At 75.8% G+C, this 115,343-nt stretch carries 103 protein-coding genes (1 of these 103 running past the window's edge); 76 read left to right on the top strand and 27 right to left on the bottom strand.

Translation table 11 applies throughout. The annotated features are described in order from the left end of the window. Together CLV92_RS09960 and CLV92_RS09955 are read left to right on the top strand one after the other, a co-directional pair. Positions 1-622, top strand: partial view of an ROK family glucokinase gene (locus tag CLV92_RS09960; protein ID WP_104432664.1) — the 3' portion only. It extends 446 nt beyond the left edge of the window; 622 of the gene's 1,068 nt are visible here — the last part of the coding sequence; its start codon lies off the left edge, out of view; it ends in the stop codon at positions 620-622. Positions 623-626: 4 nt separating this feature from the next. Then, on the top strand, positions 627-1,430 hold the full coding sequence (locus tag CLV92_RS09955) for an endonuclease/exonuclease/phosphatase family protein (RefSeq protein ID WP_104432663.1): 804 nt from the start codon (positions 627-629) through the stop codon (positions 1,428-1,430). A gap of 50 nt (positions 1,431-1,480) precedes the next feature. Here the strand turns inward: CLV92_RS09955 and CLV92_RS09950 are convergent, their stop codons facing one another. Then, positions 1,481-2,131, bottom strand: a complete 651-nt coding sequence (locus tag CLV92_RS09950; protein WP_104432662.1) for a hypothetical protein — start codon at positions 2,129-2,131, stop codon at positions 1,481-1,483. A gap of 201 nt (positions 2,132-2,332) precedes the next feature. Between CLV92_RS09950 and CLV92_RS09945 the strand changes: the two genes are divergently transcribed. From CLV92_RS09945 to CLV92_RS09935, 3 genes are all read left to right on the top strand, one after another. Then, positions 2,333-3,070: a lysophospholipid acyltransferase family protein gene (locus CLV92_RS09945; RefSeq protein WP_104432661.1), complete on the top strand. Its 738-nt coding sequence runs from the start codon at positions 2,333-2,335 to the stop codon at positions 3,068-3,070. 253 nt (positions 3,071-3,323) lie between these two features. Then, positions 3,324-4,349 (top strand): 6-phosphofructokinase, encoded by a 1,026-nt coding sequence (locus CLV92_RS09940; RefSeq protein ID WP_104432807.1) that lies wholly within the window; start codon positions 3,324-3,326, stop codon positions 4,347-4,349. Positions 4,350-4,472: 123 nt separating this feature from the next. After that, a complete protein-coding gene (locus tag CLV92_RS09935) occupies positions 4,473-5,822 on the top strand; it encodes a class II 3-deoxy-7-phosphoheptulonate synthase (RefSeq protein WP_104432660.1) in 1,350 nt (449 codons plus the stop codon). A 112-nt stretch (positions 5,823-5,934) separates the two neighbouring features. On the opposite strand, the gene pknB is transcribed toward CLV92_RS09935, so the two are convergent. Together pknB and CLV92_RS09925 are read right to left on the bottom strand one after the other, a co-directional pair. After that, entirely contained in the window at positions 5,935-7,851 is a 1,917-nt protein-coding gene (gene pknB / locus CLV92_RS09930; RefSeq protein WP_104432659.1) for a Stk1 family PASTA domain-containing Ser/Thr kinase, read from the bottom strand. Positions 7,852-7,947: 96 nt separating this feature from the next. Further along, a complete protein-coding gene (locus CLV92_RS09925; RefSeq protein ID WP_211291021.1) occupies positions 7,948-9,312 on the bottom strand; it encodes a lytic transglycosylase in 1,365 nt (454 codons plus the stop codon). A 235-nt stretch (positions 9,313-9,547) separates the two neighbouring features. Here CLV92_RS09925 and CLV92_RS09920 point away from each other — a divergent pair, with 235 nt between their 5' ends. After that, a complete protein-coding gene (locus CLV92_RS09920) occupies positions 9,548-9,940 on the top strand; it encodes an Rv2175c family DNA-binding protein (RefSeq protein WP_104432658.1) in 393 nt (130 codons plus the stop codon). A gap of 17 nt (positions 9,941-9,957) precedes the next feature. On the opposite strand, the gene CLV92_RS09915 is transcribed toward CLV92_RS09920, so the two are convergent. The 3 genes from CLV92_RS09915 to CLV92_RS09905 are packed head-to-tail and all read right to left on the bottom strand — an operon-like array spanning position 9,958 to position 13,633. Continuing rightward, the gene (locus CLV92_RS09915) at positions 9,958-10,932 is read right to left on the bottom strand and encodes a squalene/phytoene synthase family protein (protein WP_104432657.1); all 975 of its coding nucleotides are present in this window, start codon (positions 10,930-10,932) and stop codon (positions 9,958-9,960) included. 56 nt (positions 10,933-10,988) lie between these two features. Then, a complete protein-coding gene (gene crtI, locus CLV92_RS09910) occupies positions 10,989-12,539 on the bottom strand; it encodes a phytoene desaturase family protein (RefSeq protein ID WP_245886664.1) in 1,551 nt (516 codons plus the stop codon). After that, on the bottom strand, positions 12,536-13,633 hold the full coding sequence (locus CLV92_RS09905) for a polyprenyl synthetase family protein (protein WP_245886663.1): 1,098 nt from the start codon (positions 13,631-13,633) through the stop codon (positions 12,536-12,538). Before CLV92_RS09905 ends, crtI begins: the two co-directional genes overlap by 4 nt. 58 nt (positions 13,634-13,691) lie before the next feature. Between CLV92_RS09905 and CLV92_RS09900 the strand changes: the two genes are divergently transcribed. Further along, positions 13,692-14,348, top strand: a complete 657-nt coding sequence (locus tag CLV92_RS09900; RefSeq protein WP_104432656.1) for a CDP-alcohol phosphatidyltransferase family protein — start codon at positions 13,692-13,694, stop codon at positions 14,346-14,348. A 79-nt stretch (positions 14,349-14,427) separates the two neighbouring features. On the opposite strand, the gene CLV92_RS09895 is transcribed toward CLV92_RS09900, so the two are convergent. The 3 genes from CLV92_RS09895 to CLV92_RS09885 form a co-directional block, all read right to left on the bottom strand. Further along, positions 14,428-15,894, bottom strand: a complete 1,467-nt coding sequence (locus tag CLV92_RS09895) for a phytoene desaturase family protein (protein ID WP_104432655.1) — start codon at positions 15,892-15,894, stop codon at positions 14,428-14,430. A 100-nt stretch (positions 15,895-15,994) separates the two neighbouring features. Further along, complete coding sequence (locus tag CLV92_RS09890) at positions 15,995-17,134, bottom strand: glycosyltransferase family 2 protein (RefSeq protein ID WP_245886661.1); 1,140 nt, start codon at positions 17,132-17,134, stop codon at positions 15,995-15,997. Further along, positions 17,131-17,931 (bottom strand): carotenoid biosynthesis protein, encoded by an 801-nt coding sequence (locus CLV92_RS09885; RefSeq protein WP_104432803.1) that lies wholly within the window; start codon positions 17,929-17,931, stop codon positions 17,131-17,133. Before CLV92_RS09885 ends, CLV92_RS09890 begins: the two co-directional genes overlap by 4 nt. A gap of 90 nt (positions 17,932-18,021) precedes the next feature. On the opposite strand from CLV92_RS09885, the gene CLV92_RS09880 reads away from it, so the two are divergent. Continuing rightward, a complete protein-coding gene (locus CLV92_RS09880) occupies positions 18,022-18,963 on the top strand; it encodes a diacylglycerol/lipid kinase family protein (RefSeq protein WP_158257186.1) in 942 nt (313 codons plus the stop codon). 141 nt (positions 18,964-19,104) lie between these two features. Here CLV92_RS09880 and CLV92_RS09875 read toward each other — a convergent pair whose 3' ends face one another. From CLV92_RS09875 to CLV92_RS09865, 3 genes are all read right to left on the bottom strand, one after another. Beyond that, positions 19,105-19,401, bottom strand: a complete 297-nt coding sequence (locus CLV92_RS09875) for an antibiotic biosynthesis monooxygenase family protein (protein ID WP_104432653.1) — start codon at positions 19,399-19,401, stop codon at positions 19,105-19,107. A 29-nt stretch (positions 19,402-19,430) separates the two neighbouring features. Further along, on the bottom strand, positions 19,431-20,213 hold the full coding sequence (locus CLV92_RS09870; protein WP_104432652.1) for a 3-keto-5-aminohexanoate cleavage protein: 783 nt from the start codon (positions 20,211-20,213) through the stop codon (positions 19,431-19,433). A gap of 157 nt (positions 20,214-20,370) precedes the next feature. Further along, positions 20,371-21,405, bottom strand: a complete 1,035-nt coding sequence (locus tag CLV92_RS09865) for an ion channel (RefSeq protein WP_211291020.1) — start codon at positions 21,403-21,405, stop codon at positions 20,371-20,373. Between the two features lie 187 nt (positions 21,406-21,592). On the opposite strand from CLV92_RS09865, the gene CLV92_RS09860 reads away from it, so the two are divergent. The 4 genes from CLV92_RS09860 to CLV92_RS09845 all read left to right on the top strand — a co-directional run bounded on the left by CLV92_RS09860 (position 21,593) and on the right by CLV92_RS09845 (position 24,758). After that, positions 21,593-22,213, top strand: a complete 621-nt coding sequence (locus CLV92_RS09860; protein ID WP_104432650.1) for a DUF2617 family protein — start codon at positions 21,593-21,595, stop codon at positions 22,211-22,213. Then, positions 22,210-22,626, top strand: coding sequence for a DUF4247 domain-containing protein (locus CLV92_RS09855; RefSeq protein WP_158257185.1), 417 nt, complete (start codon positions 22,210-22,212; stop codon positions 22,624-22,626). Before CLV92_RS09860 ends, CLV92_RS09855 begins: the two co-directional genes overlap by 4 nt. 100 nt (positions 22,627-22,726) lie before the next feature. Further along, the gene (locus CLV92_RS09850) at positions 22,727-23,152 is read left to right on the top strand and encodes a DUF350 domain-containing protein (protein WP_104432648.1); all 426 of its coding nucleotides are present in this window, start codon (positions 22,727-22,729) and stop codon (positions 23,150-23,152) included. Between the two features lie 61 nt (positions 23,153-23,213). Beyond that, the gene (locus CLV92_RS09845) at positions 23,214-24,758 is read left to right on the top strand and encodes a polyamine aminopropyltransferase (protein WP_104432801.1); all 1,545 of its coding nucleotides are present in this window, start codon (positions 23,214-23,216) and stop codon (positions 24,756-24,758) included. A gap of 70 nt (positions 24,759-24,828) precedes the next feature. Here CLV92_RS09845 and CLV92_RS09840 read toward each other — a convergent pair whose 3' ends face one another. From CLV92_RS09840 to CLV92_RS09825, 4 genes are all read right to left on the bottom strand, one after another. Then, on the bottom strand, positions 24,829-25,524 hold the full coding sequence (locus CLV92_RS09840; RefSeq protein WP_104432647.1) for a monooxygenase: 696 nt from the start codon (positions 25,522-25,524) through the stop codon (positions 24,829-24,831). Positions 25,525-25,600: 76 nt separating this feature from the next. Next, the gene (locus CLV92_RS09835; protein WP_158257184.1) at positions 25,601-26,434 is read right to left on the bottom strand and encodes an alpha/beta hydrolase; all 834 of its coding nucleotides are present in this window, start codon (positions 26,432-26,434) and stop codon (positions 25,601-25,603) included. A gap of 35 nt (positions 26,435-26,469) precedes the next feature. Continuing rightward, on the bottom strand, positions 26,470-27,045 hold the full coding sequence (locus CLV92_RS09830) for a YbaK/EbsC family protein (protein ID WP_146099481.1): 576 nt from the start codon (positions 27,043-27,045) through the stop codon (positions 26,470-26,472). A gap of 61 nt (positions 27,046-27,106) precedes the next feature. Further along, complete coding sequence (locus tag CLV92_RS09825; protein WP_104432645.1) at positions 27,107-28,312, bottom strand: PucR family transcriptional regulator; 1,206 nt, start codon at positions 28,310-28,312, stop codon at positions 27,107-27,109. Positions 28,313-28,513: 201 nt separating this feature from the next. Between CLV92_RS09825 and CLV92_RS09820 the strand changes: the two genes are divergently transcribed. From CLV92_RS09820 to CLV92_RS09785, 8 genes are all read left to right on the top strand, one after another. Next, complete coding sequence (locus tag CLV92_RS09820; RefSeq protein ID WP_104432644.1) at positions 28,514-29,437, top strand: proline dehydrogenase family protein; 924 nt, start codon at positions 28,514-28,516, stop codon at positions 29,435-29,437. 72 nt (positions 29,438-29,509) lie between these two features. Continuing rightward, the gene (gene pruA, locus CLV92_RS09815; RefSeq protein WP_104432643.1) at positions 29,510-31,132 is read left to right on the top strand and encodes an L-glutamate gamma-semialdehyde dehydrogenase; all 1,623 of its coding nucleotides are present in this window, start codon (positions 29,510-29,512) and stop codon (positions 31,130-31,132) included. A 575-nt stretch (positions 31,133-31,707) separates the two neighbouring features. Continuing rightward, a complete protein-coding gene (locus CLV92_RS09810; protein WP_104432642.1) occupies positions 31,708-32,076 on the top strand; it encodes a DUF6504 family protein in 369 nt (122 codons plus the stop codon). Between the two features lie 10 nt (positions 32,077-32,086). Further along, positions 32,087-32,641, top strand: a complete 555-nt coding sequence (locus CLV92_RS09805; protein ID WP_211291019.1) for an SAV_6107 family HEPN domain-containing protein — start codon at positions 32,087-32,089, stop codon at positions 32,639-32,641. 107 nt (positions 32,642-32,748) lie between these two features. Beyond that, positions 32,749-36,804 (top strand): DNA polymerase III subunit alpha, encoded by a 4,056-nt coding sequence (locus CLV92_RS09800; RefSeq protein ID WP_104432641.1) that lies wholly within the window; start codon positions 32,749-32,751, stop codon positions 36,802-36,804. A gap of 166 nt (positions 36,805-36,970) precedes the next feature. After that, on the top strand, positions 36,971-37,720 hold the full coding sequence (locus CLV92_RS09795) for a methyltransferase domain-containing protein (protein WP_104432640.1): 750 nt from the start codon (positions 36,971-36,973) through the stop codon (positions 37,718-37,720). A gap of 117 nt (positions 37,721-37,837) precedes the next feature. After that, positions 37,838-39,100: a DNA polymerase IV gene (dinB, locus tag CLV92_RS09790; RefSeq protein ID WP_104432639.1), complete on the top strand. Its 1,263-nt coding sequence runs from the start codon at positions 37,838-37,840 to the stop codon at positions 39,098-39,100. Positions 39,101-39,341: 241 nt separating this feature from the next. Further along, complete coding sequence (locus tag CLV92_RS09785; protein ID WP_104432638.1) at positions 39,342-39,737, top strand: DUF3040 domain-containing protein; 396 nt, start codon at positions 39,342-39,344, stop codon at positions 39,735-39,737. A gap of 236 nt (positions 39,738-39,973) precedes the next feature. Here the strand turns inward: CLV92_RS09785 and CLV92_RS09780 are convergent, their stop codons facing one another. From CLV92_RS09780 to CLV92_RS09770, 3 genes are read right to left on the bottom strand one after another with little or no spacing between them, the layout of a single operon-like run. Next, positions 39,974-42,304, bottom strand: a complete 2,331-nt coding sequence (locus CLV92_RS09780; RefSeq protein ID WP_146099479.1) for a transglutaminase TgpA family protein — start codon at positions 42,302-42,304, stop codon at positions 39,974-39,976. Then, the gene (locus tag CLV92_RS09775) at positions 42,301-43,608 is read right to left on the bottom strand and encodes a DUF58 domain-containing protein (RefSeq protein WP_104432636.1); all 1,308 of its coding nucleotides are present in this window, start codon (positions 43,606-43,608) and stop codon (positions 42,301-42,303) included. The genes CLV92_RS09780 and CLV92_RS09775 overlap by 4 nt, the downstream gene beginning before the upstream one ends. Further along, positions 43,605-44,669 carry an AAA family ATPase gene (locus tag CLV92_RS09770; protein WP_245886660.1) on the bottom strand — a complete coding sequence of 355 codons (1,065 nt, stop codon included), beginning with the start codon at positions 44,667-44,669 and terminating at the stop codon, positions 43,605-43,607. The genes CLV92_RS09775 and CLV92_RS09770 overlap by 4 nt, the downstream gene beginning before the upstream one ends. A gap of 404 nt (positions 44,670-45,073) precedes the next feature. Here CLV92_RS09770 and mraZ point away from each other — a divergent pair, with 404 nt between their 5' ends. From mraZ to CLV92_RS09655, 23 genes are all read left to right on the top strand, one after another. Beyond that, the gene (mraZ, locus tag CLV92_RS09765; protein ID WP_104432635.1) at positions 45,074-45,505 is read left to right on the top strand and encodes a division/cell wall cluster transcriptional repressor MraZ; all 432 of its coding nucleotides are present in this window, start codon (positions 45,074-45,076) and stop codon (positions 45,503-45,505) included. A 397-nt stretch (positions 45,506-45,902) separates the two neighbouring features. Beyond that, complete coding sequence (gene rsmH, locus CLV92_RS09760; RefSeq protein ID WP_104432798.1) at positions 45,903-46,985, top strand: 16S rRNA (cytosine(1402)-N(4))-methyltransferase RsmH; 1,083 nt, start codon at positions 45,903-45,905, stop codon at positions 46,983-46,985. After that, positions 46,982-47,512 (top strand): cell division protein FtsL, encoded by a 531-nt coding sequence (gene ftsL, locus CLV92_RS09755; RefSeq protein ID WP_146099478.1) that lies wholly within the window; start codon positions 46,982-46,984, stop codon positions 47,510-47,512. Before rsmH ends, ftsL begins: the two co-directional genes overlap by 4 nt. 83 nt (positions 47,513-47,595) lie before the next feature. Further along, entirely contained in the window at positions 47,596-49,431 is a 1,836-nt protein-coding gene (locus CLV92_RS09750; protein ID WP_104432633.1) for a peptidoglycan D,D-transpeptidase FtsI family protein, read from the top strand. Positions 49,432-49,448: 17 nt separating this feature from the next. Continuing rightward, the gene (locus CLV92_RS09745; protein WP_104432632.1) at positions 49,449-51,086 is read left to right on the top strand and encodes a UDP-N-acetylmuramoyl-L-alanyl-D-glutamate--2,6-diaminopimelate ligase; all 1,638 of its coding nucleotides are present in this window, start codon (positions 49,449-49,451) and stop codon (positions 51,084-51,086) included. Further along, positions 51,083-52,516, top strand: coding sequence for a UDP-N-acetylmuramoyl-tripeptide--D-alanyl-D-alanine ligase (locus tag CLV92_RS09740; protein ID WP_104432631.1), 1,434 nt, complete (start codon positions 51,083-51,085; stop codon positions 52,514-52,516). Before CLV92_RS09745 ends, CLV92_RS09740 begins: the two co-directional genes overlap by 4 nt. Continuing rightward, complete coding sequence (gene mraY / locus CLV92_RS09735) at positions 52,513-53,598, top strand: phospho-N-acetylmuramoyl-pentapeptide-transferase (RefSeq protein WP_104432630.1); 1,086 nt, start codon at positions 52,513-52,515, stop codon at positions 53,596-53,598. The genes CLV92_RS09740 and mraY overlap by 4 nt, the downstream gene beginning before the upstream one ends. Continuing rightward, positions 53,595-55,151 carry a UDP-N-acetylmuramoyl-L-alanine--D-glutamate ligase gene (murD, locus tag CLV92_RS09730; RefSeq protein ID WP_245886657.1) on the top strand — a complete coding sequence of 519 codons (1,557 nt, stop codon included), beginning with the start codon at positions 53,595-53,597 and terminating at the stop codon, positions 55,149-55,151. Before mraY ends, murD begins: the two co-directional genes overlap by 4 nt. Then, complete coding sequence (gene ftsW, locus CLV92_RS09725; RefSeq protein WP_245886655.1) at positions 55,148-56,632, top strand: putative lipid II flippase FtsW; 1,485 nt, start codon at positions 55,148-55,150, stop codon at positions 56,630-56,632. Before murD ends, ftsW begins: the two co-directional genes overlap by 4 nt. A gap of 5 nt (positions 56,633-56,637) precedes the next feature. Then, positions 56,638-57,753, top strand: coding sequence for an undecaprenyldiphospho-muramoylpentapeptide beta-N-acetylglucosaminyltransferase (murG, locus tag CLV92_RS09720; RefSeq protein ID WP_104432795.1), 1,116 nt, complete (start codon positions 56,638-56,640; stop codon positions 57,751-57,753). Between the two features lie 71 nt (positions 57,754-57,824). Continuing rightward, positions 57,825-59,171 (top strand): UDP-N-acetylmuramate--L-alanine ligase, encoded by a 1,347-nt coding sequence (murC, locus tag CLV92_RS09715; RefSeq protein WP_104432794.1) that lies wholly within the window; start codon positions 57,825-57,827, stop codon positions 59,169-59,171. Then, positions 59,168-60,211: a cell division protein FtsQ/DivIB gene (locus CLV92_RS09710; protein WP_104432629.1), complete on the top strand. Its 1,044-nt coding sequence runs from the start codon at positions 59,168-59,170 to the stop codon at positions 60,209-60,211. The genes murC and CLV92_RS09710 overlap by 4 nt, the downstream gene beginning before the upstream one ends. A 317-nt stretch (positions 60,212-60,528) precedes the next feature. Beyond that, complete coding sequence (gene ftsZ / locus CLV92_RS09705; protein WP_104432628.1) at positions 60,529-61,944, top strand: cell division protein FtsZ; 1,416 nt, start codon at positions 60,529-60,531, stop codon at positions 61,942-61,944. Next, a complete protein-coding gene (gene pgeF, locus CLV92_RS09700) occupies positions 61,941-62,720 on the top strand; it encodes a peptidoglycan editing factor PgeF (RefSeq protein WP_211291017.1) in 780 nt (259 codons plus the stop codon). The genes ftsZ and pgeF overlap by 4 nt, the downstream gene beginning before the upstream one ends. Then, positions 62,717-63,424 carry a YggS family pyridoxal phosphate-dependent enzyme gene (locus CLV92_RS09695; protein WP_104432627.1) on the top strand — a complete coding sequence of 236 codons (708 nt, stop codon included), beginning with the start codon at positions 62,717-62,719 and terminating at the stop codon, positions 63,422-63,424. Before pgeF ends, CLV92_RS09695 begins: the two co-directional genes overlap by 4 nt. Before the next feature lie 87 nt (positions 63,425-63,511). Then, complete coding sequence (locus tag CLV92_RS22860; RefSeq protein WP_104432626.1) at positions 63,512-64,060, top strand: cell division protein SepF; 549 nt, start codon at positions 63,512-63,514, stop codon at positions 64,058-64,060. A 99-nt stretch (positions 64,061-64,159) separates the two neighbouring features. Further along, a complete protein-coding gene (locus tag CLV92_RS09685) occupies positions 64,160-64,450 on the top strand; it encodes a YggT family protein (RefSeq protein WP_104432625.1) in 291 nt (96 codons plus the stop codon). Positions 64,451-64,577: 127 nt separating this feature from the next. Beyond that, entirely contained in the window at positions 64,578-65,258 is a 681-nt protein-coding gene (locus tag CLV92_RS09680; RefSeq protein WP_104432624.1) for a DivIVA domain-containing protein, read from the top strand. 186 nt (positions 65,259-65,444) lie between these two features. Beyond that, a complete protein-coding gene (locus CLV92_RS09675; RefSeq protein ID WP_104432623.1) occupies positions 65,445-65,927 on the top strand; it encodes a TraR/DksA family transcriptional regulator in 483 nt (160 codons plus the stop codon). A gap of 91 nt (positions 65,928-66,018) precedes the next feature. Further along, on the top strand, positions 66,019-66,624 hold the full coding sequence (lspA, locus tag CLV92_RS09670) for a signal peptidase II (RefSeq protein WP_104432622.1): 606 nt from the start codon (positions 66,019-66,021) through the stop codon (positions 66,622-66,624). Further along, positions 66,617-67,540, top strand: coding sequence for an RluA family pseudouridine synthase (locus CLV92_RS09665; RefSeq protein WP_104432621.1), 924 nt, complete (start codon positions 66,617-66,619; stop codon positions 67,538-67,540). The genes lspA and CLV92_RS09665 overlap by 8 nt, the downstream gene beginning before the upstream one ends. Positions 67,541-67,698: 158 nt before the next feature. Then, positions 67,699-71,250, top strand: coding sequence for a DNA polymerase III subunit alpha (dnaE, locus tag CLV92_RS09660; RefSeq protein ID WP_104432620.1), 3,552 nt, complete (start codon positions 67,699-67,701; stop codon positions 71,248-71,250). Between the two features lie 22 nt (positions 71,251-71,272). Further along, positions 71,273-71,782: a hypothetical protein gene (locus tag CLV92_RS09655; protein ID WP_104432619.1), complete on the top strand. Its 510-nt coding sequence runs from the start codon at positions 71,273-71,275 to the stop codon at positions 71,780-71,782. 206 nt (positions 71,783-71,988) lie between these two features. On the opposite strand, the gene CLV92_RS09650 is transcribed toward CLV92_RS09655, so the two are convergent. The 3 genes from CLV92_RS09650 to CLV92_RS09640 all read right to left on the bottom strand — a co-directional run bounded on the left by CLV92_RS09650 (position 71,989) and on the right by CLV92_RS09640 (position 76,139). After that, positions 71,989-73,653 carry a malectin domain-containing carbohydrate-binding protein gene (locus tag CLV92_RS09650; RefSeq protein ID WP_104432618.1) on the bottom strand — a complete coding sequence of 555 codons (1,665 nt, stop codon included), beginning with the start codon at positions 73,651-73,653 and terminating at the stop codon, positions 71,989-71,991. A gap of 274 nt (positions 73,654-73,927) precedes the next feature. Further along, complete coding sequence (locus tag CLV92_RS09645) at positions 73,928-75,202, bottom strand: malectin domain-containing carbohydrate-binding protein (RefSeq protein ID WP_158257183.1); 1,275 nt, start codon at positions 75,200-75,202, stop codon at positions 73,928-73,930. Between the two features lie 145 nt (positions 75,203-75,347). Then, positions 75,348-76,139: a glycosyltransferase family protein gene (locus CLV92_RS09640; protein ID WP_104432616.1), complete on the bottom strand. Its 792-nt coding sequence runs from the start codon at positions 76,137-76,139 to the stop codon at positions 75,348-75,350. 427 nt (positions 76,140-76,566) lie between these two features. Here CLV92_RS09640 and CLV92_RS09635 point away from each other — a divergent pair, with 427 nt between their 5' ends. The 4 genes from CLV92_RS09635 to CLV92_RS09620 all read left to right on the top strand — a co-directional run bounded on the left by CLV92_RS09635 (position 76,567) and on the right by CLV92_RS09620 (position 81,981). Next, a complete protein-coding gene (locus tag CLV92_RS09635) occupies positions 76,567-78,789 on the top strand; it encodes a hypothetical protein (protein ID WP_104432615.1) in 2,223 nt (740 codons plus the stop codon). Continuing rightward, the gene (locus CLV92_RS09630; protein ID WP_104432614.1) at positions 78,786-80,156 is read left to right on the top strand and encodes a flippase; all 1,371 of its coding nucleotides are present in this window, start codon (positions 78,786-78,788) and stop codon (positions 80,154-80,156) included. Before CLV92_RS09635 ends, CLV92_RS09630 begins: the two co-directional genes overlap by 4 nt. 13 nt (positions 80,157-80,169) lie before the next feature. Beyond that, positions 80,170-81,060, top strand: coding sequence for a glycosyltransferase family 2 protein (locus tag CLV92_RS09625; protein ID WP_158257182.1), 891 nt, complete (start codon positions 80,170-80,172; stop codon positions 81,058-81,060). An 84-nt stretch (positions 81,061-81,144) separates the two neighbouring features. Then, positions 81,145-81,981 carry a glycoside hydrolase family 16 protein gene (locus CLV92_RS09620; RefSeq protein ID WP_104432612.1) on the top strand — a complete coding sequence of 279 codons (837 nt, stop codon included), beginning with the start codon at positions 81,145-81,147 and terminating at the stop codon, positions 81,979-81,981. Here CLV92_RS09620 and CLV92_RS09615 read toward each other — a convergent pair. Further along, positions 81,935-83,377, bottom strand: a complete 1,443-nt coding sequence (locus tag CLV92_RS09615; RefSeq protein WP_104432611.1) for a glycosyltransferase family 2 protein — start codon at positions 83,375-83,377, stop codon at positions 81,935-81,937. The two genes, CLV92_RS09620 and CLV92_RS09615, sit on opposite strands and share 47 nt — an antisense overlap. Before the next feature lie 10 nt (positions 83,378-83,387). Continuing rightward, positions 83,388-84,392 carry a glycosyltransferase family 2 protein gene (locus tag CLV92_RS09610; RefSeq protein ID WP_104432610.1) on the bottom strand — a complete coding sequence of 335 codons (1,005 nt, stop codon included), beginning with the start codon at positions 84,390-84,392 and terminating at the stop codon, positions 83,388-83,390. 423 nt (positions 84,393-84,815) lie between these two features. Between CLV92_RS09610 and CLV92_RS09605 the strand changes: the two genes are divergently transcribed. Both CLV92_RS09605 and CLV92_RS09600 read left to right on the top strand, forming a co-directional pair. Next, entirely contained in the window at positions 84,816-85,706 is an 891-nt protein-coding gene (locus CLV92_RS09605) for a glycosyltransferase family 2 protein (RefSeq protein ID WP_104432609.1), read from the top strand. 159 nt (positions 85,707-85,865) lie between these two features. Next, positions 85,866-86,444, top strand: a complete 579-nt coding sequence (locus CLV92_RS09600) for a hypothetical protein (RefSeq protein ID WP_146099477.1) — start codon at positions 85,866-85,868, stop codon at positions 86,442-86,444. 14 nt (positions 86,445-86,458) lie between these two features. Here the strand turns inward: CLV92_RS09600 and ybaK are convergent, their stop codons facing one another. Continuing rightward, positions 86,459-86,962, bottom strand: coding sequence for a Cys-tRNA(Pro) deacylase (gene ybaK / locus CLV92_RS09595; RefSeq protein WP_104432607.1), 504 nt, complete (start codon positions 86,960-86,962; stop codon positions 86,459-86,461). Between the two features lie 35 nt (positions 86,963-86,997). After that, positions 86,998-87,672, bottom strand: coding sequence for an LON peptidase substrate-binding domain-containing protein (locus CLV92_RS09590; protein WP_104432606.1), 675 nt, complete (start codon positions 87,670-87,672; stop codon positions 86,998-87,000). A gap of 106 nt (positions 87,673-87,778) precedes the next feature. Here CLV92_RS09590 and CLV92_RS09585 point away from each other — a divergent pair, with 106 nt between their 5' ends. From CLV92_RS09585 to CLV92_RS09540, 10 genes are all read left to right on the top strand, one after another. After that, positions 87,779-88,639, top strand: coding sequence for a PhzF family phenazine biosynthesis protein (locus CLV92_RS09585; protein ID WP_104432605.1), 861 nt, complete (start codon positions 87,779-87,781; stop codon positions 88,637-88,639). Positions 88,640-88,676: 37 nt separating this feature from the next. Continuing rightward, positions 88,677-90,011, top strand: a complete 1,335-nt coding sequence (hisD, locus tag CLV92_RS09580) for a histidinol dehydrogenase (RefSeq protein ID WP_104432604.1) — start codon at positions 88,677-88,679, stop codon at positions 90,009-90,011. Continuing rightward, positions 90,008-90,451, top strand: a complete 444-nt coding sequence (locus CLV92_RS09575; protein WP_104432603.1) for a hypothetical protein — start codon at positions 90,008-90,010, stop codon at positions 90,449-90,451. The genes hisD and CLV92_RS09575 overlap by 4 nt, the downstream gene beginning before the upstream one ends. 32 nt (positions 90,452-90,483) lie before the next feature. Further along, the gene (locus CLV92_RS09570; protein ID WP_104432792.1) at positions 90,484-91,635 is read left to right on the top strand and encodes a histidinol-phosphate transaminase; all 1,152 of its coding nucleotides are present in this window, start codon (positions 90,484-90,486) and stop codon (positions 91,633-91,635) included. Then, positions 91,632-92,261 carry an imidazoleglycerol-phosphate dehydratase HisB gene (gene hisB, locus CLV92_RS09565; protein WP_104432602.1) on the top strand — a complete coding sequence of 210 codons (630 nt, stop codon included), beginning with the start codon at positions 91,632-91,634 and terminating at the stop codon, positions 92,259-92,261. The genes CLV92_RS09570 and hisB overlap by 4 nt, the downstream gene beginning before the upstream one ends. Next, a complete protein-coding gene (gene hisH / locus CLV92_RS09560; RefSeq protein ID WP_104432601.1) occupies positions 92,258-92,920 on the top strand; it encodes an imidazole glycerol phosphate synthase subunit HisH in 663 nt (220 codons plus the stop codon). The genes hisB and hisH overlap by 4 nt, the downstream gene beginning before the upstream one ends. A 101-nt stretch (positions 92,921-93,021) precedes the next feature. Next, the gene (gene priA, locus CLV92_RS09555) at positions 93,022-93,795 is read left to right on the top strand and encodes a bifunctional 1-(5-phosphoribosyl)-5-((5-phosphoribosylamino)methylideneamino)imidazole-4-carboxamide isomerase/phosphoribosylanthranilate isomerase PriA (protein ID WP_104432600.1); all 774 of its coding nucleotides are present in this window, start codon (positions 93,022-93,024) and stop codon (positions 93,793-93,795) included. After that, positions 93,792-94,190, top strand: coding sequence for a Rid family hydrolase (locus tag CLV92_RS09550; RefSeq protein ID WP_104432599.1), 399 nt, complete (start codon positions 93,792-93,794; stop codon positions 94,188-94,190). The genes priA and CLV92_RS09550 overlap by 4 nt, the downstream gene beginning before the upstream one ends. Continuing rightward, complete coding sequence (locus CLV92_RS09545) at positions 94,187-94,969, top strand: SseB family protein (RefSeq protein ID WP_211291016.1); 783 nt, start codon at positions 94,187-94,189, stop codon at positions 94,967-94,969. Before CLV92_RS09550 ends, CLV92_RS09545 begins: the two co-directional genes overlap by 4 nt. Positions 94,970-95,140: 171 nt before the next feature. Continuing rightward, positions 95,141-96,376, top strand: a complete 1,236-nt coding sequence (locus CLV92_RS09540; protein ID WP_425433570.1) for an MFS transporter — start codon at positions 95,141-95,143, stop codon at positions 96,374-96,376. 81 nt (positions 96,377-96,457) lie between these two features. On the opposite strand, the gene CLV92_RS09535 is transcribed toward CLV92_RS09540, so the two are convergent. Beyond that, complete coding sequence (locus CLV92_RS09535; protein ID WP_245886651.1) at positions 96,458-96,850, bottom strand: DUF1844 domain-containing protein; 393 nt, start codon at positions 96,848-96,850, stop codon at positions 96,458-96,460. Between the two features lie 262 nt (positions 96,851-97,112). Between CLV92_RS09535 and infC the strand changes: the two genes are divergently transcribed. The 17 genes from infC to tyrS all read left to right on the top strand — a co-directional run bounded on the left by infC (position 97,113) and on the right by tyrS (position 114,961). Continuing rightward, the gene (gene infC, locus CLV92_RS09530) at positions 97,113-97,829 is read left to right on the top strand and encodes a translation initiation factor IF-3 (RefSeq protein ID WP_342762325.1); all 717 of its coding nucleotides are present in this window, start codon (positions 97,113-97,115) and stop codon (positions 97,827-97,829) included. Between the two features lie 94 nt (positions 97,830-97,923). After that, on the top strand, positions 97,924-98,118 hold the full coding sequence (rpmI, locus tag CLV92_RS09525) for a 50S ribosomal protein L35 (RefSeq protein WP_104432597.1): 195 nt from the start codon (positions 97,924-97,926) through the stop codon (positions 98,116-98,118). 68 nt (positions 98,119-98,186) lie between these two features. Next, complete coding sequence (gene rplT, locus CLV92_RS09520; RefSeq protein WP_104432596.1) at positions 98,187-98,573, top strand: 50S ribosomal protein L20; 387 nt, start codon at positions 98,187-98,189, stop codon at positions 98,571-98,573. An 86-nt stretch (positions 98,574-98,659) separates the two neighbouring features. Next, on the top strand, positions 98,660-99,523 hold the full coding sequence (locus tag CLV92_RS21940; protein ID WP_104432787.1) for a TrmH family RNA methyltransferase: 864 nt from the start codon (positions 98,660-98,662) through the stop codon (positions 99,521-99,523). Between the two features lie 25 nt (positions 99,524-99,548). Then, the gene (locus CLV92_RS09510; protein WP_104432788.1) at positions 99,549-100,700 is read left to right on the top strand and encodes a sensor histidine kinase; all 1,152 of its coding nucleotides are present in this window, start codon (positions 99,549-99,551) and stop codon (positions 100,698-100,700) included. 133 nt (positions 100,701-100,833) lie between these two features. Beyond that, positions 100,834-101,922 (top strand): phenylalanine--tRNA ligase subunit alpha, encoded by a 1,089-nt coding sequence (pheS, locus tag CLV92_RS09505; protein ID WP_104432595.1) that lies wholly within the window; start codon positions 100,834-100,836, stop codon positions 101,920-101,922. Further along, a complete protein-coding gene (gene pheT / locus CLV92_RS09500) occupies positions 101,922-104,480 on the top strand; it encodes a phenylalanine--tRNA ligase subunit beta (RefSeq protein ID WP_104432594.1) in 2,559 nt (852 codons plus the stop codon). The genes pheS and pheT overlap by 1 nt, the downstream gene beginning before the upstream one ends. Further along, on the top strand, positions 104,473-105,318 hold the full coding sequence (locus tag CLV92_RS09495; RefSeq protein ID WP_104432593.1) for an SDR family oxidoreductase: 846 nt from the start codon (positions 104,473-104,475) through the stop codon (positions 105,316-105,318). Before pheT ends, CLV92_RS09495 begins: the two co-directional genes overlap by 8 nt. Positions 105,319-105,372: 54 nt before the next feature. Further along, entirely contained in the window at positions 105,373-106,437 is a 1,065-nt protein-coding gene (argC, locus tag CLV92_RS09490) for an N-acetyl-gamma-glutamyl-phosphate reductase (protein ID WP_104432592.1), read from the top strand. Beyond that, positions 106,434-107,585, top strand: coding sequence for a bifunctional glutamate N-acetyltransferase/amino-acid acetyltransferase ArgJ (gene argJ, locus CLV92_RS09485; protein WP_104432591.1), 1,152 nt, complete (start codon positions 106,434-106,436; stop codon positions 107,583-107,585). Before argC ends, argJ begins: the two co-directional genes overlap by 4 nt. 11 nt (positions 107,586-107,596) lie before the next feature. Next, positions 107,597-108,517, top strand: a complete 921-nt coding sequence (argB, locus tag CLV92_RS09480; RefSeq protein ID WP_245886645.1) for an acetylglutamate kinase — start codon at positions 107,597-107,599, stop codon at positions 108,515-108,517. Between the two features lie 74 nt (positions 108,518-108,591). Continuing rightward, entirely contained in the window at positions 108,592-109,854 is a 1,263-nt protein-coding gene (locus CLV92_RS09475; RefSeq protein ID WP_425433569.1) for an acetylornithine transaminase, read from the top strand. Then, positions 109,851-110,780: an ornithine carbamoyltransferase gene (gene argF, locus CLV92_RS09470; protein ID WP_104432589.1), complete on the top strand. Its 930-nt coding sequence runs from the start codon at positions 109,851-109,853 to the stop codon at positions 110,778-110,780. The genes CLV92_RS09475 and argF overlap by 4 nt, the downstream gene beginning before the upstream one ends. Beyond that, positions 110,777-111,373 carry an arginine repressor gene (locus CLV92_RS09465; RefSeq protein WP_104432785.1) on the top strand — a complete coding sequence of 199 codons (597 nt, stop codon included), beginning with the start codon at positions 110,777-110,779 and terminating at the stop codon, positions 111,371-111,373. Before argF ends, CLV92_RS09465 begins: the two co-directional genes overlap by 4 nt. Positions 111,374-111,523: 150 nt before the next feature. Beyond that, complete coding sequence (argH, locus tag CLV92_RS09460; RefSeq protein WP_245886642.1) at positions 111,524-112,984, top strand: argininosuccinate lyase; 1,461 nt, start codon at positions 111,524-111,526, stop codon at positions 112,982-112,984. Next, a complete protein-coding gene (locus tag CLV92_RS09455) occupies positions 112,969-113,625 on the top strand; it encodes a DNA-3-methyladenine glycosylase (RefSeq protein ID WP_245886640.1) in 657 nt (218 codons plus the stop codon). Before argH ends, CLV92_RS09455 begins: the two co-directional genes overlap by 16 nt. A gap of 73 nt (positions 113,626-113,698) precedes the next feature. After that, complete coding sequence (gene tyrS / locus CLV92_RS09450; RefSeq protein WP_104432587.1) at positions 113,699-114,961, top strand: tyrosine--tRNA ligase; 1,263 nt, start codon at positions 113,699-113,701, stop codon at positions 114,959-114,961. The last annotated feature ends 382 nt before the right edge of the window (positions 114,962-115,343 follow it).

Below are 115,343 nucleotides of genomic sequence, written 5' to 3'. Positions count from 1 at the left end.
CGCCGCCTGGGGGGAGTACCGCTTCGGCGCCGGACGGGGGGAGAGCCGCCTCGTGTGCGTGACGATGGGCACCGGGATCGGTGGCGCCATCGTCAACTCCGGCAGGGTGCAGCGCGGCAGGTACGGCCTGGCGGGGGAGTTCGGGCACATGATCGTCGTGCCGGGCGGTCACCGCTGCGAGTGCGGCAACCGCGGCTGCTGGGAGCAGTACGCCTCCGGCAACGCGCTGGTGCGCGAGGCGCGGGAGCTGGCGCGCGCCGACTCGCCGGTCGCGCACGGCCTGCTGGAGCGGGCGGGCGGCGACCCGGAGGCGATCACCGGCCCGCTGGTGACGGCGGCCGCCCGGGCCGGCGACGCCGCGGCGGTGGAGCTCTTCGAGGACGTCGGGCGCTGGCTGGGCATCGGCATCGCCAACCTCGCCGCCGCCCTGGACCCGGGCACGGTCGTCGTCGGCGGCGGGGTCTCCGACGCCGGGGAGCTGCTGCTGGGCCCGGCGCGCGAGGCGTTCCGCCGCACCCTCACCGGCCGCGGCTTCCGGCCGGAGCTGACCATCGTCCGCGCCGAGCTGGGGCCCTCCGCGGGTCTGGTCGGCGCGGCAGACCTCTCCCGCGGCTGGGGCTGAGCCGGTGGCCGGGGACGGGCGCGCGCCCGCCGAGGGGACTCCGCCGGGCGCGCAGCGGACCGGGGGACCGGTGCCGCTGCGGGTCCTCAGCTACAACGTGCACGAGCTGGCCGACGACACCGCCGCGCTGGCGCGGGTGCTGCTCGCCGCCGCTCCCGACGTCGTCTGCCTGCAGGAGGCACCCACCCGCCTGCTGACCGCCTCCCGGCTGCAGGACCTGGCGGCCGCCACCGGCCTGTGGGTGTGCGCCGCGGGCCGCGCCGGCGCGGGGGCCGCCCTGCTCGTCTCGGGGCGCGTCGACGTGCGGGACGCGCAGGTGCGCGCGCTGCCTGTGCCCCTGCTGCGCCGCGGGGTGCCGGTGCGCCGGCGGGGGTGGGCGGAGGCCCTGGTGCGGGTGCTGGGTCCACAGGGCTGGTCGCAGCCGGTGGGGGTGCGCAGCGTCCACCTGGGCCTGGATCCGGCGGAGCGGCTGGACCACTGCTGGCGCCTGGCCGCGCAGGACGACACCGGCAGCTCGCTGCTCGCGACGGCGGGGGAGCGGGTGGTGGTGGCCGGCGACCTCAACGAGGAGCCGGACGGTGCGGCGCAGCGCTTCCTGCGCTCGCGGCTGACCGACCCCCTCGGGGAGGCGCCGCGGCCGGCGACCTTCTCAGCGCGGCGGCCGCGCCGGCGCATCGACGCCGTCCTCCTGGGCCCGGGGCTCGCGGTGGCGGACGCGGGGGAGGTGGCCGCGGCGGAGGCGGACCTGGTGGTGGCCAGCGACCACCGGCCGGTGCGGGTGGACCTGCTGGTCCCCGCGGCCGGCTGAGCTCCCGCCCGCGAGGGCGAACACCCGGGGGTCACGGCCCGGGCGTGGTCTCAGACCACCGCGCCGTCGTCGTCATCGTCGTCGCGGCGCTCCGGCAGCCGCGCGACGAGGGTGGCGAAGCCGGCGACGAACGCCGCCACCGCCAGCGCGGCGATGATCCCCGACAGCCGCTGCCGCACGAGCGTCGCGATGAGCAGCACCGCCGGTCCACCCAGCACGCCGCCCCAGGCGAGCCATGTGATCACGTCCCGCGGCAGGGGCGGCGGCTCGGGGGGCACGAAGCCCTCCTCGCCGAGGAGCGCCTCGTCGCGGGCCGCCGCGCGGGCCTCGTCGTCGTCGTGGCGGGCGCGGGAGGCGTGCGCGGGCGGGGGGAGGGGGCGGTCGCGTGCCGCGGGTTCGAGCGGGGCGGGCGGCAGCGGCGGCACCGGGCGGGCGCTGGAGGACTCGGGTGGGGCGGGGTGCGCTCCGCCGGCGGGGCCGGTCGTGCCCTCGCCGGGTGCCTCCCCGGCGGGCGTCGCCCCGGCGTGGCCGGGGTCCTCGTCGAGGGGCGGGTGCGGCCGGTCCTCGACCGTGGCGTCGTGCGGCGCCGGCGAGCTGCCGGAGCGGCGGCGGTCGGCCTGCTCGTCCCAGTGGGACACGATCTCGGCGAAGACGGCCTCGACGTCGAGGTCTCCGCCGTGGTCGTCCGGGTTCGCGGGCACGGCCCATGGTGGCACGCCGCACCCGCACCGTCGAGGCGCCGGGCCCCTGCCCGTCGGCGAGTCCCCGTCCCCCGCCCCGACCGGTGCCCCGCTGCCGGGGTGCGCCCGCGCGACGGGCCACCCGCGACGTCGTAGAGTCCGCGGCACGGCCGGCTGCCGGCGCCGGGCCACCGGCGACTGGGAGGAGGCGGGGAACCGCCCGTGCTCTACTGGCTGATCAAGCTGCTGCTCGCGGAGCCGGTGCTGAAGTCGGTGTACCGGCCCTGGGTCCGGGGCCTGGAGAACGTCCCCGACTCCGGCCCGGCCATCCTCGCCAGCAACCACCCCTCCTACGTCGACCCCGTGTTCCTCCCGGTGGTCCTGCGCCGGCGCATCACGTTCATCGCCAAGTCGGAGCTGTTCACCGGCAGCGGCCTCAAGGGCCGGCTGGCGGCGCGGTTCTTCCACGGCATCGGGCAGCTGCCCGTGGACCGCTCGGGCGGGCGGGCGGGGGCGGCGCTGGAGAGCGGGGCGCGCCTGCTCGCGGAGGGGGAGCTGTTCGGCATCTACCCGGAGGGCACCCGCTCGCCCGACGGGCGGCTCTACCGCGGCCGCACCGGCGTAGCGCGGCTGGCGCTGGAGACCAAGGTCCCGGTGATCCCCGTGGCGATGATCGGTACGGACTCCGTGCTGCCCGTCGGGGGGAAGCTGCCGCGCATCCGGCGGGTGGGCGTGGTGATCGGCCAGCCCCTGGACTTCTCCCGCTACGAGGGGATGGAGGACGACCGCTTCATCCTCCGCTCCGTCACCGACGAGGTCATGTACGAGATCATGAAGCTGTCGGGGCAGGAGTACGTCGACGTCTACGCCTCCACGGTGCGCGGGGGCGGGCGCTCGCACGGCGCCCGGAAGGACCCGCCGCCGGGTGCCCCCGGCGGCCGGTCCGCCCCCGCCGCCTGAGCCCCGCCCGAGCCCCCGCCCGAGCCCGCCGACGGCGCTCCCGAGGACCGCGTCGCGCCCGTCGGGCGGCACCGGGGACCGGCCGAGCGCCGCGTCCCCCGGTGAGTCCCCGCGCGGATCCGTGCCCGCGGTGGCAGCATCGCCCGCGCGACGATCTTCACCGGCCCCGTGGCCGGGAGGGACACCCCAGGGCGCGTGTGGCCCGCGGGTGCGGAGCGGCCGCGTCGAGGGAGACCGGAAGTAGGGAGTGCGCGTGCGCGTCGGAGTGCTCACCGGAGGCGGGGACTGCCCCGGGCTCAACGCCGTCATCAGGGCCGCCGTGATCGCCGGTGCCCAGCGGTACGGCTACGAGTTCGTCGGCTTCCGCGACGGGTGGAAGGGCGTCCTCGAGGGCCTCACCACCCCGCTGGACCCCGCCCGGGTCCGTCCCATCCTCGCCGTCGGCGGCACGATCCTGGGCTCCAGCCGCACCAACCCGCTGGGGATGGAGGACGGCATCGAGCGCATCCGCGCCCAGATGGAGCGCCTGGGCGTCGACGCGCTGCTGGCGATCGGCGGCGAGGACACCCTCGGGGTGGCCACCGCCCTGCACGAGGCGGGCGTCAAGGTGGTCGGCGCGCCCAAGACGATCGACAACGACCTCTCGGCGACCGACGCGACGTTCGGCTTCGACACCGCCGTGCAGACGGCCGTGGACGCCTGCGACCGGCTGCACACCACCGGCGCGTCGCACCACCGCCTCATGATCGTGGAGGTGATGGGGCGGCACGCCGGCTGGATCGCCCTGCACACCGGGATGGCCGCGGGGGCGCACGTCACGCTGCTGCCGGAGGAGCCCGTGGACCTCGACCACGTCGCCGCCACCGTCGCGGAGGTCCTCGAGCGCGGCGAGGCGCCGCTGGCGGTGGTGTCCGAGGGCGCCCACGTCGGCGGCGAGGAGAGCACCGCCCACACGGAGCGCGACGCCTTCGGCCACGTCCAGCTCGGCGGTGCGGGGGAGCGGCTCGAGAACGAGCTGAAGGCCCGCATCCCGGGGCTGAGCAGCCGCGTCACCGTCCTCGGGCACCTGCTGCGCGGCGGCACGCCGTCGGCGGGGGACCGGATCCTGGGCACCCGCTCGGGGCTGTCGGCGATCACTGCCGTCGCGGAGGGCCGCTTCGGGACGATGGCCGCCCTGCGGGGCACCGACGTCGTCCAGGTGCCGCTGTCGGAGGCCACCGGCGTGCTCAAGACGGTGCCCGGGAGCCGGGTCGCGGAGACCTCCGACCTGAGCTGGTGACCGGGCGGGGGCGGGGCTGCTGAGACCCGCTCTCGTCTGGGTCCGGGCGCCCGCTCCCGCCCCCGTTCGCCGGGGCGCGGGAGCGGGTGCTCCCCATCGCGGCGCGGGTGTCAGACTTGCCCCGTGAGCACGCTAGGAACCGCCGCCCCGCCGGCGCCGATCCAGTGGCCGGACCTGCCGGCCGCCCAGCAGCCCGAGTGGCCCGATCCGGTCGCCCTCGACGAGGTCCGGGCCGAGCTCGCCTCCTATCCTCCGCTCGTCTTCGCGGGTGAGTGCGACGAACTGCGCACCCAGCTCGCGGCGGCGGGGCGGGGCGAGGCGTTCCTGCTGCAGGGCGGTGACTGCGCGGAGACCTTCGCGGCGGCCACCGCCGACGGGATCCGCCGCCGCCTGAAGACGATGCTGCAGATGGCGGCCGTCCTCACGTACGGGGCGGGGCTGCCGGTCGTGAAGATGGGCCGGATGGCGGGGCAGTTCGCCAAGCCCCGCAGCAGCGGCACCGAGACCCGCGACGGGGTGACCCTGCCCGCCTACCGCGGGGACGCCGTCAACGACTACGCGTTCACGCCCGAGGCGCGCATCCCCGACCCCAGGCGGCTGCTGCGGGCCTACCACACCTCCAGCGCCACGCTGAACCTGATCCGCGCGTTCACCACCGGTGGCTTCGCGGACCTGCGCCAGGTGCACGAGTGGAACCGGGGCTTCGCCGCCAACGCCGCCAACGCCCGCTACGAGGCGCTGGCCCGCGACATCGACAAGGCGATGCGGTTCATGGCCGCCTGCGGCACGGACTTCGAGGCGCTGCGCAGGGTGCAGTTCTGGGCCAGCCACGAGGCGCTGCTGCTGGACTACGAGCGTCCCCTCACCCGCATCGACTCCCGCACCCAGACGCCCTACGACGTCTCGGGGCACTTCGTCTGGATCGGCGAGCGCAGCCGCCAGACCGACGGCGCGCACCTGGACTTCGCGGCCCGCATCCGCAACCCCCTCGGGGTGAAGCTCGGCCCGAAGACCTCCCCGGACGACGCCCTGGAGATCGTCGAGCGCCTCAACCCGGACAACGAGCCCGGCCGCCTCAGCTTCATCACGCGCATGGGCGCCGGGGCGATCCGCGACGTGCTGCCGGACCTGGTGCGCAAGGTCACCGAGTCCGGGGCGGCCGTCACCTGGGTCTGCGACCCGATGCACGGCAACGGCATGACGTCGGCGAGCGGGTACAAGACCCGCCGCTTCGACGACATCGTCGACGAGGTCCGCGGCTTCTTCGAGGTCCACGCGGCGCTGGGCACGGTGCCGGGCGGACTGCACATCGAGCTCACCGGCGACGACGTCACCGAGTGCCTCGGCGGGGCCATGGACATCGACGACGCCGGCCTGGCGCACCGCTACGAGTCGTTGTGCGACCCGCGGCTGAACCACCAGCAGTCGCTGGAGCTGGCCTTCCTCGCCGCGGAGATGCTCTCCCAGCGCTGAGCCGCCGCGGACGCCGGCCACGGCGGACGCGAGAGGGCCCCGGCCGCTTCGTGCGGCCGGGGCCCTCTCGCGTGCGGAGCCCCCCGCGTCCGGCGGGGTCGCTCCGGCGGGGTCACACCACGAGCAAGTTCACCACGGAGCCCTTGGGGATGCTGGTGCCCGCCGACGGGGTGGCCTGGCGGACGGTGCCGAAGATGCCGCCGTAGGCCCGCTCGACCTTCACCTGGAACCCGAGGCCCTTCAGCAGCGCCTCTGCCTCCCGCAGCTGCATGCCCTGCACCTCGGGGACCTTCACCAGCGGCGGGCCGAGGGAGACGGTCAGGCGCACCGGGTCGCCGCGGAAGAGGGTGCCGCCGTTCGGCTCCTGGCCGAGCACGGCGCCCTTCGGGACGGTCTCGCTGTGCTCCTCGCCGGCGCGCTCGGGCGTGAGGCCGGCCTCCTCGAGGGTGGCGGCGGCCTCCTCGTACGGGGTGCCGACGAGGGCAGGGACCTCGATGGGCCGGGGGCCGTCGCTGACGACGAGGTCGACGGGCGTGCCGCGGCGGTGCTGCGTGCCGGGCTCCAGGCTGCTGGAGATCACCCGGCCCTCCTCGACGTCCTCGGAGAACTCCCGGCGGACCTCCCCGACGGCGAGGTCCGCCTCCTGCAGCATCCGATCCGCGTCCTCCTGCGTCTCCTCGACGACCGCCGGCACCGCGAACAGCTCGGGGCCCTTGGACAGCACCAGGGTGACGGTGCCCTCCTTGCGGACGCGGCGACCCTCGCCGGGGTCGGTGCTGATGACGGTGTCCGGTGCGGCGGTGTCGTGGAACTCCTGCTCGACCTCCGCCTGCAGTCCGGCCGCCGTCAGGATCTGGCGCGCCTCCGGCTCGGTGCGCCCCACCAGGCCGGTGGGGGTGTCGGTGTAGGCGCCGGGGCCGGCGCCGAAGAACCACACCACCGACCCGGCCAGCGCGAGCGTCAGCACGAGCGCCACCATGGCGATCATGCCGCCGCGGCGGGTGCGCCCGCCGGGGCCGTAGCCGATCTCCGTCGGGTCGGCCGGGCGCACGGGCGCCGGAGCGACGGGTGCCGCCCCGGTGCCGTCGTCGGGGACCAGCGGGATGCGCATCGTGGAGCCGGCGACGACCGGGATGGCCTCCGTCAGCGGCTCCGAGCGCTGCGACAGCCCCGAGGGGTCCATGCGGTGGTGCACCGCCCGGACCTCCTCCAGGAAGCGGCCGGCGTCGGCGGGGCGGTCGTCGGGGTCCTTGGCGGTGGCCCGGGCGACCAGCCCGTCCAGCTCCACCGGCAGACCGGGGACCAGCGACGAGGGCGCGGGCACGTCGTCGTAGACGTGGCGGTAGGCGAGGTTGACGGGCACGTCGCCGGTGAAGGGCGGGCGGCCCGTGAGCATCTCGAAGAGGAGAACCCCGACGGCGTAGACGTCGCTGCGGGCGTCGGCGATGCCCCGGGCCACCCGCTCCGGGGCCAGGTACTCCGCGGTGCCGATGAGCTCCGTGGCGCCGGTCATGGCGGTCGTGGCGGCGGCGGCGGAGCGCGCCAGGCCGAAGTCCGCGACCTTGATGCGCCCGTGCTCGCCGACGAGGACGTTGGCCGGCTTCACGTCGCGGTGCACGATGCCCTTGGCGTGCGCCTCGGCCAGCGCGTCGAGGACGGCCTCCAGGACCGTGAGGGCCTCGCCGGGCGTCAGGCTGCCCTTCTCTGCGACGGCGTCGCGCAGGGTGCGCCCCGGCACGAGCTCCATCACGAGGTAGGCGATCTCCCCGTCGGTGCCCTGGTCGAGGACGCTGACCACGTTGGGGTGGGCCAGGCGGGCCGCGGCCTTGGCCTCGCGCACGAAGCGCTGGCGCGCCTCCGCGTCGTGGGCGAGGTCGCTGCGCAGCACCTTCAGCGCCACCTCGCGCTCGAGGCGGTCGTCCTCGGCGCGGTAGACCACGCCCATGCCGCCGCGGCCGATGCGCGACAGGACCTGGTAGCGGGAGTCGATGCGTCGGCCGACGAGCGGGTCGGACAGGGTGGCGTCCATCCGGTGGAGTCTAGGCAGCCCGCGGGCCGCTGCCGTGCAGCGCCGTGCCGGGCGTCGCGCAGAGCCCGGCACGGCGGAGGATCACGGCGGCGGGGATCAGCTGAAGCGGGCCCGCAGCGTCTGCACGTTCGCCACGTAGCGGCGGGTGTCGTCGTACATGCCCCGGGCGCGCACGGAGGCGTTGCCCTGGTAGTAGGACGCGATGGCGATGTCGTCGGGGTTGTTGCGCGTCAGGTGGCGCAGGATCGCGACCCCGGCGGTGGCGTTGTCCTCGGCGTCGAAGAGGTCGAGGTGGCGACCGACGAGCTGGGAGGCCCACTCGCCCGAGGTCGGGATGACCTGCATGGCGCCGATGGCGTTGGCGTAGGAGACGGCGCGCATGTTGAAGCCGGACTCCTGGTGCGCGATGGCGAGCGCCAGGGCGGGGTCCAGCCCCTGCCGCAGCGCCTCCCGCCGCACGATCTCCCGCATCGCCTTGCGGCTGGGGACCTGCTGGCGGGCGAGGTGGGCGCGGTTGGCGGCCGCGGCCTCCGCCACGGAGCCCGCGCGCACGGGGGCCACCGCGGCGGGCTTGGCGCCTGCGCGGCGCGCTGCGCCCTCGGGGATGGTGAGGACCTGGCCCTCGCGGATGAAGCCGCGGGCGTCGAGGCCGTTGGCCTCGCGCAGGGCCTTGACGGTGCTGCCGGTGCGCCCGGCGATCCCCGACAGGGTCTCCCCGGCGCGCACGGTGTGAGTGGCCGCGGAGGGGGCCGGCGCGGCGGGTGCGCCGGCTCCGGCCGGCAGGGTGAGGACCTGGCCCTCGCGGATGAAGCCGCGGGCGTCGAGGCCGTTGGCCTCCCGCAGGGCCTCGACGGTGGTGCCGGTGCGCACGGCGATGTGGGAGAGCGTCTCCCCGGCGCTGACCGGGTAGGTGGCCGGCGCGGCAGGGGCGGCCGCCGCGGCGGCCGGGACGGTGAGGACCTGGCCCTCGCGGATGAAGCCGCGGGCGTCGAGGCCGTTGGCCTCGCGCAGGGCCTTGACGGTGGTGCCGGTGCGCGCGGCGATGTGGGAGAGCGTCTCGCCGGCGACGACGGTGTGCCGGGCGCCCGCCGGCGCGGCTGCGGGCACGGCGGCGGTGGGCAGGGCGAGGCCGGGGAGGGTGACCGTCGGCAGCGCCGAGGCGGGCGGAGCGGTCGCGGGGGCCACCGCGGGCACGGCGGCGGAGGCGGGTGCGGGCATCACGCCCGGCGCGGCCGCACCGACGAGCGCGGCGAGCAGCCAGGGGCTGCGGGCGCGGGCCTCGCGAGCGCCGGAGCGCTGCTGCTCGGGCTCCTGTCCGGCGGGAGGCCGCCGCTTCCCGGTCTGCGGCGGCGTCTGCGGCTCGGTGGTGGGCTCGAGGGGCATGGCGCTGGTGTCCTCCGCTGACGGGTCGAGGCTGCTGGACCGGTGGTGCTCGTCGGGCTCGGCACGGGTGGTGGGCACGGGTGGTGCTGCTGGGCACGGTGGTGCTGGTGCGTGCTCCCGCGGCCCGGCGAACCTACCCGATGCCCGCGGACGCCACGCGGTAGCGCCGCGCGGCGCGCCGGTGCCGATGTGAGCGTTCCCCGGCCGTTCCCCGCGCCGCGACCGCCCGCTCGCCGCCGTCCGTCCCCGGGTGCGCGCATGGCGGGGGGACGGCAGGTGCGACCGGCGGCTCCGGTCGTGGCAGGCTTGAGGGGTGGTGGCACCGCAGCGCGCAGAGATCGCCTCAGAGCAGGGCGACGAGATCCTCGACCTGGTGGGCGAGTGGCTCACCGTCCCCGACGCCGGGGAGCAGATGGGCTCCGACGCCCGGGCCGTCCGGCAGATGCTCCAGGAGCGGCAGCTCCTCGCCGTCCGCCTCGGGGAGCGCCGCGTCGTGCACGTGCCGGCGGCCTTCATCACCGAGACGGGGCCGCTGCCGGCCCTGCGCGGCACGCTCACCGTCCTCGCCGACTCCGGCCTCTCCGACGTGGAGACGCTGCGCTGGCTGTTCACGCCGGACGAGACCATCCCGGGCAGCCCCGTCGACGCGCTCCGCGCCGGGCACAAGACGGAGATCCGCCGCCGCGCGCAGGCGCTGCTGCTCTGACCGCTGCGGCCGGGGCGTCACGCCGGGGCGCTCACCCAGCGCGCCTGCTCCCGCCGCGCCCGCACCGCGCGCACCAGCGCGGGCCCGGCCACGGCGACGCGGCGCGCCGGCCCCACCGACACGCGGCGGTCCAGCACGCAGTACCCGGACCGCTCCACGGCGCCGAGGATCCCGCCGTACAGGTCGAATGCGGTGCGCACGCAGTCCCGGCTCGTGGGGTGCAGCATCGCGATGCCGGGCTCCGCGCGCCGGTACAGCTCCCGGGTGCGGGCGACCTCGAAGGCGAGCAGGTCGCGCACCGGGCCCGGCACGGTGCCCTCGCGCTGCGCGGCGAGCAGGTCCTCGCGGGTCACGCCGTGGGCGTCGAGGTCCTCCTGCGGCAGGTAGACCCGCCCGCGGTGCAGGTCCTCGCCGACGTCGCGGATGAAGTTCGACATCTGGAACGCCTCGCCCAGCAGCCCGGCGGGTTCCGCGGCCTCGGGGGTCAGCGGCTCCAGCAGCGGCAGCATCTGCAGGCCGATCACCGACGCGGAGCCGTACATGTACTCCCGCAGGTCCGCGTACGTCGCGTAGCCGGTGGTCGTGATGTCCATCCGCATGGACGCGAGGAACGCCTCCACGTGCACGCGGGGGATCCGCCAGCGGCGCATGGTGGCGGCCATGGCGCGGCCCACCGGGTCCGGGGGGTCGCCGCTGTCCAGGCCGCGCAGGAACTGCCCGCCCCAGTCGAGCAGCGCCTGCGGGTCCGGGTGCTCCAGCGAGTCGACGAACTCGTCGGCGTAGCGGGCGAAGCCGTACAGCGCCCACACGTAGGGCCGCTTCGCCGCGGGCAGCAGCAGCGTCGCCAGGTAGTAGGTGCGGCCGTGCTCGGCGTGCAGCCGGCGGCACTGCTCGAACGCGGCCCGCAGCCGGGGGTCGCGCAGTTGCGGGTCGGTCGCGGCGGCGGCGTCGAGGTCCGCGGCGTGGTTCAGCACTGCCCTCACGGGCGACATCCTGCCGTGGCGGCCGGGGCGGGGCGCCCCGCCCTCCCTCAGCGCCGGGCCCTTCCTCAGCGCCACGCCCGCGAGCGGTAGGCGCGGTCGCGGCCGGTGACGCGCTCGGCGGCCAGGCGCCCCGACACCAGCACCATCGGCACCCCGACGCCCGGCTGGGTCCCCGAGCCGGTGAGGACGACGTTCTCCCCCCACAGGTTGCCGGGCCGGAACGGACCCGTCTGCCGGAAGGAGTGCGACGCGGCGAACGGGGCGCCCATTGCCATCCCGCGGCGCTCCCAGTCCAGCGGGGTGGTGACGTGCTCCACCTCGATCGCGTCGCCGAAGCCGGGGTAGCCGCGCTCGGCCAGCGTCGTCAGCACGTGCTCCCGGTAGCGCGGGGCGATGCGCTGCCAGTCGATCGGGGCGCCCGTGTGCGGGGTGGGGAACAGCACGTAGTAGATGTGCCGCCCGGGCGGCGCCAGCGACGGGTCCGACGCCGTGGGCCGGCTGACCAGCAGCGACGGGTCGCTCATGAGCCTGCCCGACAGCAGCTCGTCGAAGACGCCCCGCCACGACTGCCCGAAGTGGATGGAGTGGTGCACGGGGTCGGGGTAGTCGGCGCTGGAACCGGCCAGCAGCAGGTAGCAGGAGGGGGAGTAGTCCAGCCGGCGCAGGTTCCAGGAGTCGCGCCCGAGCAGCTCCCGGTGCGCCACGGGCAGGTCCGCGTTCAGCACCACCACGTCGGCCGGGATGCGCCGCCCGTCGGCGGTGTGCACCGCGCTGGCGCGCCCGCCGGAGTGCTCCACGCGCACCACCTCGGTGCCGTAGGAGAACTCCACCCCGTGCTTGGCCGCGGCCTCCGCCATCGCCCGCGGCAGCGCGTGCATGCCCCCGCGGGGGAAGAACACCCCGGCGACGGAGTCCATGTAGGCGATGACCGCGTAGAGGGCCAGGGCGTCGTAGGGGGACAGCCCCGCGTACATCGCCTGGAAGGAGAACATCTTCTGGGTGCGGTCGTCCTTGAGGAACCGCGCCACCTCCGGCGCGAGCTTCGAGAAGCCCCGCGCCTTGACCAGCCGCAGCAGGTTCGGGGTCAGCAGGTCCAGCGGGGTGTCGATGTTGCGGTCGATGAAGTCGCGCAGCTCGTAGCGGTACAGGTCGGAGACGTGGTCGACGAAGCGCAGGTAGCCCTCGGCCTCGCCCTGCCCGCACAGCGCGGCGATGTTGGCGGCGGTGACGCCGACGTCGGCGGAGACGTCCAGGGACGAGCCGTCGGCGTAGTGGCCGCGGTAGAGGGGGTCGACCGGGTCGAGGTCGAGGAAGTCGGTCATCTCCTCGCCGAGCGCGTCGAAGCAGTCGGCGATGAGGTCCGGCATGGTGAGCACGGTGGGGCCGGTGTCGAAGCGGTACTCGCCCTCCGGGGTGGTGCTGGTGACCAGGCCGGCGCGCCCGCCGGGGACGTCCTCCCGCTCCAGCACCGTGACGCGCCGGCCCGCCCCGGCCAGGCGCATCGCCGTCGACAGCCCCGCGAGCCCCGCCCCGACCACGACGACGTGCTCGGTGGGGCCGGAGACGGTGCGCACCCGCCCGGGCAGCCAGTCCGCAGCGCGCGAGAGCCGGCTCACGACTGCCGCGCCGTGGCCGCGACCAGCAGCTCGTGCAGGGCGGTGCGGGTGGTGTCGTCGACGTCGGCGGCCTCCAGCGCGTCGCACGCCTCCTGCACCAGCGCCTCGATGCGCCGCTCGACGTCGGCGGCGGCACCCGTGTCCACCAGGACGCCCCGCAGCCGCTCCACGCCGTCACGGTCGAGGTCGGGGTCCCCGAGGAGCTCGTCCACCACGGCCGCCTGCGACGGCGTGGCCTCCTGCAGCGCCAGGGCCACCAGGACGGTGCGCTTGCCCTCGCGCAGGTCGTCGCCGGCGGGCTTGCCCGTGACCCCGGGGTCGCCGAACGTGCCGAGGACGTCGTCGCGGAGCTGGAAGGCCTCGCCGAGCGCCAGGCCGATCGTCGAGTACGACGCCAGCAGCTCCTCGCCGGCGCCGGCGAGCCGCCCGCCGAGGAGGAGGGGGTGCTCCATGCTGTACTTCGCGCTCTTGAACCGCACGACGCGCCGGGCCCGCTCGACCGCACCGGCGGGGTCCGCCCCGGCGGCCGAGGCCTGCTCCAGCACGTCGAGGTACTGCCCGCCCATGAGCTGGGTGCGCATCAGCGAGAACACCGACCGGGCCCGCGCGATCGCCTCGGCGGGCAGGCGTGCGGTGGAGAACAGCTCGTCGCTCCAGCCGAGGCACAGGTCGCCGCTGAGCACGGCGCCCGCGAGGCCGAAGCGCTCGGCGCCGCCGGACCAGCCGGAGCCGCTGTGCAGCGCGGCGAAGCGGCGGTGCGACGAGGGCAGCCCCCGCCGGGTGTCGGAGTCGTCCATCAGGTCGTCGTGGATGAGGGCGGCCGCCTGGAACAGCTCCAGGGCCGCCCCGACGTCGACGATCCCGTCGCCGTCGGCACCGCCGGCGCCGCGGTAGCCCCAGTAGCAGAACGCCGGGCGCAGCCGCTTGCCGCCGCGCAGCAGGTCACGGATGCCGTCGAGGAGGTCGGCGCACTCGGGCGCCACCTCGGCCAGCACCTGCGCCTGCGCCGCGAGGAAGTCGTCGAGCGCCGCCTGCACGCGGCTCGGCAGGCGGACCGCCGCTGAGGCGGGGGAGGCGGTGGAGGTGGGAGCCACGCCCGCACTGTAGGTGCGGCCCGCAGGCCCGGCGAGCGCTGCCCCCTAACCTGCGGGCGTGAGGCGCGACACGTTCCTGCGGAGGTGGTCGCAGCTGCACGGGGGCGCCGCGGCCACGGGCCTCGTGCGCTGGTGGCTCGGCGGCGTGCACGCGCTGGCCTCGCCGCTGGCGGGGGCGGGGGTGGCGCCGGCGGTGCTGACGCTGCTGGGCCTGGCGGCGGCGGTGTCGGCGGTGGCCGCGGGCGCCGCGGGCGGCGGGTGGCTGGCGGGCGCGGCGGCGCTGGTGGTGCTGGCGGGGGTGCTGGACTCCCTCGACGGGGCGGTGGCGGTGCTGTCGGAGCGGACCAGCCGGGCCGGTGCGGTCCTCGACGCCGTCTGCGACCGGCTGGGGGACGCCGCGTGCGCGGTGCTGCTGTGGGTCCTCGGCGCTCCCGCGCTGCTGCTGCTGGTGGGGGCGGGCAGCTCCCAGGTGCAGGAGTACGCCCGTGCCCGCGCGCAGGCGGAGGGGGTGCGCGAGGTGGGGGTGGTCAGCGTCTGCGAGCGCCCGGTGCGCCTGGCGCTGGCCGCTGCGGCGCCGGCGGCGGTGCTGGCGCGGCCGGACCTGCGCGAGCCGCTGCTGCTGGCGGCCGCGGGGGCGTGGGCGCTGCTGGGGGTGGTGGCGCTGGGGCAGGTGCTCGTGGCGCTGCGGCGGGGGCTGCGCGGCGCCGGCTCGTGATCCCGTCGGCGTCGACGGATGCGGCACCGCAACGCCCCATCCGTCGACGCCGACGGGATCACGCCGCCGGGCGACCGGGTCACGCGCGCCCGACGAGCTCCGTCACGATGCGGGCGGACAGCCCCACCAGCGGCAGGCCGCCGCCGGGGTGCGCGGAGCCGCCGACGAGGAACAGCCCCGGCACGGGGGAGCGGTTGGCGGGACGCAGGAACGCCGCGCGCGCCCCGTCGCTGGAGCTGCCGTAGATCGCACCGCCGTCGCTGCGGGTGTCGCGCTCCAGGTCGGCGGGGGTGCGGACCTCCCGCCACAGCAGGCGGTCCCGCACGTCGAGGCCCCGGGCGGCCATCACGTCGAGGACCCGGTCGGCCTGCGCGGCGGCGACGCCGGGCGCGGTCCAGTCGGTGCCGCGCCCGGGGTCGTGGGCGGGCGCGTTGACGAGGACGAACCACGCCTCGCAGTCGTCGTGCGGGCGCAGCGCGGGGTCGTCGGGAGCGGAGACGTAGACGGTGGGGTCGGCAACGGGGCGCCCCGCGGCGAGGTCGTCGAACTCCGCGTCGTAGTCGGCGGGGAACAGCACCGTGTGGTGCCGCAGGCCGGGCGTGCGGCCACGCAGCGCGAGCAGCAGCACCAGGCCGGAGCTGGAGCGCCGCCGCGGGGAGGGCCGCAGCCGCGGGCGGGGCAGCAGGTCGCGGTAGAGGTGGGTGGCGTCCACGGCGGAGACCACGACGTCAGCGGGCAGGCGCTCCCCGTCGCCCAGGCGCACCCCGGCGACCCGACCGCCGCTGGTGAGGACCTCCGCGACGTCCGCGCCGGTGCGCAGCCGGGCCCCGCGCTCCAGCGCCCGCTCGGCGATCGCCGTGCCGAGCCGGTGCAGGCCACCGCGCACGTACCAGCCGCCGAAGGACTGCTCCACGAACGGCACGGTCGCCAGCGCTGCGGGGGCCCGGCGCGGGTCGGAGCCGGAGTAGGTGGCGTAGCGGTCCAGCAGCGTGCGCAACCGGGGGTCGTGCAGGTGCTGCCGCCCGAGGGAGCGCAGGCTGCGCCAGGGCGCCACCGTCCGCACGGCGTCGAGGTCGCGGGCCAGCCGCAGCAGCGTGCGGGGGCCGTCGAGGGGGTTCTCCAGGAACGGCTCGCGGCTGACGTCCCAGATCCGCCCGGCCCGCTGCAGCAGCGCCGACCACTGCGCCCCGGCACCGGGCCCGAGTGCCTCGTCCATGGCGGCGGCGACCCGCGGCAGCGTCGCGCCGGGGACGTCGAGGCGGGTGCCGTCGCCGAAGCGGTAGGAGCACAGCGTCTCCAGCGGCACCAGGTCCAGCACTGACTCCAGGGGGGCGCCGGTCTTGAGGAACAGGTCGCGCTGGATCGCGGGCAGCGTCAGCAGGGACGGACCGGTGTCGAAGGCGAAGCCGTCCCGGCCGAACCGGCCGAGCTTGCCGCCCACGTCGTCGGCCTGCTCGCAGACGGTCACGTCGTGACCCAGCGCCGCCAGCCGCGCCGCGGCCGACAGGCCACCCAGCCCCGCCCCGACCACCACCACCCGCGCCACGGGCGGGAACCCTACGCGGGCGCCCGCAGTCGAGCGCGCGGCACCGCCCCTCAATCGAGCGCGCGGCCCCGCCCCTCAGCCGAGCGCGCGGCCCCGCCCCTCAGCCGAGCGCGCGGCCCCGCCACGACAGCGTGCCGCGGGCGCGCCCCACCCAGGAGTCGGCCAGCAGGCCCAGCAGCAGCGCGACCGAGACCGGGTGGGCCAGGACGTCGGGCAGCACCCGGGCACCGGTGCGCCGCGCCGTCAGGGCCCGCCCCGCCACGGCCGCCGCGTACCCCAGCGCCCCGGCCCGCGAGCCGGCCAGGGCAGCCAGCGGCGGCACGACGTAGGCGGTGGCGAGGAGGGCGGCCGCGGCGGCCGAGCCGGCGGGGGACCCGAACGCCGACCACAGCGACTTGCCGTAACCGTGGCGCAGCTCCGCCCAGCCGGTGTACATCCGGCAGGTGGCCAGGTCGGTGCCGTCGGCCATGCCGCCGCGCCCGCCCGCCGCCTTCACCGCCCGCACCAGGGCGATGTCGTCGAGCACCTCCCCGGCGACCGCGGCGTGCCCCCCGGCGCGGCGGTAGGCGGCGGCGTCGACGAGCAGCAGCTGCCCGTTGGCCGCCGACAGCGACGGGCGCCGCGAGGTCTCCGCCGTCCGCAGCGGCAGGGTCGTCAGCCACGACCACTGCAGCAGCGGCTGCACGAGGCGCTCTGCGGCGGTCGCGGCGACCTGGCGGGGGTAGGGGCTGACGAGGTCCAGGGGCCGGCCGCCGTCACCGCCGCGCAGGAGGTGGACGGCCGCGGCGAGGGCGTGCGGGGCGCACACGACGTCCGCGTCGACGAAGGCGAGGACGTCGCCGCCGGCCGCCGCGGCGAGCTGCGCGCAGGCGTGCGGCTTGCCCAGCCACCCGGGCGGCGGCGGTGCGCCGCGGAGCAGCCGGACCCGGGGGTCGCCGGCCGCGACGGCGAGCACGACCGCGGCGGTGCCGTCCGTGGAGCCGTCGTCGCAGACGAGCACCTCCATCCGCGGCACGCCCGTCTGCGCCAGCAGCGCCCGCAGGCACGGGGTGACGCGCGCCGCCTCGTCCCGCACGGGCAGCAGCACGCTGACGGCTTCGGCGCACTCCGGTGGCGCGTCGGCCGGGGTGCGCAGCAGGCGGGCGTTGCGGGCGCTGTGCACGGTCAGCGCCGCGGACAGCAGCGCGCCGGCGCGGGTCCAGCCGCGGCAGAGCGCGCGCAGCCGGTGCGCGGACCTCACCCCCGCCGCCGGCGCAAGCGCCACAGGTAGGGCGCCACCGTCAGCCCCATGGCGGCACCGCCGTAGGCGGCGACGACCGGGCGGCGGAAGAAGACCGCGTTGCCGAGCGCGGAGCCGAGCCAGGTCCAGCCGAGCAGGGTGGCGGGCACGGCGGGGGAGGCGTCCGCCCGGTCCGGGGGGAGGACCCGGTCCAGCGCGGCCGTCATGAGCAGCGACACCAGCAGCCAGCCCGCGTAGTTGCTCAGCGGGATGCCGGGCACACCGGGCAGGGCGGGGGTGGGGTTGTCGAAGCGCCAGTGCCCCGCGGCGGTCATCTGCGGGTCCAGGAAGAGGTCCCAGCTCGCCAGCGTCCACGCCGCGGCCCCCGCGGTGGCGGCCCGGCGCAGCCGCGGGCCGGGCACGGCCTGCGCGAGGATCCGGCCGAGGTGGACGCTCGGCACGGCGAGCATCGTCCAGGCCAGCGGCACCACCACGGGGACGTCGGCGACCTGGGGCCCGAGGGTGCCGGCGTAGCGGTAGGGGCCGAAGGGCCGGCCGGTGCGGGTGCCCACGACCTCGGCGGCCAGCCCGGTGCCGCCCGCCGCCAGGAGCGCCGCCGCCGCCGCGCGCGGAGCCGTCCGGCAGGCGAGGTCGGTGAGGGCGGCCCCGGCGAAGAGGGCGACGGAGGCGGTCGTCGCCCGGTGCAGCGCCCGGCCGCGCAGCAGGGGGTAGGCGACCTGGCTGAGGACGGCGGCGCCGCAGAGGGCCGCGGGCAGCGGTGCGCGCGTCCCGCGGCGGGCGGGACGGGGCAGCGGCACGCGCGCCACTGTAGGACGCGGTCCCCCGCCCGGCGGTGCGGGCCGCACCGGCGCTGTCGGGCGCCCGGCGGTGGCTGGGATGCTGCGGGGGTGCAGACCGATGCCTCCTCCGCCCACCAGGGCACCGCTGCGCCGTCGGGCGTGCGCGTCGTCGTCAACGCCGCCGCGGGCCGGGCGTGCGCCGAGGTCGTCAAGCGCGTCGTGGTGGAGATCGGCAGGGCGGCGCCGGTGGAGCTGTGCGCCACGGCCGGCCTCGCCGACCTGCGCGAGGTGCTGCTGAGCGCCGAGGGGCGCCGGCTGGTGCTGCTCGGCGGGGACGGTTCCGTGCACGCCGCCCTGCAGGAGCTGCACCGGGCGGGGGCGGCGCGGGAGGTCGGGCCGATGGGCCTGGTCCCGCTGGGCACGGGCAACGACCTGGCCCGGTCGCTCAAGCTGCCGCTGGACCCGGTGGCGGCGGCGCGGGTCGCGGTGGGAGGGCGGGCGCGCGACGTGGAGCTGCTCGTCGCGGACACCGGGCACGTCACGGTCAACACCGCCCACGTCGGCATCGGCGCGGCGGCGGCCGCGGCCGCGATGGCGTTCAAGCGCCGGCTCGGGCCGCTGGCCTACCCGGTGGGGGCGGTGATCGCCGGGGCCCGCCCGCACGCCGGCTTCCACCTGCGGGTCGAGGTGGACGGGCGGGTGGAGGCCGACGGGGAGGACTCGGTGCTCATGGTGGGCGTGGGCCTGGGCGGCACGATCGGCGGCGGGGTGCCGCTGGTGCCCGGGGCGGACCCGCACGACGGCAACGCCGACGTCGTCATCGCCGGCTCGACGGGCCCGGTCGCCCGTGTCGGGTACGCCGTCGGCCTCCGCAACGGCCTGCACGTGGCGCGGCGGGACGTGCGGACCGTCCAGGGCCGCACGGTGGAGATCACCGCGGTGCGCGGGCGGCCCTTCCAGGTCAACTCCGACGGTGAGATCTCGCCGCCGCTGACGCACGTGCGCTGGACGATGGAACCCGCCGCGTGGCAGGTGCTCTGCCCGGCCTGAGCCTCCTCGCCGGTTCCGCGGACGGGGCGGCGGGACCACCAACCGGCCCTCCCGGAAAGGACCCTTTCCGTGGTTCCGCACCCTGGGGCCACCACGGAAAGGGTCCTTTCCGGGTTCCGGATTCCGGGCCGGGCCGGGGCGTCAGGCGCGGTGGACCTCGACGAAGTGCTCGACGAGGGGGAACGGCTCGTAGAAGGAGTGCAGCAGCTCCCGCCACTGCTGGTAGCGCGGCGACTGCCGGAACCCCTCCGTGTGGTCCTCCAGGCGGTCCCACTCGACGAGCAGCAGGTAGGTGTCGGCGCGCTCCAGGCAGCGGGACAGCGTCAGCCGCCGGAAGCCGGACGTCCCGGCGATGATGGACTTCGCCCGGCCGAACGCCTCCTCGAAGTGCTCGGACCGTCCCGGCCGCACGTTCAGGACCGCGTGTTCGAGGATCATGTCGGCAGCCTGCCAGGCCCGCGGCGGCCTCAGCCGGCCAGGACCGCGACCGCCGCGTCCACGAGCGCGCGGTTGCCCGGTGCGGGGGTTCCGTCGGGCAGCACCAGGACGTCCTCCAGGCCGATGCGCGTCGCGAGCCCGAGCCGGCCGGCCCGGTGCAGCACCGGCCAGCAGGTGCCGTCCTCGCCGTGGAGCAGGACCCCGCCCGGCGGTGCGGCGTCGCCGAGCGCGCGCAGCAGGTCCTCCGCAGCCCGCACGGCCGCGTCCCCACCCGGCCCCGGCTGCACCTCCAGCAGGACCCGCGAGCAGTCGGCGCGCAGGCCGGAGCGCCGCCACGCGGCGACGGCCCCGGGGAACCACAGCCCCGCCTCGACGCCGACGCCGCGCTCCAGCAGGAGTGCGGCGAGCTGCTCCGCCCCCTCCTCGTGCCAGTTCACGGACGCCACGTCGGGCAGCTCGCCGGGCCCGTCGAGCCAGCCGCGCACCGCCCGCAGCCGCGCGGCCGGGCCGGCCGCCGCCCACGCACCCGTCGTGACCCCGACCTCGACGCCGGGCACGGCCGCGCGCACCCGCGTCACGGCGGCGGCGACGTGCGCCGGTTCCAGGGAGTCCGCGCCGGAGAGGGCCTTGGGGTGCAGGTGGAGGGCGGCGGCACCGGCCGCGACCATCTCCCGCGCGTCCGTCGCCAGCTCCTCGGGGGTGCAGGGCAGCGCGGGGTGCGCGCCGGGGAGCCGCGGCCCGTCGGGGCAGCCCTGCAGCAGGGCACCGGGCTGCGCGTCCGGGCGCCACCGTCCCTCCGCCGGGCCCGCCATCCGGACAGGGTGGCAGCCGGGCCGGGACGCGGGAAGGGGCTGCCTGCCGCAGTTCCGGCGCGGTCGTCCACCACCCGGTGACCGCCGGCCGAGCGCCGCGGTCCCGGGCGGACCGGCGGTTCCTCCGCGCGCGGCCGGCATGAGCGCAGCGGCCTGGTCAGCGACGCGCGTCGAGGTCCTGCGGGGTGAGGCGGTGGGAGCCCACGTAGTAGAGGACGTCCCCTGCGCTGACCGGTTCCTGCCAGCCGGGGCTGATGCGCAGGCCGTCGCTGCCCCGCAGCGCGAGGACGGTGGCGCTGTGGTGCCGGCCGAGGTGCGTCTGGCAGTCGCCGAAGCTGGTCCCGGGGAAACCCGCCGGTACGCGCAGGGAGTACGTGTTGCCGTGTTCGCCGCTGCTCATCAGCTGGGTGTAGACCTGCGTGATGCCCGGGTCGAGGGCTTCCTCGGTGAGCAGGTACGGCATGTGCCACTGGGTGCACTGCACGCGGGGGTTGACGTAGTGGAAGTGCTCGCTGCGCCGGAGGTCGCGCAGCGCGGCGACGAGGTGCACGTCGGGGTTGGCGTGGTCGACGGCGACAGCGATGGTGAGGGCCTCGTCGTCGCTGCGACCGTCGATGATGACGGTGCGGGCCCGGGCCACGCACGCGCGGCGCATCACGTCGGCGTTGGAGAGGTCGCCGCGCACGAAGTCCACCTCGGCGACCTCCGGCAGCGGGTCGGTCGCGACGGCGTCCTCCCACGCGCACAGCACGACGCGCAGGCGGCGCTCGGCGGTCAGCTCGGCGACGATGCGCTCGCTGCGCCCGGGGGTGTAGCCGAGGAGGACGACGTGGCCCTCGAGGTCCAGTTCCACGGCCCCGCGCATGCGGTTCCCCCTGATCGACGTGATGTGGTCGGCGAGCCGGGTGAACAGCACCGTGAGCGTCACGATGCCACCGACGATGACGTAGACGCCCACGAGCCGGCCCGGTGTCGTGGTGGGTGCGATGTCGCCGTAGCCGACGGTGGCCGCGGTGACGACGAAGTACCACCAGTAGTTCTCCGGGCGGGCGATGCCCGTGTCCGCCGGTTCGGCGAACACCATCGCCGCCCAGCTGGTGAGGAAGACGAAGACCGCGATCGCCAGCGGCAGCCGCCAGCCCGTCAGGCGGGCGCGCACGAGGCAGGACAACCGGTGGACGAAGGTCAGCACGGCGCCTGCCGCGTCGCGCCTCGGAGGACCATGGAGGGGATTCTGGCAGGACGCCGCGGCGGCCGCGGGCGTCCGTTCCGGCTCCGGCCGCGGGCGACGCCCGGGCGGGGCGTCACGCCGGTGATCGAGCGGCGGGGGCTCGGCTAGCATCCGAGCGCACCGCACGACCGAGAGCTGGGGGAGGCGCATGCTCCGGGCCCTCGCCGCGCCCTACGCCGACGTCACCGCCGCGGGTCTCACCTGGCGGCTGGGCGGGCCGGCGCCCGAGGCGCTCGCGGAGCTCTCGGTCCGGGACGCGGCCGGCGGCACCCTGCTGGTCCTGCGCGTCCTGGGCGCCTCCCACGAAGTCCTCCTGGGCGATGCCGGACGGCCGTGGCTCACCGAGGTGGTGGCGTGCCTGCCGGGAGTGGGACCGTTCCTCCCCGAGCGCGTCCGGCAGGAGCTGCCGGTCCCGCCGGAGCCGGGTTCCGCCCAGCCGCCCGGTGCACCACCTGCACCGGGCCGGTCGGCGCACTACTCCTTCGACAGCGCCGTCGCCCGGCTGGGTGCGGGCGAGTTCGCGGCTCGCGTCGAGGAGTTGCGGGCGTCGCTGGAGCGGCGCGAGCACGCGCTCGTCGGCGTGTTCCCCGGTGCGGCGGACGCGCTGACGGCACTGGTGGGCGAGGTGAGCCCCGACGGCCGGTGCGCGCGATGGCAGACCTGGCACACCTACCCGCAGGCGGGCGAGATCGTGAGCACCTCGACGAGCGTCGCCCTGCCGGCGCCCGTGGTGGACAGCCGACCGACAGATCTGGGAGCGACGGTGTGAGAGAGCACGTGCGTGCGTTGCAGCGGGCCGGGCGGGGTGCGGCCGCGGCTGCGCTGGCGGCGGTCCTGCTCGGCGGCTGCGGCATCGGTGGCGGTGTCGAGGACGAGGCGGCCGAGCTGTTCCAGCGGCAGTCCTCGGCCGACGTGGGGACCGCGGCCGCGTACACGGCCGATGCCGACCCCGCCGGTGCGGCCGCCCGCCTCAGCGAGCAGGTCCGCCCTCTCGACCGCGTGCAGGCCCAGGACCGGATCTACCTGCGCTACGAGGACGACATCGTGCGCTTCGAGCCGCGGGGCGAGCAGACCCTGGTCCTCGTGGACGGCTACGAGGAGGGCCGCACCCGGTGGTCGGAGGACGTGGGCCAGCAGTTCGGCCCCGGCGACGGCGGCGCGGAGGAGGGCGAGGGCAAGTGAGCACCCCGCACCACCCGTGCGCGAGGCGCGCGGAGCAGACACCAGAGCTGACAGTTGAGCAGCCGGCCACCGGGCCGGCACACGAGGGGAGCCGGCAGAGATGATCGAGGACCTGTTCGAGGGAACGGTCGCGAGCGTGGCCTACCTCGCCGTCGGCCTGGTGCTGATGGCGATCGGCTACGTCGTCATCGACCTGCTGACGCCGGGCAAGCTCGGGGACCTCATCTGGACCCACCGCAACGCCAATGCGGCGCTCGTGCTGTGCTCCGGCCTGCTCTCGGTGGCCACCGTCATCGTGACGGCCATCATGACCAGTGAGAACGACCTGGCCGACGGGCTGCTGTCCACGGCCGTCTACGGCGGCCTCGGACTGCTCATGCTCGCCGTCACGTTCTTCGTCGTGGACATGGCGACGCCCGGCAAGCTCGGTGACACCCTCATCTCGGACCGCCTGCACCCCGCCGCCTGGGTCACCGCCGTCGCCCACCTCTCGGGGGGCGCGATCGTCGCCGCCTCGATCTCCTGACGGGAGCCGTGCCGTGACGGCGCTCGAGGAGGGCAGCGCGAGCCCGGACACCTCGCCCGCGCTGCTCCCGGTGGGTGTGCGGCCCGCGCGGTTCCTCGTGCTCACCGCCGTCTTCGTCTGCGCCGCATGCGGACTGGTCTACGAGCTCGCCCTGATCGCCCTCGGTTCCTACCTCGTGGGCGACACGGTGGGGCAGGCCTCCGTCGTGCTCGCCGTCATGGTGTTCGCGATGGGCGTGGGCTCGCTGCTGGCCAAGCGGTGGCAGCCGAGGGCGGCCGCCGCCTTCGCGGCCGTCGAGCTGGCCCTGGCCCTGCTCGGCGGGGTCAGCGTGCTCGTCCTCTACGCCGCCTTCGCCTGGCTCAAGCTGTACTCCCCGGCGCTCGTCGTCGTCTCCTTCCTCGTGGGGCTGCTCATCGGCGCGGAGATCCCGCTGCTCATGACGCTGCTGCAGCGCATCCGCCGCCAGGACGCCGGCTCCGCGGTGGCCGACCTGTTCGCCGCCGACTACGTCGGGGCCCTGCTCGGCGGTCTCGCGTTCCCGTTCCTCCTGCTCCCGCTGTTCGGCCACATGCGCGGCGCCCTCCTCGTCGGCGTGGTCAACGCGCTGGCCGGATCCCTGGTCGTGCTGTGGCTCTTCCGCGCGGACCTGGGGCGGCGGCTGCGGCTGGCCCTCGGTGCGGCGACCGTCGTCGTGGTGGCCGTCCTCGCCGGGGTGCTCGCGCTCGTCGGGCCGTTCGAGGTGGTCGCCCGGCAGGCGCTCTACCGCGATCCCGTCGTGCTGAGCGAGCGCACGCCCTACCAGCAGATCGTCGTCACCCGCGGGCTGACGCTCACCCGCCAGCCAGAGCTGCGGCTCTACCTCAACGGGGACCTGCAGTTCTCCAGCACCGACGAGTACCGCTACCACGAGGCACTGGTGCACCCGGCGATGGCGGGCCCGCACGAGCGCGTGCTCGTCCTCGGCGGGGGAGACGGGCTGGCGGCGCGCGAGGTGCTGGAGCACGGCTCCGTGCGCTCCCTCACCCAGGTCGAGCTCGACCCCGCGATGGTGCGGCTCGCGCGGGAGTGGGAGCCGCTGCGCTCGCTCAACGGGGACTCGCTGAGCGACCCCCGGGTCACCGTGCGCACCGCCGACGCCTTCACCTGGCTGCGGGAGCCGAGGGGCCCCTACGACGTCGTCGTCATCGACATGCCCGACCCCGACGCGGTCGCCACGGCCAAGCTCTACTCCGTCGAGTTCTACGGCCTCGTGCGTCGCGCGCTCGCGCCGGGCGGCAGGGTCGTCGTCCAGGCCGGTTCCACGTCGTTCGCCCCGAGGACGTTCGCCTGCATCGAGGCGGGGATGCGGGCGGCGGGCCTGCAGACCCGGCCCTACCACGTCAACGTGCCGAGCTTCGGGGACTGGGGCTACCTCCTGGCCTCCGCGGAGGCGGTGCCGGAGCTGCGGCTGCCGGACGGCGGACCCTCGCTGCGCTCCCTGGACGAGGCGACGCTGCAGGCGGCGGGCGTGTTCGCCCCCGACCGCGTGGTCGAGGACGCCGAGCCCTCGACCCTGGACCGACCGCGCATCCTCGACCTCGTCCGCACGGAGTGGCGGACCCGCTGAGGAGGCGGCCCCGCCGTCGCGGGCGCTTCCCGGGTGCCAGCCGGTCCTCTCCCGGAACCCGGCCCGGTTCCTACGGGGTGCGCCCGTCGAGGGTGCCCTCCACGTCGAGCACCTGGAAGCGCGCGAACAGCTCCTCCGCGTACCAGTGCTCGGCCGCGGTGCGGCGCACCACCTCCAGGTGCGGGCTGCGCCGGTGCGCGAAGTGCCGCAGGGCGGCGTCGTCGTTCCACAGCGAGAACGTCCCCTGCAGCCCGACGGGGGCCTCGCCGATCCCCACCGCCAGCCGCAGCCCGGGGGCGCGCTGCAGGTCCGCGGCCACGGGCGGCACCGCCCGGTAGAACGCCGGTGCCTTCAGCGCCCGCAGCCGAGCGCGGGTGATGGACGCGACGGGGCCGGGGCAGCGGGTGCGGCCGGGTGCGCCGAAGGGCCGTGCCCCGGACCAGGTGCCGCGGCTGGACAGCGGGCGCATCCGCACCCGGAGCCGCTCGCGGGCCAGCTGGCCCCAGGCGCGCACGGTGCGGCCGTCCTCGAAGGCGTCGGCGTCGGCGGGGGAGTCCCAGGCGACGAGCAGCGCCCAGCGGTGGGGGTCGGCGTCGGCGACGGAGAAGGTGTGACCGGAGCCGGTGCCCAGCAGCTTGGCGAAGCGCACCCCGGAGGCGCGGGCCAGGTGGCGGCGGTCGAGGGCCATCCGGGCCGCCGCGGCCACCACGGCCCGGGTGGGGACGCTCCACAGGTGCAGCGTCACGAGGCCGGGGGCGGGGGTCACGTGCGCCGAGCCTACGAGCCCGTGCCCCGGAGCGCGATGCGGTGCAGTCCGCTCAGCCATCCGCTCGGCCATCCGCTCAGCCACCGCGTCCCGCCGCCTCCGCCACGACCTCCGCGATGAGGCGGGCGCAGTCGGCGGGGCGGTCCCACGGCGGGACGTGCCCGCAGCGGTCCCACACCAGCCACCGGCACGCCGCGGGGGCCGCGGAGCGCAGCTGGGCGCGGGGAGCGGGCAGGACCCGGTCGCGGATGCCGAAGGCGACGGCCGCGACGGCGCGCACGTCCGGGCCGCGGGTGAACCTGCCCGCGGCGATGCCGGCGTCGGCGGCGCGGTACCCGGCGGCCGACTCCACCGCGGTGACGGCGTCGAGGGCGACCTCCTCGGGCAGGCGGCCCGGGGCGGCGCTCGTCGCGACGAGCACGAGGCGGCGTGCCCAGCGCCGCCGCAGCAGCGAGCGGGGCAGCCGCCGGCCCAGGCGGGCGAACTGCTGCCCCGTCGGGACGAGGGGCGGGCGGCGCCGCGGCCGCTCCCACAGCCCCGCGGGGGCCAGTGCGACGACGCTCGCCACGACCGGCGCGGCGCCCTCGCACGCGGCGGCGCCGTCCTCCGCGGCGGCCTCCAGCGCGACCCAGCCGCCGAGGGAGTGCCCGGCGAGGTGGACGCGGGGAACCCCCAGTTCGCGGCAGGCCCGGACCAGCCGCGCCCCGAGCGCGGCGGGGCGCATGACCTCCAGCGGGTCCTCGCCGTCGGGCAGGGGTGCCGCGCCGTGACCGGGCAGGTCGACCAGGACGAGGGCGAAGCGCTCCGCGAGTGCGGGGGCGACGAGGTTCCAGACGGTCGTGGAACTGCCGAGGCCGTGCACGAGCACGACCGTCTCCGCCTCCTCCGGTGGACGTCCGGCGCGGGTCACGGCGAGTCCCGCAAGCAGTTGCGGGGGTTCCCGGGTCATCCCACTTCGACGGGCTGGCCTCCGGTGAGGCGCAGCAGTTCGTCGTAGCGGGTGGGGAAGACGGCGCGGGGGTGCCCGGCGCCGACCCACACCACGCTCTGGGGGGCGAGGGCCACGTCGACGAGGGTGGTCATCGGAACCGGCTGGCCGAGGGGGGCGATCGCGGCGGAGCCGGTTCCGTCCGGGCCGGTGCCGGCGACTTCGAGGGCGGGCATGCCGAGGACGTCGGCGACCTGCTCGGGGACGACGCGGTGGATGCAGGAGGTCACCACGAGGACGGCGGTCTCCGCGTCGTGCTCACCGCGCACCGGGCGGGGGCTCCACAGGTGAGTCCGGTACCAGGGTTCGCGCTGCGGTGCCGGCGCCGGGGGCGGCACGAGCAGCACGCACGTCGCCAGCGCCGCGCGGGGAACCCCGAGGTGCTCGGCGACGTCCGTGGGTGTGCGCAGGCCGGGGGGAAGGATCTGCACCCTGCCGGTGGAGCGCAACGACTCCAGGGCGGCGGCGACCGCCGCGACTGCCGGTTCCTCCAGCAGCCGGGACTCCTCGGTCGTGCGGGTGCCCGCCTCCACGGTTCGACGGTAGGGGGTTTCCGCCGGTTCCGCAGATCACGGGCCGCCCGGCGCGGCGGGGTCAGCCCGAGCGGTGCGGCAGCACGGGGAGCAGGGCGAGCGCGAGGTGGAGTTCGAGCCGGTCGCGGCCGTCGTCGAGGTCGAGGCCGGTGATCGCCTCCAGGCGCCGCAGGCGGGAGTACAGCGTCTGCCGGTGCACGGGCAGTTCCGCGGCGGTGCGCTGGGCGCTGCCGGCGGCGTCGAGGTAGGCGCGGGCGGTGCGCAGGAGTTCCGCGTCGCCGCAGGACAGCAGCGCCCGCACCCGCGGGGTGAGGACGGCGTCGGCGAGGTCCTCCGCGCGTCCGTGCGCGAGCAGCCGGGCCACCCCTGCCCCGGACCACTCCACCGCCGCGGCCGGTGCCGGTTGCTGGGCGGGCTGCTGGGCGGCGAGCAGCGCCGCGGCCCTCGCCTGCCGCCAGGCCGCGCGCACGTGCGGCAGGGTCGGGACCGGGTCGGAGATCCCGGTGGCGGCGGTGCGGCTGCGCTCGGGCAGCAGGTCCCGCGCGCGCCGGGCCACGCTGCGCGCGGGCGCGAGGAGGGCGTCCTCGGCGGGGCCGGAACCCGTGCGGGGGCCGCTGCCGGTGGCCGGTTCGGGGCCGAGCGGGACGAGGAGCACGGCCCCGTCGTCGCGGCCGGTGGCGAGCACGCCGCGGGGCAGGCGCCAGGCGTTGACCTCCTCCAGGGGCCCGGTTCCGGAGGGCGGGAGGAGGACGACCACGGCCAGCGCGCCGGCGGGCAGGGCGTGGGTGTCGGCCAGGTGCTCGGCGGCCCGCTCCCGCCGCGCCGGGTCGGCGGACAGCAGCGCGTCGAGCATCCCGCTGAGGTCGGCGCGACGGCGTGCGCGGCGGGCGAGGACGGCACCGGCCTCCTCCGCCAGGGGCCGCACCCGGGCCACGTCGGCCTCCGGCAGGCGCCCGTCGTCGAGGAGCCACAGGTAACCGTGGGCGACGCGCTGCCAGCGCACGGGCACGCACCAGCGGGCCAGCAGCCCCTGCGCGGGATCGGCGGGGATGCGGACGGGAGCGGGGGAGCGGGCGATGCCGTAGGACTCGAAGCGGGCGCGGACGGCCGCGGTGGCGCGCCGGTGCAGGACGGTGTCCTGGCGCACGGCGTCGATGGGGCCGGGGTGCCCGCTGGCGGCGACGAGGTGGAACGCGCGGTCCTCCAGGGTGACCGGCGCACCGGTGAGGTCGGCGACGGCGTCGACGAGTTCCTGCAGGTCCGCCACCGCGTCCCCCTCCTGCCACCGGTCCCGCCCTCGGGGCCCGCGCCCGCTCCGGTCATACGGATGTATGAGGAGACGGGGGCATCATCCTCCAGATGTCGCTACGAGCGGCGAGCAGGAGTACCTACGGTTTCCAGACCGGCCACCGCCGGGAACCGCGTCCGCCCGCCGACACCCCTGGGGGTCCCCGTGCTCGCTCCTGTCATGCGCACCGCCCTCCTCGGTGCCGCCCGCAGCGACGCCCTGCGCCGCGCCGTGACCTCCTCGCCCGCCACCCGGCCCGTCGTGTCCCGCTTCGTCGCCGGCGACGACCTCGACGCCGCGGTCCGCACCGTCCGCGAGCTGACCGCCGCGGGGCTGACCTTCACGCTGGACCACCTGGGGGAGGACACCACCTCCCGCGAGCAGGCGGAGGCCACCCGCGACGCCTACCTGCACCTGTTCCGCCGCCTCGCCGACGAGGGGCTGACCGCGGGCGCCGAGGCGTCGGTGAAGCTGTCGGCGCTCGGCCAGGCCCTGCCGCGCGACGGGGTCCGCGTCAGCACCGGGCTCGCCGCCGAGCTCGTCGCCGCCGCCACGGAGAACGGCGTCCTCGTCACCCTCGACATGGAGGACCACACCACCGTCGACGCCACCCTGGAGACACTGCGGACGCTGCGCGCCGAGGTGCCCACCGTCGGGGCCGTCCTGCAGTCGATGCTGCACCGCACCGAGGCCGACTGCCGCGACCTCGCCACCGCCGGCTCACGCATCCGCCTCGTCAAGGGCGCCTACGCCGAGCCGGAGAGCGTCGCCTTCCCGGACAAGGCCGACGTCGACCGCGCGTACGTGCGCTGCCTGCGGATCCTCGTGGAGGGGCAGGGCTACCCCATGGTCGCCACCCACGACCTGCGACTGGTGCGCATCGCCCGGGAACTGGTGACCAGGACGGGGCGCGACGCGGACAGCTACGAGTTCCAGATGCTCTACGGCATCCAGCCCGCCGAGCAGCGCCGCCTCGCGGAGGAGGGCGCCACGGTCCGCGTCTACGTGCCCTACGGCACCGACTGGTACGGCTACTTCGTCCGTCGCCTGGCCGAGCGCCCCGCGAACGTGGGGTTCTTCCTGCGCTCGCTCACCACCCGCTGAACCCCCCCCCGCCCCACGAGCAGTCCGGCCCGCCGAGACCACCACACCCCACGAACCCGACCGGAGGTCGCCGTGCAGTCCGTCTCCCAGGTCCCCGCGCCCGTCAACGAGCCCGTCCACTCCTACGCGCCCGGCAGTCCGGAGCGCGCCCGCCTGGCGGGCAAGCTGGCGGACCTCGCCGGACTCGACCTCGACCTGACCCACACCATCGGCGGCGACCAGGTCACCGGTTCCGGCGAGCGCCGCCCGGTCGTCCAGCCGCACCGGCACGCCGCGCGGCTGGGCACGTACGCCGAGGCCACCTCCGAGGACGCGGCCGCCGCCGTGCGGGCCGCGAAGGCCGCGGCCGCGGACTGGGCCGCGATGGACTTCGAGGACCGCGCCGCGGTGTTCCTCAAGGCCGCCGACCTGCTCGCCGGGCCGTGGCGGGAGACGCTGGCCGCGGCGACCATGCTCGGGCAGTCGAAGACCGCGCAGCAGGCGGAGATCGACACCCCCTGCGAGCTGGTCGACTTCTGGCGCTTCAACGTCGGCTTCGCCCGCCAGGTCATCGCCGAGCAGCCGATCAGCGCGCCCGGCACCTGGAACCGCACCGACCACCGCCCCCTGGAGGGGTTCGTCTACGCGGTCACCCCGTTCAACTTCACGGCCATCGCCGGGAACCTGCCGACCGCCCCGGCGCTCATGGGCAACGTCGTGGTGTGGAAGCCCTCGCCGACGCAGGCGTTCTCGGCGCACTTCACGATGCGCCTGCTGGAGGCCGCCGGCCTGCCCCCCGGGGTCATCAACCTCGTGCACGGCGCCGGGCCGGTGATCTCCGACGTGGTGCTCTCCGACCGCGACCTGGCCGGGATCCACTTCACCGGTTCCACTGCCACGTTCCAGCACCTGTGGCGCTCGGTGGGGGAGAACATCGCGAACTACCGCACCTACCCGCGGCTGGTGGGGGAGACGGGCGGGAAGGACTTCGTCCTCGCGCACCCCTCCGCCGACCCCGGGGCGCTGAAGGTGGCGATGCTGCGCGGGGCGTTCGAGTACTCCGGGCAGAAGTGCTCCGCGGCCTCCCGCGCCTACGTGCCGCGCTCGGTGTGGAACCGGATGGGGAAGGACTTCTGCGCCGAGGTCGACGCCCTGCCCGTCGGCGACGTGACCGACCTGTCCAACTTCACCGGCGCCGTCATCGACGCCCGCGCGTTCCGCAAGAACGCCGACGCCATCGAGCGGGCCCGTTCCGCCGGGCTGGAGATCGCGGCGGGCGGCACCTACGACGACTCGGAGGGCTGGTTCGTCCGGCCGACCGTCATCCTCTCCGACGACCCGGGCGACGAGTCCTTCCGCACCGAGTACTTCGGGCCCCTGCTGTCCGTGCACGTCTACGACGACGGCGACTGGTCCCGGGTGCTCGAGACGGCGGAGTCCACCTCCGAGTACGCCCTCACCGGCGCCGTCATCGCCCAGGACCGCGCGGCGGTCGCGGAGGCGATGCGGGCGCTGCGCTTCGCGGCGGGGAACTTCTACGTCAACGACCGCCCCACGGGAGCGGTCGTGGGACAGCAGCCGTTCGGCGGCAGCCGCGGCTCCGGCACCAACGACAAGGCGGGTTCCCCGCTGAACCTGCTGCGCTGGGTCAGCCCGCGCTCGCTGAAGGAGACGTTCGTGCCGGCCACCGACCACCGCTACCCGCACATGGGCTGACGCCGCTCCGTTCCCCCGGGGACGTTGCGCGGGCGACGCGCCGGTGTCGCCCGGCCGAACGTCCCCACCCGGGTGAGGGTGTCGCGGGGCGGGGACGTTGCGCGGGCGACGCGCCGGTGTCGCCCGGCCGAACGTCCCCACCCGGGTGAGGGTGTCGCGGGGCGGGGACGTTGCGCGGGCGACGCGCCGGTGTCGCCCGGCCGAACGTCCCCACCCGGGTGAGGGTGTCGCGGGGCGGGGACGTTGCGCGGGCGACGCGCCGGTGTCGCCCGGCCGAACGTCCCCGCCCGGGTGAGGGTGTCGCGGGGGCGACTCCCCTTCCGTTGACGCGACGGAGGGTGATCGGTGTATCTTCGAAGCGTTCGAACAGGTGTTCGAACGAGGCGGGTACCCGGCTGCGGCTGCGAGAGAGGGGAAGCTCCCGCAGACCGCACGCCGGGTGCCCCGTCCTGGGCCGTCTTCCCCCGGCCCGTCGGCTGCGGGCCGTCAACCCCGACGTGTCGTACCCGTGGGGTGTGATGGGTGCAGCGACGGGACCGTGGCCGTCACCGGAGCGGTCGGGGGAGGTGGGCGGGGTGCGGCGGTTCGCCGAGGCGGTGCACGTCAGGACCGGGGTCGTCGGGGGAACAGCGCCCGCCCCTGCGCAGTTCCTCTGGAGGGGCCGGTTCTACGTGGTCCACGACGTCCTGGCCTGCTGGCGCGAGCGCAGCGCCTGGTGGGAGGCCTCGGTCGCCGCCGTCCACGGGGCCGACCTCCCCACCGGGGACCCGGTGGAGGACACCCTCGCGGAGGTGGAGCGGGAGGTCTGGCGCGTGGAGGCCAGCGCGGGCCGCAGCAGCAGCGCCGGCGTCTACGACCTGTGCCGTCCCGCCGCTCCCGGGACCGCGGCCACCCCGGCCCCGCTCGACGACGGCGCGTGGCGGCTGCTGCGCGTCAGCGACTGAGGAGGACCCGATGCCCACCCCCCGCACCGCTTCCCCGCGGCCGCGCAGGACGGCCGTCCCCGCCGCCGAGCCGGTGGTGGCAGAGCGGATGCCCGTCACCCCCGCGGCCTTCGACCTGCTCGAGCGCTCCCGGCAGGACCTCCTCGCGGCATGGGACGGCGACGACGTCGCCGAGCGCTATCTCCACGCCCACCTGGCAGCCCTGCGCTGCGCCGCAGCCGTGCTCGCGGTGCGCGGTTCCGCGGCTCCCCGGCGGCGAGGCAGCACGCCGCGCAGCGCCTGGGAGACCCTTCCCCGCGTGGCGCCGGAGCTGACGGACTGGGCGGCGTTCTTCACGGCCAGCGCCCGGCGCCGCTCCGCCATCGAGGCGGGCCGGCACGACGTCGTCGACGCCGAAGCGGCCGCGTACCTCATGCGTCAGGCCGAGGCGTTCCACCGGGCCGTGGAGGCCGTCCTCGGCCTGCCGCCGATCCCCCTGCTCCCCGACGCCGCGCAGGCCGACGCCGCGCGGGTCGACCCCGTGCAGGCCGGGTTCCTGCGGCCCGGCTCCGGTACCGCGAGCTGATGCCCGCCCCCGGCGGCTGAACGCCGCACCCCACCAGGTCCGTCCTTCCCCACGGGCGCCGACGGCTCACGACGAGCCCAGCACACCAGGGAACAGGACGACCCGACATGCCCCCCGCACCGCAGTTCACCCACCTCCACGTGGCCTCCGGCTACTCCCTGCGCTACGGCACGGCGACCCCGGCGGCGCTCGTGGCCCGGGCGGTGGAACTCGAGATGGACGCCCTGGCCCTGACCGACCGCGACGGCCTCTACGGGGCGGTGAAGTTCGTCCTCGCATGCCGGGAGGCGGGCATCGCCCCCGTCCTGGGCGTCGACCTCGCCGTCGAGCCCACCGAGCTCGTGCGGGGGCTGCCCGCCTGGGCCGACCCCTCCGCGGCGGCGCAGCGCCCCCACCCCCGCGTGCCCGTGCGCGGGGGCCGCAGCGTCGACCCCCGCCACCCCCGCGTCCTCGTGCTCGCCACCGGCAGCGGCGGAACAGCCGCCCACGGCTCGCCCGCGGACCCCGGGGCGGGCTGGGCCGCGCTGTGCCGGCTGGTGAGCGAGACGCACCTGCGGGGTGAGCGCGGCCACCCCGTCAGCAGCGCCGAACTCGTCGCGGCCGCAGCCGGCGGCGGGAACCTCGCCGTCCTCCTCGGCCCCGCCTCCGAGGTCGGCCGCGCCGTCCTCGCCCGCCGCGACGACCTCGCCCGCGCCGTCCTCGAACGCTGGCGGGCACTGCTGCCCGAGGGCTGCCTGCACGTCGAGGTCGTCTGCCACCACGGCCCCGAGCGCCGCCCGGCGAGCCTGCCCCACGCCGCCCGGATGCTGGCGCTGGCGCGGGCGGTGGGCGTGCCGGCGGTCCTCACCAACGCCGTGCGCTCACCGGCGCCCGGCGGGGCGGTGGTCACCGACCTCCTCGACGCCATCCGCCGCCTCGCCCCCCTCGGGGAGCGCCACCTCGACCGGACCACCGGGCAGGCCCACCTGCTCCCCGCCGCCGACATGGCCCGCACCGCACTGGCCGTCGCGCGCACCGCCGGGCCCGGGGCCTCCCGCACCGCCGCGGAACTCCTCGCCACCACCGCCGACCTCGCACAGCGCTGCCGCACTGACCCCGTCGCCGACCTCGGCCTGGGCCGGCCCCACCTGCCCGACCGGGCCGTGCTCGGCCTGGCCGGGGGAACCGACGCCGCCGCCGTGCTGCGCGCGCGCTGCGAGGCGGGGATCCCCCGCTGCTACCCGCACGCGGGGACCGGGCTCACCGCCGCCGTCCACCGCCGCCTCGACGCCGAGCTGCGCACCGTCGCCGCGACCGGTTTCGAGACCTACTTCCTCACCGTCGCCGACGTCTGCGACCTCGTCCGCGGCCTCGGCGTGCGGGTCGCGGCGCGCGGCTCCGGGGCCGGCAGCCTCGTCAACCACCTGCTCGGCATCTCCGGCGTCGAGCCGCTGGAGCACGGACTCCTCATGGAGCGCTTCCTCAACCCCCGCCGCGCCTCCCTGCCCGACATCGACCTCGACGTCGAGTCCGACCGGCGCGCGCAGGTGTACGAGGCGATCCTCGCCCGCTTCGGGGCGGAACGGGTCACGTGCGTGTCGATGATGGACACCTACCGGGTCCGCCACGCCGTGCGCGACGTGGGTGCCGCCCTGGGGATGCCGCCCGAGGAGATCGACGCGATCGCCACCGCGTTCCCGCACATCCGTGCCCGCGACGCCCGCGCCGCCATCGCGGAACTGCCCGAGCTGCGCCGCAGCGGGCTGGGGGAGCGGCGCCTGGACCGGCTGTTCACCCTCGTCGAGCAGCTCGACGGCCTGCCCCGCCACGTCGCCCTGCACCCCTGCGGGATCGTGCTCTCGGACCTGTCCCTGCTCGACCGCACGCCCGTGGAGGCGAGCTGGTCGGGGTTCCCCATGAGCCAGTTCGACAAGGACGACGTGGAGGCGCTGGGCCTGCTGAAGCTCGACGTGCTCGGCATCCGCATGCAGTCGGCCATGTCCCACGCCGTGGCGGAGGTGGAGCGCGTCGAGGGCGTCCGCGTCGACCTCGACGACCGCGCGCAGGTCCGGCTCGACGACGACGCGACGTTCCGCCTCGTCCAGTCCACCCGGACCCTCGGCTGCTTCCAGATCGAGTCACCCGGGCAGCGGGAACTGGTGGGCAGGTTCGCCCCCGAGACCTTCGCCGACATCGTCGTCGACATCTCCCTCTTCCGCCCCGGGCCGGTGAAGTCCGACATGGTCACGCCGTTCCTGCGGGCGCGGCAGGGCTGGGCGCCGCCGGAGTTCCTGCACCCGCGGCTGCGGCGCGTCCTGGAGCAGACGTGCGGGGTGGTGGTGTTCCACGAGCAGGTCATCGAGGTGATCTCCGCGACCACCGGGGTCGACCTCGCCGAGGCCGACGAGGTGCGCCGCCGTCTAGGCTCGCGCGACGGGCAGGCCGCGGTGGAGCCGTGGTTCCGCTCGGCGGCGCTGGAGCACGGCTTCGAACCCGCTGCCGTGGAGCGGATCTGGGACGTGCTGCGCTCCTTCGCCTCGTTCGGCTTCTGCAAGGCGCACGCGGCGGCGTTCGCCCTGCCGACGTACCAGTCGGCCTGGCTGAAGGCCCACCACCCGGCGGCGTTCCTCGCGGGCGTCCTCACCCACGACCCCGGCATGTACCCCAAGCGGCTGATCCTCGACGACGCGCGCAACCTGGGCATCGAGGTCCTCGGCCTCGACGTCAACGCCTCCGACGCGGTGTACCGGGTGGAGCGGGTGGAACCGCCCATCGACCCCGGCCCGCGGGGAACCGGCGGGCAGGGGGTCCTGGAGACCGCCGGGCCCGGCCGGGGGGACGGGCAGTGGCCGTGGGGGGTTCCCGACGGGCGCGGCTACGGCATCCGGCTGCCGCTGGCGGAGGTGCGGGGCATCACCGACGAGGAGGTCGCCCGCATCGTCGCCGCCCGCCCCTACGACTGCCTGGCCGACCTGTGGCAGCGGGCCCGCCCCTCCCGCCCCGTCGCGGAGCGGCTCGTCCTCGCCGGGGCCCTCGACGCCGTGCACGGCATGGGCGTGCCTGCCCGGGGGCGCTCCCCGATCCCGCGGCGGGGCCGGGCGACGCGACGGGACCTGCTGCTGCAACTGGCGGAGCTGGAACGGGCGGAGCGGGCCCTGCGGCCGGCCGCACCGCGGCGGAGCAGGACCGGGGGAACCGGGGCAGGAGGAACCGCGGCCGGCGGCGCAGCGGGCGGCGGGACGACGGCGACCAGGGCGACGGTGGCGGGGGCGACGGTGGGGCGGGCCCCGCGCAGCGCGGACGTGCGGGCGGCGGCCCGCTCGCAGTCGCAGGCACCCGCACCCGCACCCGAGGCGGCCGCCCTGCCGGTCCAGCTGGCGCTCGACCTCGGCGGGGCACCCGCCGACCCGCGCCCGAGCGGGCTGCCGGAGATGACCGGAGCTGACCGCGTGCGCGCCGAGCTGGACGTCCTCGGCCTCGACGCCAGCGCCCACGTCCTCGACTTCTACGCGGCCCTGCTCGCCGACCTCGGCACCACCCGCGCCCGCGACCTGCTGCGCCGCCGCAGCCGCAGCGAACTGCTCGTCGCCGGGGTGAAGGTGGCCACCCAGACGCCGCCGGTGCGCTCCGGGCGCCGGGTGGTGTTCCTCACCCTCGACGACGCCACCGGCCCCCTCGACGTCACCTTCTTCGAGGACGCCCAGGGTCCCTACGCGGCGACCGTCTTCCACTCCTGGTTGCTGCTGGTGCGCGGGGTGCTGCGCCGCACCGGCCCGCGCGGGGTGTCGTTGCGCGCCACGGGTGCCTGGGAACTGCCGCCGCTGCACGGGACGTGGCTCACCGGTGGCCGGGACGCGGTGCACGCGGTGCTCGCGGCCTCGCCGCTGCCCGGGGCGGTCTCGCCGGAGGCGGTGGCCGGCGCCGCCGCCAGCCGATCCACCAGGCCCGTCGTGACCCGCCCGCCGAGCGCGGAGTTCGGGGCGCGCACCCTCGGCGGGGACCGGGCGGACGCCGCGGAGGACGGGCGGCGCGCCGGGGGGATGGGCGGGCGCCGGGTGCTCGTGCACCCCAGCGGCTTCCGGCAGTCGCCGTACGCGGACGTCCGCCCACCAGGGGACGATCCCCGAGGCGGCGGGGGGCCCCGCAAGGTCTGGCACGCCAGCCCCGGCAGTTCCGGGCGGTGAGCGCCGCCGTGACGGCCGTCCCCACCGGCCCGGCGGCTGCGCCCCGGCCCGTCGCGGGCGGCGTCCCGCGGCGGGCCGGGCGGACCTGTCTAGGGTGGGCGCGGGGTTCGGGCGACCACCGCGACCCGGCGGCGGCGCCGCCCCGACGAGCACCCAGGAGGAACGCGTGTCCAAGGACCGGAGCGGGTCCCGGGCGGCGGGCGTGCTGTGGGAGGGCGTGCAGCGCCTGCTGGCCCAGTGCCCGGCTGCGGAACCGGACGGGACGGGCGGGGCGTCCGTGGTCGACCTCGGCGGCGGCACCGGCGGGCTCGCCGTGCGCATCGCGGCCCTCGGCCACCGCGTCACCGTCGTCGACCCCAGCCCGGACGCCCTGGCCGCGCTGGAGCGGCGCAGCGCCGAGGCCGGGGTCACCGACCGGGTGCGGGCGGTGCAGGGCGACGCCGCCGACCTCGCCGTGCTCCTCCCCGAGGCCGGTGCCGACCTGCTGCTGTGCCACGGCGTCCTGGAGGTCGTCGAGGACCCGCTCGCCGCGCTGCGCTCGGCCCACGCCGCGCTGCGCCCGCAGGGCCTGCTCAGCCTGCTGGTGGCGCAGTGGACGGGAGCCGTCCTGGCGCGGGCGCTGTCCGGTCACCTCGCGCAGGCCCTCGAGCTCGCCGCCGGCCCCGACCACCGCTGGGGTCCCGCCGACCCGCTGCTGCGCCGCTTCGACCGCGCCTCCGCCACCGACCTCACCGAGCGCGCCGGGTTCACCGTCACCGCGGTGGAGGGCACCCGCGCCTTCAGCGACCTCGTGCACAGCAGTTGCGCGGAGTCCGAGTCCGACCTGGCCCTCCTGCACCGGCTGGACGCCGAGGCGGCCCGCTCGGAGGAACTGCTGTCCGCGGCGGGCCACCTGCACGTGCACGCCCGCCGCTGACCTCACGCCCAGGGCTGCGCCCCTCGGGCCCCGCGTCCGGCTCCCGTCGTGGCGGGGACGTCCGGCCGGCGACGCGCCGGTGCCGCCCGGCGGAACGTCCCCGCGCGGCCGGCGGCCGTGAGCCGCCGGCGCGTCCCCCGGCCGGTCCAGCCCGCCGGGGAGGTGCCCGACGACACCGGGTGCACCGTCCTGCACGTCGACATGGACGCCTTCTTCGCCTCCGTGGAACTGCTGCGCCACCCGCACCTGCGGGGCCGGCCGGTCATCGTGGGCGGTGGGCGCCGCGGCGTGGTGCTCTCCGCGACCTACGAGGCCCGCCGCGCCGGCGTGCACGCCGCCATGCCGATGGGGCGGGCCCGGCGGCTGTGCCCGCAGGCGGTGGTCCTGCCACCGCACCACGAGGACTACGCCCGGGTCTCGGCCGGGGTGATGGCCGTCTTCCGCTCCACCACCGAGCGCGTGGAACCGCTCAGCCTCGACGAGGCCTTCCTCGACGTGGCCGCCGCGCGGCGCCGCCTCGGCGGACCCACCGCGATCGCCCGGCTCCTGCGCGACCGCATCGCCGACGAGCAGGGCATCACCTGCTCCGTCGGGGTGGCCGCCACGAAGTTCGTGGCCAAGCTCGCCTCCGCGGCCGCCAAGCCCGACGGCCTGCTCGTCGTCCCCCGTGCCCGCACCGTCGAGTTCCTGCACGAACTGCCGGTGGCGGCGCTGTGGGGGGTGGGGGAGCGGACGGAGGAGACGCTGCTGCGCCTGGGGCTGCGCACCGTCGCCGACATCGCGCACACCCCTGTGGAGACGTTGCGCCGCGCCCTGGGCGAGGCCACCGGCCGCTCCCTGCACGAGCTGTCCTGGGGCCGGGACCCCCGGCCCGTGCACGCGGAGAGGGAGGAGCGCAGCGTGGGTGCCGAGCAGACGTTCGCACGCGACGTCGACGACCCCCGCCTCGTGCACCGCGAGATCCTCCGCCTCGCCGAGCGCACCGCCGGCCGGATGCGGGCCGCCGGCCTGGCCGGGCGCACGGTGGTGCTGAAGGTCCGGTTCGCGGACTTCACCACCCTCACCCGCTCCCGGACCCTGCCCGAGCCGACCGACGTCACGCGCGTCGTCCACGCCACCGCCCACGGGCTGTACGAGGCGCTCGGGCTGCAGCGGGCGCGCATCCGCCTGGTCGGCGTGCGGGTGGAGGGTCTCGTGCCGGCCTCCGCCCAGCACCGCCAGCTGGTCCTGGGGGAGCGGCCCCAGGGGTGGCGGGAGGCCGACGAGGCCGTGGACCGGGTCAGCGCGCGCTTCGGCCGCGGGGCGGTCCGGCCGGCGAGCCTGCTCCCGCCGCCGGGTGCGGAGGGCGGGGACCCGTGGGCCGCGGCGGCCCCGCGGTGAGCGGCGGACCGGGTGGCGTCGCGCCCCGGCCGGCGACGCCCGCCGGGCCCGCTTCGGGGGAAAGTGGCGACGGCGCGCTGCCGGGCCGTTTGAACACTGCTCCCGGCGGGCAGGAACTCGACGCTGGGCCGATCGTTGGACATGCGAGGACCTGCAAGGAGGCAGAGTCTTCGATCGAGTTTCCCGGACGTGACGGGAGACTTATGGTTGTAGCTCACCGTGCGCATGCCAGGAGGTACAGGTGCCGCTCTCGGACCATGAGCAGCGTCTGCTCGAGCAGATGGAGCGCGCGCTGTCCGCGGACGATCCGAAGTTCGCGTCGGCCATGCGCGGGTCGCACCGCGCCCAGGCTGCGCGTCGACGACTGCTCGTGGGCGGCGTTGCCCTCGTCGTGGGTCTTGTCCTGCTCGTCATCGGAGTAGCCGTCCGCGAAGTGTGGGTCGGTGCCGGTGGCTTCGTCATCATGCTGGCTGGGACGGTCTGGGCGTTCACACCGCCACGGGCCGCCTCGACCCCGGCGGCACCGAGTCCCGCGGCGGGCGGTGGGCGCCTGCGGGCCGCCCGCGATCCCCGGCCGCGCGGGGGTTTCATGGCCCGCATGGAGGAGCGCTGGGAGCGTCGCCGCAACCAGTGGTGAACCTGCGCCTCCTCGGGTGAGGGGGCGGACAGCAGGAGGGGCCGGACACCAGTGGTGTCCGGCCCCTCCTGCTGTCCGGGGTCGGGGGCCGGGGCTTCGGCCGCAGTGCATCCGCCCACAGCCGCGCGGACCAGCCTGGCTGCGCGCAGTCCGGGCCGCCGCGACCCCGTCGGCCGGGCCCGCCCGCCCGGCCGGCCGCCGAGCCCCGTCCGGGCTCGCCGCCCGGGGAGGGGGTCTCAGCGCGAGGAGCCGACCCGCTCCCGCTCCCGCGGTGCCGGCTCGGCACCGCGGCCCGGCGCCTGGTCCGGACCGCGTCGCGACCAGGGCACGGGCACCTCCGTGCGGGACAGGGCACGCATCCCCGCGGAGGGCCACAGGCGGGCCCGCCACTGCACCGACCGGGGCTGCTGGGCGGCCACCGCAGCCACGATGCGGTCCACGTCGGCCCGCGCCAGCCGCTCCCCGCCGTCGGCCCCCGGCGCGAAGCGCGCGCGCTCCACCGCCCGGCGCAGGCGCGTCAGTGCTGCGGACTCCTCGGGCTGCAGCTCGGCGAACTCCCCGAGGCGCTCGGCGGCCTGCCGCGGGGTGGCCGAGTCCGGCCACGCCGCACCGAGGTCGCGCGTCCGGTCGGCCAGGTCCGCCCACGCCGCCTCGGCGGAGTCGTCGGCGCCGCGCACCGACGCCCAGCGCCGCCGGCGCAGCACGGTGTCGGAGAGGACCGGCAGCAGCAGGCTCGACAGCAGCAGCGCGACGATCACGAACCACGCCCACGGCAGCTCCTCCACCGGGTCGCTCCAGGCGCGCTCGCCGGTTCCGAGCTCGAGCTCCTCCTCTGCCGCCGCGGTGCTGGGCGCCGCGCTGGGCGCCGCGCCCGGGGACTCGCTGGGCTGCAGGGCGGCCTCGGGCGGCACCTGGCCGTTCGTGCCGGGCGTGACGGCCGGCAGCGACCACGGCGGGGCGTTGGGCGTGCGCGCCGCGGGCGTCGGCTCGAAGCGCACCCACCCGGTGCCCTCGAAGTACAGCTCCGGCCAGGCGTGGGCGTCCTGCGCGCTGATGCGCCAGCGGCCGTCGCCGACGCGCTCGCCGGGCAGGAAGCCGATCGCCAGGCGCGCCGGGATGCCGAGGGAGCGGGCCATGACGGCCATCGCCGAGGCGAACTGCACGCAGAAGCCGGAGCGCGAGTCCAGGAAGGAGGCCACGGCGTCGCTGCCGCCGTCGTCGGCGACCTCGGTGGAGTAGGTGAAGCCACCGGTCGTGCGGAAGTAGCGCTGCAGCTGCACCGCGCGCTCGTAGTCGTCCCGGGCGCCCTCGGTCACCGTCCGCGCCGCCTCGTGGACCGAGGCGGGCAGGGTCTCCGGCAGGGCGGTGTAGACGTCGCGGATGCCCTCGGGGGCGGGCGGGGCCTCCCGCAGCGTCGACTCCTTCGGGGTGACGCGCAGGTGGGCGACCGTGTAGCGGCGGCCGAGCGTGGTCTCCCCGTCGCCGACGACGTTGAGGGTGTCCTGCTCGTAGAGCCAGTCGCCCTCGATGGCGACCCGCACGGCCGGGTAGGGCAGCGGCAGGTAGTTCTGCTGCAGGTTGCGCACGGTCACGCTCGTGGTCTCCTCCACGGCGGCGCTGCGCACCTCGTCCGAGAGACCGGGCGCCGTCGGCATGCCCGTCTGGACGCGCTGAATGCGGGGGATGTCGGTGCCGGTGCGCGGCGCCCACGTCTTCCCGTCGAAGACGTCGGCGGTCACGATCCGCAGCGGGGCCGGGGCGTCCTCGGTCGTCTCGTAGAGGAGGACGGTGGCGTCGGAGCGGGCCCCGAGGCTGTCCTTGAGGTGGAGGATCGGGTTGATCACGGTGATCGACTCGCCCTGCCCCAGGTCGAAGGTCAGGGGCTTCTCGTCGAGGTCCGGCACCGCGGCGGGCACCACCACGGCCACGGCCACGGCCGCGGCGGCCAGGCCGAGCCCGTTGACGCCGGCGCGACGCGCGGCGGCCGGGACCCAGCGGCGCTCGCGGCCGCTGACGTCGGCGCGCAGGAGCAGCAGGTAGCAGAGGGCGGCGAGGACGAAGGCGAAGGCGCCGGAGCCGCCAGGGGCCAGGGCGACGGGGACCGCGTAGGTGGCGGCCAGCGGCAGCCCGGCGAGGGCGGGGTGGCGCAGCCGGGTCGCCAGCACGTCCACGGCCAGGGCGAGCAGGCCCGCACCGGCGACCATGAGGGGCTGCAGGCCCCGCAGGTCGCTGACGGGCACGCTGTAGCGCTGCACCGCCAGGGCGCCGTCGGTCGCGAGCGCCGCCAGCCGGCGCAGGGTCTCCCCGGTGGGCACCACCCCGAGGAGGGCCGTGCCGGGGGCGTACAGCAGGACCAGCAGGGCGCCGAGGACGAGGGCCTGCGCCGCCACGGCGGGGGCGTGGCGGCGGCTCAGCCGGTGCACGGCGATCCCGGTGCCCGTCACGGCGACCACGACCAGCAGCGCGTCGGCGAACCACGCGCCGGACGAGACCAGCGGCCGGAGCGTGAGCAGCGTCGCGGTCGTCGCGGCCGCCGCGAGCAGTGACGTGCGGGTGCTGCGGTTCACGCGGGCCTCCTGGCAGGTCCACCGCGGGCCAGGGAGGCCCACACGTCGGCGATCTCGTCGCCCGGCGAGGCGGTGGCGGTGCGCCACCCCGCGCCGGACAGCACCAGTTCCGCGCGCTGCAGCGCTGCCTCGGGGGCCGGTGCGGTCGTGAGGGCACGCCCCCACAGGTGGGTGCGCTGCAGGATCGCCACGGCAGGCGTCGAGCGGTCGCGCAGGGCCACGAGGGGGAGGGTGTCCTCCGAGTCCACAGCACCGAGGAGGGCCACCAGCATTCCCGCCGAGGAGCGCCCCAGCGCCTGCACCGCCAGTCGCAGGTCGTCGTCGTCGCCAGGTCGCAGCGCCGCCAGCTCGTGCAGGAGGGCGCGCGCCTGCGCCTCGGCGGGAACGGCGATCCCCCGCTCGTGCGCACGGGAGCCGCCGTGGACGAGCCGGACCGGGTACCCGCGCCGCTGCAGGTGGGCACCGATCGACGCGGCGGCGGACACCGCCCACTCCAGCGACGAGGCGGGCCCGCGGCCGGCGTGGGCGCCGAGGCGGCGGTCGACGAGGAGGACCACCTCGGCCCGCCCGCCGCGCTCGTCCTCCCGGACCATCACCTCGCCGCGCCGGGCGGTGGAGCGCCAGTGCACGCGGCGCAGGTCGTCGCCGGGGCGGTACTGCCGCAGGGCGATGTCGTCGGCCTCGGCGGACGCCGAGCTGCTGCGCGCGGTGCCCCCGCCGCTGCCGGGGGAGTCCCCGAGGGGCACGGCCGGCAGGGGGTGGACCGCGGGGAGCACGTCGACGGCGGTGGTGCCCCGCAGGGTGCGCCGGATGTCGCAGAGGCCGAGGGGGTCGCCGATCCGCAGCACCGCCGGACCGGTGCGGTAGGCGCCCCGCACCTCCGAGCTCACCGTGTACCTGAGGTCGAGCGTGCGGCCCGGCGGCAGGGGCGGGACCGGCAGGCGGGGGGCGGTCCCGAGCACGAACGGCACCGTGTCCTCCAGCCAGACCCGCACGCCCGCGCGACCCCCCGTGCCCCGCACGGTCAGGTCGATGCTGCCGCGCTGGCCCGCCGGCAGCGTCAGGGGTCTCGACCTCTGGTGGAGGGTGAGAGAGGAGCGGGCGCGTGCCGTCAGGACCAGCGCGACCACCGGCAGGGCGAGCAGCAGCACCCCCAGGCGCAGCAGGTCCCGCTGACCGAGCTGCACGGCCGCGACCGACGCGACGCCCCCGGCCAGGACGAGGGCCCAGCCGCGCGCGGTGAGGGGCCCGAGACGGCGGCGGCGGGCACGCGCCCGGCCCGACCCCCGCCGCAGCCTCCTCATCGCCGTGAGGGGACGGGCACGGCGGTGCGCCGGAGCACGTCCGCCACGACCTGCTCCTCCGAGTGCCGTGCGAGCATCGCGTCCGGCGTCAGCAGCACGCGGTGCGCCAGCACCGGCACGGCGAGCAGCTGGACGTCGTCGGGAAGCACGTGGTCGCGCCCGTCGAGCGCTGCGTGCGCCCGCGCGGCGCGCAGCAGGTGCAGCGCGGCCCGGGGCGAGGCCCCCAGTCGGAGGTCGGGGTGCTCCCGGGTGGAGCGCACCAGGCCCACGACGTACTCCTTGAGGGCGGGGGCGGCGTGCAGGTGCCGCACCGCCGCGCTCATCCGCCGCAGCGACGGGGCGTCGGTCACCGGTGTGAGGCGCTCCAGCGGCGGCTCCTCGCCGTGCTGGTCGAGCATCGACAGCTCGGCGTCCGCCGAGGGGTAGCCCAGCGAGATGCGCGCCATGAAGCGGTCCCGCTGCGCCTCCGGCAGGGGGTAGGTGCCGTCCATCTCGACGGGGTTCTGCGTGGCGAAGACGATGAACGGTGCCTGCAGCCGGTGGGTGACCCCCTCGACCGTGACCTGCCCCTCCTCCATGCACTCCAGCAGCGAGGACTGCGTCTTGGGGGAGGCGCGGTTGATCTCGTCGCCGAGCACGACGTTGGCGAAGACGGCGCCGGGGCGGAACTCGAACTGCGCCGTCTCCCGGTTGTAGACGCTGGAGCCGGTCACGTCGCTGGGCAGCAGGTCCGGGGTGAACTGGATGCGGCGCACCGTGCCGTCGATGGCGCGGGCCAGGGCCTTGGCGAGCATGGTCTTGCCGACGCCCGGGACGTCCTCGACGAGGAGGTGCCCCTCCGCGTAGAGCACCGTCAGCGCGAGCCGGACGGCCTCCGCCTTGCCCTGGATGACCGTCTGCACCGCCTCGGCCAGGCGGGCGCCGGTCGCGGCGATGTCCTCCAGCGACGGGCCCTCCGGCGCCACGGCCTCCGGCACGCCGCCGGCTCCGGCCGGCAGGTGCGCGGACCCCGTCGCCGGGTCCGGCACGTGTCCGTTGGCCTGAGCGCTCGTGGTCGTCACGTGGTCCCCGTCTCTCCGTCACCGCGGCAGGTGCCCGGGCCGGTGCCGGGGTCCTTCCCGCATCGTCCCCCACTTTGCCCCACCGCAGCCCTGGAAGCCTGCCGACCGTCGACTTCCAGCCCTCCGGCTCAGCACCGCCGCCGCCGGGGTCCGCAGCGGTCCCCGCGGCGACCCCGCCGGCCCTCCACCGCCCTGACCTGCGGGGACCCCGCCGCAGGGGACGTCGCGCAGGGTGACGTTGGTTGACGGTGGGGGGAAGTGGAGTACTGTGGGGCGCGGTGGCTCACCAGGGTGCGGCTCGCAGGAGACGGGCCCCGGAGAGGCGCCGCATCGGGCAGTGCGTCGGGCGCTGAACAACGGTCGAGTCGGGTCGGTCCGCGGATGTCCGGTCGTGGAGGTGGGTCGTGTTCCTCGGCACCCACACCCCGCGGTTGGACGACAAGGGTCGCCTGATCCTTCCTGCGAAGTTCCGCGACCAGCTGGCCGATGGCCTGGTCATCACCCGGGGGCAGGAACGCTGCCTCTACGTCTTCCCGACCGCGGAGTTCGAGCGCATGCACGACCAGTTGCGGCAGGCGCCGCTCAGCAGGAAGGAGACGCGGGACTACCTCCGCGTCTTCCTCTCCGGCGCCTCCGACGAGCTCCCGGACCGGCAGGGCCGCATCACCATCCCGCCCGTCCTGCGCACCTATGCCGGCTTGGACCGGGACGTCGCCGTCATCGGTGCCGGCTCCCGTGCGGAGATCTGGGACCTGCCCACCTGGGAGTCCTACCTCGCCGCGGCGGAGCAGCCGTTCGCCGACCAGGCGGAGGAGGTGCTGCCCGGCATCGTGTGACCGCAGTGCCCGGGACGGCCCGTCCGTCCCGACCCCCGGCTCGTGGGCCGGGGTCTCCACCCGCCCCACCGTCCTGGCGCACTTCCCCGGTGCCAGGCCGGCGCCCGCGAGGGCTCGGGGCGGATGGGGACCCGGGCCCATGACGCGCCGCACTGTTTCGCGCCCCTGCAACCGCTCCGCACCTCCTCTCCCGTACCGACGACCGCCGGACACCGGCGCAGCACCACCCGCTCGTCCCTCCGGGGGCCGGCGAGCAGAGCACTGAGGAGCAGGAGGAGCGGGAATGGCGGGCGAGGGGCGCGTTGCGGGCGCTCGGGCGGACACCGTCGACGGTGCGCCGGTGGAGCGCGAGGCGCCCGGGTCCGGCGTCGAGGACCAGGGCCTCGAAACCCGGAGCATGGACGGACCCGACGTGGCCGGCCGCCACCTCCCCGTGATGCTGCGGCGCTGCACCGAGGTGCTGGCGCCCGCGCTGCAGCGGCCCGGGGCGATCGCGGTCGACTGCACCCTCGGCCTCGGCGGGCACGCCGAGGAACTCCTGCGCACCTGCCCCGAGGCCCGGCTCGTCGGCATCGACCGCGACCCGCAGGCCCTCGCCCTGGCCGCCGAGCGGCTGGCGCCGTTCGCGGACCGCACGACGTTCGTGCACGCCGTCCACGACGAGCTGCCGCAGGTGCTGGAGGAACTCGAGATCCCCGCGGTCGACGCGGTGTTCTTCGACCTCGGCGTCTCCTCCCTCCAGCTCGACGAGGTGGAGAGGGGTTTCTCCTACGCCCGTGACGCCGCGCTCGACATGCGGATGGACCAGACCTCCGGGCGCACCGCGGCCGACGTGCTGAACACCTACTCCGAGAACGACCTCACCCGCCTCCTGCGCACCTGGGGCGAGGAGCGGTTCGCCCCGCGCATCGCCGCGGCCGTGGTGCGCGAGCGCCGTCGGGAGGAGTTCTCCACCAGTGCGCGCCTCGTCGACCTCGTGCGCGACGCGATCCCGGCGGCGGCGCGGCGCACCGGTGGAAACCCCGCCAAGCGGACGTTCCAGGCGTTGCGCATCGAGGTCAACGACGAACTGCGGGTGGTGGAGCGGGCGCTGCCGGCGGCGTTCGAGGCGCTGGTTCCCGGTGGGCGCCTGGCCGTCCTGACGTTCCACTCCCTGGAGGACCGGATCACCAAGAAGTTCCTCGCGGAGGTCAGCCGCAGCACCGCGCCGCCGGGTCTTCCCGTGGAACTCCCAGGAACCGCCCCGCGTGCGCAACTGCTCACGAGGGGTGGTGAAACGGCCGATCCGGAGGAGTTGCAGCGCAATCCGCGCGCTGCGTCGGCGCGCCTCCGCGCAGCCGTGCGCGCCGACGCCGATGATCGGGGAGGGGCCGGTCCACACTCGGCCCCGGTTTCGGGGAAACTGCACGACCGGGCGGGACGCAGGCGGCCCGCAGCCGGGAACCGGACGGTTCGGGAGCAAGGAGGGAGTTCGCGGTGAGCCAGCCTTTGATCGCGGCCCGCAACGCCTCCGTGCGCGCGTTCCGGCACCGGCCCCTCCACGACGCCCGCCCGGCGCTGCGCGTCGTCGCCCCGCCCGCCGCCCTCGCCGCCCGGCTGCCCCTTCCGCTCACCTGCGTCCTGCTGCTGACCGCGGGCCTGCTGGCGCTGCTCATGATGAACATCGCGATCGCCCGCGACGCCTTCACCCTCAGCGAGCTGGAGCGGGAGGCCACGCTGCTCGCCGAGCAGCAGCAGGCCGTCGACGAGGGGATCGCCGCCAAGGCGGCCCCGCAGGCGCTGCACGAGCAGGCCACGCGGCTCGGCATGGTGCCCGCCCCCGCGCCGACCCACCTGGCCCGCGACGGCCGGGTCGTGGTGCCGCTGCCCGTGGTGGAGGAGCCCGAGCCCGTCGTGGCCGAGGAGTCCCCCGTCGCCGAGGAGCCCCTCGCCGCGGACGAGCCCGCCGCCGCCGAGGACCCCGCGGGCGCCGGTGAGCCGGTGGGCGCGGAGGCGGCCCCGCAGTGACGCCGCCCCGCCGGCCGGCACCCGGCCGGCGGGCACCGCGAGAGGCACCCAGACCAGCGCAGCCGCACGAAGGAGGACCAGCAGTGGCCCAGGCCCCCGCCCGGCGCCGGGCTCCCCAGGCCGCCGCCGGCCCTCGCGCCGACCGGCGGCTGCGGGCGTGGGTGCTCGCGGTCCTCATCGTGCTGAGCCTCTTCGGAGGGCGGCTGGTCCAGCTGCAGGGGATGGACGCCTCGGAGCTCGCGGCCGTGGCGCTGCAGACGCGCCAGGGCCAGCAGCTCACCCTGCACGCGGACCGGGGGGACATCGTCGACGCGAACGGGGTCCTGCTCGCGACCTCGGTGGAGCGGCGCGACGTCGTGGCCGACCCCACGGTGCTGCGGGACTTCAACAAGAGGAGCGCCACCGACCCGAGGCCCCGCACGAAGGAGCGGGGGGTGGGGTTCGAGGGCGCTGCCGCCCTGCTGGCGCCCGTCCTCGGCGCCGACCCGGCCGTCCTCGTGGAGAAGCTCGCCGCGGCGGGGGAGAAGGACCGCTACGAGGTGCTGGCCAAGGGACTGACCCCCGAGGCGTGGCGCGAGATCCAGGCCCTGCGCATCCCCGGCATCGCCAGCGAGCGCTCCAGCCTGCGGGTCTACCCCACCGGGCCGGCGGCGTCCACGCTCGTCGGGGTCCTCGGGCCGAGCCCCGACGGCACCTCCGAGCTGGTGGGAGCCTCGGGCCTGGAGCTCAAGCTGGACGACCGGCTGCGCGGCGTGGACGGCTTCGAGCGGTACGAGCGCACGCCCCAGGGGCAGCAGATCCCGCTCGGCGTCAGCGAGCGTCAACCTGAGGTCGACGGTGACACCCTGCACCTGACCATCGACCGCGACCTGCAGTGGAAGGCCCAGCAGGCCCTGCGCGGCGTGCGCGAGCAGACGCAGGCGCAGAGCGCCACCGCCGTGATCATGGACAAGCAGGGCAAGATCCTCGCCCTGGCCAGCGACCCGAGCGTCGACCCCACCAACCGCGCCGGGGCGAGCGGCACCTCCTTCAACAACACCGCCGTCACCGAGCCGTTCGAGCCGGGCTCCACCGCCAAGGTCGTCACCCTCGCCGCCGGCCTGGAGGAGGGCGTCGTCGACCCCGCCAGCCGCTTCACCATCGAGGCGAGGTTGAAGCGCTCCACCAAGGAGTTCAAGGACTCCCACGTGGCCAAGAACCCGCAGATGACCCTGGCCGGGGTGATCGCCCAGTCCAGCAACATCGGCACCATCCTCGCCGGCGAGCGCATGTCCGCCGAGACGCTCCACGAGTACCAGCGCAAGTTCGGCTTCGGGGAGAAGACCGGCCTGCCCCTGCCCGGGGAGACCCGCGGCATCGTGGCCGAGCCGGACGACTACAGCGGCACCCAGCGCTACACCGTCATGTTCGGTCAGGGCCTGTCCGTCAACGCCGTGCAGGCCGCCTCCGTCTTCGCCACCATCGCCAACGACGGTGTCCGCGTGCAGCCGCAGCTCCTGCAGGGCTGGACCACGCCGCGGGGTGGTTACACCCCGGCCCCGCCGCCGGAGGAGAGCCGGGCGGTCAGCGCCGCGACGGCCCGCACGATGCGCGACATGCTCCAGGCCGTCGTCAGCGAGGAGGGCACCGCCGCCATGGCGCAGATCCCGGGCTACCTCGTCGCCGGCAAGACCGGCACCGCCCAGCGCTACAACGACGAGTGCCGCTGCTACTCCGGCTACACCGCCTCCTTCATCGGCATGGCCCCCGCCGACGACCCCCAGCTCGTGGTGGCCGTGATCGTGCAGGACCCCAAGACCACCTACTACGGCGGCTCCGCGGCGGGCCCCGTCTTCAAGGAACTCATGACCTACGCCCTGGCCCAGCGCAAGATCCCGCCGTCGACCGCAGCCCCGGCGACGCTTCCGCTGTACTGGTGAGAGGTAGCCTCCCCACCGTGCCGACCAGCGAGCCTCCCCCCGGCCACCCCCGGGACCCCCGCTCCACCGGCGCCCCGACCCTGCGCGACCTGGCCGCCCTGCTGTCCCTGCCCGCCCCCGCCGGCGCGGAGGACGTCGTCGTCACCGGGGCCACGCTGGACTCCCGCGCGGTCGGCCCCGGCGACCTGTACGCGGCCCTGCCCGGCGCCCGCGCCCACGGGGCGGACTTCGCCGTGCAGGCGGCAGCCTCCGGTGCCGTGGCCGTGCTGACCGACCCGGCCGGTGCGGAGCGGGTGGTGGCGGCCGGCCTGCCGGCGCTCGTGGTCCCCGACCCGCGCGCGGTGCTGGGCGAGGTCGCCGCGACCGTGCACGGCCACCCGGCGCGGGAGCTGACCACCGTCGGCATCACCGGCACGAACGGCAAGACGACCACCGCCTACCTCCTCGAGGCGCTGCTGGCCGCCGCCGGCTGGCGCACCGGCCTGATCGGCACCGTGGAGACCCGCATCGGCGAGGAACGGGTCAAGAGCGTGCGGACGACGCCGGAGTCCCCGGACCTGCACGCGCTCTTCCGGCGGATGCGCGACGCCGGGGTGCGCGCCTGCGCGATGGAGGTGTCGAGCCACGCGCTGCGCCTGCACCGCGTCGACGGCGCCGTCCTGGACGTCGCGGTCTTCACCAACCTCAGCCAGGACCACCTCGACTTCCACCGCGACATGGAGGACTACTTCGCCGCCAAGGCGGAGCTGTTCACCCCCGCGCACTCCCGGTGCGGGATCGTGGCCGTCGACGACGAGTGGGGCGAGCGCCTCGCGCGGACCGCGACCGTGCCCGTCACCACCGTGCGCACGAGCGGCGGGACCGGCTGGGCGGACGGGGCGGCCGACTGGCACGTGGCCGACGTCCGCGCCGAGCGGCCCGGCAGCACCTTCTCCCTCGTCTCGCACGACGGCCGCCGCCTGCGGCTGCGCTGCCCCCTGCCCGGCGCGTTCAACGTCTCCAACGCCGCGCTGGCCGCCGTCGCCGCCCTGGAGGCCGGGGTCCCCGCCGAGGCGGTCGTGCGCGGCTCCGCCTCGGCGGGCGCGGTCCCGGGCCGGATGCAGCCCGTGACCACGGGTGCGCCCGGCGAGCCCGTGGTCGTCGTCGACTTCGCACACAGCCCCGACGCGCTGGAGCGCGTGCTGGCGACGCTGCGGGCGGACACCCCGGGCCGGCTCGTCGTCGTCCTCGGCGCCGGGGGCGACCGGGACGCGGCCAAGCGCCCGGGCATGGGCGCCACTGCCGTGGAGGGCGCCGACGTCGTCGTGGTCACCGACGACAACCCCCGCTCGGAGGAGCCGGCCGCGATCCGCGCCGCCGTCCTCGCCGGGGCCCGGGCCGCGCTGGCCCGGGGAGCCGCGGCCGAGCTGCTCGAGGTCCCCGACCGCCGCGCCGCCGTCGCCGCCGGTCTCGCCGCCTGCACCGGCGGGCACGACACCGTCCTCCTCGCCGGCAAGGGCCACGAGCGCGGCCAGGAGGTCGCGGGGCGCGTGCTCCCCTTCGACGACGCCGAGGTGGCCGCCGAGCTGCTGCGCGAGCGCGCCCGGCCCCTGCCCGCCACCGATCCCGAGGCGGTCCCCGCACCGCACAGCACCCCCCGAGGAGGCACGCAGTGATCCCGCTGTCCAGCCGCGACGTCGAGCAGCTCACGGGCGGCCGGCTCGTCGCGGCGGCCGGTGACCCCGACGAGCCCGCCGTCACCGGCCCGGTCGTCGTCGACTCCCGCCTCGCCGTCCCCGGTGCCCTCTTCGTCGCGCTGCCGGGGGAGCGCACCGACGGCGCGGAGCACGCGGCGGCGGCCGTGGCGGCCGGGGCGCGCGCGGTCCTGGCCCAGCGCCCGGTCGACCTCGGCGGCGGCAGCGCCGCGGTCGTGCTCGCCGACGACTGCGTCGCCGCGCTCGGCCGGCTCGCCCGCGGGGTCCTGGAGTGGCTGCGCGAGGCGGGGCGGCCCACCGTGGTCGGGGTCACCGGCTCGGCGGGCAAGACGACGACGAAGGACCTGCTGCGGGCCGTGCTGGCCGTGCGCGGGCCCGTCGTGGCGCCGCGCGGCTCCTACAACAACGAGATCGGCGCGCCGCTCACCGTGCTGCAGACCGACCCCACCGTCGAGCACCTCGTCGTGGAGATGGGGGCGCGCGGCCTCGGGCACATCCGCTCCCTGTGCGAGATCGCCCCGCCGCAGGTCGGCGTCGTGCTCAACGTCGGCGCCGCCCACGCCGGGGAGTTCGGCTCGGTGGAGACGACGGCCCGGGCCAAGGGCGAGCTGGTGGAGGCGCTGGCCCCGGACGGGCTGGCGGTGCTCAACGCCGACGACGCCCGGGTCCTCGCGATGCGCGAGCGCACCCGCGCGCGGGTCCTGACGCACGGGCGCGGCGAGGGCGTGGACGTGCGCGCCGTCGACGTGCAGCTCGACGGCGCGGCCCGCGCCCGCTTCCGGCTGCTCAGCACGCTGCAGTCCGGGCCGGGCACCGCCGGGGAGGCCGACGTCGCGCTGCGCCTGCACGGGGAGCACCAGGTCTCCAACGCGCTGGCGGCGGCGACCGCGGCCCTCGGGCTGGGCGTCCCGCTGGCGGACGTCGCCGCGGCGCTGTCCGCGGCGGAGGCGGCCAGCCCGGGCCGCATGCAGGTGGTGCAGCGCCCCGACGGGGTGACCGTCGTCAACGACGCCTACAACGCCAACCCGGACTCCGTGCGCGCGGCGCTGAAGGCGCTCGTCGCGATGGCGGAGGGCCGGCGCAGCTGGGCGGTGCTGGGGGAGATGCTCGAGCTGGGCGAGGCCTCCCGCGACGAGCACGACTCCGTGGGCCGCCTCGCGGTGCGCCTGGACGTCTCGCGGCTGCTGGCCGTGGGGACGGGGGCGCGCCCGGTGTTCACGGGGGCGGTGATGGAGGGGTCCTGGGGGGACGAGGCGGCCTTCGTGCCCGACGTCGCCGCGGCCTGGGACTTCCTCAGCGCCGAGCTGCGTCCCGGTGACGTGGTCCTCGTGAAGTCGTCCAACGGTGCGGGGCTCGCCGCCCTCGCGGAGAGGCTGGTGGCGACTCCGTGAGGACCGTCCTCATCGCTGCGGCGGTGTCCCTCGTCCTGGCGCTCTTCGGGACGCCGCTGTACATCCGCTGGCTCGTGCACCGCGGCTACGGGCAGTTCGTCCGCGACGACGGGCCCACGAGCCACCACACCAAGCGCGGCACGCCCACGATGGGCGGCGCGGTCATCATCCTCTCGACGCTGGGTGCCTACGCGGTGGCGCACCTGGTGACGCAGCGGCCGCCGACCGCCTCGGGGCTGCTCGTGCTGTTCCTGATGACGGGCCTGGGCGTCGTCGGCTTCCTCGACGACTTCATCAAGATCTCCAAGCAGCGGAGTCTCGGCCTGCGGGCGGGGCCGAAGGTGATCGGCCAGGTCCTGGTGGGCGTGGTCTTCGCCGTGCTGGCGCTGCGCTTCCCCTCCGACTCCGGCCGCACGCCCGCCTCGACGGAGATCTCCTTCCTGCGCGACATCTCCCTGCTGGACTTCGCCGAGGCAGGCACGTACGTCGGCACGGGGCTCTTCGTCCTCTGGGCCCTGATCATGATCGCGGGCACCAGCAACGGGGTGAACCTCACCGACGGCCTCGACGGCCTCGCCACCGGCGCCTGCACGATGGTCTTCGCCGCCTACGTCCTCATCGGGACGTTCCAGTCGAACCAGAACTGCCTGATCCCCGACCAGGCGCGCGGCTGCTACGAGGTGCGCGACCCCCGCGACCTCGCGGTCGTGGCCGCGGCGCTGCTCGGCGCCTGCTTCGGCTTCCTGTGGTGGAACGCCTCCCCGGCGAAGATCTTCATGGGGGACACGGGCTCCCTCGCGCTCGGCGGGGCCCTGGCGGCGCTGGCGATCCTCAGCCGCACGCAGCTGCTCCTCGTGCTGCTGGGCGGCCTGTTCGTGATCATCACCCTGTCGGTGATGATCCAGGTGGCCTCCTTCAAGCTCACCCGCAAACGGGTGTTCCGGATGGCCCCGCTGCAGCACCACTTCGAACTGGCCGGGTGGGGCGAGGTCACCATCGTCATCCGGTTCTGGATCATCGCGGGGCTGTTCGTCTCCCTCGGCCTCGGCGTCTTCTACGCCGAGTGGGTGGTCGGCTCGTGAGCGGCGGGCCGCTGTCCGCGCCGCGCGCCGCGGACACCGAGCGGGTGCGCCGCCTCAGGTCCGCGGCCTCGGACTGGGCCGGGCTGCGCGTCCTCGTCACCGGCATCGCCGTGTCCGGCTTCGCCGCCGCCGACGCCCTCCTGGAGCACGACGCAGAGGTGGTCGTGGTCGACGCCCGCGAGGGCGAGGCGGAGCGCGAGAAGGCGCAGCTGCTGGAGGTGCTCGGCGGTCGCGTCCACCTCGGGCCCGCCTCCCTCGGCGAGGCCCCCGGCGGCTGGGACGGCTACGACCTCGTCGTCACCTCGCCCGGCTGGCGCCCCGACGCCGACCTCCTCGTCGGCGCCGCCCTGGCCGGGGTGCCGGTGTGGGGCGACGTGGAGCTGGCGTGGCGGCTGCGGCCGGAGGCCGGCGCGGCGTCCTGGCTGACGCTGACGGGCACCAACGGCAAGACCACGACGGTGGAGATGACGGCGGCCGTCCTGCGCGCGGGCGGGCTGCGGGCGGCGGCGGCGGGCAACGTCGGCACCCCCCTGATCGAGGCCATGCGCCACCCCGACGCCTACGAGGTGCTCGCGGTGGAGCTGTCCAGCTTCCAGCTGCACTGGCTGTCGACGGACGCGGAGGCGTCGCTGCGGCCGCTGGCCAGCGCGTGCCTCAACATCGCCCCCGACCACCTGGACTGGCACGGCTCCCTGGACGCCTACGCCGGCGCCAAGGGCCGGGTCTACGAGAACACCCGCCTGGCCTGCGTGTACTCCACGGCCGACCCGCGCACGGAGGAGCTCGTGCGCGCGGCCGAGGTCGAGGAGGGCTGCCGGGCCGTCGGCACCACCCGCGGCACCCCGTCGGTGGGCATGCTCGGCCTCGTCGAGGACGTCCTCGCCGACCGCGCCTTCGTGGCGGAGCGGCGCACCAGCGCGGCCGAGCTGGGAACCCTGGCCGACCTCTCCCGCGACGGCGCCCCCGTGCCGCCGCACACAGTCGACAACGCCCTGGCGGCCGCGGCGCTCGCCCGCGCCGCGGGGGTGGCGCCCACGGCGGTGCGCGACGGCCTGCGCGGCTTCCGCCCCCAGCCGCACCGGGTCGAGCAGGTCGCCGAGGCGGGCGGTGTCCGCTGGGTCGACGACTCCAAGGCCACCAACGCCCACGCCGCCGCGGCCTCGTTGGCGGCGTTCGGCTCGATCGTCTGGATCGCCGGCGGTCTCGCCAAGGGCGCCCGTTTCGACGACCTCGTCGCCGCGCACGCCTCCCGCCTGCGCGCCGCGGTCCTCATCGGCCGCGACCGCGACGAGATCGCCGCGGCCCTGGCCCGACACGCGCCGGATGTGCCGGTGGTGACCGTGGAGCCGCCGCAGACTGGGGGCGTGGAGGCCTCGCCGGAGCAGCTGCCGGACTCGCTGATGGACGCCGTCGTGGAGCGCGCCGCCGCCCTCGCGCAGCCCGGTGACACGGTGCTGCTCGCGCCGGCGTGCGCGTCGATGGACCAGTTCACCTCCTACTCCCACCGGGGGCGGGCCTTCGCCGCGGCCGTGCGCCGCCGGGGACAGCGGTGACGGCCAGCGGGGGCGCCGCGGTTCCCCCCCGGCGCACGGCCGGGGAGATCGCCGGGTCCGGTCGCGCCGCCGCAGGGGGAGCGCTGTCGTGGCTGCGCTCCTACGCCGGGCGCATGGACAGCCCGCTCGCCACCCACTACGTGGTCCTGGCCACGACGGCGCTGCTGGTGGTCATCGGCCTCGTCATGGTGCTGTCCAGCTCGAGCGTGAAGTCGCTCGCGGACGGCAAGTCGGTCTTCGCGGGCTTCCAGAACCAGGCGCTGTTCGCGGTCGTGGGCGTCGTCGCCCTGCTGGTCGCCAGCCGGGTGGGCGTGCAGCGCTGGAAGCGGCTGGCCCTGCCGCTGCTGGTGGCCGGGATCGGGTTGCAGCTGCTGGTCTTCGTTCCCGGCATCGGCGTGCCGGTCAAGGGCAACCTCAACTGGATCCGCATCGGTCCCTTCACCGGGCAGCCGTCGGAGGCGCTGAAGCTCGCCCTGGTGCTCAGCTGCGCCCTCGTCCTCGTCCGCAAGCAGCACCAGTTGCACGAGTGGCGGCACCTGGTCCTGGCACTGCTGCCCACGGCGGCGACGACCGTCGGGTTGGTGCTGCTCGGCCGCGACCTGGGCACCGCCATGGTCATGATGATGATCGTCGCGGGGATGCTCTGGGTCGCCGGCGTGCCGCTCCGGTTCTTCGCGCTCGCCGGTACCGCCGGTGCCGCCATCGCGGTGTTGCTGATCGCCGTCAGCGACAACCGACGGCGGCGCGTGGCGCAGTGGCTCGACGGGACGCCCGTGCAGGGCGCCGACCTGCAGGGCTACGCGTGGCAGCCCGTGCACGGCCAGTACGCCCTGGCCTCCGGCGGCTGGTGGGGCGTTGGGCTCGGTGCCAGCCGGGAGAAGTGGCAGTGGCTGCCCGAGGCCGACAACGACTACATCTTCGCGATCATCGGCGAGGAGCTCGGCCTGCCCGGCACGCTGGTGGTGCTGCTGCTGTTCGCCGTCCTCGGACTGGCCTGCCTGCGCCTGGCGCGCCGCTCGGAGGACATGTTCGTGAAGCTGGCCACCGCCGGCATCATGACCTGGATCCTCGGGCAGGCGATGGTCAACATCGGCGTCGTCCTGGACCTGCTCCCGGTCATCGGCGTGCCGCTGCCGCTGATCTCCCGCGGCGGTTCCGCGCTGGTGATGGTGCTGGCCGCCATCGGCGTGCTGCTGGCGTTCGCGCGCTCCGAGCCCGGTGCCGCGGAGGCGCTGCGCACGCGCCCGTCGGTCGTGCGCCGCTCCCTGGCCGTGCTGCCGCGCCCCCGGGAGGCCGGCTCCGGTGCGCGCCGCCCCGCGTCCGGCAGCACCCGGGCTCCCCGTCCCACCCAGAGCCCCACCCGAACCGCCGGGGGCACCCCGGCGAAGAGCGCGAAGGCCGAGAACCCCGTGAGGAAGTCCCCGAAGACGGCTCCGCAGGCGCGGCGGCGGAGCCCGGCCCCCGGTGGGAAGCAGCGGTGAGCGGCCTGTCCGTCCTGCTCGCCGGCGGCGGCACCGCCGGGCACGTCGCGCCGCTGCTGTCGACGGCCGACTGCCTGCGTCGTCGCGATCTCGCCACCCGGGTGCTGGCGCTCGGCACCACCGAGGGGCTGGAGTCCCGGCTGGTGCCGCAGCGCGGCTACGAGCTGGCTGTGGTGCCCCGCGTCCCGCTGCCGCGCCGTCCGTCGCCCGACCTGCTGCGCCTGCCCGGGCGGCTGCGCGCGGCGGTGCTGGCCGCCGAGCGCGCGATCGAGCGGATCGACGCCGACGTCGTCGTGGGCTTCGGTGGCTACGTCGCGACCCCGGCGTACCTCGCGGCGCGCCGCCGCCGGGTGCCGGTGGTGGTGCACGAGCAGAACTCCCTGCCGGGGATTGCCAACCGCCTCGGCGCGCGGCTCACCCCGCACGTGGCGGTGACGTTCGAGGGCACGCCCCTGCGCGGGGCCGTGCACGTCGGCATGCCGCTGCGGGCGGAGATCCGGGAGCTGGCCGCAGCCCCGGACCGCGAGCTGCGCCGGCGCGCGGCGCGGGAGGAGCTGGGGCTGGACCCGGCCCGCCCCACGCTGCTCGTGACGGGCGGCTCCCTGGGCGCCCAGCGGCTCAACGAGGTGCTGGGCTCGGCGGCGCGGGAGCTGCTGGCCACGGGGGCGCAGGTGCTGCACGTCAGCGGCCGGGGCAAGACGGTGCCGCTGCCGGAGCTGGACCCGGGCCGCTACCGGGGCCAGTACGTCGTGCGCGACTACGTCGACGCCATGCACCTGGCCTACGCCGCCGCCGACCTCGTGGCCTGCCGCAGCGGTGCGGGGACGGTGAGCGAGCTGACGGCCCTGGGCCTGCCCGCGGTGTACGTGCCGCTGCCGATCGGCAACGGGGAGCAGCGCCGCAACGCCGAGCCGGTGGTGCGGGCCGGCGGTGGGCTGCTCGTCGAGGACGCCGCCCTGGACGCGGACTGGGTGCGGCGCGAGCTGCTGCCGCTGCTGGGCAGCCCGCAGCGGCTGCAGGAGGCCGCCGCCGTGGCGGCGCGCTTCGGCGTGCACGACGGCGACGAGCGACTGGCCGACCTGGTGGAGCGCGCCGCGGCCGGCGGAGGGGCGGGCGCGTGAGCGCGGACGTGCGGCCGGACGCGCTGGGCTCCCTCGGGCGCGTGCACTTCGTCGGGATCGGCGGGGCCGGGATGTCGGGCATCGCCCGGCTGCTGCTGGCGCGCGGGATCCCCGTCTCCGGCAGCGACGCCCGGGACTCGGCGGTGCTGGCGGACTTGCGGGCGGCGGGCGCCCGCGTGGAGGTCGGCCACGCCGCAGAGCACCTCGGCGACGCCGACACCGTGGTCGTCAGCACGGCGGTGCGCGAGGCCAACCCGGAGCTGGCCGAGGCCCGCCGCCGGGACCTGGCGGTGCTGCACCGCTCGCAGGCCCTCGCGGCGCTGATGGCGGGGCGTCGGGCCGCGGCGGTCGCCGGCACGCACGGGAAGACGACGACGTCCTCGATGCTCGCGGTGGCCCTGCAGGAGGCCGGTCTGGACCCCTCCTACGCCATCGGCGGGGAGCTGACCCCTGGGCAGCCGCAGCAGGGCCGCGGAGCCCGCGACGGCGGCGGGGACGTGTTCGTGGCGGAGGCGGACGAGTCCGACGGCTCCTTCCTGGCGTACTCCCCGGCCGTCGCGGTCGTTACGAACGTGGAGCCGGACCACCTGGACCACTACGGGACGGCGGAGGCGGTGGAGGAGGCGTTCGCGGCCTTCACCCGGCGGATCGTGCCGGGCGGGGTCCTCGTGGCGTGCGCCGACGACCCCGGGGCGGCGCGGCTGGCGGAGCTCGCCCGGTCCGAGGGCGTCCGGGTCCGCACCTACGGCAGCGCCGAGGGAGCGGACGTCCGGCTGCTGGGGCTGACCGCCGAGGGCGGGGGCGTGCGCGCCGAGGTCGTCACCGCTGCCGGCAGCCTGGGGGAGCTGCGGTTGCGGGTGCCGGGCGAGCACAACGCGCTCAACGCGGCGGCCGCCCTGACGGCGGCGGTGGAGCTCGGCGCGGCGGCGGGGGAGGCCCTCGCGGGGCTCGCCACGTTCGGAGGGGCACGTCGTCGCTTCGAGCTGCGGGGCGAGGTGGCGGGCGTGCGCGTCGTGGACGACTACGCCCACCACCCGACGGAGGTCCGGGCCGTGCTGCGCGCGGCCCGCGAGGTGGCCGGGGGTGGCCGGGTGCTGGCCGTCTTCCAGCCGCACCTGGTGAGCCGCACGCGCATCTTCGCCGCGGACTTCGGGGCGGCCCTGGCGCTGGCCGACGAGGTGGTCGTCCTCGACGTCTACGTCGCGCGGGAGGACCCCGACCCGGCCGTGACGGGTGCGCTGGTGGCGTCCGCCGTCGCGCTGCCCGCCGCCGCGGTCGCCTACGAGCCGGACCGGGGGGCCGCCGTGGCGCGCCTGGCCGGGCGGGCGCGGGCGGGCGACGTGGTGCTGACCCTGGGAGCGGGTGACGTGACGGACCTCGGGCCCCGGCTGCTCGACGCGCTCGGGGCGCGGCCGTGAACCGTCGCCCCACGCCCCCGCGGACCCCGCCGGGGGGCGCGCAGGCGCCGGAGGGGGCCGTCCCGCAGCCCTCCGGTGGCGCGAGGACAGCCGCTGCGGCGGGCCGGCCGGGGAGGAGGCCCGCAGCAGCGGCACGGGAGCGCTCCGGTGCCTCGCAGGCGGGCGGGCGGGCGGGGGCGCCCCCGTCCCCGCTGGCGCCGCGCCCGACGGGCGGCAGCGCCCAGCGCCGTCGCAGCGAGCGGGCGGCGGGTGCGGGCAGTCCCGCGACGCGGTCGCGCCGCGGGGCGGGGAGCATCGCGGTCGCCCGGGCGGCGGGGTCCTCGCTGCGCCGGCGTCCCCGGTGGCGTCCGCTGGGCTGGCGGGGCCGGCTGCTGGCCGCTCTCGCGGTGGTCGCGGTGCTGGCCGGGGTGCTGGTGTGGCTGCTCGTGACCGTGCCGGCCTTCGCCGTCCGGGAGGTGCGGGTGACGGGGACGGAGCGGGTGCCGGTGGGCGACGTCCTGGCGCTGGCGGAGCGCCGCCGCGGCGAGCAGTTGCTGCGCGTGGACGTCTCGGCCCTGGCGGCGGAGGTGGCGGCGCTGCCCCTGGTGGCGCAGGTCCGGGTGGAGCGGAACTGGCCCGACGGGCTGGTCGTGCGGGTGCAGGAGCGGCGAGCGGTGGCGGCGGTGCCCAACGGTGACGGCCGGTTCCGCGTCGTGGACGAGGAGGGCACGGTGCTGGCGGTGTCGGAGACCGTGCCCGCCGCGGTGCCGCTGGTCGACGTGGACCTGGCGACGGCCGGCCGGGCGACCCTGCGGTCAGTGCTGGAGGTGCTGGGGGGTCTGCCGCGGGAGCTGCGGGCCGAGGTGGGAAGCACCGGGGCGCGGTCGCGGGACTCGGTGGTGCTGACGCTGCGCAGCGGGACGACGGTGCACTGGGGGAGCCCCGAGCGGGGGGCGCGCAAGGCGGAGGTGCTGGCGGTGCTGCTGCGCTCCGAGGCGACCCGGGATGCGGAGCGGCTGGACGTCTCGGCGCCCGACCACCCGGCGGTCCGGTCCTCCTGAGGGGACTCTCAAGGTCTGGTCGAGCGTTGCGTCCGGTCACGGGTGGGAATCGTGAGGACACGGCTCGTGACCTAGTGTGGCACGTGGGTCATTACCGCTTCCAGTGGGGTCTCCCCGCGACGACACGCCGGATCGGCAGTTGCACGCAGTGCACTCCGACTTCTACGGTCACCCGAGCGAAACGATGACATAACGTTAACCCTCGACCTGAGGGTGAAGGTTCATCACGGGATCGCCCCGGCCGGGGAGGCGCAGTCGGCCTCCCGGGCCCGCGGTCCCGGACAGACATCAGCTGAGAGAGGCGAGAGGCACTCCACGTGGCAGCTCCGCAGAACTACCTGGCAGTCATCAAGGTCGTCGGCGTCGGCGGCGGCGGGGTGAACGCGGTCAACCGGATGATCGAGGTCGGCCTGAAGGGTGTCGAGTTCATCGCCGTCAACACCGACGCCCAGGCGCTCCTCATGAGCGACGCCGACGTCAAGCTCGACGTCGGCCGCGAGCTCACCCGCGGTCTCGGCGCCGGCGCCGACCCGGAGGTGGGCCGCAAGGCCGCCGAGGACCACGCCGAGGAGATCGAGGAGGTCCTCAAGGGGGCCGACATGGTCTTCGTCACCGCCGGTGAGGGCGGCGGCACCGGAACCGGTGGAGCGCCCGTCGTCGCGCGCATCGCCCGTTCCCTCGGTGCCCTGACCATCGGCGTCGTGACGCGCCCGTTCACCTTCGAGGGCCGCCGTCGCGCCAACTCCGCGGAGTCCGGCATCGCCGAGCTGCGCGACGAGGTCGACACCCTGATCGTCATCCCCAACGACCGGCTGCTGTCGATCAGCGACAAGCAGGTCAGCATCCTCGACGCGTTCAAGTCCGCCGACCAGGTGCTGCTCTCCGGCGTCCAGGGCATCACCGACCTGATCACCACCCCGGGTCTCATCAACCTGGACTTCGCCGACGTGAAGTCGGTCATGCAGGGTGCGGGAAGCGCCCTCATGGGCATCGGCTCGGCCCGCGGCGACGACCGCGCCGTGCAGGCGGCCGAGAGCGCCATCAGCTCCCCGCTGCTCGAGGCGAGCATCGACGGGGCGCACGGCGTGCTGCTGTCCATCCAGGGCGGCTCCGACCTCGGTCTCTACGAGATCAACGAGGCGGCCCGGCTGGTGCAGGAGGCCGCCCACCCGGAGGCCAACATCATCTTCGGCGCGGTCATCGACGACGCCCTCGGCGACGAGGTGCGCGTCACGGTCATCGCCGCCGGCTTCGACAGCGGCACCCCCGCCCGCCGCCGCGACGAGCGCGGGCTGGGCCAGGCCGCGCCGCGGGTGACCGGCAGCGCCGTGCCCCCCTCCCGCCCGGCCCCCCAGCCCGTGCCGCAGCAGCAGGTGCAGGAGGCGCCCGCCCAGCCGCGCTACGAGGCCCCGCAGCAGCCGGCCTACCAGCAGGCGCCGGCTCCGCAGCCGGTGGCCCCGCAGCAGCCGGCCTACCAGCAGGCGCCCGCCCCGCAGTACGCCCAGCAGCAGCGCTCGCCCTACTCGCCCGACCCGCAGACGTACGCTCCGAGCCACCCGCAGCAGCACATCGAGCTGCCGCGCGAGGAGCCGCAGCCGGCGCGTCCGGCGCCGGAGCAGGTGCAGGTCCCGCGGGTCATCGAGCTGCCCCACGACTCCTCCGCCGCGAGCCGGCGCCCGGTGCGGGGCCGCCGCGACGAGGAGGACCTGGACGTCCCCGACTTCCTGAAGTGACGGGAGGGGCTGCGGCGGGAGGGCTCGACCTCCTCCCGGCGGGGTTCCCCGGCAACGTGCGCGGCGCCTTCACCACCCGCTCGGGTGGTGGGGGCGCCGCTCCGTTCGCCGGCCTCAACCTCGGCGACCACGTCGGTGACGACCCGGCCGTCGTCGGCGCGAACAGGGAGGCCGTGCGCAGGGCGCTCGGGGCCTCGGCCCTCGTCATCCCGCGCCAGGTGCACGGCGCCGAGGTGGCCCACGTCCGCGAGGCGCCGCCAGGGCCGCTGGGCGGCTCCGGGCTGGAGGTCGACGCCCTCGTCACCGACCGCCCTGGCATCGCCCTGGGCGTGGTGGTCGCCGACTGCGTGCCGGTGCTGCTGGCGGACCCGGCCGCCGGGCTGGTCGGCGTGGCGCACGCGGGGCGCCCGGGCATGGTCGCGGGCGTGGTGCCCGCGGTGGTCGCCGCCCTGCGTGACCTGGGGGCCCGCAGCGTGCAGGCGGTGACCGGCCCCGCGGTCTGCGGAGGCTGCTACGAGGTGCCCGCGGCGATGCGCGAGGACGTCTCGGCGCGGGTGCCGGCCGCCCGTGCGGTCACGCGCCACGGCACCCCGGCCGTGGACGTCGTGGCGGGTGTGACGTCGCAGCTGCTGGCCCTGGGGGTCGAGGTGCGGCGCGTTCCCGGCTGCACGGCGGAGGACGGCCGGTTCTTCTCCTACCGGCGCGACGGGCGCACCGGTCGCTTCGCCGGCGTCGTCGTCGCCGGGCCCGCGGCCGCGGGGCCGGGGCAGCGGTGAGCGGGCGCGCGCAGGAGCTCGCCGACCGCCTCGCCGCGGTCCGCGGGCGCATCGGTGCGGCGGAGCGCGCCTGCGGGCGCCCGCCCGGCGGCGTCCGGCTGGTCGTCGTGACGAAGTTCTTCCCCGCCTCGGACGTGCGCCTGCTCGCCGGGCTGGGAGTGGAGGACGTCGGGGAGAGCCGCGACCAGGAGGCGGCGGCGAAGGCGGCCGAGTGCGCCGGGCTGGGCCTGCGCTGGCACTTCGTGGGCCAGGTGCAGACGAACAAGGCGCGCTCCGTGGCCCGCTACGCCGACGCGGTCCACTCGCTGGACCGCCTGCGCCTCGTGGGGCCGCTGGGCCGCGCGGCGACCGGGGCGGGCCGGCAGGTCGGCTGCTTCGTGCAGGTGTGCCTCGACGCGGCCGCTCCGGGCGCGAGCGGTCGCGGGGGCGCGGCGCCGGACGACGTGCCGGCCCTGGCGGACGCGGTGGCCGGCACGGCCGGGCTGCGGTTGCTGGGGGTGATGGCCGTGGCCCCGCTGGGGGAGGAGCCGGACCGGGCGTTCGCGCGGCTGCGGGCGCTGGCCGAGCGGGTGCGCGGCGACCACCCGGGTGCGGTGGAGGTCTCGGCGGGCATGAGCGGCGACCTGGAGCAGGCCGTGGCGCACGGGGCGACTCTCGTGCGTGTCGGCGGCGCGATCCTCGGCCCCCGCCCCGCCGCACGGTAACGTCACCCTCTGTCCGACCCCGAGCGGTGGTGCCGGTCGAGCCCGGAGGGCCGGCGCGCCCACGTCGACGACTTCGAGGAGCAAGCGATGGCCGGCGCGCTGCGCAAGACGATGGTCTACCTCGGCCTGGCCGAGGACGACCGGTACGACGCCGAGGAGCTCGTCGAGGACGAGCCGCAGCGCAAGACCGCGCTCCCGGAGCACCGCAGCGCCCCGGAGCCCCGGGGTTCGCACGAGTTCCGCAGCGTTCCGGAGCACCGCACGGTCGCCGAGCTGCGGCCGGAGAGCGGTCCGTCCCAGGTGACCCCGATCAGGAGGCAGGTGGCGCAGGTGGTGCCTCAGTCGAGCGCTCCGGAGCTGCACCGGATCACGACGATCCACCCCCGTACGTACAACGAGGCGAAGACGATCGGCGAGAGCTTCCGCCAGGGGGTTCCCGTGATCATGAACCTCACGGACATGGACGACTCCGACGCCAAGCGTCTGGTCGACTTCTCGGCCGGCCTCGTCTTCGGGCTGCACGGCTCGATCGAGCGGGTGACGAGCAAGGTCTTCCTGCTGTCCCCGCAGAACGTCGAGGTGTCCGCGCACGAGGAGGAGCGCCCGCAGGAGCGCACCTTCTTCAACCAGTCCTGATGCGCTCGGCGCCGGGCGCGGCCGGGCACCGGAACCCCTGCGGCCGCCGGGACGTTGGGGCGGACGACGGCACGAGCCGACATCGGGGAGGATGACCGGGTGGACGCTGTTCTCGCGATCGCGCACTTCGTGGTCCTGGTCTTCTTCTTGACCCTCATCGGCCGCCTGATCCTCGACTGGGTCCAGGCGCTGTCGCGGGAGTTCCGCCCCCGGGGTGTGGTGCTCGTGGTGGCTGAGTCGGTCTACACGGTGACCGACCCGCCGCTGCGTGCGCTGCGCAAGGTGCTGCCGCCCGTGCGGCTCGGGCCGGTGAGCCTGGACCTGGGCTTCCTGGTGCTCTTCTTCCTGAGCTACATGCTGCTCACCTTCACCAATCCGGCGCGCTACTAGCCGTCGCCTTCCGGTTGCTCTGCGCAACACGAGACCGCGCGTCGAGATCGCCCCTGCGGGACTCGTGGACTAGCGTGATCCTTCCGAACCGGCTGTCGGGGCCGGCCTGTCGCGAGGTGGATGCACGATGCCGTTGACTCCCGAGGACGTCGTCAACAAGCGCTTCAACGCCACCCGTGTCCGCGAGGGGTATGCGCAGGAGGAGGTCGACGACTTCCTCGACGAGGTGGTGGAGGAGCTCCGCCGCCTCAACGCCGAGAACGACGACCTGCGCGAGAAGCTGCGCCAGTCGGAGGCGCGCATCGCCGAGCTCGACCGGACGCTGGAGGCGGCCTCCGGGGACGCCGGTGCCGGGGACGGGCCCACGGGCGGATCCGAGGAGGTGTCCGGGGCGGAGGAGCCTGACGCACCCTCCGAGCCCGCCCCGTCGCAGCCCGCGGTCCAGCAGGGGGCTCCGCAGCAGCCTGCGCCCGGAGCGGGGGCGGTGGAGCAGGCGGCGGGCATGCTCGCCCTGGCGCAGCGACTGCACGACGAGTACGTGCACGAGGCCGAGACGCAGCGCGACCGCATCGTCTCGGAGGCGCGCAGCGCCGCGGAGCGGCTGGTCTCCGAGGCCACGGAGGAGCGCGAGCACACGCTCGGGCTGCTGCAGTCGGAGCGCATGGACCTCGAGACGGCCATCGACCACCTGCGCAGCTTCGAGCAGGAGTCGCGTGCCCGCCTCGGCGAGTACTTCCAGACCCAGCTCGACCAGCTCCGGCGCCAGGCTCCGGTCGTCTCGGAGGGCCCGGCGGGCGACAGGTCCTGACCGGCGGGGCCGGCGTCTCACCGGCCACCGACCGACGCTTCTGACAGCGACGCCCCGCACCGCGCGGGGCGTCGCTGTGCGTGTACAGAACTTTTCTCTCTGCAATCACGATTTCGAGTTGCTCACAGAGGGTGACGTTCTCTACTGTTCCCGTCACTACGTCGGGTGAACAGCTGAGGGGGACTCATGGCACACGGAGTCGTGCAGGGCGCCACGAGCGTCGCCGAGGTGCCGGTCCGGCACAGCGAGCGCCCGAGCGCCCGCCGCAGGCCCGCACCGCGACCGCCGACCAGGGACACGGAGCTGGCCTGGACCGACGCGGAGCTGCGGGAGCAGCGCGCGGCGCTGGTGGAGGAGGTCGAGCGGCTGTCGGTGCAGCTGCACCGCGCCTCGCTGGCGTTCAGCGCGCTCGTCGCCTCCGGCGGTCAGGGTGCCGGTGACGACCAGGTCGACCACGGCGCGGCCACGTCCGGTCGCGAGCACGAGATGACCATCGCCAACAACGAGCGCGACCTGCTCGAGCAGACCGAGCGCGCCCTGGAGCGCCTCGACAACGGCACCTACGGCGTCTGCGAGTCGTGCGGCAACGCGGTGGGCAAGGCGCGTCTGCAGGCGTTCCCGCGCGCGACCCTCTGCATCGGCTGCAAGTCGCGCAGCGAGCGGCGCTGACGGCGAGGACCCGTTCCGCCGCGGGACGGCACCGCCCCTCCGGGCGCGCCCGGACCGCGGCGGCGGATCGGCGTGGGAGACTCCTCCTCCGATGAGCGCTCCCGCCCCGCCCCCGTCCGAGACGCCGCCCGGTGACCGGGACACCACCGCCGTCGACACCCGGCGCCGCTGGCCCGTGGCCGCAGCCCTGGTCGCCCTCCTCTACCCGCTCGACCAGGTCACCAAGTCGCTGGCGGTGGCCCACCTGGTGCCCGGCCGTCAGCAGCCGCTCGTCGGGGAGCTGCTGCAGCTGCGGCTCATCCGCAACCCGGGGGCCGCATTCAGTTTCGCCGAGAACCTGACCTGGCTCTTCACCCTCATCGCCGTGGTGGCGGCCGTCGTCGTGGTGGTCCTGCTGACCCGCGTGCGCAGCCGCGGCTGGGCGGTCGCGCTCGGGCTGCTGCTGGCCGGCGTGCTGGGCAACCTGACCGACCGCCTGCTGCGGGCGCCCGGCGTAGGCCGCGGGCACGTCGTCGACTTCCTGGAGCTGCCGCACTGGCCGATCTTCAACGTGGCCGACATGTGCGTCGTCTCCGCGGCGGTCCTCATCGGCGTCCTCGGCGTTCGCGGGCACCGGCTCGACGGCACGCGGGAGGGCGCGGAGGAGCCCGACGGGCAGGCCGGCGAGCAGACCCGGCGAGGGGGCTCCGATGCCTGAGCTGCGCAGTCTTCCCGTGCCGGACGGCCTGGAGGGGGAGCGCGTCGACGCGGCACTCTCCCGCCTGCTGGGCCTCTCCCGCAGCCGCGTCGCCGAGCTGGCCGAGGCCGGGCTCGTGCGCCTCGACGGGCGGGCGGCGGGCAAGTCGGACCGCGTGCGGGCAGGCGCCTGGCTGGAGGTGGAGGTGCCCGACCCGGCGGCCGCGCCGGTGGTGGTGGCCGAGCCGGTGCCGGGGCTGCGGATCGTGCACGACGACGACGACATCGTCGTGGTCGACAAGCCGGTCGGTGTGGCCGCGCACCCCAGCCCGGGCTGGACCGGCCCGACCGTCGTGGGGGGCCTGGCCGGCGCCGGGTACCGGATCTCCACGTCCGGGGCCGCCGAGCGGCAGGGTGTCGTCCACCGCCTCGACGTGGGCACGTCCGGCCTGATGGTCGTGGCGAAGAGCGAGTACGCCTACACGGTGCTCAAGCGGGCCTTCAAGGAGCGCACCGTCGACAAGGTCTACCACTCGGTGGTGCAGGGCCATCCCGATCCGCTGCGCGGCACCATCGACGCGCCGATCGGGCGGCACCCGGGCGCCGCCTTCAAGTTCGCCGTCACCGCGGCCGGCAAGCCGAGCATCACGCACTACGAGGTGCTCGAGGCCTTCCGCGGGGCGGCGCTGGTCGAGGTGCACCTCGAGACCGGCCGCACCCACCAGATCCGCGTGCACTTCGCCAGCCTGCGCCACCCCTGCGTGGGGGACCTGACCTACGGTGCGGACCCCGTGCTCGCGGCGCGCCTGGGCCTGCAGCGGCAGTGGCTGCACGCCGTCCGGCTCGGCTTCGAGCACCCGGGCACGGGAGCGCACGTGGAGTTCGAGAGCGACTACCCCGGCGATCTCGCGGCGGCGCTGGAGCGCCTCGCCGGCTGAGGCTCCCGCGGCCGCGCACGACCGGCGCCGCCTCCCGGCCGGTGTCGGATCCGGCGCCTAGGATCGACGCCGTCGGATCGGTGCCCGAGCAGGGCCGGCCCGCGCCACCGCACAGCACCACCCAGCACCATGAACATCCGAGGAGGCGCAGCCCACCCATGCCCGAGTCGTCGTTCGTGCACCTGCACGTCCACACCGAGTACTCCATGCTGGACGGCGCGGCGAAGGTGGACGACCTCTTCGCGGAGGCCGCCCGGATGGGCATGCCCGCGGTGGCGACCACCGACCACGGCTTCGTCTTCGGCGCCTACGACTTCTGGAAGTCGGCCAAGAAGCACGGGGTCAAGCCGATCATCGGGGTCGAGGCATACCTGACGCCGGGCACGGCCCGCAAGGACCGCACCCGCGTCAAGTGGGGCGACGAGCGCTCGACCTCCGGTGACGACGTCTCCGGCGGCGGCGCGTACACCCACATCACGATGCTGGCCAGCGACACGACCGGCATGCACAACCTGTTCAAGATGGCCTCCCTCGCCAGCCTGGAGGGGCACTTCTACAAGCCCCGCATGGACCGGGAGCTGCTCTCCACCTACGGCAAGGGCATCATCGCCACGACCGGCTGCCCCTCCGGGGAGGTCCAGACCCGGCTGCGGCTCGGCCAGTACGACGAGGCCGTCCGGGCGGCGGCGGACTTCCGCGACATCTTCGGCCGGGAGAACTACTTCTGCGAGTTGATGGACCACGGCCTCGACATCGAGCGCCGCATCCGCGACGACCTGCTCAAGCTCGCCAAGGACCTCGACCTGCCGCTGATCGCGACGAACGACCTGCACTACACCCGGGCCGAGGACGCCACCGCGCACGCGGCGCTGCTGTGCGTGCAGTCGGGCTCGACGCTGGCGGACCCGAAGCGCTTCAAGTTCGACTCCGACGACTTCTACCTCAAGAGCCCGCAGGAGATGCGGGAGCTGTGGCGGGACTTCCCCGAGGCGTGCGACAACACCCTCCTCATCGCCGAGCGCTGTGCGGTGGAGTTCAGCGAGTCCACCGGCGCCTACATGCCGCGCTTCCCCTGCCCGGAGGGGGAGGACGAGACGTCGTGGTTCATCAAGGAGGTCTGGACGGGTCTGGCCGAGCGGTTCCCGGCGGGCATCCCCGACGACGTCCGCAAGCAGGCGGACTTCGAGATCGAGGTCATCACGTCCAAGGGCTACGCCGGCTACTTCCTCGTCGTCGCCGACTTCATCAACTGGTCCAAGCGCAACGGGATCCGCGTCGGCCCGGGCCGCGGCTCCGGTGCCGGGTCGATGGCCGCCTACGCCATGAAGATCACCGATCTGGACCCGCTGCGCCACGGGCTGATCTTCGAGCGGTTCCTCAACCCCGAGCGCATGTCCATGCCGGACTTCGACGTCGACTTCGACGAGCGCCGGCGCGGTGAGGTCATCCAGTACGTCGTGCAGAAGTACGGCGACGACCGGGTGGCACAGATCGTCACCTACGGCACGATCAAGGCGAAGCAGGCCGTCAAGGACGCCTCCCGCGTCCTCGGCTTCCCCTTCTCCATGGGCGACCGCATCACCAAGACGATGCCGCCGGCCGTCATGGGCAAGGACATCCCGCTCGCGGGGATCTTCGACCCGAACCACAAGCGGTACTCCGAGGCGGGGGAGTTCCGCGAGCTGTACAAGAACGATCCCGAGGTGGTGCGGGTCGTCGACACCGCGCGCGGCCTGGAGGGCCTGAAGCGGCAGTGGGGGGTGCACGCCGCCGGTGTCATCATGTCGTCGGACCCGCTGATCGACCTGATCCCGATCATGCGCCGGGAGCAGGACGGCGCCATCATCACGCAGTTCGACTACCCGACGTGCGAGACGCTCGGGCTGGTCAAGATGGACTTCCTCGGCCTGCGCAACTTGACGATCCTCGACGACGCCCTGAAGAACGTCGTCGCCAACGGCAAGGACCCCGTCGACCTCGACGCCCTCGAACTCGACGACCCGGCGACCTACGAGCTGCTCGGTCGCGGTGACACCCTCGGGGTGTTCCAGTTCGACGGCGGGCCGATGCGCTCGCTGCTGCGGCTGATGCGCCCGGACAACTTCGAGGACATCTCCGCCGTCGGTGCGCTCTACCGCCCCGGCCCCATGGGTGCGGGCTCGCACACGAACTACGCGCTGCGCAAGAACGGCCAGCAGCCCATCACGCCCATCCACCCGGAGCTCGAGGAGCCGCTGAAGGAGATCCTCGGCACGACCTACGGCCTGATCGTGTACCAGGAGCAGGTCATGGCCATCGCGCAGAAGGTCGCCGGGTACTCCCTCGGCAAGGCCGACCTGCTCCGGCGCGCCATGGGCAAGAAGAAGCGCGAGGTGCTCGACGCCGAGTACGTCGGCTTCGAGGCCGGCATGAAGGAGAACGGCTTCTCCGCCGCGGCCGTCAAGACGCTGTGGGACATCCTCGTCCCCTTCTCCGACTACGCGTTCAACAAGGCGCACTCCGCCGCCTACGGGCTGGTCTCGTACTGGACGGCCTACCTCAAGGCCAACTACCCCGCGGAGTACATGGCCGCGGTGCTCACGAGCGTGCGCGACGACAAGGACAAGTCGGCGCTCTACCTCAACGAGTGCCGGCGCATGGGCATCAAGGTCCTGCCGCCGGACGTCAACGAGTCCGCCGCGAACTTCACGCCTGTTGGCACCGACGTCCGCTTCGGCCTGACCGCGATCCGCAACGTCGGCGCCAACGTCGTCGACGCGATCGTCGCGGCGCGGGAGGAGAAGGGCCGCTACGAGTCCTTCCCCGACTTCCTCACCAAGGTCCCGGCGGTCGTCTGCAACAAGCGGACGATCGAGTCCCTCATCAAGGCGGGTGCGTTCGACTCCCTGGGGCACCGCCGCCGCGCGCTCGTCGCCCGGCACGAGGACGCCGTGGACGCGGTCGTCGACGTCAAGCGCAACGAGGCCATCGGCCAGTTCGACCTGTTCGCGGGCCTCGGCGGGGACTCCGGGGCCGACACGAGCGGCTTCTCCGTGGAGATCCCCGACCTGCCCGAGTGGGACAAGGCCGAGCTGCTCGCGCACGAGCGGCAGATGCTGGGCCTCTACGTCTCCGACCACCCCCTCTTCGGCCTGGAGCGGCTGCTGACGCAGGCGTCGGACTGCTCGATCGCGCAGCTGATGGCCGACGAGTCCCGCCCGGACGGCTCGCAGCTCACCATCGCGGGCATGATCACCGGCCTGCAGCGCAAGCTGACCAAGCAGGGCAGCCCCTGGGCGATCGTGACGGTGGAGGACCTCGAGGGCGCCATCGAGGTGCTGTTCTTCCCCGCCACGTACGCCGCGGTCGCCCCGATGCTCGCCGAGGACCTCGTCTGCATCGTCAAGGGGCGGCTCAACCGCCGCGACGAGGTCCCGACGATCTACGGCTCCGAGCTGACCATCCCCGACCTCAACACGGCCGGGGACGGTCTGCCCGTGACGATCGCGATGCCCGTCACCCGGTGCATCCCGCCGATGGTGGAGAAGCTGCGCGACGTGCTGCGCACCCATCCCGGCGGCACGGAGGTGCGGTTGCAGCTGCTCTCCGGCGGCAACGGCGGCAGGGCCAGGACCACCCTGATGCGCCTCGACGACGGGTTGCGCGTGACCCCCTCGCCGGCGCTCTTCGGGGACCTGAAGGCCCTCCTCGGACCCTCGTGCCTGGTGTGATGCACCCGGCGGGGGACCGGTGATGCGGCGCGCCCGGGTGGCCCGTCCGGCGCGCGCGGCCCGCACCGTCCTCCTGGTGCAGGTGGGCGCGGGACCGCTCGTCGGAGCGGCCTGGTGGGCGATCACGCACGACCCCCCCGGCTGGCTGGGCGGCGAGCCGCACCTGACCCGGGGATCCCTCGACGCGGCCCGCGACGGGGCCCTGGCCGTCCTCGGCGGACTGCTCGGCTCCGCCGCCGCGCTGCGTGTGCTGCGCCGCCCCGGCACCCGGCCGCTGCGCACGCTGGCCGCCGCGGTGCTGGGTGCACTCCTGGGAGCGGCCCTCGCCGTGGCCACCGCGGCACTGCTGCCCGCCGGCGTCGACGGGCAGCGGGTGCTGCCGCGCGCCTGGGGCGTGGCGCTGTCCTGGCCGCTGCTGCTGGTCGGCGTGGTGTTCGTGCGGACGTTCGGCGAGTCCGTCGCGGAGTGGGTGCAGGAGGGGTCCCGGTCGCGGAGGGCGCAGGACGAACTGGAGGCGCCGCGCGAGACCTGAACCGTACGGGATTCGAAACCGTGCGGTGTTCGCAGTCGTGCGGGGTTCGAACCGGTGCGGGGTGCCGGCGGGAACGGAGACGGCCAGGGTGTGAGCAGCGCTGCTGCTCACACCCTGGCCGTCGTCGCCGCAGCGGCCCCGCTGCCGTCCCGCGGGGGGCGGGGCGTCAGCGGAGGCCGGTGCGGCGGTGGATCACCGGCAGGTCATCAGCCGAGGAACGTCTCGACCTTCACGGAGTCCACGTAGATGCGGACCTGGCTGGGGGTGGTCGCGTCGATCGGGTAGATCCAGTTCGTGCCCTTGACCCACGCCTCCGACTGGATGCCCAGGCGCATGGCCTGGCTCGGGACCCGCGAGTCGGCGACGGCCGCCCACACCTTGCCGTCGATCAGGTACTTGATCTGACCGGGGGTCCACTCGACGGCGTAGTCGTGCCACTGGGTGGAGTCGATCGCCGTCTCGGAGTGCTTGCGGGTGTGGTCGGCGAAGTGGGCCGTGGCCGACATCATGTCGCGGTCGCCGCCGTTGTCCTCGGCGAAGTCGATCTCCGGCGGCCAGCCGCCGGCGGTCGGCCAGAGCAGCGCCACCATGGTGATCCCGCGGCCCTTCTCGGCGCGGGCCCGCATCGTCCAGCGCCCGTAGGTCTGGTTCACGCGGTGACCGACACCGGCGCCGCGCCAGACACCGTCAGTGCCCTTGCGGGAGGTCAGGACCAGGTTGCCGCCGGTGACGCTGACACCGGAGGAGGCGTAGGGGGAGCCGGAGGCGGTGGCCACACCGCCGTAGCGCCACCACATGGTGTCGTTGAGGGTGCTGTCGAAGCCCTCGAAGGACTGCAGCTTGAACGTGGAGGGCGCGGGGGCGGTCCCGGCGGCCACCTTCGGGATGACGACGAGGCCGGCGATCACGGTGGAGTCGATGCGGCTGTGCAGGCCGAGGTTCAGCCAGCCGTCGGTGACGCCGACCTCGAAGGTGCGGGTGATCGGCGTGTTCTTGGCGCCGGCCGCGACGAAGGGGTCGAACGCGGTCAGGACGGGCTTGCCCTCCAGGCTGACGTCGAAGACACGCTTGCCGGGGGCGCTCCAGTAGTTCTCCAGCGTCTGGAACCGGACCTCGTAGGTGCCGTTGGTCACGGGCACCGTGTAACCGGTCGATCCGACGCGAATCTTGGAGTAGACCTCGAAGTCGGTGGTGCCGGCCGGGACCGCGGCGGTGGCGTTGCGTCCGCCGTTGCCGTAGCTGTCGGCCATGTACGTGATGCCGGAGGTGGTGGTGAACCCGCCGCCGGTGTTGACCGCGATCGTGGAGTTGACGTCCTCGGTGGAGCCGGTCGTCGGGGCCGGGGTGTACGGGGCGATGACCAGGCCGGAGACGATGGTGTTGTTGACGATGGCCTTCAGCCCGAGGTCGAGCTTCCCGTCGGCCACGCTCACCTCGAACGTGCGGTTGATCGGCACGCCCTTCCCGCCCGCCGCGGCGAACGGGTCGAAGGCCGCGAGGACCTGCTTGCCCTCGAGGTTCACGTCGAAGACCCGCTTGCCGGCCTCGGTCCAGTAGTTCTCCACCGTCTGGAGCGTGACGTGGTACGTGCCGTTGGTCACGGGGACGCTGTAGCCGCTCGAGCCGACCCGCACCTTCGAGTGCACGGCGGCGTCGGTGGTGCCCGTGGGAAGCGTCGCGGTAGAGCCCCAGCCGCCGAGGTTGAAGGCGTCTGCGGAGTAGGCGACACCCGAGGCGGTGACGGCCCCGCCACCGGCGTTGAGGGCGATGGGGCCGCTCGTGCTGGTGGTGGCTGCGACCGGCTGGACGATCAAGCAGGAAGTGGCGACGGTGGTGGCCACCGCCGTGGTGAAGAAACCGAGCAAGCGCATGATGGACCGTTTCGTGAGAGACCGGGGGACCCTTCCCTACATTCCTCGTCCCGGCTCATGCCGCTCTTGAGCGAAGGCACTCGAAGGACTCTCCCGGAAAACTCAGGGCTGCTATTCGCGGGGCCAATTCCGCCGAACGGGAGGATGCGCACCTTTCGGCCATGACTCCGTGTGACGAGAGGGCCGGTCCAGGGCGCTGTGCGGGCCCCGGAGCGGGTGGTCCAACCGCTCGGGGAAGGTCGAGGACCGCCGCCCGCCGCCCGGCGGGCGCCGGTCAGGAGCCCGCGCGGGTCTCGACGGTGACGGAGTCGATGAAGACCCGGACCTCGGCGGGGGTGGTCTCGTCGATCGGGTGGAAGAAGTCCGTGCCCTCCAGCCACGCCTCCGACTGCAGGCCCAGGCGCATCGGCTCCGAGGGCACGCGCCCGTCCACCACGGTGGCCCAGAGCTCACCGTCGATCAGGAAGCGGGTCTCGCCGGGGGTCCACTCCACGGTGTAGTCGTGCCACTGGGTGGAGTCGATCTCCCGCTCGTGGTGGACCTTGACGCCGTTCTCGAAGTGCACCGTGGCCGACATCATGTCCCGGTCCTCGGCGTTGTCCTCGGCGAAGTCGATCTCCGGCGGCCAGTTCCCGATGGTCGGCCACAGCAGGAAGACCATCGTGATCCCGTGGCCGCGCTCTCCGCGCGCGCGCACCGTCCAGCGTCCGTACGTCTGGTTCAGGCGCGAGCCGACACCGGCGCCGCGCCAGACGCCGTCGGCACCCCTGCGGGAGGTCAGGACCAGGTTCCCGTCGACGACCTCGACGCCCTCCTGGGAGTAGGGGGAGCCCGAGGCGGTGGCGATTCCGCCGTAGCGCCACCAGTGCTCGTCGTCGAGGCCCGAGCCGAAGTCGTCGAAGAAGACCTGCTCCCAGGCGGTGCCCGCGGTCCGCGCCAGCCCGCCGTCCTGGGGAGTGACGACGAGGCCGGCGATGATCGACTGGTCCTGGTCCGCGTCGAACTCCAGGTCGATGCTGCCGTCGGTCACGGTGGTGCGGAGGGTGCGGGTGATCGGTTCGTCCTTGCCACCGGCCGCCAGGAACGGGTCGAAGTCGGCGAGGACCTCGAGCCCCTCCAGCGTGACGTCGAAGACGCGCCGGCCGGGCTCGGTCCAGTAGTTCTCCAGCGTCTGGAACGTGACCTCGTACGTCCCGTCGGGAACGGGCACGCTGTAGCCCGTCGCCCCCACGCGGACATCGGAGAAGACCTCGGCGTCCTCCCGGTCGCTCGACACCGTCGCGCTGGACGTGCGCCCGCCCTCGGCGTGGGCGTCGGCCCCGTAGGAGAGGTCCCCGGCGGTGACCTCCTCGCCCCCGGCGTTGATCGCGATGCGGGGGTCCTCGACGCCCGGGTCCACACCGGCGGGCGGATCCTCGCCGCCGCGGCCCACCACGAGGGCGATCACCAGCGCGGCGACCGCGGCGACCGCGATCGCCGCGAGGATCCAGCGGGACGGGCGCGGGGCGGAGCCCTCGCGCGTCACCGCCCCGCGGTCCGGAGGGGTCATGGACCGGGCCGCGGACTCCGGGGGGGCCGTGCCGGCATCGGGGGAGGCGTCGCGGTCCGCGCCGGTTCCCCGGAGCGACCGCTGCTCGTCGTCCTCCTCGCCCGAGCGCGCCGGCGTCTGTCCCCGCGGTGCCTCCGGCATCCGCTCAGCACCGCCTGCTCAGGCGGCGGACGGCGTAGTAGGCCCTGTCGAGCAGCGTGCCCGTTCCGGACCCGTCGCGCCCGTAGCCGAGGCTGTGGCGCCAGTCCGGGCCGTACTTCGCGCAGAGCCCGGCTTCCATCTCCGCCTCGGCGTCGCTGTAGTAGCGGTTGGACAGCGCACCCGCCGTCACGGCCCGCGCGTGGTTCAGGTACGCCCTGCGGGTCACGAGGACCTTCAGGCCGACCGCGGAGGTCCGGGCGCAGTAGTCGGCTGTCGCGCCCCAGCCGTAGCGGCCGAAGTGCAGCGCGTCGAGCGGCCCGACCAGCTCGTGGCAGCGCCGGGTGATGAGCATGCTCGTCCCGTCGACGAGGCGGACCTCCTCGTCGCGCTGCTGGGCGGGGAACCGCGCCGCCGGGCCCGTCCAGTACCGGTGCTGGCTCTTGAAGCTGTCGTCGTAGCAGGGGGCGACCACCCCGACCTGCTCGGAGCTGGCGGCGGCGGCTGCCATGCCGGCGAAGAAGCCGCGGGAGAGCGTGACGTCGTTGTTCATCAGGACGACGGCCGACGCGTGCAGCACCTCGAAGGCGTGCGCCATCCCGACGTTCGATCCGCCCAGCCAGCCGAGCTTCTGCCCGCGGGACAGGACGACTTCGTCGCCGATGGCCTCGTAGTCGCCCTTGTTGTCGACGACGACCGTGTGGCCGGGCGCCAGCTCCAGCGAGCACGCGCGCACGACGCTCTGCGTCATCGGCACCTCCCCGTAGGCGGCGATGACGCAGATGAGGCCGTTCAGCATGGACGCGAGCGTACCCGCCGGAGAACCGCCCCCCGGACGGCTTGTGGACCGGTTCGACGGGACCCGGGGAGGCCGTTTCGTGATCGGCGAGCGTGATTCGTGCTCTCGGGGGACGGTGGGGGAGTCGGCCTCGCTCGAACAGCTTCACCCGAACGGAGCGCGGGTGTTGCGGACCGTAGCGACGGTGCCACGCGGTCTCGGCGGTGGCCCGGCGCCTCGACACGATCATGGGCCTTCGGGCCGGGCGCCGGGCTCGTGCCACAATCGGGGCCGCTTCACCGCAGTCGACGAGCCCACAGAACGAGCAGGCCCGGTCCGTGGACCGGCAGCCCGGCAGCGCAGCCCGGGCCCGAGGTCAGCACGCTGACCCTGGGCGCCGGGACTGCACCCTGCTGTCCGGGCGACAGCATGACGGGAGCCTTGACCGATGACCCCCAGCTCGTGGCCGCGCCTCGCCGTGGCGACCGCTCTCGGCCTGGTCGCCCTCTCGCTGGTCCTGCCAGCCCCAGCGCCCCTGCGGGCGGTCGCCGTCGCGGCGTTCTGGGCGTGGCTGCTCGGCGCCGCCGTGCGCTACGTCGCGGGCGGCCGCAACGACCACCTCCTCCCCGGAGCGGTCAACGCCGCGCTCGGGCTGGCCGGGCTCGCCGCGCTGTCCCAGCTGGCCATCGCGCTCGGCCTGGACGCACCCGCGGCGATCACCCTCGGGACGGCCCTGGCCGCCGCTGCGGCCGTCCTCCTGCGCCGCCCCTCGCCGGACGCGGCAGGGGAGGCGCCGCACGGTGACCACGCCGCCCTGCGCCCGGTGGCGGCCCGCCAGGCGGTCGGCGTGGGCGGCGCCGCGCACCACGACGCCCCCCACCTCGACACCGCGCACCACGACGGCGCCCCGCCGCGCGAGGTCCGTCCCGCACCCGGCGGGGCCGGTGCCGCCGCCGACGGCCGCGGTGGCCCGACGGCGCGGTGGACGACGTGGGCAGGCGCGGTGGGCGTGGCCGTTGCGCTCGCCCTGTGGGCGCTGTCCCTCGGCGGCGTGGACCTGGACCGGCTCAACGGCTACGGCCTCCTCGCCGCGGTGCCGCTCCTCTGGTACGTCGCCCTGGCGATCTGCGTCGCCGTCGCGGCGGTGACCGCCCTGCACCCGGCGAGGCACCGCGGGGCCTTCTGGGCCGCGATCGCGGGCATCGTCCTCATCCTGCACGCGACGCCCGCCGTCGCGTACGACATGCCGCGCTACACCTGGACGTTCAAGCACATCGGCGTCGTGGAGTACATCCGCGCCGCGAACGAACTGCCCCGCCTGCGCGACATCTACTACAACTGGCCCGGATTCTTCGCGGCGGCCGAGTGGTTCACGTCCGCGGCCTCGCTCGACGTCCGCACCGCGGCCCGCTGGGCACCGCCCTTCTTCGAGATCCTCAACGCGTCGGCGGTGTGGTACCTGGCGCGGTCGCTGACCCGCGACGCCCGCACCGTCCGGCTGGCCACGCTCGTCTTCGCGCTGACGATCTGGGTGGGGCAGGACTACTTCGCGCCGCAGCCGCTCGCCTTCTTCCTCGGCATCGTGCTCATCGCGGTCCTGGTCCGCGCCCACCGCGCGGGCGGGGCCCTCCACCGCGACAGCAGCAGCTCCGGCCGCGAGCGGGCGCTGCTCGCCGCCGGTGCCGCGCTGATCTGGATCGGCACGATGACGACGCACCAGCTCACGCCGGTGGTCGTCCTGCTCGTCCTCTTCGTCCTGACCGCGCTCCTGCGCTGGCGGGCGTGGTGGCTGGTCGTCGCCTTCGCGGTCCTGGAGGTGGCCTGGCTCGCGCTCGCGTGGCCATACCTCGCGCAGAGCCCGTACTCGCTGTTCAGCTTCAACCCGCTCGACGGCTCCTCCGCGGACGTGCTCTCGCGCTACGAGCCGATGGAGGGGGTGGTCTTCCGCCGGGCCACCGTCTACGTCCTCTACTTCGGCATGTTCGCGGTGGGCGGCGGCTGGGCCCTGCTCACCGGCCGGCGCTCCGTGGCGTCGCGGATCGCGCTCGTCGGTGCCTTCGCCCCGGCGCTCGTGCTCCTGGCGCAGGACTACGGCGGCGAGGGCCAGCTCCGCACCTACCTGTACGCGCTGCCGTTCCTCGCCTTCTCCGTGGCCCGGGCCGCCGTCGCCGGCCTCGAGCGCCTCGGTGCCGGCCTGCGCCCCGTCGCGACGGTGGCGGGGGCGGCCGTGCTGACGGCGCTCTTCCTGCCCGCGTACCTGGGCCAGGAGCGGGTGAACCGGGTGGTGCCCGCCGACGTCGCGGCGGCCGAGTGGTTCTACGCCAACGCGGCCCCGGGCACCGAGATGATCGGCCTGGCCCCCAACTCCCCGAGCCGCATCGACGAGCGCTACCTCGACTACCCCCTCCAGTCGGAGACGAGCCCGACCGCGTTCGTGTCCGAGGAGTTCCAGAGCAGCCCCGACGCGGCCGCCGTCGTCGAGTACCTGCGGACCCAGGAGGGCAACCCGTACCTCGTGGCCACGCCCAGCCAGGCGGGCTACCTGGAGTACTTCGGCGCGATGCAGCCGGAGCGCTTCTACGCGCTGCAGCGGGAGCTCGACCAGCAGCCGGGCCTGCGCCTCGTCTTCCGGCAGGACGGCGCATCGGTCTGGCAGGTCCTGCGCTCGTGACGGGCACGGCTCAGCACGGCGGCGAGCGCGACGGGGAGCCCGCGGAGGCGCCGGCGCAGGCCCCCGAGGCGCCGCGTCCCCGCTCCTTCATGCGGGACGTCGCGGGGACGGTCGCCGGCAACCTGGCGAGCCCGCTCATCGGCATCATCACCGCACCCGTCCTCGCCCAGGCGCTCGGCGTCACCGGGCGCGGCGAGTTCGCGGCCATCACCGCCCCCACCCTCCTGCTGACCCTCGCCGCGACCGTGGGGCTTCCGGAGGCGGCCACCTACTTCGTCGCCAGCGCCCGCATGCACACCCGGGTGGCGCTGCGGCAGGTGGTGATGATGTCGATCGGCATCGGCGTGCTGATGGCCGGGCTGCTGTTCCTCCTCGCCCCCGTCATCAGCAGCGGCGAGCCGGAGGTCACGCAGCTGATCGCCTACGGCGGTCTGTCCCTGCCCGGCGCGCTGGCCGTCGGTGCCATCCGCGGGGTGGCGGCGGGGCGCAACCGGTGGGGTCTCGTCAACGGCGAGAAGTACCTCAACAACGGCGCGCGGCTGGTCCTGGTCGTCGTCTTCGCCCTGAGCGGTGTCCTGACCCTGCCCGTCGCCACCGCCGTCTATCTGGGGTGCCCGATCCTGGGCGGCCTCGTCTACGTCCGCTTCCTCCGCCGCCTGCGGGCCGAGCCGTCGACGGCCCCGACCCCCAACGCCTCGGGGCTGCTCCTCAGGTACGGGACCAAGACGTGGGCGGGTGGGCTCAGCGGGATCATCGTGGCCCGGATCGACCAGGTGCTCATGGCGCCGCTGGTCGGTGCCCGCGAGCTCGGGCTGTACGCCGCCGCCGTCGCCATCGGGGAGATCCCCTTCGTCGTCAGCTCCGCCACCCGCGAGGTCATCACGGCGGCCGACGCCAAGGACCGCGACGACCGGCGGGCCGAGCAGGCGGCGCGGCTGACCCTGCTGGCCACGGCGTGCGTCTCCGCCGGACTGGCGCTGGTGGCGCCCTACCTGGTGCGCCTGGCGTTCGGGGAGGAGTTCGCGGAGGCGACCCCGATGCTGCAGCTGCTGCTCCTGGCCGCGGTGCTCAACACCCCGGGCTCGACGCTCGGCGCCATCCTCCTGGCGCGCAACCGGCCCGGCCTGCGCAGCGCGGCCCTGGCGATCGCCTGCGTGATCAACGTGGCGCTCATCTTCGTGCTCGTCCCGGTCTTCGGCGGGGTCGGCGCCGCGGTGGTGAGCTGCGTGACCTACGCGGTCATGTCCGTCCTGTGCCTGCTCTTCGCCCGGCACCTCTTCGGGCTGTCCGTGCTCCGCATGGTCGTCCCGCGTCCCAGTGACGTCCGGGACGTCGTCTCGTTCGTCCGTGCCCGTCGCGCCCGCTAGGAGGACACGACCAGTGACCGACCGGTCCATCGACGTGATCATCCCCGTCCGCAATGCCGCCGGGCTCCTCGGGGCCTGCCTCGAGCGGGTCCGCCCCCAGCTGGCCGGGGGCGACTCGATCGTCGTGGTCGACGACGCCAGCACCGACGACACCGCGGAGGTCGCCCGCCGCGCCGGTGCGCGCGTGCTCTCCTCGGCGCAGCCGCGGGGCCCGTACGCGGCGCGGCAGGAGGCGGCCACCGCGTCGACCGCCGACCACCTCGTCTTCCTCGACGTCCGCTGCAGGCCCCTGCCCGGCTGGCTGGACGCGCACCGGCGTCTGCTCGCCGAGCCCGGCACCGCGCTCAGCTGCTCCGTGGTGGAGGCGGTCGGCGGCCGGTCGCTGGCCAGCCGCGTCGCCGCCCACCAGCAGCCGTTCCGCCTGGAGGCCACCACCGGCGGCAGCCGGCTGCCGTACTACCCGACGTGCAACCTCGGGGTGCTGGCCTCGGCGTTCCGCGAGGTCGGTGGATTCCGTCCCGTGCGCAGCGGCGGGGACGCCGACCTGTGCTGGCGGATCCAGCAGGCCGGCCTCGGCCGGTTGGGCATCGACAGGCGCACGCTGGTCCACTGGCAGCCGCGGGACCGCCTCCGCGACCTCGTCGAGCAGTGGTACCGCTACGGCAAGTCGTCCGTGGAGCTCGACCGGTACGGGGCGGAGCCCGCGGGCCACATGGTGGGGCCTGCCGCCGCCGCGCCCGTCGCCGGGGCGGCCGCGCCGCGCGGCGGGGCGCTGGCCACGCTCGCGCAGACGGCGCAGGCGGTGCGCCGGCGGCAGGTCGACGCGTCGGTCGCAGCCCTGTCGGTCGCCATGTTCGGAGTCCAGCGGGTGGGCCGCCTGGTCGCCCTGCGCAACGCACGGTGACGACGTCCCGGCCGGGCTGCTCCGTCCGGGCGGGCCGGACACCATGATCCTCAAGAGGCCTCCGGGGGTCGTCGATGGGGGTGCGTGCACACCTCCTTCACCCGGCGCGCCGCGGCCGCTGCCGCGCTGTCGCTCCTGCTCGCGTCGGCGAGCTGGGTGAGCGCCGCCGCGGCGCCCGTCCCCGCGCGCACGACCGCGGTGCCCCAGGCGGCCGCGGACCTTCCCGTCCGCAAGCTCGCCACGAGGAAGAAGCGGACATCTGCGGTGGCGTCAGCGCACAGGTGGCGCCCCGTCCTCGTGGAGGACTTCGGCGGCAGGTTCGACGACCGCCTGTGGTGGCGCTACGGCGGTGTCTCGAAGGCGTCCGGCGCGGAGTTCGACTCCACGGCGGTGCGGATCGCGGACGGCGCTCTCGTCCTGACCTCGCGGAAGGGGCCGGACGGGATCTGGCGCGGCGCGGGGGTCGGGCAGCGCACCACCCTGGCCTACGGGCGCTGGACCGTGCGGGCGCGGGCGGAGCGCGGTCAGGGCGTGACGATGGTCGCCCTGCTCTGGCCCGGCGACAACAGGTGGCCGCCGGAGATCGACTTCGCCGAGGACAACGGCGCCGACCGCCGGATGATGTCGTCCACCGCGCACTTCGCGGACGGCAAGAGGGTGCACCACGAGACGGCGATCGACTCCACCCAGTGGCACGACTACGCGGTGGAGTGGACCCCCGGTCAGATCAAGTACCTGATCGACGGCCGGGTCTGGGCCACGGTCGCCGACGCCCGGGTGCCCGGCCAGCCCATGCGCCTGGCGCTGCAGACGGAACCCTGGGTCAAGGGCACGACCTGGTTCCGTCCCGTCGCGGACTCGACCCCCTCGCAGGTCAGCGTCTACGTCGACTCGGTGCGGATCGAGAGCCTGCAGCGCTGACCAGCCGAGGGCCCCGCGGCTCGCGCGCGGCGGCGCGCAGGTAGATCCCCGCACCGCGGGCGATCTGCAGCAGGCTCGCCGGTGACGTCGGCGAGCGCGCGGCGTCGGGCGCCCCGGCGGCTGCGGCGTCGGCCGCTCCCGCGGGTGCGTCGGCCCCCGTGGATGCGCCGGCGGCGGATGCCGACCGGGTGTCGGCGAAGGCGAGCAGCGGCAGCTTCAGCATGGCCAGCGCTCTGGAGGGCCTGCGCCGCAGCAGGGAGACGTAGAAGGCGCCCAGCCCGCGCTGGTACCCGTCCAGCTGCTCGTGCAGCGCGTTGTCGTCACGGCGGTGGTAGTGCCACGTGACGGCGTCGGGGGCGTACACGGCGGTCCAGCCGGCCAGCATGACCTCGGTGATGGCGGCGGTGTCCTCGGCGCCCTTCGTGGGGGAGCCCGCGCCGAGGTGGGGGTCGAACCCGTCGATCGCGTGCAGGGCCCCCACCCGGAAGGCCATGTTCGCGCCGACGCCGAACGCGGGGCGCGGGTAGAGCGGTGACTGGACCCGGCGCTGGTAGTCCTCGTCGAAGACGTCGCGGGCGAAGCCGCGGCCCTTGCTGTGGCCGCCGAACGTCTCGAACATGGCCTGCGCCTGCGTCTGGAGCTCCGCGGGGAGCACCAGCCCCGAGACGACACCCACCCGGGGGTCCTGGAACTCGGCGGCGAGGGCCACCAGCCAGTCCGGGTCCGCGCGCTCGTCGTCGTCGAGGAAGGCGATGACCTCCCCGGAGGCCTCGCGGATCGCCGTGTTCCGGGCGCGGGAGAGGCCCGCAGCGGGTTCCCGCACGTACCGCAGCGGGACGGAGCGCGCGGCGGCGGCGCACAGCTCGCGCGTCGCCTCGGTGCGCGGGGCGTTGTCCACGACCAGGATCTCCAGGTCGTGGTAGTCGAGCGCCGCGATGCTGTCGAGGCACCGCTGCAGCGACTCCGGCCGCTCGCGGGTGCAGACGACGACCGTGATCCGGGGCCCGCTGCCACGCACCGCCTCGCGGTGGTCCCGCACGGGACAGGACGGGTGGGGGAGCCCGCTCGCCGTCAGCGCCGTCGGCGCGAGGCCGTGGGCGGGCGCGAGGTCGGCGAGCGCGGGCCGCAGCTCGCCGTCGACGGCCTCCGCCAGCGCGGCCGGTGCGCACGGACCCGGGAGCAGGACCATCCCGACGGGCTGCCCGCACAGGCGCACGACCACGCACACCGGCTGGGGCTCGCCCGCCTCGGCCGCCGCGACGGCCGGCAGCGGCTGCGAGACGTCGACCTCGACGATGCGGGCCGGCTCGAAGGCGGCCGGGACGCCGATCAGGCGACCCGCCCGCGACGCGTCCCGGGGGCGGGCCTGGGCGGTGGGGAGCTCAGTGCCGGTCATGGTCGCCTCCTCAGCGCGCGGCGAGCGCGGGCCGGCGGGTGGAGCGGCGCCCGATCCGCCGGCGCTCCACCACGAAGCCCGAGCCCGCCACGACCGTGCCGGCCACGATCAGCGCCGAGCGCGCGAGCCCCCACAGGTCCCCGCGCACCGCCTCCGCGGCGCCGCGGAGCATCCCGGCCGGCAGCACCCGGGTGGTGTAGGCGCGTTCCGCGGTGAGGCTCTCCTGCTCACCGGCGATCCGGGCGAGCCCGGCCTTGCCGATCCCCTCCATCCAGCAGCGCCGCAGGAAGAAGGAGACGGTCGAGCGCTCCGCCGGGACCGCGTGCACCACCAGCGCGTCCGGTGCGTAGAGCCAGTGGCCCCCCGCGGCGGCCTGCACGCGCATGCACAGCTCCGTGTCCTCGGGGCGCGAGGCCTCGCCGACCTTCCCGAAGCCCTCGTCGAAGCCGCCGACGGCGCGGAAGTCGGCGGAGCGGACGGCCATGTTCTCGCTCCACACGTTGCGCACGGGAGCGGCGGACTCCGGCATCCCCGTGTAGGAGGCGCCCACGACCCAGCCGAACTCCATGGGGAACCACGGCGGGCGGCCGGTGTGCCAGTCCGGCAGCACCCCGCCGCCGACGCCGCAGACCGCCGGGTCGGAGACCAGCGGCTGGAGGAGCCGCCGCAGCCAGGTCGCGTCGGTGGCCGCTGCGTCGTCGTCGAGGAACGCCAGGTACTCGCCCGTGGCCGCCGCGGCCCCGGCGTTGCGGGTCGTGGAGGCTCCCCGCTGACCCTCGTTGAGGACGACCGTGGCGCCGGCCAGCTCGGCGCGCGCCCGGTCGAGGAGGGCGCGGTTGTTGTCGATCGCGACGACGAGCTGCACGGCTACGCCGTCCTGCTCGAGCGCCGAGCGGACCGCGCGCTCCAGCAGGGGCCAGCGGCCCTCGTCGTGCGCGGCGATGACGACACTGCACGCCGGAGCGGGAGCGTTCTCGTCGGCGGTGGCCGGGTGCGCTCCGGGCTGCGTCGGCATGTCACCTCTCGGGAGGGGATGGCGCCCCGCGGTCGCCGGGACGTCTCACTGCGGTCTTCGGGGGTGGACTATGCCGTGACGGCCGAGGAGTGTCGAGGTCACCCTGCGTGCTCGGCGGTCGGTCGGTGCCGCTACCGTGCCCCCGGCGGGGACTCCGGGACCCTGCTCCGCCGGCCTCGAGGGGCGCTGCGCGCCAGCACGAGACGCGCCGTCGCGTCAAGCAAAACGGTCGAAATTGCTCCGTCACCCATTTGACGCATCACCGCGCCCGCCGTTACGGTTCCAACACATTCTCGGCCTCACGTCGGTGTGAGCGACCCTCGAGCGGGTCTTGCTGGACCGAGTGCAGGGAGGTCTGCCGACCTGGGGGTCCGGCTGCGCTCGGGTGGGGATGGCCGAGCAGCAGCGACACCTGGGGGAAGCATGACCGAACGCAACATCGTGGACGTCAGTGACGGTCCCGGCGCCGCTTCGGCCGCGCCGAGGGTCAGCATCGTGGTTCCGACCTACAACGAGGCGGCGAACCTGCCGCACGTGTTCGCGCTGATCCCCGAGGACATCCACGAGGTCGTGGTCGTGGACGGGCGCAGCAGTGACGGCACCATCGAGACCGCCCGGGCGCTGCGCCCCGACGTGCGCATCGTGCTGCAGAACCGTCGCGGCAAGGGCAACGCCATGGCCTGCGGCTTCGCCGCCGTCACCGGCGACATCGTCGTCATGCTCGACGCGGACGGCTCCGCCGACCCCCGCGAGATCCCCAGGTTCGTCGCGGCCCTCACCTCCGGTGCCGACTTCGCCAAGGGCACCCGCTTCGCCCCCGGCGGCGGCAGCAGCGACATCACCCGCCTGCGCAAGGCCGGCAACTGGTTCCTCAACACCACGGCCAACATCCTCTTCGGGACCCGCTACAGCGACCTCTGCTACGGCTACAACGCCTTCTGGGTCGACTGCCTGCCCGCCCTGGAGCTCGACGCCTCCGGTGAGCGTGTCGACGAGAAGCGCTGGGGCGACGGCTTCGAGATCGAGACGCTCATCAACACCCGGATCGCCAAGGCCAAGCTGGCGATCCGCGAGGTGCCCAGCTTCGAGTTCGACCGCCTCCACGGCGAGAGCAACCTCAACACCTTCCGCGACGGCTTCCGCGTGCTGACCGCCCTGATCGTCGAGCGCTGCCGTCCCGGCGTGCAGCTGCCCGCCCGCATCCCGTCCCAGGGCCGGCGCGCCCTGCTGGCGCGCGCCGCGGCCCCCGTGGCCGCTGCGGCGCCCGAGGTCGTGGACGTGCGGGACTCCACGCTCGAAGCCAACCTGCGCTGAGGCGCCCGTGACCGCCTCCACCACCTGCCCACCCGGGCCGCGTGGAAGGCGGGAGGTCGCCCGTGCTCCGGCCGACGCGCGTCGCGCCGCGCCCTCGAGGCGCGCTGATGCCCGGCGTCGGCCGGCTCCCGCCCGCGCCTGCGGGGTCGCGTGATGCCCGTGGCGGTGCTCGCGAACCGCGCCGCGTGGCGCAGGTGGCGCGACCAGCGGCTGAGCGCCCTCCGGCACCTCGCCGGGGAGCACGCCTGGTCGATCCTCCCGCTGCTCGACCCGGCCTCCCGCTTCCCCGTGCCGCAGTGCCCCGCGGGGGCCGCGGTCGGCACCGAGCTCGCGGTGGCCGGGCGGCGCGGACTGCGCGCCGTCCTGGCCGCCTCCCTGCTCGTCTCGCCGCGCGGCCCGCACGGGCGCCTCGGGGTCCGCTTCCGCGACGACGTCGTGCTGGTGCTCTCCCTGGAGGTGAGCCGGCCGGTGGGATCGCCGCACTGGAGCGTGACCACCGGCTCCCGGGGCGATCTGGCCGCGCTCTCTGGTCCGGTCCCCGCGTTCCTCGCCGGCCTCCCCCCGCGGTCCGCGGGAGGGCGCGGCCTCGGTCCCGGGGAGTTCCTCACCGCGACCGGCGACGAACTGCTGTGGAGCAGCCTGCTGAACAGCCCCACGGACGTCGTGGCGCTCGTCGAGCAGCGCCTGGCGCTCCTGGCGGAGATCGCCGAGACGCTCGACGAGGGCCTGCGTGCCTGAGGTGGGCCGCCCCGTCAGTCCCGGCCCACCTCCGCCACCACCGCCGCGGTGACGCGGGCCAGGTCGGCGGGCGCCAGCTCGATCTCCAGGCCGCGCCGTCCCGCGCTGACGCAGATCGTCGGCCACTCCAGCGCGCTGGCGTCGAGCACCGTGGGCAGAGCGGTGCGCTGCCCCAGCGGGCTGATGCCCCCCACGACGTAGCCGCTGCTGCGCTCGGCGCGCGCCGGATCGGCCATCGTGGCGCGCTTGCCACCCGCCGCCGCGGCGAGCGCCTTCAGGTCCAGGCGCCACGGCACCGGCAGCACCGCGACGACGAGGCGGCCGTCGAGGTCCGCCAGCAGGGTCTTGAAGATCTGCTCCGGCCGGGCGCCCGCGAGCCCCGCCATGGCGCGGACGGCCTCGGCCCCGAAGTCGGTCTCCCCGTCGGCGTGCTCGTAGGCGTGCAGCCGGTGCCCGACGCCGGCGGCCGCGGCGGCGCGCACCGCGGGGGTCGCCCCCTTCTCGGCCTTCCTGCCCATGACCGCTCTCCCCACCCCGGCGCTTCCGGGTGCCGTCAGTTGTAGGTGTCGGGCAGCTGCGGCAGGTCCGTCGCCGGGACCGCGTGCAGGGCCTCGACGATGCCCAGCTCCCGCCGCAGCAGCTCCAGCTCCGAGCGCAGCCGGCTGCAGGTGTCGGGCTCCTCCAGCAACCGCTGCCGCTCCTGCGTCGGCAGGACCATCGCCGCGGCCACGAGGTAGGACAGCACCGAGGGGTCGTCGGGCGCCCCCGTGCCGCCGATGTCGAGGGCGTCGCGGTAACGGGCGAAGCGGTGCTGCACCGAGGTGGCCAGCAGGTGCGCCGCCGGGTCGTCCTCGTCCTCGGCGCCCGGGTCCTGCCCGTAGGGCTCCACGAGCGCCGTCAGGTACGGGGTGCCGGCGTCCTCGTCGATGGCCGTGACCCGGAACCGGGACGTGCCGACGGTGATGATCTCGTAGCGGCCGTCGTCCAGCTCGGTGACCTCCCGCAGCTGGGCGACGCAGCCGACGGAGTGCATGGAGTGCACGCCGCCCTCGCCGACCTCGTGCCCCGCCCGGACGGCGACCACCCCGAAGCCGCGCGGTTCCTCGCCCGCGTCGGCGACGAGGTCGGCCACGAGGGCCCGGTAGCGCGGCTCGAAGACGTTCAGGGGCAGCACGAGGCCGGGGAACAGGACCGTTCCGAGGGGGAAGAGGGGCAGTCGCCGGGCCACCGCGACAGCCTACGGTCCACCGGCCCGCGCCCCGGGCGCCGGCTGCAGTGCCCCGCTGCGCCCCTCCACGCTGCGCCCCGCCGCGGGCGCTCCTAGGGTGGCGGCCGTGCGACTGCGGATCATCGACGCCTTCACCGACCGGCCCTTCGCCGGCAACCCTGCGGGCGTCTGCCTGCTCGAGGAGCCCGCTCCCCAGGCGTGGATGAGCAGCGTCGCGGCGGAGCTGAACCTGTCGGAGACGGCGTTCGCGGTCCCCACGGGGCCGGGCCGCTGGGACCTGCGCTGGTTCACCCCCACCACCGAGGTCGACCTGTGCGGGCACGCGACGCTCGCCACGGCCCACGCGCTGCACTCCGACGGCGTGGCCGGGCCCTACTCCTTCGTCACCCGCAGCGGTGAGCTGCGCGCGCAGGTGGCCGCGGACGGCACGGTGCGGCTCGACTTCCCCGCGCAGCCCACCTCCCCGCTGAGCCCGGAGCTGACCGGCCCGCTCGTCGAGCACCTGGAGGCGGCGCTCGGCGTGCACCCGGAGGAGGTGGAGTCCAACGGGATCGACGTCGTGGTGCGGATCTCCGACGAGGGGCACGTGCGGGCCCTGTCCGCCGACACGGCCGCGCTGGCCGCGGTCGACGCCCGCTGCGTCATCGTCACGGCCGCGGTGGAGCGCCGCCCCCTCGCCGAGGACGTCGTCCTGGGCGGGGACGCCCCCGACGCCGGGGGCGTCCCTGACGCGGTCTCGCGCGTCTTCTGCCCGCGCGTCGGGGTTCCCGAGGACCCCGTCACCGGCAGCGCCCACTGCGCCCTGGGTCCGTTCTGGGCGCAGCGGCTCGGGCGCACCGAGCTGGAGTTCCACCAGGTCTCCCGCCGCGGCGGGCGGCTCGCGGTGCGCGTGCTGGGGGAGCGGGTGGAGCTGGCCGGGCGCGCGGTGACCGTGCTCGACGGCGAGCTGGCCGCGGGCCCCCGCTGAGCCGGCGGCCGGCTCGCGCCCCCGTACCATCGAGGCCGTGACCACCGCCCCCATCCGCCGCATCGACCTGCGCGGCGCGCCCCTGGACCCCGCGACCCTGCGCGCAGCGGTGCCTCGGGCCGACCTGGACGTCGCCGAGGCCCTCGAGAAGGTGCGGCCCATCTGCGAGGCCGTCCGCGAGCGCGGCACGGCGGCGGTGCTGGAGTACACCGAGCGCTTCGACGGTGTGGCGCTGGCGTCCGTGCGGGTGCCCGCGCAGGCGCTCGCCGACGCCCTCGACGGCCTCGACCCGCAGGTGCGCGCCGCCCTGGAGGAGACGATCCGCCGGGTCCGCCTGGTGCAGCGCAGTCTGCGCCGCCAGGACGCCACGACGCAGGTCGTGCCCGGCGGCACGGTCACGGAGCGCTGGGTGCCGGTGGGCCGCGTCGGGCTGTACGTGCCGGGCGGGCTGGCGGTCTACCCGAGCAGCGTCGTCATGAACGTCGTGCCCGCCCAGGAGGCCGGGGTCGAGTCGATCGCGGTGACCAGCCCCGCGCAGCGCGACTTCGGCGGCCTGCCGCACCCGACGATCCTCGCCGCCTGCGCCCTGCTCGGCGTGGCGGAGGTCTACGCCGTCGGCGGCGCCCAGGCCATCGCGATGTTCGCCCACGGCGCGCGCGACGAGGCGGGGGAGCTCGTCGTCGCCCCCGTCGACGTGGTCACCGGCCCGGGCAACGTCTACGTCGCCGCCGCCAAGCGGCTGGTGCAGGGCATCGTCGGCATCGACGCGGAGGCCGGTCCCACGGACATCGCGGTGCTCGCCGACGACACCGCCGACGCCGGCCACGTCGCCGCGGACCTGATCAGCCAGGCGGAGCACGACGTCCTCGCCGCGGCGGTGCTCGTCACCCCCTCCGAGGCGCTGGCCGCCGCGGTGGAGCGGGAGCTGCAGGCGCGCGTCGCCGCGACGAAGCACTCCGAGCGCATCCGCGCGGCCCTGTCCGGCCGGCAGTCGGCGATCGTGCTGGTCGACGACGTCGAGGCCGGGCTCGCCGTCGTCAACGCCTACGCCGCCGAGCACCTGGAGATCCAGACGGCCGACGCCCGCGACGTCGCGGCGCGGGTCCGCAACGCCGGGGCCGTCTTCGTCGGCCCGCACGCGCCGGTCTCCCTGGGCGACTACTGCGCCGGGTCCAACCACATCCTCCCCACCGGCGGCAGCGCCTGCCACACCGGCGGGCTGAGCGTGCAGACGTTCCTGCGCGGCATCCACGTCGTGGAGTACGACGAGGCCGCCCTGCGCGAGGTGGCGCCGCACGTGCTGGCACTGGCGCAGGCCGAGGACCTGCCCGCCCACGGCGAGGCCGTCTCGGCCCGCTTCCCCGCCCCGTGACCGGCGGGGGCGAGGCCGCCGAGCCGTCCCGCTCGGTGCTCGTCGTGCCGGTGGAGGGCGCCGAGCGCCTCTCCGCGGTCTGCACGCTGGCCCGGGTGCGCGGGCGGGTGGTTCCCGTCGAGGGCGCCGGCTGCGTCCTGCTGCCCGCCGCGCCGGCGGACGCGGAGGCGGCGGCGGCGAAGCTGTCGACGCTCGTGCAGGGCGCGGACGTCGTCGTGCTCACCTCCGCCGCCGGTGCCGTCACCGCCCAGCGCTGGCGCGGCGGGCGGCGCCAGGAGGACCCCAAGGCGGGGCTGCTGCTGTCGGTCTGGCCGGACGCCGTGCAGCGGTTGCTGCTGGGCCGGCTGGACCCCGCCGAGGTCCCCGGCACCCGTGACGGCGGGGAGGGCCCCCGCTGGCGGGCGGCGTGGTCGCTGGCGCGCAGCCGACGGCGGGGCTGAGTCGCGCCGCGCGCGTCTGGGACACTCGGGGCGTGACCGCCGAGCCCGCAACCCGCCTCCCGAGCGACGCCGCGGGGGCCCCGACCCTCGACGACCTCCCGCTGCGCGACGGCATCCGCGGTGAGCACCCCTACGGTGCGCCGCAGCTGGACGTGCCCGTGCTGCTCAACGTCAACGAGAACCCGCACGCCCCCTCGCCCGCCGTCGTCGCCGACATCGCCTCGGCCGTCGCGGAGGCCGCCGCCGGGCTCAACCGCTACCCCGACCGCGACTTCCTCGCCCTGCGCGCGGACTTCGCCGCCTTCCTGGCGCAGGAGTCCGGGGTGCAGCTGGGGCCGGAGCAGATCTGGGCCGCCAACGGCTCCAACGAGGTCATGCTGCACGTGATGCAGGCCTTCGGCGGACCCGGCCGCACCGCGCTGAGCTTCGCGCCGACGTACTCGATGTACCCCGAGTACGCGCGCGACTCCCTGACAGGCTGGGTCGCGGGCCGCCGCGAGGACGACTTCACCCTGGACGTGGACCACGCCCGCGCGATGATCGCCGAGCACCGGCCCTCCGTCGTGCTGCTGACCAGCCCGAACAACCCCACGGGGACCGCCCTGCCGCTGGAGGTGGTCGACGCGGTCGCCGAGGCGGTCACCGACGGGGTGGTCGTCGTCGACGAGGCGTACGCGGAGTTCCGCCGCGCCGGGGTGCCGAGCGCGCTGGAACTGCTGCCGCGCCACGGGCACCTGGCGGTCAGCCGCACCATGAGCAAGGCCTTCTCCCTGGCCGGGGCGCGGGTCGGCTACCTCGCAGCGGCTCCGGCGTTCGTGGACGCCCTGCGCATCGTGCGGCTGCCGTACCACCTCTCCGCCGTGACCCAGGCGGTGGCGCGGGCGGCCCTGCGGCACTCCACCGAACTCCTCGGGCGCGTGCACGAACTGCGCGGCCGCCGCGACGAGACCGTGGAGTGGCTGCGCGGCAAGGGGTTCGACGCTCCGACGTCCGACGCGAACTTCGTCCTGTTCGGCCGTTTCGCCGACCGGCACGCGGTGTGGCGGGGAATGCTGGAGCGCGGGGTCCTGATCCGCGAGACGGGCCCGGAGGGGTGGCTGCGCGTCAGCGTCGGCACGGAGGAGGAGATGCGCGCGTTCCGCGACGCACTCGACGAGGTCCACGAGGAGGTTCCCGCACGATGAGCACGGACACCACCCCCACCGCCCCCCGGCGGCGCAGCGCGCGCCTGGAGCGGACCACGTCGGAGTCCACCGTGCTGGTCGAGCTCGACCTGGACGGGACCGGCCGGACGGACATCTCCACGACGGTGCCGTTCTACGACCACATGCTCACCGCCCTGGGCAAGCACTCCCTGATGGACCTGACGGTCCGCGCCAGCGGCGACACCGAGATCGACGTCCACCACACCGTCGAGGACACCGCCATCGTCCTCGGGCAGGCGTTCCGGCAGGCCCTCGGCGACAAGTCGGGCATCCGCCGCTTCGCCGACGCCACCGTGCCGCTCGACGAGGCGCTGGCCCACGTGGTGGTCGACGTCTCCGGCCGTCCCTACTGCGTCCACACCGGCGAGCCGCCCGGGCAGGAGTACCACCTCATCGGCGGGCACTTCACCGGTTCCATGACCCGGCACCTGCTGGAGAGCTTCGCCTTCCACGCCCAGATCTGCCTGCACGTGCGGGTCCTCGCGGGCCGCGACCCGCACCACATCGTGGAGGCGCAGTTCAAGGCGCTGGCCCGGGCGCTGCGCTACGCCGTGGAGGCCGACCCGCGGGTGCAGGGCGTGCCGAGCACCAAGGGGGCGCTGTGAGCAGCACCGCCTCGAAGCCGGACGTCGTCGTCCTCGACTACGGCTCCGGCAACGTGCGCTCCGCGGTGCGGGCGCTGGAGCGGGCCGGGGCCGACGTCGAGCTGACCGCGGACCTGCGCCGGGCGATGGACGCCGACGGCCTCGTCGTGCCGGGCGTCGGTGCGTTCGCGGCCGTGGCGCGGGCGCTGCGCGAGGTGCACGGCGACCGGGCCGTGGAGCGCCGCCTCGCCGGTGGCCGCCCTGTGCTGGGCATCTGCGTCGGCCTGCAGGTGATGTTCGAGGCGTCGACGGAGCCCGGGGCGGGCGACGCGGAGGGGCTGGGGGAGTGGCCGGGCACCGCGGAGCGCCTGCCCGCGCCCGTGGTGCCGCACATGGGCTGGAGCACGGTGGAGGCGCCCGCGGGTTCCGTCCTCTTCGAGGGCATCGCCGACGAGCGCTTCTACTTCGTGCACTCCTACGGCGTGCAGCGCTGGGAGATGGTCGACACCACCGGCGGACGGATGACGCCGCCGCTGGTGACGTGGGCGGAGCACGGCGCGCCGTTCGTCGCGGCCGTGGAGAACGGGCCACTGTCGGCGACCCAGTTCCACCCGGAGAAGTCCGGCGACGCCGGCGCGGAACTGCTGCGCAACTGGGTGCGCTCCCTGCGCTCCGCCTGAGCGGCGCGGCACCCCGGCGCGGGACCGCGCACCGGGGTGCCGCGGTGCGGGGGCGAGCGTGGCGTCGGAACCGCACCGGGAGCCTCGTAGGCTGTCCGCCCGTGACCGACGCTTCCCAGCCCGCACCGCCCACCACCCCGCAGACCCCCGCCCGGCTGGAGCTGCTGCCGGCCGTCGACGTCGCCGACGGCCAGGCGGTGCGCCTCGTCCAGGGCGAGGCCGGCAGCGAGACCTCCTACGGCGAGCCGCTGGCCGCCGCCCTCGCCTGGCAGGAGGCCGGGGCGGAGTGGGTGCACCTCGTCGACCTCGACGCCGCCTTCGGCCGCGGCTCCAACCGCGTGCTGCTCGCCGAGGTCGTCGGCCGCCTCGACATCGCCGTGGAGCTGTCCGGCGGCATCCGCGACGACGAGTCCCTCGCGGCCGCCCTGGCCACCGGCTGCCGCCGCGTCAACCTCGGCACCGCCGCGCTGGAGGACCCGGAGTGGACCCGCCGCGTCATCGCCGAGCACGGCGACCGCATCGCCGTCGGCCTCGACGTGCGCGGCACCACCCTCGCCGCCCGCGGCTGGACGAAGGAGGGCGGCGAGCTGTTCGACGTCCTCGCCCGGCTCGACGCCGACGGCTGCTCCCGCTACGTCGTCACCGACGTCACCAAGGACGGCACGCTGCGCGGGCCGAACACCGACCTGCTGCGGGAGGTCTGCGCCCGCACCGACGCCCCCGTGGTCGCCAGCGGCGGCATCTCCAGCCTCGACGACCTGCGCGCGCTGCGGGAGCTCGTCGGGATCGGCGTGGAGGGCGCCATCGTCGGCAAGGCCCTCTACGCCGGGGCGTTCACGCTGCCGGAGGCCCTGGACGTGGCGGGCCGCCCGTGAGCGGAGTGCGGCGGATCTCCTCGGGAGGACCGTGGGAGGCGGCCTACGGCTACTCCCGGGCCGTGCTGGTGCCGGGCGGGGCGGCGCGCGTCCTCGTCAGCGGTTGCACCGCCGTCGTCGACGGTCAGGTGCAGGCCGTGGGGGACGCGCGGGGGCAGACCCTCATCGCCCTCGGCGTCGCGGAGGCGGCGCTGCGGGAGGCGGGCAGCGGTCTCGAGCACGCAGTGCGCACCCGCATGTACGTCGTCGGGCGCGAGCACTGCGACGCGGTGGGACTGGCGCACGGTGAGCGCCTCGGCGCCGCCCGCCCGGCGGCCAGCATGCTGCTGGTGTCCGGGCTCGTCGACGAGCGGATGCTCGTCGAGGTCGAGGTGGAAGCCGTCGTCCCGGCGTGAGCGGCTCCTCCGGGCCCGAGCGTCGGCAGGCGGACTCCGCCGGAGTGCCGTGGGCCGGCCGCACCCTGGCGCCGAACCCCTTCGCCGGTGACGACGGCTCCCCGGCACCGGCGGTGGACGCCGCCCTGGCGCGCTGGGCCGCGGTCGACCCCGTCGACGCAGCGGCCCGCCTGCGCGCCGCTGCCGAGGTGGTGGCCGCCCTCGCGGGCACGCGGGTGTTCGCCCCCGTCGTCGCCGTCCTGGGGGAGGCGGAGGTCGTGGCCGCGGGTCCGGCCGGCGACAAGAGCGCCGACATGGCGCTGGCCCTGCTGACCCGCGACGACGGCCGCCGCGCCCTGCCGCTGTTCACGGGGCTGGAGCGCCTGGCGGCCTGGCGGGCGGACGCGCGGCCGGTGCCGGTGGAGGCGGCCCGCGCGGCCCTGTCCGGGGTGCAGGAGCGCTGCGAGGCGCTCGTGCTGGACCCGGCGGGCCCGGTGCGCTTCGTGGTGCCGCGTCCGGCGGTGGAGGCGCTGGCGCGGCAGGGGACGTGGACGCCGGCGCCCTTCGACGAGGAGGTCGCCTCCGCGGCGAGGGCGGCGGTGGCGGACCTCCCGGCGGTGCGCTCGGTCGCCGTGGAGGCGGGGGAGCGGGCGGAGCTGCGGCTGGTGCTGGGCCTGGTTCCCGGCCTGGACCGCGAGGCGCTCTCGGCCGTGACCGCGCAGGCGGGGGAACGGCTGGCGGCCTCGCGGGTCGTGGCCGAACGCGCCTCGTCGCTGGAGCTGCGGCTCGTCCAGGCCTGACCCGTCCGCCGCGGCCCCCGGGCGACCCCCGGCGGGCCCCCGGCTGACGGGTCCTGCTCGCAGGGGAGCCGCCGCGCCCCGTGGGAGCATCGGCGGGTGCTCGACGACCGCCCCGGTGCCCCCGCCGGTCGCGCCCGGCGCGGTCCGCGCGGGGGCGTCCTCGCCGGTGTCGTGACTCCCTACCGGGCGGTGCTGTCCCTGCCCGGCGTGGCCGCGCTGGAGGCGGTGGCGGTCCTGGCGCGCATGCCGCAGCTGGCGCTCGGCATCGTCCTCGTCCTGCACGTGGTGGAGACCCTCGGCCGCGGCTACGGGGAGGCGGCGCTCGTCGCGGCGGTCGCGACGGTGGGGGCCGCCGTCAGCGGGCCCTGGCGGGGCCGCGCCGTGGACCGGGTGGGGCTGCGCCGGGCCCTGGTGCCGTCGGTGCTGGCGCAGGGCGCGGTGTGGGGCGTGGCGCCGTGGCTGGACTACCCGATGCTCCTGGTGGCCGCGGCGGTGGGCGGGCTGCTGGCGCTGCCGGTGTTCCCGGTGGTGCGCCAGTCCCTGACGGTGCTCGTCCCCGCGGGGCAGCGGCGCACCGCCTTCGCGCTGGACTCCGTGGGGGTGGAGCTGTCCTTCGTCCTCGGCCCGGCGCTGGCGACGGTGCTCGTGGTGCGCGCCTCCTCCGGCGCGACGCTGCTCGCGGTGGGTGCCGCCTCGGTGCTCTCGGGGCTGCTGCTGATGGCGCTGGACCCGCCGGTGACGGCGGCCGCGGCGGCGCGGCGCCGCGGCGCCGCGGGCGGCGGGGCTGCGGGCGGCGGGGCTGGCGGGGAGGCCGTGTCGGCGGCCGCACCGGTGCCGGGGCACGAGCCGCTGCCGGGGGTCCCGCCCACGCTGGCGCTGGCGCTCGGTCTGGGCTGCGCGGCGGTCGTCTCCGTGGTGCTCGGGGCGACGGACGTGGCACTGGTGGCGGTCCTGAGGGAGCAGGGGGAGAGCGGCTGGATCGCTGCGGCGCTGGCGCTGTGGGCGGCCGGCTCGGTCGTGGGCGGCCTCGTCTACGGGGTGCTGCCGCGCGGGGCGTCGCCCGCCGTGCTGCTCGCCGGGCTGGGGCTGCTGACGGCGCCGGTGGGGCTGGCCGGCACTCCGCTGCTGCTGTGCGCAGCGCTCTTCGGGGCGGGGCTGCTGTGCGCGCCCGCGATCAGCGCCACGGTGGAGGCCGTCAGCTCCGCGGCGGCGGAGGAGCGCCGCGGTCAGCTGATGGGCTGGCACGGCAGCGCCATCACGGTCGGTACGGCGGTCGGGGCCCCCCTGGCGGGTTTCGCGATCGACGCGGCGGGCGGCTGGGCGGGCTTCGCCGCCGCCGGTGCCGTCGGCGCGCTCGCGGGGGCGGGCGGCGTCCTGCTGGCCCGCTCCCGCCGGGGCCGGGGCTGAGACCGCGGGGCCGGGCGAGCGCCCGGTCCCGCGGCCGGCGCCCGGTCCCGCGGCCGGCGCCCGGTCAGACCGTGCTGCCGGTCAGACCACGCTTCCGGTCAGCCGCTCGCCGGGGCCCTTGCCCGGCGGGTCCGGGTGCGTCGACGCCTCGCGGAAGGCCAGCTGCAGCGTCCGCAGGCCGTCGCGCAGGGCCCGGGCGTGCGTGCCGCCGACGTCGGGGGCCGCCGCGGTGACCAGCCCGGCCAGGGCGTTGATGAGGATGCGGGCCTCGGCGAGGTCCAGGTGGGCCTCGGTGTCGGCGTCCTCCGCGAGGCCGCACTTGACCGCGGCGGCGCTCATGAGGTGCACGGCGGCAGTGGTGATGATCTGCGCCGAGGGGACGTCGGCGATGTCGCGCACCGCCGTGTCGGCGGGGTCGCCCCCCTCGCCGGGGAGGTCGCCGGGGGGACCGTCGGGGAAGCTGTCGGACTGCATCCTGCTACCCTGTCAGGTGACCGACCGGCACCAGTCAGCGGCATGCGCCTCGAGCGCTGCGCGGGCGAGGCGCCGGAACGCGAAGCGGAGGCCTCCTCCCACCCGGTGACGCGCGACGTTCCCGGGTCCCGGTCCCTCCCCGCGAGGGGAGTTGGCGACGCCGTACCCGAGCGTCGCCGGATCAGGCAGGCCTCCGTGCGCGTCCGTGCACGGGGGCCTTTCCCGTGTCCGGCGGACCACGACGGCGAGTGAGGAGCAGCACATCAGCGAGCCCCGCATCAACGACCGCATCCGTGTTCCCGAGGTGCGGCTCGTGGGCCCCAACGGGGAGCAGGTCGGGATCGTGCGCGTCGAGGACGCGCTGCGGCTGGCCCAGGAGGCCGACCTCGACCTGGTCGAGGTGGCTCCCACGGCCCGCCCCCCCGTCTGCAAGCTCATGGACTTCGGCAAGTTCAAGTACGAGTCCGACATGAAGGCCCGCGAAGCCCGCAAGAACCAGGCGAACACGATCCTCAAGGAGATCCGCTTCCGCCTGAAGATCGACCCGCACGACTACGCCACGAAGAAGGGGCACGTCGAGCGGTTCCTCTCCGCGGGCGACAAGGTCAAGGTCATGATCATGTTCCGTGGTCGCGAGCAGTCGCGCCCCGAGATGGGCCAGCGCCTGCTCCAGCGCCTCGCCGAGGACGTCGCCGAGCTCGGCAGCGTCGAGAGCCTGCCCCGGCTCGACGGCCGCAACATGGTGATGGTCATCGGACCGCACAAGAAGAAGGCCGAGGCCAAGGCGGAGAACAAGCGCCGCAAGGAGGAGGAGGACGCTGCGAAGGCGTCGGTCTCCGCGCAGGACGCCGAGCCCGTCGACGCAGCGCCCGCGGACGCAGCGCCCGCGGACGCGCAGCCCGTCGAGGCCGAGCAGGCCGCGACACCCGAGGGCGGGAACGAGACGGTCCCCGCCGCCCAGGAGACCACCAGCGCCTGACCCGGTCGCCGGGAACCGCGCAGACCCACCGTCCACCGCGCTCGCGCGCGGTGGACGTTCACCTCTGCACCACCGAGAACCTCAGGAGAGCAACGTGCCCAAGATGAAGACGCACAGCGGTGCCAAGAAGCGCTTCCGCATCAGCGGTGGCGGCAAGGTGCTGCGCGAGCGCGCTGGCAAGCGGCACCTGCTCGAGCACAAGCCCTCCTCCCGCACCCGCCGTCTGAGCATGGACGCGGTGGCCTCGCCCGCGGACGCCAAGAAGATCAAGAAGATGCTCGCCCGCTGAGCTGAGCCCAGCCCCGTCCAGATCCACCGCGGCCCCCGGCCGCGCACCGACAGCAAGGAGCACTACCAGTGGCACGCGTGAAGCGGGCGGTCAACGCCCAGAAGAAGCGCCGCGTCGTCCTCGAGCAGGCCAGCGGTTACCGCGGCCAGCGCTCGCGGCTGTACCGCAAGGCGAAGGAGCAGGTCACCCACTCCCTCGTCTACGCCTACCGCGACCGCAAGGCGCGCAAGGGCGACTTCCGCCAGCTGTGGATCCAGCGGATCAACGCCGCCGCCCGCGCCGAGGGCATGACGTACAACCGCTTCATCCAGGGCCTGAAGGCCGCGGGCATCGAGGTCGACCGCCGCATGCTCGCCGACCTCGCGGTCAACGACGCGCCCGCCTTCGCCGCCCTCGTGGCCGCTGCGCGCGCCGCCCTGCCGGCGACCCCGGCCGCTGCGGAGTCCGCGGCCTGAGCACGCCCTCCGGTCCCCGCGCCCCCAGGTCACCCGCCGGTGGCCGGGGGCCGGGACCGCACACCGAGCGCCCGGACGGCGCCGTGCTGACCAACCCGCGCTCCGAGCGGGTGCGGTCGGTGCGGGCGCTGGCCGGGCGCTCCGTGCGCCAGCGCGCGGGGCGCTTCCTCGCGGAGGGCCCGCAGGCCGTGCGTGAAGCGGTCGCCGCCCAGGCGGAGGCCCACGAGGTGTCTCGCTCCGGCGCCCGCCGGGTGCACGACCTCTACGTCACCTCCGCCGCGCTGGAGAGGCACGCCGGCATCGTCGACGTCGCCCACCGCGGCGGGGTGCGCGTGCACGAGGTCAGCGACGAGGTCCTCGCGGCGATGTCCGAGACCGTGACACCGCAGGGTCTCCTCGCCGTCTGCTCGCTGGTCACCGTGCCGCTCCCGCAGGCCCTGGCCGCCGCCCCGCGCCTCGTCGCGGTGCTCAGCAGGGTCCGCGACCCCGGCAACGCCGGGACCGTCCTGCGCGCGGCCGACGCCGCCGGGGCCGGCGCGGTGGTCCTCAGCGCCGACAGCGTCGACGTCCACAACCCCAAGTGCGTCCGCTCCACCGCCGGCAGCCTCTTCCACCTCCCCGTCGTCTCGGGCGCCCCGCTGGTGGAGGTCCTGGCGGCCGTGCGCGATGCCGGGTGCACCGTGCTGGCGGCCTCCGGCGACGGGGAGCACGACCTCGACGACCTCCTCGACGCCGCGGCCGCCGGGGACGTCCCCGCTGGGGCGCCGGACCTGCGCCGGCCCACGGCGTGGCTCTTCGGCAACGAGGCGCAGGGGCTCTCCGCGGACGAGCGGGAAGCCGCCGACGCGGTCGTGCGGGTGCCCGTCCACGGGCGTGCGGAGAGCCTCAACCTGGCGACGGCGGCCACCGTCTGCCTCTACGCCAGCGCCCGGGCCCAGCGGCGGCGCTGAGCGGGCCACCGCCGCGGCGGCTAGCCTGCGGGCCGTGGCCGACCGCTCGCGGACCCCGGAGCCGGACCCTCCGGTGCCCGACCCGACCCGCCCCCCGGGAGGCGATGCCGGTCTGATCGACCCCGACGACCTGCCCGACGGCCTCGTCGTCATCGACGAGCGCGCCGTCATCACCGCCGTGAACCGCACCGCCGAGACGCTCCTGCAGCGCGAGCGCGACGCGCTGGTGGGGGTGGACGTGCGCGAGGCCCTGCCCCTGCAGGACACCTCCGGTCGCCGCTGGTGGGACGCCACGGACCCGTGGTCGGGGCTGGAGACCCGCACCGGCCACCGCGAGCGCCTGCTCCTGCTGCCCGGCGGCTCGGAACTCCTGGTCACGGCGCGCTACCTGCGCGCCGAGCGCGGTGGCAGCGTCGAGCGGGTCGTGGTGCAGCTGCGCGGCACGGAGGCCCGCCAGCGCGCGGAGTCCGACGCCGCCAGCCTCATCGCCACGGTCGCCCACGAGCTGCGCTCGCCCCTGACCTCCGTCAAGCGGTACACCTCCGCGCTGCTGCGCCGCTGGGACCGCTTCAGCGACGAGCAGAAGCGGCTGATGCTGACGACGGTGGAGGCCGACGCCGACCGCGTCACCCGCCTCATCACCGAGCTGCTGGACGTCTCCCGCGTCGACACCGGCCGGCTGCGGGTGCACCTGCAGCCGGTGGACGTCGTCGCGGCCGTCGCGAACCACGTGGAGCGGCTGGTCACGGCCGGCTACGACGACGACCGATTCGCCGTCACCGCGGCGGCGGACCTGCCCGAGGTGTGGGCCGACCCCGACCGCCTCGACCAGGTCCTCGCCAACCTCATCGAGAACGCCGTGCGCCACGGCGCGGGCTGCGTTCGCCTCGACGTGCGGCCGCAGCCGGCCGCCGCCGGGGAGGCCGGCGAGGGTTGGCTCGTGCTCACCGTCGACGACGAGGGCGAGGGCATCAGCGAGGAGAACCGCCCGTACGTCTTCTCGAAGTTCTGGCGCGGCGGTGGCCGCGGCGGCACGGGCCTCGGCCTCTACGTCGTGCGCGGCCTGGTGGAGGCGCACTCCGGGCGCGTGGAGGTCGACCGCTCACCGGCCGGCGGCGCCCGCTTCCGGGTCCTGCTGCCCGCCGGGGAGCCCCCGCAGCGCGGCTCGGCGCGCTGAGAGCGCCGCGCGGGCCCCGGCAGCGGCCTGGCGGGAGCCGGTCCGAGCCGTCTGGGAGACTCGACAGCGCCGTCCGGACCGTCGGCCGGCCCCGCCCGCAGCCCGACCAGCAGCCCGACGAGGAAGCCGCCGCATGCCTGATCCCAACTCCGAGGTGCCCCCGGAGCTGTCCGCCGAGGCCGTCGACGCCGCCGTGGCCGCAGCGCTCGCCGCGATCGGGGCCGCCGGTGACCTCGACGAGCTCAAGCGCGTGCGCCTGCAGCACACCGACGACCGCAGCCCCCTCGCCCAGGCCAACCGCGCCATCGGGACGCTGCCCGGGCCGCTGAAGGCGGAGGCCGGCAAGCGGATCGGCGCCGCCCGCGGCCGGGTCCGCGCCAAGCTGGAGGCCCGCACCGCCGAGCTGGAGGCCGAGCGCGACGCCCGCGTCCTGCAGGACGAGGCCGTCGACGTGACCCTGCCGCCGCGCCGCGTCGAACCCGGCGCGCGGCACCCGCTGTCGACGCTGCAGGAGCGCATCTGCGACGTGTTCACGGCGATGGGCTGGGAGGTCGCGGAGGGCCCCGAGGTCGAGGCGGAGTGGTTCAACTTCGACGCCCTCAACTTCGACGCAGACCACCCGGCCCGGCAGATGCAGGACACGTTCTTCGTGGCGGGCGCCGACGGCGGGGAGGACTCCGGTCTCGTCCTGCGCACCCACACCTCCCCGGTGCAGGCCCGCTCCCTGCTGGAGCGGGGCGTGCCCCTCTACGTCATCTGCCCGGGCAAGGTGTTCCGCACCGACGAGCTGGACGCCACGCACACGCCCGTCTTCCACCAGGTCGAGGGCATCGCCGTCGACGAGGGCCTGACGATGGCGCACCTGAAGGGCACGCTGGAGCACCTGGCGCGCGCGATGTTCGGCCCCGAGGCGCGCATCCGCTTCCGCCCCTCCTACTTCCCGTTCACCGAGCCGTCGGCGGAGGCGGACGTCTGGTTCCCGCAGAAGAAGGGCGGGCCCGGCTGGATCGAGTGGGGGGGCTGCGGGATGGTCAACCCCAACGTGCTGCGCGCCTGCGGCGTGGACCCGGAGCGCTACTCGGGCTTCGCGTTCGGCATGGGCATCGAGCGGACCCTGATGTTCCGCAACGACGTGACGGACATGCGCCACATGGTCGAGGGCGACGTGCGCTTCAGCCGCGCCTTCGGCGTGGAGGACCTGACCTCTGGAGGAGAGCGCTGATGCGCGTCCCGCTTCCCTGGCTGGCCGAGCACGTCGACCTCGTCGAGGGCCACGGCGCCGATGAGGTGGCCGCGGCCCTCGTGCGGGTGGGCCTGGAGGAGGAGGCCGTGCACCGCTCGGGCGTCACCGGCCCCGTCGTCGTCGGCCGCGTCCTCGACGTCACCCCCGAGCCGCAGAAGAACGGCAAGACGATCAACTGGTGCCACGTCGACGTCGGCGACGGCGACGGGTCGGGCGCTGGGGGCGGCCGCGGGATCGTCTGCGGGGCGCACAACTTCGCCGCGGGCGACTCCGTCGTGGTCGCGCTGCCGGGCGCGGTGCTGCCGGGGCCCTTCCCCATCAGCGCGCGCAAGACGTACGGCCACGTCTCCGACGGCATGATCTGCTCGGCGCGGGAGCTGGGCCTGGGTGAGGACCACGCCGGGATCATCGTGCTGGAGCGGCTGCTCGGTGGGGACGTCCCGGCTCCGGGCACCGACGCGCTGGCGCTGCTCGGCCTGGACGAGGAGACCGTCGAGGTCAACGTCACCCCCGACCGCGGCTACTGCTTCAGCATCCGGGGCGTGGCCCGGGAGTACGCGCACGCGACGGGGCGACCCGTGGCGCAGGCCCTGCGCGACCCCGCCGACGTGCGGGTGCCGGCGGCCGGGGGCGGGCAGGGCCCCGCCGTGCGGCTGGCCGACGAGGCACCCCTGCGCGGGCGCCCCGGCTGCGACCGCTTCGTCACCCGCCTCGTGACCGGTGTCGATCCCACCGCCGCGTCCCCGCAGTGGATGCAGCGGCGGCTGCGGCAGGCGGGCATGCGCCCGGTGTCGCTGCCCGTGGACGTCACCAACTACGTGATGCTCGCGACGGGCCAGCCGCTGCACGCCTACGACCGCGACGCGGTCCGCGGTGACGTCGTGGTGCGCCGTGCACGCGCGGGGGAGCGGCTCAAGACCTTGGACGGCACCGAGCGGGTGCTCTCGCCGGAGGACCTCCTCATCACCGACGAGACGCCGGACGGCAGCCGCGTGCTGGGACTGGCCGGTGTCATGGGCGGCGCGGACAGCGAGGTCGGGGAGGGCACCACGGATCTGCTCGTGGAGGCCGCCCACTTCGACCAGGTGTCGATCGCGCGCACCGCCAGGCGGCACAAGCTGTCCTCGGAGGCGGCGCGCCGGTTCGAGCGGGGCGTGGACCCGGAACTGCCCCCGGCCGCGGCGGAGCTGGCGGTGCGCCTGCTCGTGGAGCACGGCGGCGGTACGGCCGCCGGTGGCGTGGACGTCGACGAGCACGGCTGGGAGCCGGAGGTGCGGCTGCCGCTGGACCTGCCGGCCCGGCTGGTCGGCGTCGGGTACGGGGAGGCCGAGATCCGCGACGTCCTCACCGAGATCGGCTGCGAGGTCTCCGGGGCCGGGGACGGCGCGCTGGTGGTGCGGCCCCCGTCGTGGCGCCCGGACCTGCGCCAGCCGGTCGACCTGGTCGAGGAGGTCGCGCGGCTGCGCGGCTACGACGCCATCCCCTCGCTGCTGCCGCCGGCCCCGGCGGGCCGGGGCCTGACGCGGGCGCAGCGCGCGCGCCGCTCCGTGGCGCGGGCGCTCGCCGACGCCGGCGCGGTGGAGGTGCTGTCGTACCCGTTCGTCTCCTCCGCCCTGCACGACGCGATGGGCCTGCCGGCGGACGACCCGCGACGGCACGCGCTGCGGCTGGTCAACCCGCTGTCGGAGGAGCAGCCGCTGATGCGCACCAGCGTGCTCGCCTCGCTGACGGAGGTGCTTCGCCGCAACGTCAGCCGGGGCACCCGTGACGTGGCGCTGTTCGAGGTCGGGGCGGTGACGCTGCCCGAGCCGGGTCGCGGGCGGGCTCCGGTCCCCGGCGTCGACGCGCGGCCGGGCGGGGAGGAGCTGGCGGCGCTGCTCGCGGCGGTGCCCGCGCAGCCGAGCCACGTCGGGGCGCTGCTTGCCGGTGCGCGCCGCGGCCCGGGTCTGGAGGCCGGCGGCTGGCAGCGGGCCTCGGAGCCGGTGACGTGGGCCGACGCCGTGGAGCTGGCGCGCGCCGCGGCGTCGGCCGTGGGTGTGGAGCTGGTGGTGGCCGCGGCGGACGTGGCGCCGTGGCACCCGGGGCGCTGCGCCCGACTGAGCACGGCCGACGGTGTGGAGCTGGGGTTCGCGGGCGAGCTGCACCCCCGGGCGGTGGCGGCCCTGGAGCTGCCCGCCCGCACCTGCGCCCTGGAGCTCGACCTCGACGCCCTGGTCGCGGCGGCGCCGGCGGCGGTGCCCGCCCCGGCGGTGTCCTCGTTCCCGCCCGCGCTGCAGGACGTCTCGCTCGTGGTGGACGCGGCCGTGCCGGCGGCGGAGGTCGAGGCGGCGCTGCGGGCCGGTGGCGGCGAGCTGCTGGAGGACGTGCGGCTGTTCGACGTCTACACCGGCGAGCAGGTGGGGGAGGGGCGCCGCTCGCTGGCCTTCGGCCTGCGGTTCCGGGCGGAGCGGACCCTGACGGCCGAGGAGGCCAGCGCGGCGCGGGAGGCCGCGGTGGAGGAGGCGGCGCGGCGCACGGGGGCGGTGCAGCGTGCCTGAGCTCCACGAGGGGGCCGCAGGGCCGGGCGTCGTCCCGCCGGCCCGCACCGCGCTGGTCACCGGGGCGTCCGGCGGGATCGGGCGCATCCTCTCCGTCGCGCTGGCCGAGGCGGGGCTGGCCGTGGGCCTGCTCGGCCGGGACGCCGGGCGCCTGGAGGCGACGCGGGCCGCGGTCGCCGCCGCGGGTGCTCCCGTCGCGGTCGCGGTCGCGGACGTCACCGACGCCGGCCAGGTCGCGGCCGCGGTCTCGGCGGTGGAGGAGCGCATCGGCGGCGTCGACCTGCTGGTCAACAACGCCGGGGTGATCGAGCAGGAGGAGGTCCCCGTCTGGGAGGCCGACCCGGAGGAGTGGTGGCACGTGGTCTCCACGACGCTGCGCGCCTCCTTCCTGCTGGCCCGGGCGGTGGTGCCGGGGATGCTGGAGCGCGGCGGTGGCAGGGTCGTCGACCTCAGCTCCGGCGCCGGCGCCCAGGACCGGGAGATCCACACCGGCTACTGCACGGGCAAGGCGGGGTTGTTCCGGATCGCGGGTGGCATCCACCTGGCGGGCTTCGACCGGGGTCTGCGCTCGTTCGAGATGTCGCCGGGGGTGGTGCGCACCGCCATGAGCGAGGGCATGTCGCAGCACCGGGGGCGGATGGAGTGGACGCCGGGGGAGGCGGTGGCGGAGCTGCTGCTGTCCATCGCGCGCGGTGAGCTGGACGCCTTCTCGGGCGGGTTCGTGCGCGCGGGGGTGGACACCCCGCAGGCGTTGCGCGCCGCCGCCTCGGCGGGCCTGCCCGAGGGGGCGCGGCGCCTGCTGGTGCGCCCGTACGGCCCGTCGGACCCGCTGGGCTGAGCGCCGCCGCAAACCGATCCGCATACTCACCCATAGCGGTGTATGGTCATTCACATGACTGCGGACGGAACGGCACCCCTGCGCGCGGCGGTCGCCGGCGCCAGCGGCTACGCCGGCGGTGAGCTGCTGCGCCTGCTGCTGCAGCACCCCCGCTTCGAGGTGGGGGCCCTCACCGCCGGCGGCAACGCCGGCAGCGCCCTCGGCGAGCACCAGCCCCACCTGCCGGCCCTGGCCGAGCGCGTGCTCGAGGCGACGACCCCGCAGGTCCTCGCCGGTCACGACGTCGTCTTCCTCGCGCTGCCGCACGGCGCCTCCGCCGAGATCGCTGCCGCCCTGCCCGAGGACGTCCTCGTCGTCGACTGCGGCGCGGACCACCGGCTCGGCGACGCCGCCGCGTGGGAGGAGTTCTACGGCGGCGCCCATGCCGGGAGCTGGCCCTACGGCCTGCCCGAGCTGCGGCGCGCCGACGGCTCCACGCAGCGCGAGGCGCTCAAGGGCGCCCGGCGCATCGCGGTGCCCGGCTGCTACCCGACGGCCGTCAGCCTCGCCCTGGCGCCGGGGTTCACCGCCGGGCTGCTCCAGGGCGACGACGTCGTCGTGGTCGCCGCCTCCGGGACCTCCGGCGCGGGCAAGGGCCTCAAGCCGCACCTGCTCGGGGCCGAGGTCATGGGGTCCATGACCCCCTACGGCGTCGGCGGGATGCACCGGCACACCCCCGAGATCGAGCAGAACCTCTCCGCCGCCGCCGGTGCGCCCGTGCGCATCTCCTTCACCCCCACCCTGGCCCCGATGCCCCGCGGCATCCTCGCCACCTGCACGGCGAAGCTCGCCCCCGGCGCCGACCCCGACTCGGTCCGCGCGGCGTGGGTCGACGCCTGCGCCGGCGAGCCGTTCCTGCACCTGCTGCCCGAGGGGCGCTGGCCCTCCACCGGGGCGATCCTCGGCAGCAACGCCGTGCAGCTGCAGGTGGCCGTCGACACCCGCGCCGGGCGCGTCGTGGTCGTCGCCGCCGTGGACAACCTCACCAAGGGCACCGCCGGTGGCGCCGTGCAGAGCGTCAACATCGCCCTCGGCCTCGACGAGGGGCTCGGCCTGAGCGCGGCGGGGGTGGCCCCGTGAGCGTCACCGCACCCGCCGGTTTCCGGGCGGCCGGCGTGACCGCCGGGCTGAAGGCGAGCGGGCGGCCCGACGTCGCGCTCGTCGTCAACGACGGCCCCCTCGACGCGGCGGCCGCCGTCTACACCTCCAACCGCTGCAAGGCGCACCCCGTGCTGTGGAGCGAGCGGGCCAGCGCAGACGGGCACGTCCGCGCCGTCGTCCTGAACTCCGGCGGCGCGAACTGCTTCACCGGCCCGGCAGGTTTCCAGCTCACCCACGCCACCGCCGAACTCGTCGGGGAGCTGACCGGGTGCGGGGCGGCCGACGTCGTCGTCTGCTCCACCGGGCTGATCGGCTACTCCTTCTCCCGGGAGAAGCTGCTGGACGGCGTGCGCGCAGCGTCCGCCGCGCTCGCCGCCGACGGGGGCGACGCCGCGGCCACGGCCATCATGACCACCGACACCGTCTCCAAGCAGGCGGTCGCGGCCGGCGACGGCTTCACGGTGGGCGGCATGGCCAAGGGCGCCGGCATGCTCGCCCCCGGCCTCGCCACGATGCTCGTGGTGCTGACCACCGACGCCGTCGCAGAGCCTGCGGAGCTCGACGCCGCGCTGAGGGCCGCGACCCGCACGACGTTCGACCGCGTCGACTCCGACGGCTGCATGTCCACCAACGACACGGTGGTGCTGATGGCCAGCGGCGCCTCCGGGGTCCGACCGCGGGCCGCGGACCTGCACGCCGCCGTGCACGCCGTCTGCGCCGACCTCGCGCGCAGGCTCGTCGCCGACGCCGAGGGCGCCGACCACGACATCGCCGTGGAGGTCGTCGGCGCGGCCAGCGAGGACGACGCCGTCGAGGTCGCCCGCTCGGTGGCGCGCAACAACCTCTTCAAGGCCGCGGTGTTCGGCAAGGACCCCAACTGGGGCCGCGTGCTGGCCGCCGTCGGCACGACCCGGGCGGCGTTCGACCCGCTGGCCCTCGACGTCAGCCTCAACGGCGTGGCGGTCTGCGTGGCCGGGGCGCCCGGCGAGGACCCGGCACTGGTCGACCTGGACCCGCGCGAGGTGCGCGTCCGCATCGACCTGCACGCCGGCGGGGCCGAGGCGACGGTCTGGACCAACGACCTGACCCACGCCTACGTCCACGAGAACAGCGCGTACTCGACATGAGCGGAGCAGCGGTGAGCAGCGACACGACCCCGCCGGGCGGAGCCGCCGACGCGGGTGCGGAGGAGGCCGAGGCGAAGGCGCGCGTCCTCGTCGAGGCCCTGCCCTGGCTGCAGCGCTGGCGCGGCGCGATCGTCGTCGTGAAGTACGGCGGCAACGCGATGGTCGACGACGAGCTCAAACGCGCCTTCGCCGAGGACGTCGTGTTCCTGCGCACCGCCGGCCTGCGCCCGGTGGTCGTCCACGGCGGGGGCCCGCAGATCTCCGCCATGCTCGACCGCCTCGGCATCGAGAGCGAGTTCCGCGGCGGCCTGCGCGTGACGACGCCGGAGGCCATGGAGGTCGTCCGGATGGTGCTGACCGGGCAGGTGGGCCGCGAACTGGTCGGGCTCATCAACAGCCACGGGCCGCTGGCCGTGGGGCTGTCCGGCGAGGACGCGCACCTGCTGCAGGCGGTGCGACGCCCCGCGGTCGTCGACGGGCAGCAGGTGGACGTGGGCCTCGTCGGCGACGTGGTGGAGGTCGACCCGAGCGCGGTGATGGACCTGCTCGACGCCGGGCGCATCCCCGTCATCTCCACGATCGCCCCGCAGGTCGACGGCGACGGGCAGGTGCTCAACGTCAACGCCGACACCGCCGCCTCGGCCATCGCGGTGGCCCTGGGGGCGCAGAAGTTCGTCGTCATGACCGACGTCGCGGGTCTCTACTCCGACTGGCCGGACCGCTCCTCGCTCGTGCGGGAGATCAGCGCCGACGCCCTGGCGGAACTGCTGCCGTCGCTGCAGTCGGGGATGGTGCCGAAGATGGAGGCCTGCCTGCGCGCCGTGCGCGGCGGGGTTCCCCGCGCGACCGTCATCGACGGCCGCCTGCCGCACGCCGTGCTGCTGGAGGTCTTCACGACCACCGGGGTCGGCACGATGGTGGTGCCGTCGTGAGCGCGGCCCGGGGCACCGGCGGGGACACCGGCGAGGGCACCGGCGAGACCACCGTGGCGCTGCCCGGCGGGGAGGTGCGGGTGCAGGCCTCCGACGCCCTGCCCGTGACGGAGGGGACCGGCGCGGCCTGGCTGGACCGCCACGGCGCAGCGGTCATGGGCACGTACGGCCGTCCGCTGCGGGCACTGGTGCGCGGCGAGGGCTGCTACGTGTGGGACGCCGACGGCACGCGCTACCTCGACCTGCTGGCCGGCATCGCGACCAACGCGCTCGGCCACGCGCACCCGCTGCTGGTCTCGGCGGTGACGGCGCAGCTGGCGACCCTCGGGCACGTCTCGAACTTCTTCGCGACCGCGCCGCAGGTGGCGCTGGCCGAGCGGCTGCTGGAGCTGGCGCGGGCCCCGCAGGGCTCCCGGGTCTTCTTCTGCAACTCCGGGACGGAGGCGAACGAGGCGGCGTTCAAGATGGCCCGGCGCACCGGCCGCACGAAGGTCGTCGCCGCGGTCGACGGGTTCCACGGCCGCACCATGGGTGCGCTCGCACTGACCCACAAGCCGGACTACCGGGCGCCGTTCGAGCCGCTGCCCGGCGGGGTGGTGCACGTCCCGTTCGGCGACGTCGCCGCGCTGGAGGCGGCCGTGGACGGCCGGACGGCGGCGGTCTTCCTGGAGCCCGTGCAGGGCGAGGGTGGTGTGCGGCCCGCGCCGGAGGGCTACCTGGCCGCCGCCCGGGAGCTCACCTCGCGGCACGGGGCGCTGCTGGTGCTGGACGAGGTGCAGACGGGCATCGGCCGGTGCGGGGCGTGGTTCGCGCACCAGCTGCCCGAGGTGGGCGGCGGTGTCCGCCCGGACGTGGTGACCCTGGCGAAGGGCCTCGGCGGCGGCATCCCGGTCGGCGCGGTGCTCGCCCTGGGCCCGGACGCCGGTGCCCTCCTGAGCGCCGGGCAGCACGGCTCGACGTTCGGCGGGAACCCGGTGGCCTCGGCGGCGGCGCTGGCCACCCTGCACGCGATCGAGCGCGACGGCCTGCTGGGGAACGCGGCGGCCGTCGGCGCGCGGCTGCGGAGCGGCATCGCGGACCTGGGGCACTCGCTGGTGGCGGGGGTGCGAGGTCAGGGGCTGCTGCTGGCGGTCTCGCTGACGCGGCCGCTGGGCCCGCAGGTGGTCGCGGCCGCCCTGGAGGCCGGCTTCGTCGTCAACGCCGTGCGGCCGGAGGCGGTCCGCCTCGCGCCGCCCCTCATCCTCACCGCCGCGCAGGCGGACGGCTTCGTCGCCGCCCTGCCCGGCATCCTCGACGCCGCCCTCGCCGCGGCCCCACCCGACGGAGGCACCCCGTGACCCGCCACTTCCTGGCCGACGACGACCTGAGCCCCGCCGAGCAGGCGGAGGTCCTGGACCTCGCCGTCCGGCTGAAGGCCGACCGCTTCGCCGAGCGCCCCCTGGAGGGGCCCCGGACGGTGGCGGTGCTGTTCGACAAGCCCTCGACCCGCACCAGGGTCTCCTTCAGCACCGGCATCGTGGAGCTCGGCGGCTTCCCCCTCGTGCTGGAGTCCGCCGGGTCCCAGCTCGGCCGGGGTGAGACGGAGGAGGACACCGCGCGGGTCCTCGAGCGGCAGGTCGCGGCGATCGTGTGGCGCACGTTCGCGCAGTCGCGGGTGGAGCGGATGGCCGCGGTCTCGCGCGTGCCCGTCGTCAACGCCCTCACCGACGAGTTCCACCCCTGCCAGATCCTCGCGGACCTGCTCACGGTGCGGGAGCGGCGCGGGTTCCTCGCCGGCGCGACCCTGGCCTACCTCGGCGACGGCGCGAACAACATGGCGCACTCCTACGCCCTGGGCGGCGCGGTGGCCGGGCTGCACGTGCGGATCGGCACCCCCGCCTCGGCGTTCCCGGACACCGCCATCATCGAGCGGGCGCAGGCGGTGGCCGCCACGACGGGCGGTTCCGTCACGGTCACGGACGACCCCGCGGCCGCGGCCGAGGGAGCCGACGTGCTCGCGACGGACACGTGGGTGTCGATGGGCCAGGAGGACGACCCCGCCCGCATCGCCGCCTTCGCGCCCTACGCCCTCGACGAGGCCGCCCTCTCCCGCGCGGCCACCGACGCGGTCGTGCTGCACTGCCTGCCCGCCTACCGGGGCAAGGAGATCGCTGCCTCGGTCCTCGACGGGCCGCAGTCGGCGGTGTGGGACGAGGCCGAGAACCGCCTGCACGCGCAGAAGGCGCTGCTGGTGTGGCTGCTGGCGCGCAGCGCCCGGGCATGACGTCCGAGCCGGGCGCCCGCGCCACCACGCAGGGCACGACGCAGGGCACCGCGCAGGGCACCGGGGCGCCCGGGACGGGCTCGACCGGCACCAAGGCCTACCGCCACGCGCGCATCGCCGAGGCGCTGCGCCGGGAGGCGGTGCGCTCGCAGACGGAGCTCGCCGCGCACCTGGCCGCCGACGGCGTCGCCGTCACCCAGGCGACCCTCTCCCGCGACCTCGTCGAGCTCGGCGCGGTGAAGGTCCGCGACGGCGAGGGCGGGCTCGTCTACGCGCTGCCCGCGGAGGGCGGTGACCGCACCCCCCGGCACGGGCTGTCGCAGGAGTTCCTCGACGCGCGGCTGGCGCGCTGGTGCGAGGAGCTGCTGGTGACCGCGGAGGCCTCGGCGAACCTGGTGGTCCTGCGCACCCCGCCGGGGGCGGCGCAGTTCCTCGCCTCCGCCATCGACCACTCGGTGATGCCGTCGCTGCTGGGCACCATCGCCGGCGACGACACGGTGCTCGTCATCGCCAGGGACCCCGACGGCGGCCAGGAGATCGCCGACCGGTTCCTGGCCCTGGCCCGCCGCGAACCGCCGGAGGCGCAGCCGTGAGGTGCACCCCGCGGCGCTCGCGGGCGCGCCGCGGGCCGAGAATGCAGGACGTCCCCCACGAGAAGGAGCCGCACGTGAGCGAGCACGTCCTCGCCCCCGCCGACGGGCCGGGCACCCCCGGAACCCGCAGCACCGGGCCGGTGAGCGCCGTTGTCTGAGACGGGGAGCGGCGCGGGGCGGCAGGCACCGGCCGAGAAGGGCCTGTGGGGCGGGCGCTTCGCCTCGGGGCCGGCGGAGGCGATGGCGGCCCTGTCGAAGTCGACGCACTTCGACTGGCGGCTCGCGCGCCACGACCTGGCGGGGTCGCGGGCGCACGCGCGGGTGCTGCACCGCGCCGGCCTTCTCGACGACGATCTGCTGCGGCAGCTCCTGGCCGGGATCGACGCCCTCGACGCGGACGTGGCCTCCGGGGCGTTCACCGCGGCACCCGACGACGAGGACGTGCACTCGGCGCTGGAGCGCGGTCTCGTCGAGCGGCTGGGCCCCGACGTGGGCGGGCGCCTGCGCGCCGGACGCAGCCGCAACGACCAGATCGCCACGCTGCTGCGGATGTACCTGCGCGAGCACGCCCGCACGATCGCGGAGCTGGTCCTCGACGTCGTCGACGCGCTCGTGGCGCAGGCCGCGGCCCATCCGGACGCGGCGATGCCCGGGCGCACGCACCTGCAGCACGCGCAGCCCGTCCTGCTGGCCCACCACCTGCTCGCCCACGCGTGGCCGCTGCTGCGCGACGTGCAGCGGCTGCGGGACTGGGACGCACGGGCGGCCGTCTCCCCGTACGGCTCGGGCGCGCTCGCCGGTTCCTCGCTGGGCCTGGACCCGGCGGCCGTGGCGGCGGAGCTGGGCTTCGAGCGCAGCGTGGAGAACTCCATCGACGGCACCGCCTCGCGGGACGTGGCCGCGGAGTTCGCCTTCGTCGCCGCCATGATCGGTGTGGACCTCTCCCGCGTCTCGGAGGAGGTCATCGTCTGGGTCACGAAGGAGTTCTCCTTCGCCACGCTGCACGACTCCTGGTCGACGGGGTCGAGCATCATGCCGCAGAAGAAGAACCCCGACGTCGCGGAGCTGGCCAGGGGCAAGGCCGGCCGCCTCATCGGCGACCTCACGGGTCTGCTCGCCACGTTGAAGGGCCTGCCGCTGGCCTACAACCGGGACCTGCAGGAGGACAAGGAACCGGTCTTCGACGCGGTGGACACCCTCGAGGTGCTGCTGCCCGCGGTCGCCGGGATGCTCGCGACCCTGACCTTCGACACCCAGCGGATGGCAGCGCTGGCCCCGCAGGGCTTCGCCCTCGCCACGGACATCGCGGAGTGGCTGGTCCGCCGGGGGGTGCCGTTCCGCGACGCGCACGCGGTGGCGGGTGCCTGCGTGCGCCGCTGCGAGCAGCGCAGCTCCGCCGAGGGGCGCCCGGTGGAGCTGTGGGACCTGAGCGAGGAGGACCTCGTCGGCATCTCCGCGCACCTCACCCCGGAGGTCCGCTCGGTGCTGAGCGTCGAGGGCTCCCTGGCCTCGCGCGACGGCGTGGGCGGCACCGCCCCGGCCCGGGTCGCGGAGCAGTCGGCGGCCGTGCGCGAGGCCGTGGCGGAGCACCGGGCGTGGGTGCGGACCTGACCCTGGCCGGCCCGCGGGCCGGTGGGGACCTGCCGCGGGCCTTCTTCGCGCGGCCGGTCCTCACCGTCGCCCGGGAGCTCCTCGGCTGCGTCGTCCGCCACCGCGGCGACGAGGGGGAGGTGGCCGTCCGCCTGACCGAGGTGGAGGCCTACGCCGGGGAGCAGGACCCCGGCTCGCACGCCTTCCGCGGGCGCACCCCGCGCACCGAGGTGATGTTCGGCGAGGCCGGGCACGCCTACGTGTACTTCAGCTACGGCATGCACTGGTGCGCCAACCTCGTGTGCGGGCCGGCCGGCGAGGCGTCCGCGGTCCTGCTGCGCGCGGGGGAGGTGGTGGACGGCCGGGACCTCGCGCGCAGCCGCCGCGCCGCGGCCCGCACGGACGTGGACCTCGCCCGCGGCCCGGCCCGGCTCGCGCAGGCGCTCGGGCTGTCCCGCGACCAGAACGAGGCGGACGTCTGCGCCGGGGGAACGCTGCGGGTCACGGCCGGCAGCCCCGTGGCGGAGGGGGCCGTGCGGTGGGGGCCCCGCGTCGGCGTCGCGGGGGAGGGGGCCGCGACACCGTGGCGCTGCTGGGTGGACGGCGACCCGACGGTCTCGGCGTACCGTCCGGCACAACCGCGTCGCCGTCGCAGCCGCTGATCGGGCAGGCTGTCCCGCGGGCGAGGGCCGCCCCGCCGGCCGTGCCGGTGGTGACCGAAGGAGCGGACGAGCTGTGAGCGACGTCTGGGACGAACTGCAGTGGCGCGGTCTGGTGGCGCACTCCACCGACGAGGTCGCGCTGCGCGAGGCGCTCGCGAGCGGCCCGGTCACCTTCTACGTCGGCTTCGACCCCACGGCGCCCAGCCTCCACGTCGGCCACCTGGTGCAGGTCCTCACCGCCCGGCGGCTGCAGCAGGCCGGGCACCGCCCGCTGGCCCTGGTCGGCGGCGCGACCGGGCTGATCGGTGACCCTCGGCCCACCGCCGAGCGGACCATGAACGACCCGGAGACGGTGGCCGGCTGGGTCGGCCGCCTGCAGGCGCAGATCGCGCCGTTCCTCGACTTCGACGGGCCCGCCGCCGCGACGATGGTGAACAACCTGGACTGGACGCAGGGGCTCTCCGCGATCGAGTTCCTGCGTGACGTCGGCAAGCACTTCAGCGTCAACCGCATGCTGGACCGCGAGGCCGTCGCCACCCGGCTGGCCTCCACCGGCATCAGCTACACCGAGTTCAGCTACGTGCTCCTGCAGAGCAACGACTACCTCCAGCTGAGCCGCCTGCACGGCTGCGCGCTGCAGCTGGGCGGCAGCGACCAGTGGGGCAACATCACCGCCGGCTGCGAGCTGATCCGCCGGGTGGACGGGGCGCACGTGCACGCGCTGGCGACACCGCTGCTCACCAAGGCCGACGGCACGAAGTTCGGCAAGACGGAGTCGGGGGCGGTCTGGCTGGACCCGGAGCTGACCTCGCCCTACGCCTTCTTCCAGTTCTGGCTCAACGCGGAGGACGCCACCGTGGCGGGCTACCTGCGCGCCTTCAGCTTCCGCGGCCGCGAGGAGATCGAGGACCTCGCCCGCCAGGCGGCGGAGGCCCCGGCGGCGCGGGCGGCCCAGCGGGCGCTGGCCCACGACGTCACCGCGCTGGTGCACGGCGAGGACACCGCTCGTGCGGTCGAGGCGGCCTCGCAGGCCCTCTTCGGCCGCTCCGACCTCGCAGCCCTCGACGAGCGCACCCTGCGCGACTCCCTCGCGGAGCTGCCGTCCGCGCAGGCCTCGGTGGCCGACGTGGAGGTCGTCGACCTCTTCGTCGCGGCCGGGCTGGCACCGAGCCGCTCCGCGGCGCGCCGCACGATCAAGGAGGGCGGCGCCTACGTGAGCAACGTGAAGGTGGACGCCGAGGACGCCCGACTGGCCGACTTCCCGCTCCTGCACGGTCGCTACGCCGTCCTGCGCCGCGGCCGCAAGGCCCTGGCCTCGGTGCGGCTCGCTCCCTGAGGGCACCGGAGCGCGGATCCCGCTGCCCTGCAGCGGGATCCGCATCCACCGTGGGGAGGATTTGACCGTCGGGAAGCCAGCCGGTTAACGTTCTACCTGTCGCCGAGAGGGGGACGGAGCCGGCCCGGAAGGGGCGGCCGAGTCCGCCGAGGGCGGCCCGAAGACCTGCTAAGGTTGGAGGAGCCGGTCACCGGTTCGGAGGATGTGGCGCGAGTCACAACTCCAACGCCCGGAGGATCGGTTAGAGTGTGAAGGTTGCCCCTTCGTCGTCTGCCCTTGGTGGGGTGGGGGTCGGGGTGTGCGTCCGATGTTTGAGAACTCAACAGCGTGCCGAATGTCGATGCCAAATCGATTTATCCCCGTCCATCAATCGTCTGGTTGG

Source organism: Kineococcus xinjiangensis (genome assembly GCF_002934625.1).
GTDB classification, from domain to species: domain Bacteria; phylum Actinomycetota; class Actinomycetes; order Actinomycetales; family Kineococcaceae; genus Kineococcus_A; species Kineococcus_A xinjiangensis.
Note: the sequence above shows the minus strand (reverse complement) of the source record. Positions and strands in the feature narration are given on the sequence as shown.

Coding starts and splice junctions, on each gene's coding strand:
- pknB (WP_104432659.1), bottom strand. CDS start 7,851: ATGGACGCCACCCTGTCCGACCCGCTCGTCGGCCGACGCATCGACTCC.
- CLV92_RS09915 (WP_104432657.1), bottom strand. CDS start 10,932: ATGTCGCCCGTGAGGGCAGTGCTGAACCACGCCGCGGACCTCGACGCC.
- CLV92_RS09875 (WP_104432653.1), bottom strand. CDS start 19,401: ATGATCCTCGAACACGCGGTCCTGAACGTGCGGCCGGGACGGTCCGAG.
- CLV92_RS09870 (WP_104432652.1), bottom strand. CDS start 20,213: ATGGCGGGCCCGGCGGAGGGACGGTGGCGCCCGGACGCGCAGCCCGGT.
- CLV92_RS09860 (WP_104432650.1), top strand. CDS start 21,593: ATGCTCCGGGCCCTCGCCGCGCCCTACGCCGACGTCACCGCCGCGGGT.
- CLV92_RS09850 (WP_104432648.1), top strand. CDS start 22,727: ATGATCGAGGACCTGTTCGAGGGAACGGTCGCGAGCGTGGCCTACCTC.
- CLV92_RS09820 (WP_104432644.1), top strand. CDS start 28,514: ATGCGCACCGCCCTCCTCGGTGCCGCCCGCAGCGACGCCCTGCGCCGC.
- CLV92_RS09805 (WP_211291019.1), top strand. CDS start 32,087: ATGCCCACCCCCCGCACCGCTTCCCCGCGGCCGCGCAGGACGGCCGTC.
- CLV92_RS09800 (WP_104432641.1), top strand. CDS start 32,749: ATGCCCCCCGCACCGCAGTTCACCCACCTCCACGTGGCCTCCGGCTAC.
- CLV92_RS09775 (WP_104432636.1), bottom strand. CDS start 43,608: ATGAGGAGGCTGCGGCGGGGGTCGGGCCGGGCGCGTGCCCGCCGCCGC.
- rsmH (WP_104432798.1), top strand. CDS start 45,903: ATGGACGGACCCGACGTGGCCGGCCGCCACCTCCCCGTGATGCTGCGG.
- murC (WP_104432794.1), top strand. CDS start 57,825: ATGTCGGGCATCGCCCGGCTGCTGCTGGCGCGCGGGATCCCCGTCTCC.
- CLV92_RS22860 (WP_104432626.1), top strand. CDS start 63,512: ATGGCCGGCGCGCTGCGCAAGACGATGGTCTACCTCGGCCTGGCCGAG.
- CLV92_RS09680 (WP_104432624.1), top strand. CDS start 64,578: ATGCCGTTGACTCCCGAGGACGTCGTCAACAAGCGCTTCAACGCCACC.
- CLV92_RS09675 (WP_104432623.1), top strand. CDS start 65,445: ATGGCACACGGAGTCGTGCAGGGCGCCACGAGCGTCGCCGAGGTGCCG.
- lspA (WP_104432622.1), top strand. CDS start 66,019: ATGAGCGCTCCCGCCCCGCCCCCGTCCGAGACGCCGCCCGGTGACCGG.
- CLV92_RS09665 (WP_104432621.1), top strand. CDS start 66,617: ATGCCTGAGCTGCGCAGTCTTCCCGTGCCGGACGGCCTGGAGGGGGAG.
- dnaE (WP_104432620.1), top strand. CDS start 67,699: ATGCCCGAGTCGTCGTTCGTGCACCTGCACGTCCACACCGAGTACTCC.
- CLV92_RS09655 (WP_104432619.1), top strand. CDS start 71,273: ATGCGGCGCGCCCGGGTGGCCCGTCCGGCGCGCGCGGCCCGCACCGTC.
- CLV92_RS09650 (WP_104432618.1), bottom strand. CDS start 73,653: ATGCGCTTGCTCGGTTTCTTCACCACGGCGGTGGCCACCACCGTCGCC.
- CLV92_RS09645 (WP_158257183.1), bottom strand. CDS start 75,202: ATGACCCCTCCGGACCGCGGGGCGGTGACGCGCGAGGGCTCCGCCCCG.
- CLV92_RS09640 (WP_104432616.1), bottom strand. CDS start 76,139: ATGCTGAACGGCCTCATCTGCGTCATCGCCGCCTACGGGGAGGTGCCG.
- CLV92_RS09635 (WP_104432615.1), top strand. CDS start 76,567: ATGACCCCCAGCTCGTGGCCGCGCCTCGCCGTGGCGACCGCTCTCGGC.
- CLV92_RS09615 (WP_104432611.1), bottom strand. CDS start 83,377: ATGACCGGCACTGAGCTCCCCACCGCCCAGGCCCGCCCCCGGGACGCG.
- CLV92_RS09610 (WP_104432610.1), bottom strand. CDS start 84,392: ATGCCGACGCAGCCCGGAGCGCACCCGGCCACCGCCGACGAGAACGCT.
- CLV92_RS09605 (WP_104432609.1), top strand. CDS start 84,816: ATGACCGAACGCAACATCGTGGACGTCAGTGACGGTCCCGGCGCCGCT.
- ybaK (WP_104432607.1), bottom strand. CDS start 86,962: ATGGGCAGGAAGGCCGAGAAGGGGGCGACCCCCGCGGTGCGCGCCGCC.
- hisB (WP_104432602.1), top strand. CDS start 91,632: ATGAGCACGGACACCACCCCCACCGCCCCCCGGCGGCGCAGCGCGCGC.
- CLV92_RS09535 (WP_245886651.1), bottom strand. CDS start 96,850: ATGCAGTCCGACAGCTTCCCCGACGGTCCCCCCGGCGACCTCCCCGGC.
- pheS (WP_104432595.1), top strand. CDS start 100,834: ATGCCTGATCCCAACTCCGAGGTGCCCCCGGAGCTGTCCGCCGAGGCC.
- pheT (WP_104432594.1), top strand. CDS start 101,922: ATGCGCGTCCCGCTTCCCTGGCTGGCCGAGCACGTCGACCTCGTCGAG.
- argC (WP_104432592.1), top strand. CDS start 105,373: ATGACTGCGGACGGAACGGCACCCCTGCGCGCGGCGGTCGCCGGCGCC.
- CLV92_RS09465 (WP_104432785.1), top strand. CDS start 110,777: ATGACGTCCGAGCCGGGCGCCCGCGCCACCACGCAGGGCACGACGCAG.